General features: G+C 37.6%; 89 protein-coding genes (2 of these 89 cut by a window edge). 58 read left to right on the top strand and 31 right to left on the bottom strand.

The window, feature by feature from the left end; translation table 11 throughout:
• Both WC623_RS02880 and WC623_RS02875 read left to right on the top strand, forming a co-directional pair.
• On the top strand, positions 1–70 hold the 3' end of the coding sequence (locus WC623_RS02880) for a TonB-dependent receptor (protein WP_372848005.1). 3,404 nt of this gene lie to the left of the window's left edge; only the last 70 of its 3,474 coding nucleotides appear in the window; its start codon lies off the left edge, out of view; it ends in the stop codon at positions 68–70.
• A 9-nt stretch (positions 71–79) separates the two neighbouring features.
• On the top strand, positions 80–1,807 hold the full coding sequence (locus tag WC623_RS02875) for a RagB/SusD family nutrient uptake outer membrane protein (RefSeq protein WP_372848004.1): 1,728 nt from the start codon (positions 80–82) through the stop codon (positions 1,805–1,807).
• Between the two features lie 52 nt (positions 1,808–1,859).
• Here the strand turns inward: WC623_RS02875 and WC623_RS02870 are convergent, their stop codons facing one another.
• Entirely contained in the window at positions 1,860–3,302 is a 1,443-nt protein-coding gene (locus WC623_RS02870) for an amino acid permease (protein ID WP_372848003.1), read from the bottom strand.
• A 268-nt stretch (positions 3,303–3,570) separates the two neighbouring features.
• Between WC623_RS02870 and WC623_RS02865 the strand changes: the two genes are divergently transcribed.
• From WC623_RS02865 to gldN, 20 genes are all read left to right on the top strand, one after another.
• On the top strand, positions 3,571–4,113 hold the full coding sequence (locus tag WC623_RS02865; RefSeq protein WP_372848002.1) for an RNA polymerase sigma factor: 543 nt from the start codon (positions 3,571–3,573) through the stop codon (positions 4,111–4,113).
• 41 nt (positions 4,114–4,154) lie between these two features.
• Positions 4,155–5,297 carry a FecR family protein gene (locus tag WC623_RS02860; RefSeq protein WP_372848001.1) on the top strand — a complete coding sequence of 381 codons (1,143 nt, stop codon included), beginning with the start codon at positions 4,155–4,157 and terminating at the stop codon, positions 5,295–5,297.
• 73 nt (positions 5,298–5,370) lie between these two features.
• A complete protein-coding gene (locus tag WC623_RS02855) occupies positions 5,371–7,545 on the top strand; it encodes a sialidase family protein (RefSeq protein ID WP_372848000.1) in 2,175 nt (724 codons plus the stop codon).
• A 61-nt stretch (positions 7,546–7,606) separates the two neighbouring features.
• On the top strand, positions 7,607–11,083 hold the full coding sequence (locus WC623_RS02850; protein ID WP_372847999.1) for a TonB-dependent receptor: 3,477 nt from the start codon (positions 7,607–7,609) through the stop codon (positions 11,081–11,083).
• Between the two features lie 11 nt (positions 11,084–11,094).
• On the top strand, positions 11,095–12,669 hold the full coding sequence (locus tag WC623_RS02845; protein ID WP_372847998.1) for a RagB/SusD family nutrient uptake outer membrane protein: 1,575 nt from the start codon (positions 11,095–11,097) through the stop codon (positions 12,667–12,669).
• A gap of 11 nt (positions 12,670–12,680) precedes the next feature.
• A complete protein-coding gene (locus WC623_RS02840; protein ID WP_372847997.1) occupies positions 12,681–13,607 on the top strand; it encodes a DUF5017 domain-containing protein in 927 nt (308 codons plus the stop codon).
• On the top strand, positions 13,597–14,763 hold the full coding sequence (locus WC623_RS02835) for a sialidase family protein (protein ID WP_372847996.1): 1,167 nt from the start codon (positions 13,597–13,599) through the stop codon (positions 14,761–14,763). Before WC623_RS02840 ends, WC623_RS02835 begins: the two co-directional genes overlap by 11 nt.
• A 187-nt stretch (positions 14,764–14,950) precedes the next feature.
• Positions 14,951–16,438, top strand: a complete 1,488-nt coding sequence (locus WC623_RS02830) for a tetratricopeptide repeat protein (RefSeq protein WP_372847995.1) — start codon at positions 14,951–14,953, stop codon at positions 16,436–16,438.
• Between the two features lie 151 nt (positions 16,439–16,589).
• Complete coding sequence (locus WC623_RS02825; protein ID WP_372847994.1) at positions 16,590–19,694, top strand: SusC/RagA family TonB-linked outer membrane protein; 3,105 nt, start codon at positions 16,590–16,592, stop codon at positions 19,692–19,694.
• Positions 19,695–19,712: 18 nt separating this feature from the next.
• Positions 19,713–21,233 (top strand): RagB/SusD family nutrient uptake outer membrane protein, encoded by a 1,521-nt coding sequence (locus tag WC623_RS02820; protein ID WP_372847993.1) that lies wholly within the window; start codon positions 19,713–19,715, stop codon positions 21,231–21,233.
• Positions 21,234–21,311: 78 nt separating this feature from the next.
• On the top strand, positions 21,312–24,416 hold the full coding sequence (locus WC623_RS02815; RefSeq protein ID WP_372847992.1) for a glycoside hydrolase family 2 TIM barrel-domain containing protein: 3,105 nt from the start codon (positions 21,312–21,314) through the stop codon (positions 24,414–24,416).
• 1 nt (position 24,417) lies between these two features.
• On the top strand, positions 24,418–26,373 hold the full coding sequence (locus tag WC623_RS02810; protein ID WP_372847991.1) for a trehalase family glycosidase: 1,956 nt from the start codon (positions 24,418–24,420) through the stop codon (positions 26,371–26,373).
• The gene (locus tag WC623_RS02805) at positions 26,370–28,667 is read left to right on the top strand and encodes an aminotransferase class III-fold pyridoxal phosphate-dependent enzyme (protein ID WP_372847990.1); all 2,298 of its coding nucleotides are present in this window, start codon (positions 26,370–26,372) and stop codon (positions 28,665–28,667) included. Before WC623_RS02810 ends, WC623_RS02805 begins: the two co-directional genes overlap by 4 nt.
• Before the next feature lie 194 nt (positions 28,668–28,861).
• The gene (locus WC623_RS02800; protein ID WP_372847989.1) at positions 28,862–29,692 is read left to right on the top strand and encodes a universal stress protein; all 831 of its coding nucleotides are present in this window, start codon (positions 28,862–28,864) and stop codon (positions 29,690–29,692) included.
• 42 nt (positions 29,693–29,734) lie between these two features.
• A complete protein-coding gene (locus WC623_RS02795) occupies positions 29,735–30,727 on the top strand; it encodes a DUF4271 domain-containing protein (protein WP_372847988.1) in 993 nt (330 codons plus the stop codon).
• A gap of 22 nt (positions 30,728–30,749) precedes the next feature.
• Complete coding sequence (locus WC623_RS02790) at positions 30,750–31,520, top strand: uroporphyrinogen-III synthase (protein WP_372847987.1); 771 nt, start codon at positions 30,750–30,752, stop codon at positions 31,518–31,520.
• 167 nt (positions 31,521–31,687) lie between these two features.
• A complete protein-coding gene (locus tag WC623_RS02785; protein WP_372847986.1) occupies positions 31,688–33,055 on the top strand; it encodes an SUMF1/EgtB/PvdO family nonheme iron enzyme in 1,368 nt (455 codons plus the stop codon).
• 40 nt (positions 33,056–33,095) lie between these two features.
• Positions 33,096–33,905 (top strand): gliding motility protein GldL, encoded by an 810-nt coding sequence (gene gldL, locus WC623_RS02780; RefSeq protein ID WP_372847985.1) that lies wholly within the window; start codon positions 33,096–33,098, stop codon positions 33,903–33,905.
• Between the two features lie 47 nt (positions 33,906–33,952).
• Positions 33,953–35,494, top strand: coding sequence for a gliding motility protein GldM (gene gldM, locus WC623_RS02775; RefSeq protein WP_372847984.1), 1,542 nt, complete (start codon positions 33,953–33,955; stop codon positions 35,492–35,494).
• A 5-nt stretch (positions 35,495–35,499) separates the two neighbouring features.
• Positions 35,500–36,450 carry a gliding motility protein GldN gene (gldN, locus tag WC623_RS02770; protein ID WP_372847983.1) on the top strand — a complete coding sequence of 317 codons (951 nt, stop codon included), beginning with the start codon at positions 35,500–35,502 and terminating at the stop codon, positions 36,448–36,450.
• Positions 36,451–36,585: 135 nt separating this feature from the next.
• On the opposite strand, the gene uvrC is transcribed toward gldN, so the two are convergent.
• The 3 genes from uvrC to WC623_RS02755 are packed head-to-tail and all read right to left on the bottom strand — an operon-like array spanning position 36,586 to position 43,402.
• Entirely contained in the window at positions 36,586–38,388 is a 1,803-nt protein-coding gene (uvrC, locus tag WC623_RS02765; protein WP_372847982.1) for an excinuclease ABC subunit UvrC, read from the bottom strand.
• A gap of 24 nt (positions 38,389–38,412) precedes the next feature.
• The gene (locus tag WC623_RS02760; RefSeq protein ID WP_372847981.1) at positions 38,413–40,632 is read right to left on the bottom strand and encodes a transglycosylase domain-containing protein; all 2,220 of its coding nucleotides are present in this window, start codon (positions 40,630–40,632) and stop codon (positions 38,413–38,415) included.
• Position 40,633: 1 nt separating this feature from the next.
• The gene (locus WC623_RS02755; protein WP_372847980.1) at positions 40,634–43,402 is read right to left on the bottom strand and encodes a tetratricopeptide repeat protein; all 2,769 of its coding nucleotides are present in this window, start codon (positions 43,400–43,402) and stop codon (positions 40,634–40,636) included.
• A 105-nt stretch (positions 43,403–43,507) separates the two neighbouring features.
• Here WC623_RS02755 and WC623_RS02750 point away from each other — a divergent pair, with 105 nt between their 5' ends.
• From WC623_RS02750 to WC623_RS02705, 10 genes are all read left to right on the top strand, one after another.
• The gene (locus WC623_RS02750; RefSeq protein WP_372847979.1) at positions 43,508–43,729 is read left to right on the top strand and encodes an AtpZ/AtpI family protein; all 222 of its coding nucleotides are present in this window, start codon (positions 43,508–43,510) and stop codon (positions 43,727–43,729) included.
• A 47-nt stretch (positions 43,730–43,776) separates the two neighbouring features.
• Positions 43,777–44,163: a hypothetical protein gene (locus tag WC623_RS02745; protein WP_372847978.1), complete on the top strand. Its 387-nt coding sequence runs from the start codon at positions 43,777–43,779 to the stop codon at positions 44,161–44,163.
• A gap of 17 nt (positions 44,164–44,180) precedes the next feature.
• Positions 44,181–45,311, top strand: a complete 1,131-nt coding sequence (gene atpB, locus WC623_RS02740) for a F0F1 ATP synthase subunit A (RefSeq protein ID WP_372847977.1) — start codon at positions 44,181–44,183, stop codon at positions 45,309–45,311.
• Between the two features lie 41 nt (positions 45,312–45,352).
• A complete protein-coding gene (gene atpE / locus WC623_RS02735) occupies positions 45,353–45,562 on the top strand; it encodes an ATP synthase F0 subunit C (protein ID WP_062551197.1) in 210 nt (69 codons plus the stop codon).
• Positions 45,563–45,636: 74 nt separating this feature from the next.
• A complete protein-coding gene (locus WC623_RS02730) occupies positions 45,637–46,131 on the top strand; it encodes a F0F1 ATP synthase subunit B (RefSeq protein ID WP_372847976.1) in 495 nt (164 codons plus the stop codon).
• 34 nt (positions 46,132–46,165) lie between these two features.
• Positions 46,166–46,714, top strand: coding sequence for an ATP synthase F1 subunit delta (gene atpH, locus WC623_RS02725; protein ID WP_372847975.1), 549 nt, complete (start codon positions 46,166–46,168; stop codon positions 46,712–46,714).
• A gap of 75 nt (positions 46,715–46,789) precedes the next feature.
• On the top strand, positions 46,790–48,364 hold the full coding sequence (gene atpA / locus WC623_RS02720; RefSeq protein WP_372847974.1) for a F0F1 ATP synthase subunit alpha: 1,575 nt from the start codon (positions 46,790–46,792) through the stop codon (positions 48,362–48,364).
• Between the two features lie 27 nt (positions 48,365–48,391).
• The gene (gene atpG, locus WC623_RS02715) at positions 48,392–49,276 is read left to right on the top strand and encodes an ATP synthase F1 subunit gamma (RefSeq protein ID WP_372847973.1); all 885 of its coding nucleotides are present in this window, start codon (positions 48,392–48,394) and stop codon (positions 49,274–49,276) included.
• A 146-nt stretch (positions 49,277–49,422) separates the two neighbouring features.
• Positions 49,423–49,638, top strand: coding sequence for a hypothetical protein (locus WC623_RS02710; RefSeq protein ID WP_372847972.1), 216 nt, complete (start codon positions 49,423–49,425; stop codon positions 49,636–49,638).
• A 245-nt stretch (positions 49,639–49,883) separates the two neighbouring features.
• Positions 49,884–50,738, top strand: coding sequence for a DUF4349 domain-containing protein (locus WC623_RS02705; RefSeq protein WP_372847971.1), 855 nt, complete (start codon positions 49,884–49,886; stop codon positions 50,736–50,738).
• A gap of 22 nt (positions 50,739–50,760) precedes the next feature.
• Here the strand turns inward: WC623_RS02705 and ruvC are convergent, their stop codons facing one another.
• Positions 50,761–51,324, bottom strand: coding sequence for a crossover junction endodeoxyribonuclease RuvC (gene ruvC / locus WC623_RS02700; RefSeq protein ID WP_372847970.1), 564 nt, complete (start codon positions 51,322–51,324; stop codon positions 50,761–50,763).
• Positions 51,325–51,343: 19 nt separating this feature from the next.
• Here ruvC and WC623_RS02695 point away from each other — a divergent pair, with 19 nt between their 5' ends.
• From WC623_RS02695 to WC623_RS02665, 7 genes are read left to right on the top strand one after another with little or no spacing between them, the layout of a single operon-like run.
• Positions 51,344–52,345 carry a hypothetical protein gene (locus WC623_RS02695; protein WP_372847969.1) on the top strand — a complete coding sequence of 334 codons (1,002 nt, stop codon included), beginning with the start codon at positions 51,344–51,346 and terminating at the stop codon, positions 52,343–52,345.
• Complete coding sequence (locus WC623_RS02690) at positions 52,323–53,459, top strand: glycosyltransferase (RefSeq protein ID WP_372847968.1); 1,137 nt, start codon at positions 52,323–52,325, stop codon at positions 53,457–53,459. The genes WC623_RS02695 and WC623_RS02690 overlap by 23 nt, the downstream gene beginning before the upstream one ends.
• On the top strand, positions 53,459–54,544 hold the full coding sequence (locus WC623_RS02685) for an ABC transporter permease (RefSeq protein ID WP_372847967.1): 1,086 nt from the start codon (positions 53,459–53,461) through the stop codon (positions 54,542–54,544). The genes WC623_RS02690 and WC623_RS02685 overlap by 1 nt, the downstream gene beginning before the upstream one ends.
• Before the next feature lie 27 nt (positions 54,545–54,571).
• Positions 54,572–55,183: a ribonuclease HII gene (locus tag WC623_RS02680; protein ID WP_372847966.1), complete on the top strand. Its 612-nt coding sequence runs from the start codon at positions 54,572–54,574 to the stop codon at positions 55,181–55,183.
• Between the two features lie 17 nt (positions 55,184–55,200).
• Positions 55,201–56,403 carry a glycosyltransferase family 4 protein gene (locus WC623_RS02675; protein ID WP_372847965.1) on the top strand — a complete coding sequence of 401 codons (1,203 nt, stop codon included), beginning with the start codon at positions 55,201–55,203 and terminating at the stop codon, positions 56,401–56,403.
• A 41-nt stretch (positions 56,404–56,444) separates the two neighbouring features.
• Positions 56,445–57,524, top strand: coding sequence for a glycine cleavage system aminomethyltransferase GcvT (gene gcvT, locus WC623_RS02670; protein ID WP_372847964.1), 1,080 nt, complete (start codon positions 56,445–56,447; stop codon positions 57,522–57,524).
• A 41-nt stretch (positions 57,525–57,565) separates the two neighbouring features.
• Positions 57,566–58,288: a 2-phosphosulfolactate phosphatase gene (locus WC623_RS02665; RefSeq protein ID WP_372847963.1), complete on the top strand. Its 723-nt coding sequence runs from the start codon at positions 57,566–57,568 to the stop codon at positions 58,286–58,288.
• On the opposite strand, the gene WC623_RS02660 is transcribed toward WC623_RS02665, so the two are convergent.
• Both WC623_RS02660 and gldB read right to left on the bottom strand, forming a co-directional pair.
• The gene (locus tag WC623_RS02660) at positions 58,277–59,041 is read right to left on the bottom strand and encodes a patatin-like phospholipase family protein (RefSeq protein ID WP_372847962.1); all 765 of its coding nucleotides are present in this window, start codon (positions 59,039–59,041) and stop codon (positions 58,277–58,279) included. The genes WC623_RS02665 and WC623_RS02660 overlap by 12 nt on opposite strands.
• A 17-nt stretch (positions 59,042–59,058) precedes the next feature.
• A complete protein-coding gene (gene gldB, locus WC623_RS02655; protein WP_372847961.1) occupies positions 59,059–60,090 on the bottom strand; it encodes a gliding motility lipoprotein GldB in 1,032 nt (343 codons plus the stop codon).
• A gap of 59 nt (positions 60,091–60,149) precedes the next feature.
• Here gldB and WC623_RS02650 point away from each other — a divergent pair, with 59 nt between their 5' ends.
• Positions 60,150–60,824, top strand: a complete 675-nt coding sequence (locus WC623_RS02650; protein WP_372847960.1) for a porin family protein — start codon at positions 60,150–60,152, stop codon at positions 60,822–60,824.
• A gap of 33 nt (positions 60,825–60,857) precedes the next feature.
• Positions 60,858–62,498 (top strand): NAD+ synthase, encoded by a 1,641-nt coding sequence (locus WC623_RS02645; protein ID WP_372847959.1) that lies wholly within the window; start codon positions 60,858–60,860, stop codon positions 62,496–62,498.
• Between the two features lie 31 nt (positions 62,499–62,529).
• On the opposite strand, the gene lnt is transcribed toward WC623_RS02645, so the two are convergent.
• From lnt to rsmI, 3 genes are read right to left on the bottom strand one after another with little or no spacing between them, the layout of a single operon-like run.
• The gene (lnt, locus tag WC623_RS02640; RefSeq protein WP_372847958.1) at positions 62,530–64,152 is read right to left on the bottom strand and encodes an apolipoprotein N-acyltransferase; all 1,623 of its coding nucleotides are present in this window, start codon (positions 64,150–64,152) and stop codon (positions 62,530–62,532) included.
• 9 nt (positions 64,153–64,161) lie between these two features.
• A complete protein-coding gene (locus WC623_RS02635) occupies positions 64,162–64,806 on the bottom strand; it encodes a PH domain-containing protein (protein ID WP_372847957.1) in 645 nt (214 codons plus the stop codon).
• 33 nt (positions 64,807–64,839) lie between these two features.
• Positions 64,840–65,553, bottom strand: coding sequence for a 16S rRNA (cytidine(1402)-2'-O)-methyltransferase (gene rsmI / locus WC623_RS02630; protein WP_372847956.1), 714 nt, complete (start codon positions 65,551–65,553; stop codon positions 64,840–64,842).
• Positions 65,554–65,778: 225 nt separating this feature from the next.
• On the opposite strand from rsmI, the gene serS reads away from it, so the two are divergent.
• On the top strand, positions 65,779–67,050 hold the full coding sequence (gene serS / locus WC623_RS02625; protein WP_372847955.1) for a serine--tRNA ligase: 1,272 nt from the start codon (positions 65,779–65,781) through the stop codon (positions 67,048–67,050).
• Between the two features lie 109 nt (positions 67,051–67,159).
• Here the strand turns inward: serS and WC623_RS02620 are convergent, their stop codons facing one another.
• The 6 genes from WC623_RS02620 to WC623_RS02595 all read right to left on the bottom strand — a co-directional run bounded on the left by WC623_RS02620 (position 67,160) and on the right by WC623_RS02595 (position 73,222).
• Positions 67,160–67,471, bottom strand: a complete 312-nt coding sequence (locus WC623_RS02620) for a hypothetical protein (RefSeq protein WP_372847954.1) — start codon at positions 67,469–67,471, stop codon at positions 67,160–67,162.
• Positions 67,472–67,611: 140 nt separating this feature from the next.
• Positions 67,612–68,328, bottom strand: coding sequence for an SIMPL domain-containing protein (locus WC623_RS02615; RefSeq protein ID WP_372847953.1), 717 nt, complete (start codon positions 68,326–68,328; stop codon positions 67,612–67,614).
• A gap of 82 nt (positions 68,329–68,410) precedes the next feature.
• The gene (locus WC623_RS02610) at positions 68,411–69,013 is read right to left on the bottom strand and encodes a lipoprotein signal peptidase (protein ID WP_372847952.1); all 603 of its coding nucleotides are present in this window, start codon (positions 69,011–69,013) and stop codon (positions 68,411–68,413) included.
• Positions 69,013–69,393 carry a TraR/DksA family transcriptional regulator gene (locus WC623_RS02605; RefSeq protein WP_372847951.1) on the bottom strand — a complete coding sequence of 127 codons (381 nt, stop codon included), beginning with the start codon at positions 69,391–69,393 and terminating at the stop codon, positions 69,013–69,015. The genes WC623_RS02610 and WC623_RS02605 overlap by 1 nt, the downstream gene beginning before the upstream one ends.
• 7 nt (positions 69,394–69,400) lie before the next feature.
• Entirely contained in the window at positions 69,401–72,796 is a 3,396-nt protein-coding gene (ileS, locus tag WC623_RS02600) for an isoleucine--tRNA ligase (RefSeq protein WP_372847950.1), read from the bottom strand.
• Positions 72,797–72,838: 42 nt separating this feature from the next.
• On the bottom strand, positions 72,839–73,222 hold the full coding sequence (locus tag WC623_RS02595; protein ID WP_372847949.1) for a winged helix-turn-helix transcriptional regulator: 384 nt from the start codon (positions 73,220–73,222) through the stop codon (positions 72,839–72,841).
• Between the two features lie 96 nt (positions 73,223–73,318).
• Here WC623_RS02595 and WC623_RS02590 point away from each other — a divergent pair, with 96 nt between their 5' ends.
• The 6 genes from WC623_RS02590 (at position 73,319) to WC623_RS02565 (ending at position 78,027) form a co-directional block, all read left to right on the top strand.
• Positions 73,319–74,059, top strand: a complete 741-nt coding sequence (locus tag WC623_RS02590; RefSeq protein WP_372847948.1) for an SDR family NAD(P)-dependent oxidoreductase — start codon at positions 73,319–73,321, stop codon at positions 74,057–74,059.
• 61 nt (positions 74,060–74,120) lie between these two features.
• A complete protein-coding gene (locus WC623_RS02585; RefSeq protein WP_372847947.1) occupies positions 74,121–75,164 on the top strand; it encodes an NAD(P)-dependent alcohol dehydrogenase in 1,044 nt (347 codons plus the stop codon).
• 140 nt (positions 75,165–75,304) lie between these two features.
• The gene (gene pxpB / locus WC623_RS02580) at positions 75,305–76,012 is read left to right on the top strand and encodes a 5-oxoprolinase subunit PxpB (RefSeq protein WP_372847946.1); all 708 of its coding nucleotides are present in this window, start codon (positions 75,305–75,307) and stop codon (positions 76,010–76,012) included.
• Positions 75,999–76,967, top strand: coding sequence for a biotin-dependent carboxyltransferase family protein (locus WC623_RS02575; RefSeq protein ID WP_372847945.1), 969 nt, complete (start codon positions 75,999–76,001; stop codon positions 76,965–76,967). Before pxpB ends, WC623_RS02575 begins: the two co-directional genes overlap by 14 nt.
• Positions 76,960–77,727, top strand: a complete 768-nt coding sequence (locus WC623_RS02570; protein ID WP_372847944.1) for a LamB/YcsF family protein — start codon at positions 76,960–76,962, stop codon at positions 77,725–77,727. The genes WC623_RS02575 and WC623_RS02570 overlap by 8 nt, the downstream gene beginning before the upstream one ends.
• Before the next feature lie 63 nt (positions 77,728–77,790).
• Positions 77,791–78,027 (top strand): isoleucyl-tRNA synthetase, encoded by a 237-nt coding sequence (locus WC623_RS02565; RefSeq protein WP_372847943.1) that lies wholly within the window; start codon positions 77,791–77,793, stop codon positions 78,025–78,027.
• Between the two features lie 8 nt (positions 78,028–78,035).
• Here the strand turns inward: WC623_RS02565 and WC623_RS02560 are convergent, their stop codons facing one another.
• Genes WC623_RS02560 through WC623_RS02525 form a run of 8 tightly spaced genes read right to left on the bottom strand, consistent with a single transcriptional unit; the run spans position 78,036 to position 87,234 of the window.
• The gene (locus WC623_RS02560) at positions 78,036–80,420 is read right to left on the bottom strand and encodes a phosphocholine-specific phospholipase C (protein WP_372847942.1); all 2,385 of its coding nucleotides are present in this window, start codon (positions 80,418–80,420) and stop codon (positions 78,036–78,038) included.
• A 44-nt stretch (positions 80,421–80,464) separates the two neighbouring features.
• Positions 80,465–81,817: an alkaline phosphatase family protein gene (locus tag WC623_RS02555; protein ID WP_372847941.1), complete on the bottom strand. Its 1,353-nt coding sequence runs from the start codon at positions 81,815–81,817 to the stop codon at positions 80,465–80,467.
• Positions 81,818–81,833: 16 nt separating this feature from the next.
• Positions 81,834–83,042 carry a metabolite traffic protein EboE gene (gene eboE, locus WC623_RS02550; RefSeq protein ID WP_372847940.1) on the bottom strand — a complete coding sequence of 403 codons (1,209 nt, stop codon included), beginning with the start codon at positions 83,040–83,042 and terminating at the stop codon, positions 81,834–81,836.
• A gap of 1 nt (position 83,043) precedes the next feature.
• Entirely contained in the window at positions 83,044–84,222 is a 1,179-nt protein-coding gene (locus WC623_RS02545) for a 3-dehydroquinate synthase (protein WP_372847939.1), read from the bottom strand.
• A 12-nt stretch (positions 84,223–84,234) separates the two neighbouring features.
• Positions 84,235–85,143, bottom strand: a complete 909-nt coding sequence (gene eboC / locus WC623_RS02540) for a UbiA-like protein EboC (protein ID WP_372847938.1) — start codon at positions 85,141–85,143, stop codon at positions 84,235–84,237.
• A gap of 7 nt (positions 85,144–85,150) precedes the next feature.
• The gene (locus tag WC623_RS02535) at positions 85,151–86,137 is read right to left on the bottom strand and encodes a TatD family hydrolase (protein WP_372847937.1); all 987 of its coding nucleotides are present in this window, start codon (positions 86,135–86,137) and stop codon (positions 85,151–85,153) included.
• A 14-nt stretch (positions 86,138–86,151) separates the two neighbouring features.
• Positions 86,152–86,856: an EboA domain-containing protein gene (locus tag WC623_RS02530; RefSeq protein WP_372847936.1), complete on the bottom strand. Its 705-nt coding sequence runs from the start codon at positions 86,854–86,856 to the stop codon at positions 86,152–86,154.
• A gap of 6 nt (positions 86,857–86,862) precedes the next feature.
• Positions 86,863–87,234, bottom strand: coding sequence for a transmembrane 220 family protein (locus WC623_RS02525; protein ID WP_372847935.1), 372 nt, complete (start codon positions 87,232–87,234; stop codon positions 86,863–86,865).
• Between the two features lie 118 nt (positions 87,235–87,352).
• Between WC623_RS02525 and WC623_RS02520 the strand changes: the two genes are divergently transcribed.
• The 6 genes from WC623_RS02520 to WC623_RS02495 all read left to right on the top strand — a co-directional run bounded on the left by WC623_RS02520 (position 87,353) and on the right by WC623_RS02495 (position 99,802).
• Positions 87,353–90,736, top strand: a complete 3,384-nt coding sequence (locus WC623_RS02520) for an SNF2-related protein (protein ID WP_372847934.1) — start codon at positions 87,353–87,355, stop codon at positions 90,734–90,736.
• Between the two features lie 255 nt (positions 90,737–90,991).
• Complete coding sequence (locus WC623_RS02515) at positions 90,992–92,494, top strand: polysaccharide lyase 6 family protein (protein WP_372847933.1); 1,503 nt, start codon at positions 90,992–90,994, stop codon at positions 92,492–92,494.
• Positions 92,495–92,617: 123 nt separating this feature from the next.
• Entirely contained in the window at positions 92,618–95,755 is a 3,138-nt protein-coding gene (locus WC623_RS02510; protein ID WP_372847932.1) for a SusC/RagA family TonB-linked outer membrane protein, read from the top strand.
• A 5-nt stretch (positions 95,756–95,760) separates the two neighbouring features.
• Positions 95,761–97,299, top strand: coding sequence for a RagB/SusD family nutrient uptake outer membrane protein (locus WC623_RS02505; RefSeq protein WP_372847931.1), 1,539 nt, complete (start codon positions 95,761–95,763; stop codon positions 97,297–97,299).
• 12 nt (positions 97,300–97,311) lie between these two features.
• Entirely contained in the window at positions 97,312–98,061 is a 750-nt protein-coding gene (locus WC623_RS02500) for a hypothetical protein (protein ID WP_372847930.1), read from the top strand.
• Between the two features lie 85 nt (positions 98,062–98,146).
• The gene (locus WC623_RS02495; RefSeq protein ID WP_372847929.1) at positions 98,147–99,802 is read left to right on the top strand and encodes a hypothetical protein; all 1,656 of its coding nucleotides are present in this window, start codon (positions 98,147–98,149) and stop codon (positions 99,800–99,802) included.
• A gap of 32 nt (positions 99,803–99,834) precedes the next feature.
• Here the strand turns inward: WC623_RS02495 and WC623_RS02490 are convergent, their stop codons facing one another.
• Positions 99,835–100,980 carry a glycoside hydrolase family 105 protein gene (locus WC623_RS02490; RefSeq protein WP_372847928.1) on the bottom strand — a complete coding sequence of 382 codons (1,146 nt, stop codon included), beginning with the start codon at positions 100,978–100,980 and terminating at the stop codon, positions 99,835–99,837.
• 278 nt (positions 100,981–101,258) lie between these two features.
• On the opposite strand from WC623_RS02490, the gene WC623_RS02485 reads away from it, so the two are divergent.
• The 4 genes from WC623_RS02485 to WC623_RS02470 all read left to right on the top strand — a co-directional run bounded on the left by WC623_RS02485 (position 101,259) and on the right by WC623_RS02470 (position 106,749).
• The gene (locus tag WC623_RS02485) at positions 101,259–102,080 is read left to right on the top strand and encodes an ATP-binding protein (protein WP_372847927.1); all 822 of its coding nucleotides are present in this window, start codon (positions 101,259–101,261) and stop codon (positions 102,078–102,080) included.
• Between the two features lie 146 nt (positions 102,081–102,226).
• Positions 102,227–104,755, top strand: coding sequence for a phosphocholine-specific phospholipase C (locus tag WC623_RS02480; RefSeq protein WP_372847926.1), 2,529 nt, complete (start codon positions 102,227–102,229; stop codon positions 104,753–104,755).
• A 61-nt stretch (positions 104,756–104,816) separates the two neighbouring features.
• The gene (locus WC623_RS02475) at positions 104,817–105,293 is read left to right on the top strand and encodes an OsmC family protein (protein ID WP_372847925.1); all 477 of its coding nucleotides are present in this window, start codon (positions 104,817–104,819) and stop codon (positions 105,291–105,293) included.
• Positions 105,286–106,749: a PQQ-dependent sugar dehydrogenase gene (locus WC623_RS02470; protein WP_372847924.1), complete on the top strand. Its 1,464-nt coding sequence runs from the start codon at positions 105,286–105,288 to the stop codon at positions 106,747–106,749. Before WC623_RS02475 ends, WC623_RS02470 begins: the two co-directional genes overlap by 8 nt.
• Before the next feature lie 66 nt (positions 106,750–106,815).
• Here the strand turns inward: WC623_RS02470 and WC623_RS02465 are convergent, their stop codons facing one another.
• From WC623_RS02465 to WC623_RS02440, 6 genes are all read right to left on the bottom strand, one after another.
• Positions 106,816–107,700, bottom strand: a complete 885-nt coding sequence (locus WC623_RS02465) for an endonuclease/exonuclease/phosphatase family protein (RefSeq protein ID WP_372847923.1) — start codon at positions 107,698–107,700, stop codon at positions 106,816–106,818.
• 13 nt (positions 107,701–107,713) lie between these two features.
• Positions 107,714–108,283, bottom strand: a complete 570-nt coding sequence (locus WC623_RS02460) for a hypothetical protein (RefSeq protein WP_372847922.1) — start codon at positions 108,281–108,283, stop codon at positions 107,714–107,716.
• A gap of 82 nt (positions 108,284–108,365) precedes the next feature.
• Positions 108,366–110,108 carry a phospholipase D-like domain-containing protein gene (locus WC623_RS02455; RefSeq protein ID WP_372847921.1) on the bottom strand — a complete coding sequence of 581 codons (1,743 nt, stop codon included), beginning with the start codon at positions 110,106–110,108 and terminating at the stop codon, positions 108,366–108,368.
• A 7-nt stretch (positions 110,109–110,115) separates the two neighbouring features.
• Positions 110,116–111,294, bottom strand: a complete 1,179-nt coding sequence (locus tag WC623_RS02450; protein ID WP_372847920.1) for a DUF5689 domain-containing protein — start codon at positions 111,292–111,294, stop codon at positions 110,116–110,118.
• 36 nt (positions 111,295–111,330) lie between these two features.
• The gene (locus WC623_RS02445; protein ID WP_372847919.1) at positions 111,331–112,764 is read right to left on the bottom strand and encodes a SusD/RagB family nutrient-binding outer membrane lipoprotein; all 1,434 of its coding nucleotides are present in this window, start codon (positions 112,762–112,764) and stop codon (positions 111,331–111,333) included.
• A gap of 12 nt (positions 112,765–112,776) precedes the next feature.
• Positions 112,777–115,343: the 3' portion of a SusC/RagA family TonB-linked outer membrane protein gene (locus WC623_RS02440; protein WP_372847918.1), read on the bottom strand. 886 nt of this gene lie beyond the right edge of the window; only the last 2,567 of its 3,453 coding nucleotides appear in the window; its start codon lies off the right edge, out of view; the stop codon is at positions 112,777–112,779.

Genomic DNA, 115,343 nt, shown 5'->3' with positions numbered 1-115,343 from the left:
GGGTAATTCTGTACAGGCAACCTATCCGATTTCTAAATTCCTGACCCTTGGTTTTAACTTAACCTTTTAACTAACTATTATGAAATCTTTAAAAATAATTATCAGTTTCATGGCATTGGGTATAACCCTAGCCGGATGCAAAAAGGATTTTTTAAATTTAAAGCCTTTAGACCAAGTACTCGCCAAGGATTATTTTAAGACTCCTGACGAGCTTAAGACTTATCTCAATCAATTCTACACGAATACCACGTTCCCAATATATGGTAATTATGGAAGTGATTTCGGTACCGATAATGAAATCAGGTTAAGTATTGACCAGCGGTTAGAGGGGTCAAGGTTATTGACCACCACTGGAACTATAAATTTTAGCAGTGTAAGAAATGTAAATTACTTTTTTGACAACTATAAAAGAGTTGAAAAAGGTTACACTTTAGATCAGTACAAACAGTATCTGGGAGAAGCTTACTTCTTTAGAGCAGTGAACTATTTTATTCTTATGCAAAGCTACGGAGATATGCAATGGATTACAACTGAACTCTTTACCGATTCTCCTGAGCTTTACAAAGCAAGAGATCCCCGTAACATTGTTGCAGATAATATTATATCATCATTGGATTCTGCTGCGAAGTATCTCACTGCAGATAAAACTACAGGTGCTGCAAGGGTAAATAAATGGATGGCTTTACTGATGCAGAGTAGGGTTGCATTATATGAGGGGTCATGGGAAAAGTATCATAATGGAGGTCCTTTTGCCGTAGCTAATTCTAATCCTAATAAATACTTTAATAAGGCTGTGGAAGCTGCGGGGAAAATTATGGATTCCAAAATATATGATGTTTATACAACTGGTAAGCCAGCTACAGATTATAAAGATCTGTTCTCTCTGCGAGACTACGCTTCCAATAGGGAAGTCATGTTTTGGAAGAAGTACGATAACGGGTTAACGAGGGGGGATGCGGCATTCGTAAATGATAGAAATTTCAGAATGGAATTGCCTACAGGAAATACCATTACCAAACAACTCGCCGATTCTTATTTGTGTACTGATGGGAAACCAATAACAGTAAGCCCACTTTTTAATGGTTACTCTACCATAAAAATTGAAGGACAGAACCGTGACCCGCGCTTTTTTCAAACCATTGCTTCGCCAGATGAGGTTTGGAAGATTACAGAGGGAGCAGCGAATAAATACTACAAAGAAGTTTATGACAAGCTCAATTCAGGAGGGGATTATAATGCACCTACCGGATATATTGTATTGAAAGGATACAATCCAAACATGATTTTTCATCTTCAGCAGTATGAAGAAACTCCTTCGATTGTTTACAGGTATGCAGAAGTATTACTGAATTATGCAGAGGCGAAAGCAGAATTAGGTACAATTACTCAAGATGACATCAACAATACGATTAAAAAGCTTAGAGACCGAGTGGGTATGCCAAATTTAGACATTGCCAGTATCACCGCTGACCCAGCATGGGATTTTCCAACGCTTTCACCCCTGATCAATGAAATCAGACGGGAACGTAGGGTTGAGCTTTCATTGGAAGGGTTCAGGTTTTTTGACATCCAGCGCTGGGCTGCTGCTGACGAGCTGATTTATGGTAAAAGACCCAAAGGACTTTTTGCTGCTCAATTTACCAGCAATACCTTCCCAGTTGATAATAATGGCTTTCTTGACCCATACAAAAATATCGCTCCTACTGGTTATGGATTTGTGCTAGGACGCGATTACTTAAATTCAATTCCTCAAAGTGAAATTGTATTAAACCCTACAGTTTTGAAACAGAACCCGGGCTGGCAATAAGCAGGAACGGATTGCAAATAAATCTTTAAAGCGATTAAGTAAAGCACTTGTTTTACTTAATCGCTTTATTGTTTTTGCTTCGGTTAACCAGCACATAGCAGATGTACAATAATAAAATCCATCCAGGAATCAGTTCAACTGATATTTTCAAGCCTGTTATCCACATAATTACTAAAATGCCTATTAAAAATACAAGGCATATATAATTCGATAATGGATAGATAAAAGAAGGGAATTTGGTTTTTATCTGATCTGCATCTTTACTTCTTCTAAATTTTAAATGGGTAATACTGATCATTAACCAATTAATAATCAGTGATGATACCACTAATGACATCAAAATCTCCAATGCCTTTTCTGGCATAATTTTGTTAATGATAATACATATTGCAGCAAACAAACTTGATATTAGAATTGCATTTATAGGTGCCGAGTTTTTATTCAGCTTCGATAAAAAAGATGGCGCATTCCCTTGTTCTGCCAATCCGTATAACATCCTGCTGTTACTGTAAACACAGCTGTTGTAAACAGACAACGCTGCCGTTAGTACTATAAGATTAAGGGCGTTAGCAATCACACTTGTAAAGTAAATGGTTTTGCCTAAAAAGCTAAATTGAAAACCCTTTAAACTCTCAAAAACCATTACAAAAGGACTACTATCGGTAGTAATGTTTTTCCAGGGAGATAAAGAAAACAGGATGACAAGCGCACCTACATAAAAAATCAAAATCCTGTAAATCACCTGATTAGTGGCCTTCGGTATTGTTTTCTCTGGCTGATCTGCCTCTGCTGCAGTTATCCCAATTAATTCTAGTCCGCCAAATGAAAACATGATGAGTGCAATTGCGGCAAACAATCCTTGAAAACCTCCTTTTCCATCGGCGCTAAACCATCCTTTAGCAAAAAAACCTCCATCATTCCATAGATTTTGAATCGTCGCTTGCTCTCCTCCGTGACCGCTAAAAAGCAAATAGATACCAAAAATGATCATAGCAATAATAGCGATAACCTTTATAATTGAAAACCAGAACTCTACCTCGCCGTATACTTTTACGGAAGTGAGGTTTAAGGCATTTATGACTATAAAGAAGAAAAGGCTTGATGACCATAGTGGAATTTCAGGCCACCAAAAATGCACATAAATGCCGATTGCAGTCAACTCCGACATACTTACCAGGATGTATAATACCCAATAATTCCAGCCTGAAGCAAACCCGGCAAAATGCCCCCAGTATTTATTAGCAAAATGGCTGAAACTACCCGAAACCGGTTCTTCGACTACCATCTCACCTAACTGACGCATGATAAAAAAGGCAATAATACCGGCAAGTGTGTAACCCAGAATTACAGAAGGACCTGCCAATACTGCTGCGGGACCAATACCTAGAAATAGCCCGGTTCCTATGGCGCCACCAAGGGCAATCAATTGAATATGTCTGTTCTGTAAACCTCTTTTGAGTTTCTGCTCTTCAGGTTTTTCGGGAGTTGATTTCAATATTTTTGGTATTTGTTAAACGGTAACTCGAAATTTCCCCAAAAATGGGAACTTATATTGATTATTTTACTTTTTCCGCAACCTAAACTATTTAAATTTCAATTGATGTACTGAAAGTTCTATTATTTTGGTAATATTAAATCATGATAATATATTATATAAAAAGGACAAAAAAAGTAAGAGAACAGTCCTGTTTGCATTATATATTTGATATCGCTTGAAGTAAAAACAACCAAATTTGCCTTGAATACCTATTACCCATAGTGATATGAACATTCAGTCTGACCAGCAATTGTTACAACAATTAAAGACGGGTGACACAAAAGCTTATGATGCTATTTTTTTAAAATACTATAAGCTACTTTGTGTTAACGCCTATTTCTATTTGCGCGACGAGCAAGAAGCCAAAGACCTTGTGCAAGCTTTTTTTCTAGAAATGTGGGAGAAGAATATATACATGCGCTTAAATGGCGACATTAAAGGTTATCTATTTCGCTCAGTGCAAAATAAGTGTTTAAACTATATACGACAGCAAGAAACCCAATCGAAAAGACAAGAGAAGTTGACCGATTTCCTATTTAATAATAATGATGAACAACAGGAGAATAACCATACTGATAGAATATACACTAAATTAGACGGGGCACTTAATGATTTATCTAAACAGAGGAAAGAAGCTTTAAAACTGGTTTACCTTCAGGATAAGAAATATAAGGAGGCCGCGGATATAATGGGGATTAGTATCAATTCTCTGAAAACACATTTGAAGACCGGACTCAAAAGTTTACGGGAAACATTAAATTTATTTTAAAAAAACTAACCTAAAATAGCCCTTTTGGTGTATTAATATTAATGATAACTGATCAAGACTATATTCGTCAATTATATATGGAGAAACTGACTGGCACATTAAGTCCGGCAGACGAGATCCATTTGCAAAAAATATTAAAGGCTGATATAACTAATCAAACCTTTTGGGATGAGTTGGAAGAGCAAAGTGCATTTTTAGGTGCAGAGAAGTTCATGACAGCCATTGATCCGGAGTCAGATTTAGAAGCTTTAAAAAATCGGGTACAACAAGCACAAAAAAAGAAAAACAGCTTCAGAATATATGCCGCTGCAGCCAGTATATTAATTATCGCTGGTTTATTTCTTTGGTTTGGGTTAGAAAATTATAGCAACAAAATAGAACCGTTGGCTCAAAACAAGACAACCGCTGATGCTAATCAAATACAACTCCAATTAGAAAACGGAGAGGTAATCACGCTAAATAAAGAAGAAAAAAATCAACAACTTAATTATGGAGGGATCAAGCTTCGCACCTCTAACAAAGGCTTAGAGGGTATAGAAGGAGCTCAAAATGATCTGTTTACTACACTCTCCGTTCCTGCCAAACAAGATTATCAGGTTACTTTATCTGATGGCACAAAAGTCAGACTAAACTCTGTTTCAAAGCTCCGGTTCCCAATTCGTTTTAATGGAAAGACCCGTGAAGTTTATTTAGAAGGGGAGGCCTTTCTGGAAGTAGCAAAAGATAGTTCTAGACCATTTATTGTACATACTAAACAATCTGATATCAGGGTGTTGGGGACTAAGTTTAATGTGAATACTTATGATGGTGTTAAAACTAAAACTTCGTTGGTAGAAGGAGCTGTAATGCTTAGTGCAGGCCGTCATACTTCTATGAAATTAATGCCGGGAGAACAAGGGGTCTATGATTCTTCTTCAGGGTTTTCTAAAAATGATTTTGATAAAGAGTTCGTGCTTAGCTGGATAAATGGAACGTATTATTTTCAAAATGCAAGAATAGAAGAACTTTCCGAGGTGATTAATCGCTGGTTTGGTCTTAACGTAATTGTTGAAAGTCCTAAATTGGAGGAACTCCGTTTATCAGGGATGTTGGAAAAGGATCAGCTTACTGGATTTTTAAAAGATCTGGAAACTTCAAGTAATATTCAATATCAGTTAATAGGTAATAAACTTATTCTAAAATAATTTTTTTTATTTCTCTGTCACCCGATTTCAACCCGCTTGTGTAGTTGTAGTAATAACCAAATCTAAACAAGCAATGAGAAAAATTTTACTAGCTTTTCTTGCCCTGTATACTAGCTATGCGGAAGGGCAGATTTTCAAACAAGACTTTAATTCTTCTACTAATAGAACAGCATATATAGGTTCTTCAGCTAACTTATTAGATGGTATCAGTAATTTCGGCAATGCTCCATCAACCATCACAAACAATGCCTTAAGGTTTTCTAAAAATGGAGCTTCTTCGGCTTTTTTTGTTCGAAGTACCATTTTAGCGGGTAGCGCTCCCAACTTTGTGAAAATGCAGTTTAAACTTAATGTTTCTGTCCCAGCCACAGTGAATGATAATCAAAATTATGATGCTACATTTTATCTGGGTGATGGAACAGATGTTGGCTTTTCAAATCCTAGTCAGGTCACAGCACCTGTAACTGCCAGTATTCACACAAAGTTTAACATTAAACTTTTAGTTTCATCGTCGCAAGCCAAGTTCTCTATCAATAGCAAAGAATATACAGGTGAGCAGATTGTTACTCTTTATATCAATAATACCGGTGATACTATTCCCAAAATATATACAACACCAAATGGCAAAAAGGCAATGGTAGCCGATGATAAGTTTGATCTTTGGGTAGGAAATGAGCAGGTAATTAATGAAGGTGCTGCGACTACTGCCGGAACAAGCATTAATAAATTTAAGTTTGTTTATCCTTCTGGTGCTCCTAATGCTATTATAGATTTTGATGATATAGAGCTTACTGGTAATGCTGCGGAAGCACCATCTCAATGGCTGAGTGTTGTCAAATACCAGCCACCTGCAAGCAATATTTATGTAGGTAGTCCGACTATTCTAAAACTGGCAAATGGAACTCTTTTGGTTGCGCATGATTATTTTGGCCCAAACCGGCCTCGTGATGCGCAAGGAAGATCAAATTATACGAGCATCTATAAATCAACTGACAATGGATTAACTTGGTCGCTTGTTTCTAATATTTCCGGGATGTATTGGGCAAATCTTTTTGAACATAAGGGGGCGGTTTACTTAATTGGAACCAGTGCTGCAATGGCTAGTATAGCTATTCGCAAAACTACAGATGGCGGACTTACCTGGACACAGCCAGTTTCTTCATCCACAGGTTTATTGTTTAATGAAGGTGCTTCAGGTGCAGCGCCTAGATATCATGGAGCACCTACGCCAGTACTAAAATCTGGAGGCAGACTTTATCGTGCTTTCGAGAATTTAGAGGACAATACTTTAGTAGGATACAGAGGATATAAAGCATTTACCATATCTATTGATGAAAATGACGATCTGCTAGATGCTACAAAGTGGACAAAAAGTAATGAAATAGCCTTTAACAGTGCCTGGGATCCTGCGGGTTCTGCTAGTACAACTGGATGGGTGGAAGGTAATATGGTAGAAGGACCAGATGGGAAAATATGGGATATACTAAGGGTAAACTCCACACCTTTTTTCGATAGGTCAGGCAAAATAGAAATCACTAATAGCGGACAGATAGCAACCTTCTCTCCCAGTAATTTCTTTACTTTTCCTGGTGGTTCCTGCAAATTCGTAATCAGAAAAGATACATCAACGAATATCTATTGGGCAATGCTTAATGACAATACCAACGGAGTGGAATCCAATCAACGTAACGTAATGGCATTATATGCTTCTACTGATCTTAATAACTGGCATCTGGCTAAAACCTTGATGGAGGATGATCAAAATCTTAGTGCTACAAAATCAATTGAACTGACAGGCTTTCAATATCCTGACTGGCAATTCGACGGTAACACTATCATCTATCTTTCCAGAACAGCTTATGGCGATGGCGTACCAAGAAGCCATGATTCAAACTTCATTACTTTTGGTCGGCTTGAGAATTATGCAGATTATACACCCGCAACTTTGTTGTCAGCTATTAAGGCAAATGAAAGCCCTTCAATAGGTAACAAAACTTTAAACAAGAAAAAGCTAACGGCTTACCGAAATGCAGAGAATGGTAATGCAGAAGTGGTCTTCTTTTGGGATCAGTCTAATGTTCCGGAAGGAGAACTTATAATTCGTGATATTTACGGAAAAATCATTAGCAAGCAAAAAGTTCTACTTAATAAAGGATACAATAGATACTCCATACCGCTGCAAAATAAAACCAGTCTACATATCAGTTATCTCAGGATTGGTAAAGAACAATTCACTTTTAAATTTTAAAATACTCACTCTAATTGACCCTCAATAGGTATTTATATTAAATCAAATAATCCAGTTTCCGATGGGAAAAATGAAACTTATTAGCACGAGCCCAATGGGCCACTTCTTCAAATTTGCTCTTGTTTACTCTTATTTAGCATGCTTTATTAATGCAGGAGCTTTTGGGCAAGATAAAGGAGAGGATGTAAAATTAAACGTAAAGGGGACAAACATTACCTTAGCCCAGGCCTTTCTACAAATTAAAAAACAAACAGGTCTTACTGTGTTTTACAACAATCAACTTTTAAACGATAAAGAAAAAGTAAGCATTGATTTGAAAAATACCAGTTTGGGTACTGTTTTAAATACCTTATTGAAAGGTAAAAATATCGGGTATGAGATACGCAGAGATAAAGTAATCGTACTCAATAATAAACCCACTCCAGCTATTCCAGCAAATAAACAAGAAAGCACTTACCTGCTTAAAGGGAAAGTGGCTGACTCAGAGACAAATGAAACTCTTATCGGGGTTTCAATAGTCGTTAAAAGTGAAAAGAATCGAATGTCGGTAACTGATAGAAATGGTAATTTTTCTATACGCGTGTCAAAATCTGATGTTTTAACTTTTATGTATGTCGGCTATAGTCCCATCGATGTACCTGTGGCAAATGTTAATAATGATCCGATTAGGCTTAAACCGAGCACAAGTGCCTTAGATGAAGTGGTGATCATTGGATATGGAGAGGTTAAAAGAAGTGATTTAACGGGGTCTGTTGCAGAGGTGAAAGTAAAGGATATACAAAAGGCACCTGTTGCTACTTTTGATCAGGCTCTTGCAGGTCGTGTCGCTGGTGTACAGGTAACCAGTAACGAAGGTCAGCCAGGTAGCCCCTCAAACATTGTAATCAGAGGAGGGAATTCTCTTACGCAGAGTAACTCACCGCTGTATGTAATTGATGGCTTCCCGATGGAAGATCCTAGTCTGGCATCCATAAATGCTCAGGATATTAAATCTATCAATATCTTAAAAGATGCTTCGGCAACGGCAATTTATGGCTCACGCGGAGCCAATGGAGTCGTAGTTATTGAAACAAAGGATGGTAAAGTTGGTAAGACTACCTTTTCCTATGATGCGAATTTTGGAATACAAAAGGTAACGGAAAAGATGGATCTGATGAGCCCTTATGAGTTTGTAAAATATCAGGCAGAGTTTGATCCGGTTTATGCAGAAAAGGCTTTTTTAAAGGATGGTATAACTTCTGAATATTATAAAGATGTTAAGGGCATAGATTGGCAGGATAAATTATTCAGGGATGGATTAGTACAAAACCATAGTCTGGCCATAAATGGTGGTAATACTTCAACTAAATTTTCTATTTCCGGTAATATTACTGATCATCAAGGTGCAATTATTAATTCTGGATTTAATCGTTATCAAGGCAGGGCTTATTTCAATCATAATGCAAATAAAAAGCTAAGTTTTAACCTTCAGATTAATTATGCCAAGGATAAAAGCTATGGTGATTTAGCTTCTACTAATACTTCAGGAACTCAACCTTATGCCAGCTTTTTACTTTACAGGGTTTGGGGATATCGCCCGTTGAACGCTTACGGAAGTACTATGGACCTCGAAAATGAGTTTATTGACAGTGATGGAAATGACGCCCGTTTCAATCCCATTATCGATTACAGCAATTCTGTAAATGATAGAAGTAACGAGAATTTTAATTTTAATGGCAACGCTTGGTATAAAATTTTACCTAATCTTACCCTCAAAGTTAAGGGGGGACTCAATTCCAGAACCTTAGAAGAAAGTAGCTTTTACAATGCTTTAACCTCAAGGGGTAGCTCGCTATCTACAGCAAATACCAAAGGAGTTAATGGCGGTATTAGGTTTACAAATTATAAAACCTGGGTTAATGAAAATACACTTACCTATAGACCTAAACTAAAAAAGGGTCAGTCTTTAACAGGTTTAATTGGCTGGACTATACAAGGTGATATCTTTAAAAGATTTGGATTGTCTGGAGAGTATGTTCCAAATGAACTGCTCGGTCTTTATGGTATTGATGAGGGAACGCCCGGAGCCAATACAGCTACGATCTCAGAAAATTACTTAATGTCTTACCTGGGACGTGTAGATTATTCATTAAATGATAAATACTTGCTTACTGCATCACTTAGGTCCGATGGATCGAGCAAGTTTGCTAAGGAAAACCGATGGAGCTATTTTCCTTCTGCTGCATTTGCATGGAAATTGAAAAATGAGAAATTTATGAATAGCTTAAGTTTTATTAGCGATGCTAAATTAAGAACCAGCTATGGTCTTACCGGTAATAATAGAATCGGTAATTATGCGATTTTCTCAGAAATGGGTTTACCGTATACCGCCTATTATTCTTTTGGAAATTCAGTTAGTCAAGGTATACAACTAAATACTTTTGGTAATAAGAATCTAAAATGGGAAACCACAGAACAAGTTGATTTAGGTATAGATTTATCATTATTTAAAAATAGAGTTAACCTTACTGTTGATTGGTATAAAAAAACCACCAGAGACTTATTGCTTAAAGCTAATGTTCCCTATAGCAGTGGATATTCTAATATTTTCAAAAATATAGGAAAAGTGAGCAATCAAGGCTTCGAATTTAGCCTTTCCACTATAAATATAGATGGTAAATCTTTTAGATGGGAATCTGATTTCAACATCAGCTTCAATAGAAATAAGATCCTTGCATTAGCAGAAGATGAGACAAGGTTATTGAATACAGTAAGTTGGGGCAACCATGGTCAAACCAATCTTTTTATTGCCCAGTTGGGCGGGCCTATTGCACAATTCTATGGATTAATGTTTGATGGCTTGTATCAGATTGATGATTTTACATGGCAAAATAATAGTGATCCTTCTATACAACACAATGCCAGATCGTATACCTTAAAAAAGGGAATTCCTACTAATGGGAGTTCAGTTATCAACCCCGGAGACATTAAATATGTTGATGTTAATGGTGATGGTATTGTAAACCTACAGGATAATGTAATTATTGGCCGGGGTTTACCCATTCATACCGGAGGCTTTAATAATAATTTTTCTTACAAATCATTTAGTCTGAATGTTTTCTTCCAATGGTCTTACGGTAATGATGTGATGAATGCAAACCGCATTTATCTCGAAGGAAATGATGCCAGTAGGTCTGCTCTAAACCAATTTGCAACTTATGCAAACCGTTGGACTTTCGAGAATCAGAATAGTAATATTCCGAGGGCAAAAGGACAAGGACCAAGTGGTTATTATAGCTCCAGAACACTTGAAGATGGTTCTTACTTACGTCTTAAAACAGTAGCATTATCTTATTCGCTCCCATCTGTGCTTACTAAAAAACTTAAAGTAGAAGATATAAGTATATATGCCTCTGCTCAAAATCTATTTACCTGGACGAATTACTCAGGAATGGATCCGGAGGTTTCTACACGTAATAGTGCATTAACTCCGGGATTGGATTACTCATCCTATCCACGTATGAAAATATTCACATTAGGGTTTAAAACATCTTTTTAATTTGAAAAGCAATGAAATACATTAAGATCTTAACAGCAATAATTACGATAAGCTTAAGCTCATGCAGTGGCTTTTTAGATGTAGAACCTAAAGACTCACTAGCCCCGGAGCAATATTATAATACAGAAGCTGAGTTACAAACGGCTTTAACAGGAGTGTATTCTACCTTTATTAAAGGAGGAACATTCTTGAATAATTTGGGACGCATGGGGCTAGACGCAGATGAGGTCTATAATTACAGGGACCAAAATGATGTAGCCGACTATGCGACCTCTCCAAACGACACTAAAATTTTAAATTTTTGGAGAGACTATTATGCGGGAATAGAAAGGGCAAATAAACTGCTCGCTAATATAGATAAAGCGACAAGTGTACCCCAGAACAAGAGAGATATTATTAAAGGTGAAACCCTATTTCTCAGAGCTTATTTTTATTTTCAACTAGTATCAAATTTTGGAGGAGTCCCATTAATACTAAAGTCTATAGAAAATTCTGATATCGAAGGTTTACAAGTTCCTAGAACTGATGCGAAAATTGTATATCAACAGATTGTAACAGATATGACTACCTCCTCGGAACTGGTACAGGATATTACTGCTATAGGCAATGGAGGTAGAGTAAGCAAATCGGCAGTTTATGGCATGTTGGCCAGGGTATGTTTGTATATGGCCGGTAATCCTTTAAATGATAAAACGCAATATCAGGAAGCCAGAAAATGGGCAAAGAAAGTAATGAGAGTTTCAGTTCATACACTTAATCCTAGTTATCAGCAAGTATTTGTAAATTATGCTACAGATAAATATGACATAGGAGAAAGTATTTTCGAATTGGAGTTTTTTGGTAATGGAATAGGTATTTATGCTAATTTGGGTGGTTTTGTTGGATCTGTAAATGGTATCCAGAATGGCGATGATACTGATAAAGGACAAGCTTTTGCTTATTTGCAGACTACTGCATATGTCAATAAAGCTTTCGAAACAGGGGATTTAAGAAGAGATTGGGCTATATCACCATTTACTTATAGTTCTGGGAATCCTGCTACGCCGACTAATGTTGCAGCGGGATATCATTTTAATAAATTTATTGGAAAGTTTCGGAGGGAGTCTGAAATTCTTAAACCAAAACATGCCAGTCGTACTCCGCAAAATTATCCAATAATTCGCTTTTCGGATGTATTGCTGATGTTTGCTGAAGCCGAGAATGAAATTAATGATGGACCAACTCAGGATGCTTATGATGCAATAAATAGGGTGAGAAGAAGAGGATACGGGGGCAATCAATTTACACCAAATACTATATGTGATTTAACCGGACTTGATCATGGAACCTTTTTAGGGCAGATTCAATTAGAAAGAACCCGGGAATTAGCTTTTGAGAACATGAGAAAAGCCGATTTGGTAAGATGGGGAATACTCACAAAAAAAATGAAAGAGAGTCTGGCAGATTCAAAGGTAACACCGGCATATTCCAGCATTGTAAGGGCTCAGGCTTATTTTACTAATGCATCAGACAGAGATATACTTTGGCCAATTCCGAGTTATGAAATTGGCGTTAATCCAAAATTAATCCAGAACCCAGGATATTAAAAGCAATCGAAATGAAGAAAGCAATATTATGTACTATGTTGATTGTATCGGCATTTGCATGTAAGAAATTGGATGACGTGAAGTCGCCTGAATTTAATGTAACAACAGAGAAAACAACCTATAAAGTAAATGAACAGGTAGATTTTAACTTTACGGGAGATGTAGACATCATCTCGATATTTAGCGGAACCATAGGTAATGATTATGATCACACCGATGGGAGAATCATGACTTCAAAATTTTTGATCAACTTTGAGACACATACGCTGGATGGCACACAAACTAATCAAATTGCGATTCTAATGTCTAAGGATTTCAATAAAGATTATTCGATAAATGGTGTTAACCAGGCTAACTGGATTGATGTTTCCAGTAAGTTCAGGTTGGCAACCCCTGCCGATAATAGAGCCTGGGTGAATAGTGGTTTTGGTGATATATCTGAATACCTGGATCTTCAAAATCCGGAAACCATTTATCTTGCTGTTAAACATACCGTAAGAAATCAGAATCTGTATGGTACAGGTAATTTAAATAGAGTACGCAACTTTAAACTATTGGCTTCAAATGATCTTGGTGAAACATCTGTTTTTACACATACTATTGCTAATTGGAATTTATTTTCAACGCCTAATAAAATGCCGAATAGAGCTTCATTAGAAGCAAGTCAGATGACGCTTAGACAGAGTGCCGGAACAGCTTACGCGGCAGAAAATACAGAGGATTGGGTAGTAAGTGTACCAATTAACATTACCCCAAGTATTGATATGGGGCCAGACCTGGCGATTGGGGTTAAAAACCTTGCGGAAAAGATGCCGAAATCTTATGCTAAAACTTTTACTAAAGCAGGGACTTATAATGTGGTTTTTAAGGCAATCAATCAAAATATAGAAGGTAGAAAAGAAATCATTAAACAAATAAAGATAATCATTGAAGACTAATCAAATAAAACCATTCATAGCTCTGTTAATCTGCCTTCTTTGCGGGGGGATAACAGTAGCACAAAATAAGGTTCCGGGAACAATTGTGGCGTATAAGAATGCTGCAGGCAAATCATATATAGGCTCTCCTGGTCTATGTATATTGTCTAATGGCAGTTACCTGGCAAGTCATGATTTTTTTGGAAAGCAAACCGGAGAAAATCAATCTGTCATTTATCGTTCTGATGATAAAGGAAAGACCTGGAAAGATATAGCACATTTAGATCAGTTTTGGTCAGAGCTTTTTGTACATCAGGGAGCCGTCTATTTTATTGGCCCCATAAAAGCTAATGGGAATTTTGTGATCAGGAAATCAACTGATGGAGGTTATACATGGACCAGCCCAACAGATGAGAATAACGGCCTAATTTTAAAGGGTAAATATCATGCCGCACCAACTCCAATTGCTGACCATAATGGCCGTTTATGGAGGTCACTAGAAGATTCGAGTTCTCCAAAAAAATGGCCCGGTACTTATAAAGCATTGACAATCTCTATAGAAAAAGTTAAAGACTTGTTACAGGCTAAGAACTGGACAAAAACTAACTTGCTAGAGCCAGACAGTGCTTATCTGGATCGTCAGTTTATGGGCTGGTTGGAGGGTAATAGTGTTGTCGGACCTAAGGGAGAACTCTTGAATATATTAAGGGTCCATACCCTGGATCAACATAAAGAATATGCGGCGGTTACTCAAGTTAGTGCTGATGGTAAAGTAGCTTCTTTTGATCCGATCAATGGGTTTATAGAATTTCCAGGAGGCAGTAAAAAGTTTAGTATCCGGTATGATAAGAAGTCAAAAAAATATTGGACACTAGCTAACTATGTTCCTGAAAAATATAGAGGGATTAAGCAACTGGATAGAATTCGTAATACCTTAGCATTATGCTCTTCTGCTGACCTTAAAAATTGGGCTGTAAACAGCTTCATCATTCAAAATGAAGATTATGATCACCATGGCTTTCAATATGCAAATTGGTTAATAGATGGTAATGATATTATTGCCTTGTCCAGAACTGCTTTTGATGATGGTGCCGGTGGTGCTAATGATTACCATAATAGCAATTATTTAACTTTTCATCGTATTAAAAATTTTAGAAATCTAAAGAAAGAAAAATAGAAATATGGCTAAATAACTATATTTAGTTTATTTACCTTGCATTTCAACGCAAGAAAATTAACCGTAAATGCTAAAAATAAGTTGTTTCCTCTCCGCTTTCTTTTTTTATACAATTTGTTTTGGATCCTCAACTTCGTCCTCTGATCCCGGGATCAAGCAAGATTCTATAATTGAAAAGATAGTTTCTTTGAATAAAACAGCGAAGAGACTAAATAGAGATGCTACAAATCAGGCCATTGCATATGCTTATAAAGCATATTTGATGGCCTTTGAAAATAAACTAAAAATACAACAAGCAGAAGCTTTGGTTATTCTGGCAGAAGGGTATTTATATAATGATATTTATGAGCTTGCTCTTGAATATGGTTTCAATGCACTGGAAATTTATAAAGGAAAGGGTACTGTAGAACAAATTGGATCAACTTATACCGTTTTAGGTTGGACCTATTATGATGTAGGAAATGCAGAGCTTTCCTTAAAGTATCATACTATGGCTTATAATCTATATAAAAAAGCCGGGTATGAAGAGAAAGCGTCAGTTTCCTTAAATGGAATCGGTTTAACCTATCAGCTGATGAATGAATTCAAAAAAGCAGCTGAATATTTTAATCAGGTTTTGGTTCTTGCAAAAAAGTTTAATAAAGAGCAGTTAATTAGTGCTGCTTATAACAATCTTGGAATAAGCAGTAATAATGCCAGTGATTATAAGCAGGCTATCCGATATTTTCAATTAGCGTTGAAGCATTCAACAAGAGAGTTACTTTCTCTTGCAGAAATACAAAATCAGATGTCCTATTCTTTTGTAAGGCTTGGTCGTTATCAGGAAGCGGAAGTTTCTCTTAATAAAGCATTTGGATATATCGAAAAGTCAACTTCCAATTCTAAAAAAGAGAATCTGTTGGATTATTATAAAATTTTCTCCCAATTGTATCAGGTTCGGGGTGATTATAAACATGCTTATGAATACATCCAGAAATACAATAGTGTAAAGGAGGATCTTTTATCTCAGAACAAGATTAATGCCTTGCTTACACTTACAATGAAACGTGAAACGCAAGAAAAGGAACAGCAAATAAAAGAGCTGAACCTCGAAAAGAGTTTGAAGTCTTATCAACGTAATACCTTAGCCATCATTGTCGTATTGTTAATTATCATAGGCTTTCTTCTATTCAATAAATTACGGAGCAGACAAAAGAAAAATGCAGAATTATCAGAAATGAAACAGCAGTTGCTAAGTAATAAGCTTGAATTTAACCATAGTGAACTAAAAAATTACTCTATGTACATGACTCATAAGAACGAGGTCATCAGTAATTTTATAGAAGAGCTGATCGTGCTTGAAAAAGGTGGTGGCCTGGATCTTATTCCACGACTGCATAAATTGATCAATAAATTCCGGTATGATATGAATAGCGAGAAATATATTGAAGATTTCAATTTACAAATTGAAACTAAATACCAGGATTTCTTTTACAATCTTCAACAAAAGTTCCCAAAGCTTACTCAAAATGAGAGAAGACTATGCGCCCAAATCAGACTAAATCTCTCTATAAAGGAAATCGCGTCATTAAATAACATTTCAGACAAGTCTGTAGAGATGGCCCGGTATCGATTACGAAAACATTTTGGATTGTCGACCAACGATAGCCTTAATGATTTTTTAAAGGCCTTTTAAGTAATGTTAAAACCATTTGTAGAGGTGGTGTAGGGGTAAATTACATATGATGTAGGGGTGTGAAAGATCGTTTCTTTCGTAGGTTAATATTAGGTTTGAGTAACCAACCAGATCGCCAGGTCTGAAATTAATCAACTTTAAACCAAATATTATGATTAAAAATTTACGATGGCCAGTTCACTTTCTTTTTGGGCTGCTCTTATTGTTTAATGCAAGCGAAAGCTTTGCTCAGGGTAATCAGGTCAAAGGACAAGTGGTAAATGAAATAGATCAGCCTATTCCCGGTATCAATATTAAAATAAAAGGAAGCACGACATCAACAGTATCTGATGTTGCAGGAAATTTTGTAATCAAAGCCTCAGCAAATGACATACTTGTCTTTTCTGCTATAGGCTTTAAAAGCCAGGAAATCCCCGCTAATCAAAGTAACATAAGAGTTAAATTGTTAATGGATATGCAGGGGCTTGAAGAAGTGGTAGTTATTGGTTATGGAACTCAAAAGAGGAGTAATTTAACCAGTGCAGTCACTTCTGTAAGTGGAGAGAAGCTGAACGAAGTCGCTTCCAGTAATCCGGTCAATGCTTTACAGGGAAGGGTAGCAGGACTATCAGTAAGCAGTCCGGGGGGAAATCCGGGACAGTCCTCTGATGTACGTCTTCGAGGTATCGGAACATTCGGTTCTCATCAACCTTTGTATATTATTGATGGTGTTCCCGGTGATCCATATTACTTGAACAGTAATGATGTAGCCTCTGTAGAAGTTCTGAAAGACGGCGCTGCTGCTTCTATTTATGGATCTAATAGTGCTAATGGAGTAATCTTGATTACGACTAAAAGAGGGAAAAAAGGAGCCCCATTAATAGATTTTTCAGCTGCTTATAGTTCAGTTAATCCAACTGGAAAATATGATTTTTTAGACGCGGATGGTTATAAAAAGCTGCATAACATGATGTATACAAATGCAGAAATAGATCCAGCAGATTTTCCAGCGTACATTGCAAAAAACAGTAGCGTTAATACAAATTGGCAGGATCTGATCAACAGATCAGGCGTATCACAAAATTATAATATAGGATTAAGTGGTGGTGGGGATTATCTGACCTATGCACTTACTGGTGACCTTACTGATGATAAAGGAACTTTCATCGGTTCTAATTTCAATAAGAAATCAATTAAGTCAAGAAACGATTTCACTAAAGGTATTCTGAACGTGAGCAGTAATATCGTATATACGGAAACAATTACTGAAGGTGCGAAGTTTAATCTAAAAGACAGTTACTTTCAATCCCCATTATTACCTGTTTTCGATACCAATGAAAAGTATGGATATGCGCTCACTATTGATGGTTTGCCTAAATTTCAGAATCCTATTGGAACAGACCACTTCATGGATGCAAATGCAAAAACAAGGTATCTGTCCGGAAACATTAAACTTAACCTGAAACTCTATAAAGGATTAAGCTTTACCAGTAATTTAAGCTATATCAATGCACAGACAGATGATTATGAGCATAAACCTCCGTTCAGATCTAATGCAAATGATCCATTGGTAGCCTATCCATACGTATATAACCGCAGTTCCAATTACAAAGAACGTTTGATGGAGCATTTGTTAAATTATGATCTGAATATTGATAAACATAGCTTTAAGCTACTTGCCGGCTATACTGCACAGGAGAAAACCAATCGGTTTTTAAGTGCATCAGTAGATGGAAAAACTGTTATCAGGACTGTTGTAAACGGTAAAATCGTAGAAACAGAAGTGCCTGGAGGATTTGCGAATCCGGATTTCAATACCATAAGAGCAGGGTTGGGTGGAACGTTTAATGCAGATGGTTCAAATAATAAGTATGTACGTCTGTCTACATTGGCCAGATTGAACTATGCCTATGATGACAAATATCTATTACAGGTATCCGTTCGTCGCGACGGTTCTTCTGTATTTGGTGAAGATAGAAGATATGGCGTGTTCCCTTCTGTCTCTGTCGGCTGGAATATGCATAAAGAAAGCTTTTTAAAAGAGGTAGATTGGTTGAATAGTCTGAAACTTAGAGCAAGTTATGGAGAGTTGGGTAATGAAGGTGCTTTAGGTTATTATGACCATCAGGCATTAATTACAACCGTTAACAATTGGAGTGGAGGATATGTACAAGGTACCGGAGCAACGCCATGGCCGGGCTCAGCTAGTTATACCTTATTAAACAGAGACCTGAAATGGGAAACTATTAAGTCTAAAAACCTGGGTCTTGATTTTGGTTTGTTCGGAGGTTCTGTATCAGGCGCATTAAATTATTATGAAAATATCACTGATGGTCTTTTAATTACTAAGGAAGTTCCGCCATCATCAGGTTTGGAGGATCCTATTTTAAATGTTGGAAAAATCTCAAATAAAGGTCTGGAACTAGAAGCAAATTATAAATTCGACAAGAATGACTGGCGCTTCGATTTGGGGGGCGCTTTTAGTTTGTTGAAAAATAGGGTGCTAAGTCTGGCGAATGCAGATCAGGTATTATATGGAACAGGTTTAAGGTTTGGAACTGATCATATTCCTACTCAAACGATTGTTGGGAAGGAGATCGGTGCATTTTATTTATATGAAGCAGATGGGTTGTTTCAGACTGATGCCGAAGCTGCTAACTATAAAAACGCTTCGGGAGATGCATTGCAACCGGATGCCCGTGCTGGTGATATACGTTTCAGAGATGCAAATGGCGACGGTGTTATTGATGAGGACGATAAAACATACCAGGGATCTGGTTTTGCAAAGTATGAGTACAGCTTAAATATGGGTGTTTCTTTTAAGAATTTCGACTTATCACTTTTCTGGCAAGGTGTAGGTGGAAATAAACTTTATAATGGAAACCGTTTTGAGCTGGAAGGAATGGATGCTGGAAGAAACTTCTTAAACAGTACATTGTCGGCCTGGACCCCGCAAAATACTAACACTAGTATGCCGCGTGCAGTATTGGGAGACCCCAACAGAAATGTACGTGAATCAACTAGATTTCTTGAAAACGGATCTTATTTAAGGTTGAAACTTGTCCAACTAGGCTACTCTATCCCTCAAGATTTGTTAAAGAAAATAAAAGTATCAAAACTTAGAGTTTATTTGAGCGGACAAAACTTGTTTACTATAACAAAGTACTCCGGACTAGATCCTGAAGTTGGAACTTTTAGTGCTCTGGATACAGGTGTAGACAGAATGTTGTATCCGCAAAATAAGCGTGTACTGGCAGGAGTTCAATTGACATTTTAATCCACTAAACTTTCTAAGATGAAATCTAATAAACTATATATAGGAATATGCATCATATTGTTTGCAATAACAGGATGCAAAAAAAGTGAGCTGGACCAGCAGGTTCCGGATCAGTTAACTGTTGATAATTTTTGGACCAATAAAGATCGTGCTCTTTCAGGACTAGCCGCAGCTTATTCGCAGCTCGAGGGCTTTGTTGGCTGGGATAATTATGTTGAAGCACGTTCAGTACGTGAATTTTATAGGGAAGATTATATTGTTCCCGGAGCAGATGCATTTAATTATCCATGGTGGACAGAGCATTATAATTTCAGTTTTACATCAGGGAATTATGCAATTGATTTACTTTGGAGAGAGAATTATAAAGGCATTAATTTCTCGAATCAAGTAATTGAGAATGTCGGCAAAATGAGTAATTCAGCAATAGATGATATGAGCAAAAAGCAAATCATTGCTGAAGCTAAATTCTTAAGGGCTTATTATCATTTTAAATTGCTGAACAACTTTAATAATGTCATTATCAGGGATAAGGTTCCTACCTCAGATGCAGATCTTGCTAAGCCATTTTCTTCACGTGCTGATGTATATGAATTTATATTAAAAGACTTGAAAGAGGCTGAACCTGATCTTTCTTTAAGGTCTGAACGCGCATCATCTGAGCTTGGTCGCGTAACCAAAGGTGCAGTTCAGGGTTATTTAGGAAAGGTATATCTGTATCGTGCTGGTGAGGATAAAACGGGAGCGGTTAGCTATTATACTGAAGCGAAGAACTGGTTAAATAAGGTCATCATTTCAAAAGAATACAAGTTGGACCCTGATTTTGGAAATATGTTTAACGGGGTTACAAAAAATAGCATCGAGTCTGTTTTTGAACTGCAGCAAACAGCTGATGCAACCAGTGGCGCAGTTTACCGTTCCTATCTAAGTGATTGGGTTGCTGCATCTGAGCTGGGTGGATATGGAGAAATCTATGGAACGTCGCGTTTGCTTACAGAATTGCTAAAAGAAGGTAAAATTGCTAATGGTACTTATGATAAACGGGTTTATCAAAGCATTTACTTCAATGATCCTTATTTTAACAACCCGGCAAGTCCACAAGTTTATGGAAGTACTTATAATGAAGTTTTCGGTGTAGGTTCTCAAACAATTGCATTTAGAAAATGGATTCCGGCCACGCCTGACCGTATAGGTATGTCTAATGCGATAAACTTCCCTCTAATGCGATATGCAGATGTGCTATTAATGTATGCCGAAGTATTGAACGAGCAGGGAAGCGCTGATGCAATGATCTATGTTAACGAAGTGCGTAACAGAGCAGGACTACCAGATGGAGCAGGTGGAAATAAACAAGCTGTATTTGATCAGATTGTCCATGAAAGAATAATGGAGTTTACACTTGAAGGAAGCCGCTTTTACGATATAAGACGTTGGGGAATATTAGGGCAGGCAATGCAGGCTGCCGGGCGTAAGTTTACAGCCGATAAAGCTTTTTATCCAACTCCGCTTAAGGAAGTTAGTAACAACCCACAAGCAAATTAATTATTCTCGTACCCAGGTTGTGTCATTAATTCGGTTTGCATACTGAATTTTTGATACAGCCTCTATTATCATTTGCTGATGAATTTTTATAGAAATTTCCGAACGCTGATCTGTTTTTTTTTATTTGCTCCTCAGGTTTTAACTGCACAGCAAAATGATTGGGAAAATCCTGAAAAGCCCTCGTTCAATACTGCTCCGGCACATGCTTATTTTATTCCCCAGGAGGCGGCTAAGATGTCTCTGGATGGAACTTGGCGTTTCAAAATTGTACAGAACCCCTCGTTGAGGTCGTTAGATTTTTTTAAAAATACTGCACAAACAAAAGATTGGGCACAAATAAAAGTGCCGGCAAATTGGCAAACAGAAGGGTTTGATAAATATATTTTTACGGATGTAGAATATCCGATTCCTGTCAACCCGCCCTTCGTCCCTCAGGATTATAATCCGGTTGGCTCATATCAACGGGATTTTGTAATCGACCGATCTTGGATGGGGAAACAGATATTTTTGCACCTTGGTGCTGTTAATTCTTTTTTTTATCTATGGATTAACGGACAATATATAGGTTTTAGTAAAGACAGTAAAACCCCTTCTGAATTCGATATTACAAAAGCATTAAAAGTTGGCCACAATACCGTGTCTGTTCAGGTGTTTCGTTTTAGTGATGCAACTTATCTGGAGGGGCAGGATATGTGGAAGTTGAGCGGTATTGAGCGTAGCGTATACCTGATTGCCAGGCCGGATTTTCATCTGGCGGATTTTAAAGTGCAAGGTAACCTGGATGGAACTTATAAAAATGGATTGTTTGAATTGCAAGCAGTGTTCAATAGAATTCCAAAATATAAAGCGGATCGGGGATCGATAAAAGTGCAGCTTAGCGATAATTCAGGAAAGGTGGTTTATCAATCCAGTAGGCAGGTAAAAAATGATCAAAGACTTTATTTTAAGACAGAAATTCCGGATGTTAAAGCATGGAATGCTGAACATCCCAATCTGTATCAACTCAGCATCACACATCTGGATCAGAAAAATAATATCATCGAAACGATCATCCACCCAATGGGCTTTAGGACTATAGAAGTTAAAGGCGGACTGTTTCTTGTAAACGGTGTGGCGATTAAAATAAAAGGAGTAAACAGGCATGAACATAACATGATAACAGGAAAAGTGATCACTGAAGCTGATATGTTACAAGATATTCGTTTGATGAAAGAGTTGAATATAAATGCAGTACGCACGAGCCATTATCCCAACTCAGAACGTTGGTATTCTTTATGTGATCAATACGGTCTTTATGTAGTAGATGAAGCAAATATTGAATGTGATGGGATGAGTTTTACACCACAAGCAACTTTGTCGGATAAGCCGGAATGGAAAAATGCTTATCTGGACCGAGTGCAGCGGATGTATGAACGGGATAAAAACTTCACAAGTATTATCACCTGGTCTACTGGTAATGAAAGTGGTTTCGGTGATAATCTGAAAGCATGTTATACCTGGTTAAAAGCTAGAGATAAGAGTAGGCCAGTGCAGTATGAGGCAGCTAAGGAGGAGCAATATTCTGATATCTATTGCCCTATGTATAAATCAATCACTGTTATGGGAAATTATGTGAAAGTATGGCGCAATCGACCACTTATTCAATGCGAATATGCACACATGATGGGTAATAGCGGAGGTAATCTGAAAGACGACTGGGATCTGATTTATAAGTACCCACAGCTGCAAGGTGGTTTCATCTGGGATTTTTCTGACCAGACTTTTGCGATCAAAGATAAAAAGGGAAATGAAATCTGGGGTTTTGGCAGAGACATGGGAATCGTAGGCCTGACTAGCGATACCAGCTTCTGCGCTGATGGATTGCTAGCCGCTGATCGTAGTTTTCACCCTCAGGCATATGAATTACAAAAAGTTTATCAGAATGTAGCTTTTGAAGTTATTGATTTAAAGAAGTATCTTTTTAAACTGAAAAATAGATTTGATTTTACAGATCTTTCGGAGTACAAATTGTATTGGACCATAAAAGGAAATGCTGAAATTGTGGCAAAAGGGGAGCTGAATGAACTTTCGCTATTACCTGGAAAAGAAATGGATATTAGTTTAGACGTGTCTTCTTTTAGTCCCCGGCCCGGAATTGAATATTTTATGAGCCTGGAGTTTCAAACTAAAAAAGAAACAGCATTGCTGGCCCAGTGTTTTGTGATTGCTAAGGAACAATTCGAACTTCCACACCTTACCGTAAATGAAGCAATAAAAGGTGCAAAATCGCCATACGCAAAGTTAGAACTAAGAAAAATTGCCAACCAGGTTCAGTTTAAAAGTAAAGACTTTGCTGTTGGGTTTAATCCGCACACTGGATTGATGGATAGCTACCAGATTGAGGGTAAGGAGCTTGTTCAAAAGGCACTGGTACCTCATTTCTGGCGTGCGGCTACAGACAATGATATTGGTAACAGCTTGCAAATCAGAAGTGCTGTATGGCAACATGCTTTCGAGAAATCTACGTTGAAGTCATTTAAATATAACAATACCGCTGCTGGTTATCTTGTCGAAGCCTCGTATATCCTCCCAACAGTTGATGCAATATGTAACATGAGTTACCTTGTTAAAGAAAGTGGAGATGTAGAGATCAGTTACCGATTAAAAACAGGAAAGGAGAAGCATCCTGAACCACAAAGAATTGGAATGAGAATTGTCCTTAATGCTGAATATGACGAAGCGGCATGGCTGGGGCGTGGTCCTTTTGATAATTACAATGACCGTAATTATGCAGCAGATGTAGACCTATATCAAATGAAGGCCGCCAAATTGTTTTACCCTTATCCCCGGGCTCAAGAAAGTGGTTATCGTACTGATGTTCGCTGGGTCGCATTGAGAAATAAACAGGGCTCTGGTCTAATTGCTATTGCGCAGTCAAAACTAAGCACAGGTATACTGCACTTTGATATGAAAAACCTTGACTTTGATAGGCATGCAAAGGAAAATATTCATGGGGGATCGATGGTCAACGAGGATATGATATGGTGGAACATAGACTTGCAGCAAATGGGAGTTGGTGGCGATAACAGTTGGGGTGCGCAGACACATCCGCAATATCGCCTTCCATATCAGGATTATCAATATTCTTTTATTCTGCGTCCCATATTTAAACAGGAAGTAATAACCAAGAAGATAATAAAATAGCATGAAGTATGGTATCCTATGCTTATTTAGCTTAACACTGACTAGTGTTTTTGGACAAATTTCGAGAAGGGAATTTCCAGATATTTTAAAACTGGCATATCAGGTAAAACATCCATCTGCCATTGAAACAAATGTGTTTTCTGATCTTGGAGCCTGGCACGCTTATACCTTGCCCTCAGATCATTTAGATTATGGTGCCTTCATAGGCCCAATGGTGATGGACTTAAGTGGACAGTGGCTTGCAAATGCTACTGCAAAGCTTTCTGTTTATGAGTCAGGCAAAATGGTCGACCTTAGTAAGGCGAGTGCCTCTATTCATTATTACCCTGGCTTATTGGAACAGCAGCTAAAAATTGATGATATAAACATCAGGTTGCAGTTGATCTTTATATCAAACCGTGAAGCAATGGTTAATACGACAATTACAAACCTTTCAAATCAGACAAAGCAATTGCAATTGGTTTGGACAGGGGGTATATTGTTAAAAAATGCGAAACTGAAGCAGGAAAATAACTGTCTGAATATAGATTTTAATCAACATTGTTTTCAGATTCTTTTTCAGAGTAATGAGCAGCTCAATTTTGAATTGAATAAGGACAGTTATCTGATCAAAAAACCTGTATTTAGTTTAAAAGCAGGAAAAAGCTATTCTATTAACAGGAAAGAACGTTACGATTTAGAGGGAAAGACAATGATAAAAGCAGAGTCAATTGATTTTGAGTCATTACTTCATGCTAATGAAAAGCGATGGGATGGTTATTTAAATAGCTATTTTAATAAAACAGATGGTTTGTTGAAAGACGCTGTGCAAAGGAAAATTGCAGTGAAATCTATCATTACACTAATCAGCAATTGGAGAAGTAAGGCAAAAGATCTATTACATGATGGAGTATTTCCATCACTCAATTATCAAGGTTTTTATGGATTCTGGAGTTGGGACAGCTGGAAACAGGCTGTAGGAATCAGTTATTTTAATCCTGAGCTGGCAAAGAGTAATATTCTTTCTATGTTCGATTACCAGGATGAACATGGAATGGTTGCCGACTGCATTTATACTGATAAAAAGGAAAATAACTGGCGTGATACCAAACCTCCTCTTGCTGCATGGGGTGTTTGGAAAGTTTATGAGCAGTCTCATGATCTAAATTTTCTAAAAAGCATTTACCCTAAGCTGGTGATCTACCATAACTGGTGGTATAAAAACCGGGACCATGATAAAAATGGTTTATGTGAATACGGCGCAACTGATGGAACCAGAATTGCAGCAGCATGGGAAAGTGGAATGGATAACGCAGTCCGTTTTGATCAAGCCAAACTTTTTAAGAACAACGATTACGCATGGTCCTTGGATCAGGAATCTATAGATCTGAATGCCTATTTGTATGCCGAAAAGGAATATCTGGCTAAGATTGCAGAGGTGTTAGGATTACATCTGGAGTCAAAACAGTGGCTCGGCCAACGAAAGCACCTCTCAAAGCAGATTAATGCGCGGTTTTACCACATAGAAAAAGGGTATTATTACGATAGATTAATTAGTGGAGAGTGGATTACAGCAGAGGGGCCTGAGGGTTGGGTACCGCTTTGGGCTGGCTTATCTAGTCCTAAACAGGCTAAATCAATTTTGCTCATTATGCAAAATAAGAGTAAGTTTAATACCAAAGTGCCGCTGCCTACGTTAACTGCAGACCATATAAAGTTTGACCCGACTAAAGGTTATTGGAGAGGGCCAGTTTGGTTGGATCAGGTATATTTTGGTATAAATGGTCTGCATAAATATGGCTATCATAAAGAAGCTGATGATTTTTTAAACAAGCTGTTACAAAATGCAGAAGGTTTATCCGGACAGTCTCCCATCCGTGAAAACTATCACCCGGTTAGCGGAAAAGGGTTAAATGCCAGGAACTTCAGCTGGTCGGCCGCACACTTATTAATGCTGATAAAAGAGAATGATTTATGATAATTTCCGAAGAATATACACAAGAACTACTCCATAAATACTATGCAATAGCGGTGTCGTCTATTGAAAAAATACAAGGCTATGAAGACCAGAACTTTCTTTTTAAGGATAGCTCAGGCCGAAAGTTTATTGCCAAAGTAACTGCAGATGCTACTGACCCTTCCTTTATAGATGCACAGCTCAGGGCGATGGAGCATTTATTCCGTAAAGACGAAAAAATCACTATCCCAGAGGTTATCTTTAATGTGGCAGGAAATAGCCTTACCCTTATCTATTCAGAAGATACAACTGTATGTCTCCGGGTACTGTCTTTTCTTGAAGGGACTTTTATGGGCGACTTAGCTCATACTCCTGTATCTGTTTTTGAAAGCCTCGGAACTTTACTGGCTACAATGGATGCGCATCTTAAAGACTTTTCTCATCCTGCAGCTTATCGCTTTAACGAATGGGATTTGGCTCAGGTATTAAATTGCAAAACGGATCTGCACCATATTATCGACCATGAAAAAAGAACCATAGCCGATTATTTTCTATTGCAATATGAGATGGAAGTATTGCCTTTGCGTCATTTGTTAAGAAAGGCGGTCATCCATAACGATGCCAACGACTACAATGTACTGGTAAAGGATGGTAAGGTATGTGGTATCATCGATTTTGGTGATATGGTGGAATCTGAACTCATCAATAACGTGGCAATAGCTTGTACTTATGCAATGTTTAAAAGTGAGACACCACTGGGAAATGCTGTGGCCTTATTAAAAAGCTATCACAGGGTATATCCCATAACGGAAACTGAACTTTCTGTTTTGTATTATCTGATTGCTGCACGTCTTTGTAAAAGTGTGGTCACCTCTGCTAAACAGAGGACTGAAAGTAATAATACCCATCATTTCGTATCTGAGCATGATGCCTGGGTACTTTTATATCAATGGATCAAGATCAGCCCATTAAAGGCTAATGAAGCATTTAATCAGTCTTGTGGTTATGCTTCAATATTGGGAAGTGAAGCTGATGATCTTGCATTAATCAAAGATAGAAAAGAACTGGTCGGTGCAAACCTGAGCATCAGTTATCAAAAGAAATTAAAAATTGTTAAAGGTGCTTTGCAGTATTTGTACGATGATAAAGGAGATACCTATATCGATTGTGTCAACAATGTAAGTCATGTAGGCCATTGTCACCCGGTAGTAGTTAGGGCTATGCAAAAGCAAATCGCAAAACTGAATACCAATACCAGATATTTACACGATAGCCTAGTCAATTATGCCAGAATGATTACTGCTAGCTTACCCCCTAAATTAAAGGTTTGTTATTTCTGTAATTCAGGAAGTGAGGCGAATGATCTGGCGATTCGGATCAGCAGACATTTTACTAAACAAAAAGATATTATTGTTTTGGATCACGCCTATCATGGGACTTCTACAGTTGCTATAGAGATGAGTCCATATAAGTTTGATGGTCCAGGTGGTGCAGGGCAGCAGTCCTATATTCATAAGGGGATGAACCCAGATCTATACCGTGGAAATTACCGTTATGGAGATGAGCAGGCTGGAGAAAAATATGCAGCAGATATTGCGGAAACCATTAAAACACTTGCAGATAAAGGAACCGGTATTGCTGCTTTTATTTGTGAGACATTGCTAGGGGTTGGCGGACAGATTCCTTTGCCAGATGGTTACCTTAAAGCGGTGTACCAACATGTGCGGGAAGCTGGTGGCTTGTGTATTGCCGACGAGGTACAGGTGGGTTTTGGAAGAGTAGGAGAGCAGTTCTGGGGGTTTGAACTTCAAGATGTTGAACCGGATATTGTCGTGCTTGGAAAGCCAATTGGTAATGGCCATCCGCTCGCTGCGGTGGTGCTGACAGAAGAAGTGGCTGCGGCATTTAATAACGGTATGGAGTATTTTAATACCTATGGTGGTAATCCAGTGTCTATGGAAACTGGAATAGCTGTGATGGAGGTAATTGAGCAGGAAAACTTGCAGGAACGTGCATCGGTAACGGGTAATTACCTTATTGGAGGGCTTAAAAAACTGATGGAAAAGCATGAAATCATTGGCGATGTAAGGGGCAAAGGTTTATTTGTGGGAGCCGAATTGGTTCTTGATAGACAAACGCTGGAACCGGCAGTTCCTGAAATTGATCAGATTGTAGAGCAAATGAGGAACCGTGGCTTCCTCATCAGTACAGATGGGCCATTACACAATGTTTTAAAGATTAAACCCCCTATGTTATTCAATATTGAGAATGCGGTGTCTTTTTTGAAAAATCTGGACGAAGTGTTGGCTAATTAGATTTAAATGCAAGCCAACTCTCCAACATAAATGCTGTTGCCTCGTAGCTTCCCATCTTTTTTGGAAAATTCATATTCCTAATTTATTCTTTTATCTGATATCAATCAGGCTATAGTATGATTGATATCATAATTTGGCCTGTTTAAATGGGTACCTTTGTGTAAGTTATTTGTCTGAATATTAAATGATAAACTATGAGTCCGTTATTGTTATTGACTGATTTTTCTGAAACTGGTAACCATGCAGTTGAATATGGTTATCATCTGGCAAAGCATTTAAAAACTAATGTATTATTATGTAATGCTGTTAACTTAACAGATAAAGCAAATGTTTTATGGCCATTAGAAGCTAACAGTTCACTTGTTTCTGATAGTCTTAAAGAGCTGAAAAAGTTAAAAATCTGCTTGGAGGATTCGGATCATCATACAGGGTTTTATCCACAAATTGATTGTTTAGCAACACTAGGAGGGCTTTTGGAAGTAGTTTCTGATTTGCGACAGCAGCAAACATTCTCTATGGTAGTTATTGGAGCACATAGGACAGGTTTTGGTCGTTTTTTAGTAGAGAACCATTGTAAAAGTATGATTGAGATCCTAAACTCTCCATTGATAATTGTTCCAAAAGATGCCCCTTTATCTGAGGTGAAGAAAATAGCTTTTGCTACAGATTACAAAGATCATAAGAGAGATTTGGATAGTGTTTATAGTTTGATTCCTATAGCAGAAAGAATGGAGGCTGTTATTATGGTTGTGCATATACACAAAGGAGAGATTAAGAATAAAAAATCGATAGAGAAGGCATTTTTGACAGAACTTTCCAATGGGGCCAATCATCCTATTTTTTATACTTCCATGGAACATGATCAGGCGGATGATGGCTTATGCGAGATGTGTAGTCATCAGCAGGTTGATATGTTGGTGATGTTACATCGTTCCCGTAATTTTATTGAAATGATCTTTAATGGCAGTCATACCCATAAGGTGGCCGCAAAAGTTACTGTTCCATTAATGGTGATTTCTGAATAGGTTAACTTCAAGTATTGCCGATTTTTATCTAAGTTTGTAGCAATGATTTTAAAGCCGGCCTTTTTTGTCTATTGCTTATTTTTTGTGTTGAGTTTTAACTGTGTAAAAGCTCAGAATGTAAATCCTCTGCCTGTAATAGACAGTGCCGCATTGGCAAAAAGAAGTTATTATCAAAGAGTAGCACGTGACGCTGCTTTTTTAGCCAGACAGAAGTTCGTAACGGATTCCATCATTTCGCATACATGGATTCTCCCTGATTCTTTAGTAGATAAAAACATCATTATTGATAGTATTTTAAAGGCAAAGGTATATGGTCGTTCTGACCTATTTAATCGCTATAAAGACTATAAAACTTCAGAGAAATTTAGTCAATACCGAACGGGGATGCCCGTGCCAAAGGGGAACCTTTGGGTTTTGGGGATAATTGTATTTCTATTGGTATTGTTTGCTTCATTAAAAGTTTCTTTTTCTAAACAATTACAAACCATTGTGCAATCTTTTTTTAGTAACAGGATATTAAATAACCTGAATAAAGAAGATAACCTTTTTACATCATGGCCATTTTTAATGCTGTTTGTACAGTTTGGTTTCACTATAGGAATGTTCTTTTATCTGGTGACACAATATTATCACATGTCATTTTCTGACAGTGGTTTTCGTTTTTACTTAAGTATTTCTGTACTTATTATCGTCCTTTATGTGCTTAAAATAGTTTTTTTACGAATGCTAGGTTACCTTTTTAACATTCAAAAGCCCATAAACGAGTATGTTTCCATATTATATTTAAGTTATTTTAATATTGCGCTCATGTTTATTCCTTTAGTGATCGCTTTTGCCTTATCTCCTTTAAAGTATGGACCTTACTACATTGCTATTTCCTTTATTTTATTAATAATTGTGTTTGTTTTTCAATTTATAAGAGCCGGAGTTAACATTTTATCTCATTACAGGTTTTCAAAAGTCTATTTGTTTTTGTACTTTTGTGCCCTCGAAATCTGCCCTATATTAATATTAATCAAGGCAATAGGACTATAACGCTGTAATTAGGTAAATAAAAATGCAAGAAAAGACAGAAGATAGGTTACGTAAGGTTAAAAGTATATTGGTGACCTTGCCAAAGCCGGAAACTGAAAAGTCTCCATATTTTGATTTGGCAAAAAAATATAACCTTAAAATTGATTTTAGATCGTTTATCCACGTCGAAGGCGTTCCCGCCAGAGATTTTAGAAAGGATAAAATTGCTTTAGGTGATTTTACAGCAGTAGTTTTTACAAGTAGAAATGCAGCGGATCACTTTTTTAGAATCTGTGAAGAAATGAGATATGAGGTGCCTGCAGATTTAAAATATTTCTGTATTTCTGAGTCTACAGCATTATACCTGCAAAAATACATTCAATATAGAAAGAGAAAAATTTTCTTCGGTAAACAAACTGCAGCAGATTTAGCAGAAGTGTTAAAGAAACATGCTGATGAAAAGTTCCTTTACCCATGTTCAGATGTAGCAACTGAAGCTACGATGAATTTCCTGCAAAAGAGTGGATATGATTTAACTCCAGCAGTATTATTTAGAACTGTGGTATCTGATTTATCTGACCTTGCAGAGGTGTTTTATGATATTATCGCCTTCTTCAGTCCATCAAGTATACAGTCCTTGTATACAAACTTTCCTGACTTTAAACAAAACAACACACGTATTGCTGCATTTGGTGTAAGTACGCATAAAGCTGTTACTGATGCCGGTCTTATTGTTGATATTGCAGCTCCTTCACCAGAGGCGCCTTCAATGATAATGGCAATTGAGAATTATATAAAGAAATCTAACAAATAATTTTTTTCTTTTTATTATAGTTTAATAAGTTTCGAATGCGTTATATTTGCGTGTTTAAAATTGGCTATGTGCTTGTTTTTCTAACATTAGGTCATATTTTTATCATTTAATAATTGTTTATATCAATCATTATTGATAAAATTGTTATAAAATTGCTTAACGCTAATATGAGAAATTTATACTTCGGTGCGTTTATTATTGTTGCTGCATTATTTTCTAGTTGTGGAAAAGGGGGACAGGGTGAACTGGTAGGTGTTTATAATAAGAAATTCAGGAATAATAAGATTCCTTTGGGTATGGTATATATCCCACCTGGCAGGACATTAATTGGAATGTCTGATGAGGATATTAACAATACACAGAATTCTCCAAGCAGGATGACATCATTCAGTGCTTTTTTCATGGACCAGACCGAGATTTCAAATGCCGAATACAGACAGTTTGTAAACTGGGTTAGAGATTCTGTCGCCGTTACTACATTAGGCCCAACAACTGCACCAGGTTTCTTTATACAAGCTCCAAAAGGTGCTGATGGTGCGGATGCTTTAGGCGCAAACAGAAATATTGACTGGAAAAAGGTTGGGAATGGCTCTTTACTTTGGAGTAAAAAGAAAGGTGGTATGGGTGACAAACTTGGGGATATGTATTATTCCGGAGCCGATGCTTTACCAGGTAGAAATGAAATTGACATCAGGAAACTTAAATATGCTTATAGTTATGTAAGTACTGATCTTGCTTTGGAGGGTAGAAAAGACCCGTCAAAAAAGAGACAGGATTTTATCATCACTTATACAGATAATCCAGACCCATCAAATCCAAATCACCATCCTTCAGTAGCAGTATATCCGGATACATTGGTATGGAAAGTAGATTATTCATATTCTCAGAATGATCCGATGGTGAAAACTTATTTTAATCACCCTTCATATGATGATTATCCTGTTGTTGGGGTTACATGGGAACAGGCAAGTGCTTTTTGCGTTTGGCGTACACGTTTCTATGAATCAGTAGCGCAATCAAGAAAATTGCCAGCAAATTCAAGACCTGAGTATCAATTGCCAAGTGATGCACAGTTCGAATATGCAGCGAGAGGTGGTAACGTAAAAACAAAGTATCCGTGGGGTGGTCCGTATGTACGTAATACAAAAGGTTGTATGCAGGCGAACTTTAAGGTTGGTCGCGGAAATTACTCTGATGATGGTGGTTTGTATACGGTTAATGTAAGATCTTATTTTCCTAATGATTATGGATTGTATAATATGGCTGGAAACGTTGCGGAATGGACAATAACAGCTTACAATCAATCGGCAGCTCCTATGTTGCTAGACTTTAACCCTAACTTTACTTATGTGGCTAAAGCTGGCGATAGTAAATACATGAAACGTAAAGTAGTGAGAGGTGGTTCGTGGAAAGACATTGGCTTTTTCCTTCAAAACTCTGTTGGTACTTACGAATATCAGGATCAGGCGAGATCATATATTGGTTTCAGATGTGTTAGCTCATATCCTGGTACTGATATCAACTATAGAAACTAAAAACTAAAAAAATATAATCTAATCCTTATTAACGAAGAAAATGGCTGCAAACAAAAAATTTGATAAGATGCACCTGGCAATATCGCTTGGTGCCAGTGTAGTAATACTTGGTGCACTTTTCAAGATCCTTCACCTTGGTGGTGTTTGGGGTAACTATATGATTGGTATCGGGCTGGGAGTAGAAGCTGTTCTCTTTGCGCTTACTGGGTTTATTCAACCTGAACCAGAGCCAGCATGGGAAAGAGTTTATCCTGAATTAAGGGATGATTTTGATGGCGAACTGCCTAAGGCTTCAGCAAGACCAGTTGCTGCTGCAACAGGTTTTTCTTCGACTGCTGCTTTGGATAAAATGTTAACAGATGCTAAGATCGGTCCTGAATTGATCGAAAGCCTGGGTAATGGTTTGCGTACTTTTGGTGATAAAGTAGCTACAATATCTAATGTTGCTGATGCTTCGACTGCTACAAACGAATTTACTGATAAAGTAAAAACAGCTTCTTCGAAATTTGATGCTTTAAGTGGTGCTTTTGAAAAGGCAACTTCTCAATTAGCAGAAATGGGCGAAAGCAATGTTGGTGCAACGGCATATCATGATCAGGTAAATGCATTAGCTAAAAATCTTTCGGCGTTAAATGCGGTATATGAGTTGGAATTACAGGATTCAAGTGCTCACTTGAAATCAATGAATAAGTTCTATCAGAACTTGTCATTAACGATGAACAACTTCAGCGAGTCTATGGAAGATTCGAAACAATTTAAAGACGAAGTTGGTAAACTGGCTAAAAACTTATCTTCACTAAACGCGATTTATGGCAATATGCTGTCTGCTATGAATCAGCCACGTGTATAATTAGTAATCAATTAGTTATTATTTAACCAAACAGACCTAATTATAAAATGGCCGGAGGAAAACAATCAACTAGGCAGAAGATGATCAATATCATGTATTTGGTATTGTTAGCTATGCTTGCCTTAAACGTTTCAGATACTATATTAAATGCTTTTAAGAATTTTAACGATAGTTTAGTTAGTTCTAAAACTAACGTTAGTACAAGCATTGATCAGTTGTTCGCATCGTTTCAGAATACAAAATTAAAAGATGAACCGGCAAGGGCGCAACCTATCTGGGAAAAAGCACAGAAAGCAAAAGCTTATGCTGATGAACTGAATAATTATGTTGAAAAACTTAAGGAAAAATTCAAAGAAGCAGGTGGTGGTATTGATGAGGAAACTGGCGATCTTGTAGAAAGATCGAACCTTGACATCGCTCAGGGTATCATGATCAATGATAAAGAAGGTGCTAAACTTAAAGCTAAGATCAATGAAACCAGACAAAATCTTATCAATTTGCTGGATAAAGAGGATCGTGAACATATTACATTTACATTGGAAGCATTAGATGCTAAAAAGAGTATAAATGGGAATAAAAAATGGGAAGATATTAATTTCGGTGAGGGCATGCCGCTTACAGCTGCTAATACAACCTTAACGAAGATCCAATCAGATGTTAAAAATGCAGAAGCAGAAGTAGTTAAAAAACTATTTGGTAACATGGATAAAGCATTGGTTAATCTAGATCAGTTTGAAGCAGTTGCTGTAGCACCTAGTTCATACGTGATACAGGGACAACCCTATACAGCTCAGGTATTTTTAACAGCTAGTGATAGCCGCTCTACTCCTGAAATCTTTGTAGGTGGAAATGGCCTTGCTGTTAAAGATGGCAAAGGAACTTATACTGGTAGTACTTCAGGTGTTGGAGTTTTTAAATGGAAAGGTGTAATCCGGGTTAAACAAACTGATGGCACTGTAAAAGAGTATCCTACGGCAGAACAAAGTTACCAGGTAGCAAAACCATCGGCAACGGTGTCTTCAGATAAAATGAACGTAATTTATGCAGGTATTCCAAATCCATTCTCTGTTTCGGCAGCAGGATTTCCATTGGAAAGTGTAAATGCAAGCATCTCTGGAGGCTCTATGTCGAAAGTTGGTAGCGGGCACTATTCTGTAAACGTGGGTGGTGACCAGATTGGAAAAACTTTGAGTATTAATGTCTCTGCGAGTAATGGCGGAAAATCCCTAAACTTAGGTACACAGCAGTTTAGAGTTAAAGCATTGCCTATACCAAGAGCAAATGTTAAAGGTAAATCTGGTGGTAATGTTCCTTTAGAATGGATTGAAGGTGCAGGTTCTATAGATACTCAACTGGAAGATTTTGTTTTTGATGTTAAGTTTAAAGTGATCAGATTTTCAGCTACATTTATCAATCCGCGTTCTGATGCAGTTACTATTTTAAACAGTGGTGGCGGTTTCGGTGGACAAGTTAAAGGTGCGCTAAACTCTCTTAAGCCAGGGGCTACGATCATCTTTAAGGATATAGTTTGTGAAGGGCCTGATGGTAGACAAAAGGTTTTAGATGGAATAACATTTATTGCTAAATAGAAGAGATGATGAAAAAGGTTTTATATACAGTTTTATTCCTGTTTTTGTGCTCAGTTTCAGTTTCTTTTGCGCAACGCAGAAACCAGGCGGCTAAGCCTGCAGTAAAAACTGCTGTAGAGACTGCTCCTAAAGAAGCAACGCCTGTTCCTGTTGATACAGTTAAAAAAGCCAAGGTGAAGATAAAAACTCCACCAAAAGATGGGTTTTCTGTGAGAATGGATATAGACAGCAATGTGATGGTGCCTTTTGCAGATGTACGTGAAGAGGATGTTTATTATTCGAAAAGGGTTTGGCGTGAGCTTGATTTAAGGGACACTATTAATTCTGTCCTGAAGGCCGAAAATGCCAAATTGATAGATGTCTTGTTGGAAGCTATTTCTAATGAAGAGCTTACAGCTTACTCTCCGAAGGATACTACAGCAGGTAAAATTCTGGAAGATAATGATTCGTTTAAAATAGCCCTGACTGCTAATCAGGCATTACAAAGTGCAAGAGGAGTAGTGGAAGGTGAGGCTGATGCTGTAACAGGTAAAGTTGCCGCTCCAACATTGAGAAGATTGCGCTCTGACGAGTTTTTGAAATATCGCATTAAAGAGGATTGGATCCTTGATGTTAAGCGATCTATATTCGAGCCAAGGATTGTTGGTATTGCTCCAATGAAAATGGTAGAAGGTAACTGGCAACCCGTATTCTGGATTTATTTTGATGATGCTAGAGAACTGTTAAGCAAACAAAGATTAACAAACCCTCTTAATGATGCTTCACAACTTACTTTTGATGACTTCTTTGTAAGACGTTTGTTCTCTAGTTATATTGTTAAGGAAACAAATCCGGCGAATAAAAATATAGTTGATATTTTAGGTCAAACTGATCCTAAAGACACTAGAAAATTATACGAATCGGAAAGGATTAAGAAATCTATTTCTGACTACGAACAGAGTTTGTGGGAGTATTAGTTCTGAACAAGGAGTAAAAGCTGCTCATATAAAATAAGAAAGCCGGAATACAGTTTGACAATTGTATTCCGGCTTTTTGCTTTTGCAACAATTTTTTAGTTCCAGGCCCATCTGTTGTCCAGTCCTGTTTTCCTTTTACCCATGCTCTAGAAAATAATCTTGTAATGCTTTTAGTTGTGCTTTATTCAATACTTTCTGCAATTCAGCTTCTGTTGCTTCTTTAATCTTTTTTACAGATTTGAAATGCTGTAATAACTTATCTGCAGTGGTTTTTCCTATTCCTGGTATCTGTTCAAGTTCTGTTTTGAGTGTTCCTTTATCTCTTTTTTTACGGTGAGCGGTAATTCCAAAACGATGTGCTTCATCACGTAGTTGCTGAATGACTTTTAAGGTTTCAGACTTCTTATCCAGGTAAAGTGGATAAGGATCACCAGGGAAGAAGAGTTCTTCCAGTCTTTTCGCTATACCGATGACCGTTACACGTTTCTCTATGCCTAGTTTCTTTAAGCTGTTCATAGCAGAGGATAACTGGCCCTTGCCGCCATCAATAATGATCAGTTGAGGCAAAGCCTCCTCTTCTTCTAGCATGCGCTTATATCGCCTGTATACAGCTTCTTCCATCGTCGCGAAATCATTCGGGCCCTCAACAGTCTTTACATTGAAAAACCTGTAGTCTTTTTTAGAAGGTTTTGCATCTCTAAATACAACGATAGCTGATACTGGATAAGCTCCCTGGAAGTTAGAGTTGTCAAAACACTCAATGTGTTTTGGTAATTTCGTTAAACTAAGATCTTTCTGCATTTGTGTCAGAATCCGGTCTGTACGCAAATCAGGATTTAACTTTTCATATTGATTGAGCTTCTCCTTTTTAAAGAACAAAACGTTTTTCTGTGAAAGCTCCAGTAATTTCTTCTTTTCACCGAGTTTTGGAACTGTAAATTTTAGATTTTCATCTTCAAGTACAATGTCAAAAGGTACGATGACTTCTTTTGAGGTACTGTTAAATCTGGTGCGGAATTCGGCCATAGCAATAGTTAACAGCTCTTCATCAGTTTCATCCAATCGCTTTTTAATCTCGATAGTCTGTGTTTGAATGATACTGCCATTCATTACTTTCAGGTAATTTACGAAAGCATATCGTTCATCAGAGGCAATGCTTACTACATCAATATTGGTAATGGCACTATTTACGACAGTCGATTTACTTTGGTACTTCTCAAGTACCTGCAATTTGCGCTGATATTGGTGCGCAAGTTCAAAGTTCAGATCTGTTGCAGCAGTTTTAATAACCTGCTTCACATCTCTGATTACATTGCCAATTTTACCGTTCAGGATATCTTTAATCTCTTCGATGTTCGAATCGTAATCCGGAGCCGATTGGTAAGCCTGACAAGGTCCTTTACAATTACCGATCTGATATTCCAGACAGACCTTGAATTTGCCATCATCTATATTTTTAGGTGTAAGTGGCAGGTTACAGGTCCGCAGGGGATAGGTTTCCTTGATCAGGTCGAGAATAGTATGCATCATACCTACCGAAGCGTAAGGGCCAAAATAGGTTGAGCCATCTTTGATCATTTTTCTTGTCCAGTACAACCTTGGGAAAGGCTCTTTTTTGATGATAATCCATGGATAGGTCTTGTCATCTTTGAGCATAATATTATACCGGGGCTGATGTTTCTTGATCAGGCTGTTTTCCAATAGCCAGGCATCAATTTCCGTATCAACAATGGTAAAGGTGATTTTACGGATTTTTGAAACCAGCACCCTGGTTTTACCGTTCATCTGGTTATCCTTATTGAAATAGGAGCCAACTCTGTTCCTTAAATCCTTGGCTTTACCAATATAAATAAGTGAATCTTCCAGATCCCAGTACTGGTAAACACCCGGTTTATGGGGAATATCTGTCAAGGCCTTTTTATAATCGAAAGCACTCATGGTTTTGGAAATAAGTTGGGGTTATTAAAAACCTAGTTTTTCATCAAGCTCGGTCTGCTGTTCCTGTTGCTGATATTGGTTGCAATCGTAGGTAATTGAAACACCATTTTTAGGTGGTTCAAAGTCTTTTTGCGTAATTTTTAGTTTAGGATTTGCGTAAACACGTTTCATAAAACCAGCAAAGATTGGTAATGCTGTTGTAGCACCATCACCACCAGCAGTACTGGTGAAGTGGAATGCGCGGTCTTCGCAGCCTGTCCATACACCGGCTACTATTTGCGGACTTATCGCCATAAACCAACCGTCAGAGTTGTTTTGTGTAGTTCCTGTTTTACCGCCTATTGCAGCTTTAACACCATATCTCCCAGCTAAACGCCATCCTGTACCATTGGTAACTACACCTCTTAGCATACGGGTCATTACATAAGCAACTTCTTCGTTCATTGCTGGTCTTGGAATAGGTTTTTCACTGTATAGAACAACGCCGTTTTTATCTTCTACTCTGACAATATAAGTAGGCTTGGTCCACACACCTTTATTGGCAAAAACACTATAAGCACCAACCATATCATATACTGAAGCGTCGAATGAGCCTAAGGCTATAGATGGGAATGCAGGAACATCAGAGGTAATACCCATTTTCTTTGCCAATGTAGCTACAGCGGTTGGACCAACTTGTTTCATTAAGTAGGCGGCTATATAGTTCTGTGATAATGCTAATGCTTTTTGCAGTGTCAGATAACCAGGAACTGTACCGGAAGACCTTGGTGTCCATGGTTGACTACCAGGAGTTTCTATGGTTACCGGCTCGTTTAATACACTGAAACAAGGAGAATATCCATTTTCAATCGCTACGGCATAGGTGAAAGGTTTGGCTGTTGAACCTACTTGTCTGGTCCCCATTTTTACCTGATCGTATTTAAAATGCTCGTAATTGATACCACCCACCCAGGCTTTAACAAATCCTGTCTGAGGGTCCATTGCCATCATCGCATTACGAAGCAACATTTTATAGTATTTTACTGAGTCTATAGGCTTCATTAAAGTGTCAATGTTGCCCCTCCAGGTAAAGATACTTAGTTTTGTAGGTGTATTAAAATCTTGCTTAATCTCAGCTTCAGATTTACCTTCCATTTGAAGTGCTTTATAACGATCTGATCTTTTTATACCCTGCTCAATTTGCATCTCCTTGCCTTTAAAAGCATTTCTGCCTTTCCAGCTTTTCTCGAATGTGGCCTGCAAAGTTTTCATGTATTCTTTCTGAGCTTCTTCAGCATAAACCTGCATGTCGTAATTTATGGTCGTATAGATTTTTAAACCATCTCGGTCCAGATCATATGGGACACCATTATTCAGGATAGAACGTTCCTGGAAAATCTTTTTGATATCATTTTTTAGGACTGCCCTGAAATACGGTGCAATGCCGTCACTTACTGTAGCTGCATTAAAGCGAAGGCCAAGTGGTTTTTCTTTTTGCTTTTCAAGTTCCTCCGGACTAAGCATATCAGCTTTAGCCATTAGCCCCATGATTGTATTTCTACGTGCTAAAGCACGATCAGGATTACGGGTAGGAGAATATCTGCTGATGCCTTTCAGGATACCAATTAAGGTGGCCGATTGCGAAACCGTCAGTTTATCAGGGGTGGTATTAAAATATACTCTTGCTGCCGATTTAATACCATAAGCCTGGTTACCGAAATCTACAGTGTTCAGGTACATCACTAGAATTTCTTCCTTAGTATAGTTCCGTTCCAGTTTTACGGCAATTACCCACTCCTGAAATTTCTGTAGAATACGTTTTAGGATATTTTTCTGTCTTCCTTCTTCCGAAAAGAGGTTAAGTGCCAATTGCTGTGTGATGGTACTACCCCCTTGTTTTTTTCCTATAATGGCATATAAAAAGATGGTGAAAGTACGTTTAAAGTCGATACCTGAGTGTTCCTTAAAACGAATATCTTCAGTAGCAATCAGTGCATTGATCACATTAGGAGAAATCTCCTGGTAACTAATGTCAGATCTGTTTTGTACAAAATAAGTGCCCAGTACCCTGTTATCCTCACCCAGTACTTCCGATGCCTGATTACTTTTTGGATGTTCTATATCTCTGAAAGAAGGGAGTTCTCCAAATAGACCAAATCCTATGGCTACTATAAACAATGCAAAGAATACAATTCCTGCTGCCAATAATTTCCATATTCTAAAGTTGTACTTTCTGATATCTTCTTTCGAAAGTTGATTCTTCATCTTAATAATTGTTTTTATAGAATTCCAGGTATTTGTTTAACAAATCTTTACTGGTTAATTTATCAAAGTTTTCTTTACTGATGATGAAGCCTTTGTAAATGTTGGCGGGCACTTTCATGATCCTGCCCAACAATGGCGTGATACCTTCAGCATAGGCTTTTGCGTCGTCAAAATTACTAAAGTTCCCTACATATATTAGCTGATCATTGTCAAATTCTTTTAATTGGTGCTTTAAACCGGCTTCAGAATAATTTCCCCTGTTAAATTGACCGATACCAAAGCGGGAAGAACTGAGGGTTAAAGAGGCATCCGCAACATCAATTACATAATAGTAAGTAGTTGAAGCTGTAGTGCTGAAAATACTAGGCTCTTTAACTGGAATAACTGCCTCAGCGGTTTTCTCTACAATTGGTGCTACAGGTACCACAGCTGCAATAACCTCTTCTTTTTTGGCTGGCGGTGTGTTAACTGCTGGTGGCGAAATTTTTACAGGGGCTGTAATAGGTTGTTTTGCCTGAAATAGAGGCTCATTTGGATCAGAACCAGGTAAAGCTATACGGCGACTTTTAAATTCGGCTATGTGTTCATTGATATAAGCAATATGTTCCTTTACCAATGGAGTAATGATTCTATCGTCCTGATAGGACGTTGTAATTCCTTCAAAAGCTGTTAGCAGGGAGTCGACATTGCTGGTGCGGCCAATAGCTATTGCTTTTAAATAGGCAAATTGTGGTGATAAATAATTATTCTTATTTGGTTGCAATACTTCGATAACCTTTTGAATTACAGCGGGGAAATCGCGATTTTGGTAGTGCTCAAAAGTCTCGTTGTATTGTTTATTAACTGCAGTTTCTAGTTCTGTTTGTTTCAGAGAGAACGAAGGGTCTAGAATAGTTTTAGCATATATTGAATTTGGATATTCTTTTAAAACTTTATTCTTGTAGGTATTTGAGCGGGTTACATCTTTATTTTTAGCAATTAGAAAAAGACTGTAATAGCTTGCTGCCAAATGGTTGTTATTAGGAAAACGCTTTAATAAAACCTGATATACTTCTTCGGCTTCCTCAGGATCGTTTAGTTCCTGAAGATAGAAGCTTGCAATATCATAATAGGCATCTATAATTTTTTGATTCGATTTGATAATAAGCTCTGGAGTAGTTGGTACTGCATCTGTATATTCGTTAATCAGCGCTGTTTTATCTGGCCCAGTTTGTGTGGCTTGATTATCCTGAGCTATTGCCCCGTCGTTCATATTCTTGGCGATATCTTGAGAGGTAGCTTGTGCCGATGAACGGATGCTTTGGCGCCAGTTGTCGTCCAGTTTGCGATTACCCCATTTCCTTTTGAAATCGGAATAGCCTGAGCTTACTGCAGCAGAATTACTGAAATAAAAGGTGCTATTGCTTTGAGATTTGTTTCTAATCGCTGTTTCATTGCCAAACGGATTGTTTACAGTATTACTTTGTACGGTAGTAACAGCTGCAACAACAGGATTAAAAATGGCTTCAATTTTAGCCTTACGGTCGCTTTCTGGTAAGCTGGCAATGACTTGTAATGTATCTTCTTTTGAAATGATCTGGTAGCGCTGGGTCAGGTATTCGAGGTTCTGATTCTTTTTAAGAATGATATCGTAACCAGGATAGTTTTTTGGTAATGTATTAACCGCACTATCATAATACAATTTAGCATTTAGGTAGTTATGTATGTGCTTAAAGTTCAAATCAGCCATCTTTAGATAAGACAGGCCTTTCTGGTATTGGTTTTTCTCACTTTTCTGAATAGAGAGATGATAGTATTTCTTTGCCTTTTCGAAATCACCATCAGCCGTCAGGCTTTCGGCAATCTGATAATACACCTGATCGTTATAATCAGTGTTCTTATCATCCTTTAAAAGTCTGAGTAATTCATCTTGTCTGTTTAATCTTTTGCCACCTGATAGTGCATTTATTTTAATGCGGTTTAAGTTGGCATTGAAATACATTTCAAATGGAGCATTGCTTTTCTCTACCTTACGATAATATAATAAAGCATTTTCAAAGTTTTTTTGCTGTTCCGAAAGCTGCGCTAAGATGTATGTCCACCTAATCTTATTCGGATTGTTATTACTTGCTTTTATGGCATCTTTGAGAAAGGAAATCGCTTCAGTATATTTATGTTGATATATAGCCATCTGGGCCAATGTAGCCAATGGTTCGGCAGTATTATTTTTAAGTCCTGCAATGGTATAAGCCAGGGTGTCTAGCAGGGAACCAGCTTCACTTAATCTTCTAACCTGCATCAAACTTCGGGCTTTCCAATTTAAGGCTTCGATATAGCTTTTTGTATTTTGACGGTAGTTTTTAGTGGTGTAACTAAAGTATTCTGCAGCGTTAAAATAATTGCCTTTATAAAATTGCGCTTTGCCTAGTAGGATATAAGCCTCGTCAAGATAATTGCTATAGGCTTTTTCCAGAATGATAACTTTTGCTTTTTTGATTACATCATCAATTCCTTTACCTCCAGCAGCATCTTTAACAATAAAGCTACTATCTATTTCGGGCCCCAGATAAACCGGAAGGATCTGGTCGTAATTCTCCCTGTGGTTTTCTGCAAGTTCCTGCTGATGATTGGTAATGATAACATTAGAATTATAAATGTAGTTATATCGTGCAGTTAAATTCTGAATACTTCTGCTGCTTGCATTGTCTTTTTGGGTGCCACATGAGTAGATGATGCAGGCACTTAAAGTAAATAGTATTACCTTTAAATTGCGGATAGCGTAATTTTTCAATTATAGGGAGATTTAAAGCTTATTAATATTAACATTATATGCAAAAGTATTTTATTCGGCAATAACTTCTTAACAAAACCTGTTTTATTTATAAATAGCGGATTTATGACAGATCTTAAAGAGCCCAAAAAAGGCTTAAATAATTTTGCGAAATACACTTCTATTAGCTTTCAGATGTTGATTACGATTGGACTTTTTGCTTTTGCAGGATATAAAATTGATGCTTATAGAAATAGTAAGACGCCTATTTTTACTGCAATACTAAGCTTGCTGGGGGTGGTTTTATCTTTGTATCAGGTGGTAAGACAACTAAATAAAAATGAATGATTATTTAAACCCACAGTAAATATATACTTTTGTGAAAATTTACTGATTTGAGTTTAGCACGATTTACATTTTCTTATTTGCTGTATACGGCCGTTCTTGGTGGCATAGCTTATATACTAACCATTATTTTTCCTGGTGTTACTATTCTTACCGGCAAGTTCTGGATTGTATTTGGGTTTTTGGCGGGTATTACATTTATTGCTTATGTAGTAGCAGACCTTGGCATAAAAAGGAATCCTGAAGTAGGTATAATGGCTATTATGGGGTCAATTGCATTGAAGATGATTTTCTCTATGGCTTTTGTACTGATTTACAGTCTAAACACTAAAGAAAAGGGTATGGTTTTCGTGCTGAATTTTTTTTCTTTATATTTATTGTTCAGCTTCTTTGAAATATACTCTTTGTTACGTAACTTGCGCCACCAAAATAAATAGTAAAAATCTGCGACTAAATGGATTGTAGCCACGTTTTTGAAGTTAAAGTTAATAGGTTAATTGTTGTTTTTGCGCTTTTTTTAGCGTTTTTTACCGTTCCATCTGCAGCTTTTGCTCAGGTTGATAGTTTACAAACAACAGAAAGTGCTCATGCCGAGACTAAGGCTGAGAAGAAGTTTGATATCGGCAAGTTTGCATTGCACCACATTGCCGATTCTCATAGTTGGCATGTTATAGGTGATGTGTATATCAGTCTTCCTGTAATATTGTACACAAAAGATGGTCTGGTGAACTTTAGTTCAGGAGATTTTAATCACGATGATGAAGCTACAGTCGTAGTGGAGCGTAAAGGACAACGTTTTGTTAAATTGCATGAGAAAATCTATTATGCATCTGATGTTGCGAATGCACATGGACAGTATGTGGATTTAGATGAGAAACATCATGCTTTGAATGCACGTCCTTTGGACTTGTCGATCACAAAGAACGTTTGTACTTTGCTTTTATCGGTTGTTATTTTGTTGGTTGTCTTCTTAAATGTTGCTTCTGGTTACAGAAAACGTAAGGGTAAATCTCCAAAAGGATTACAGTCGTGGTTAGAGCCAGTGATTCTATTTGTTCGTGATGATATCGCTAAACCGAATCTTGGTCATAAATATGAACGTTTCATGCCATATTTGTTAACTGTGTTTTTCTTTATCTGGTTTAACAATATGTTAGGTCTGGTTCCATTTTTACCTGGAGGTGCAAACTTAACTGGTAACATTGCGGTAACTATGATTCTTGCTTTGGCAACATTCCTGATTACTGTATTTAACGGTAATAAGTATTACTGGAAACACATTTTTATGCCAGATGTACCATGGTGGATGTATGTAGTTATGGTTCCGGTTGAATTGTTCGGTATTTTTACCAAGCCTATCGCCCTAATGATTCGTTTGTTTGCTAACATTACCGCAGGACACATTTTGGTGTTATCATTGATCTGCCTTGTGTTTGTATTTAATAGCATATATATTGCTCCTGTTTCTATCGCATTTGCGGTATTCATTGGCGCGATCGAACTACTGGTTGCATTTATCCAGGCGTTTATATTTACAATTTTGTCAGCTCTGTTTATCGGAATGGCAATTGAAGAACACCATTAATAAGAATTATTTTTTAACAACAATTAATATATAAAATCATGATTACAGGAAGTATTGCTGCAATTGGTGCAGGATTAGCTGCGATTGGCGCTGGTCTAGGTATCGGACGCATTGGTGGTTCAGCTATGGACGGGATTGCTCGTCAGCCAGAAGCTGCATCAAAAATCCAAACTGCAATGTTAATCGCTGCTGCCTTCGTTGAGGCTGTTGCGCTTTTCGCAGTGGTAGTTGCCCTAATGGGTAATGGCTAGAATTGAATTTGTATCGGGTTTAATACCCGGTACATTTTTTTGTTAAAAAAGAAAAAAATATAATATATACTTAAATGGACTTATTACTACCTGAATTCGGCTTAGTTATTTATCAATCAATTGCATTCTTATTGCTAATGTTCTTATTGGCGAAATTTGCATGGAAACCTGTATTGGCTTCAATTAAAGAGCGTGAACAGAGCATTGATGAGGCTTTAAACAAAGCTGAATTAGCGAAACAAGAAATGGCTCGTTTAACTGCTCAAAATGAGGAGTTGATGAAAGAAGCACGTGCTGAGCGTGATTTGATTTTGAAAGAAGCAAAGACACTTAAAGATAATATCGTTAATGAAGCTAAAACTCAGGCTCATAATGAAGGTGCTAAGCTGATTGAAAAAGCTAAGATTGAAATCGAAAATCAAAAGAAAGCGGCATTAGCTGAATTGAAAAATCAGGTTTCAACTTTATCTCTTGATATTGCTGAACGTGTATTGCGTAACCAGCTTCAGGATAAAGCTAAACAGGAAGACTTAGTGGCTAACCTTTTAAAAGATGTTGAATTAAACTAATTGATAGTTTATTTAACGAGATATAACGGAAAAAATGTCAGAAAATAAAGCAGCATCGAGATACGCCAAATCACTAATTGATCTTTCAACAGAGCGTAATGCTTTGGAAGAAATTAAAGGTGATATGGTACTTTTAGCGCAGGTGATTGATAAGAATCCTGAACTTGAGGCTATCCTTAAAAACCCCATTGTTCCTCTGAATAAAAAAGCAGGAATACTGGAAAATGTATTTGGACCTAAGGTAAACGAAGTTACCAATGCTTTCTTTAAGCTAATGGTAAACAAAGGCCGCTCTGCAATCCTATTTGATACAGCAAAATCTTTTGTTGCTCAATACAATTCAATTAAAGGTATTGTATTAGCTGAAGTTACTTCGGCTACTGAGCTTACTGCAGAAAATAGAGCTGAGATTGAAGCAATAGTGAAAAGAGAGATTGGAGCTAATCAAGTTGTGATTAAAGAAAAAGTTAGCGACAAATTAATTGGAGGCTTTATACTTAAAGTTGGTGATAAGCAGTTTGATGCAAGTATTGCCAGCGGTTTAAGCAAACTAAAAAAGGAATTTGCTCAAGGTATAGTTTAGGCGAAAGCATAAACAGCTATAAAGCGAAATAACAGATAATAATTACTGAATTTACAAAAGAAATAATATAAAATTATGGTAGAGGTAAGACCAGACGAAGTATCGGCAATTATCAGGCAACAATTGGCGGGCTTCAAATCAGAAGCAGAACTTGAAGAAGTTGGTACCGTATTGCAGGTGGGCGATGGTATTGCCCGTGTTTATGGTTTAACTAAAGTTCAATCAGGAGAGTTAGTTGAATTTGAAACAGGCTTGCAAGGAATTGTTTTAAACCTTGAAGAAGATAATGTTGGTGTGGTATTGTTAGGCCCATCAGACAAAATCAAAGAAGGTGATACGATTAAACGTACTAAGAAAATCGCCTCTATCAAAGTTGGTGAAGGTATGTTAGGCCGTGTTGTAAATACAATGGGTGAGCCAATTGATGGTAAAGGACCAATCATTGGTGAAACTTATGAAATGCCAATTGAGCGTAAAGCTCCTGGTGTTATCTATCGTCAGCCAGTTACTGAGCCATTACAAACGGGTATAAAAGCGATCGATGGAATGATTCCAATCGGCCGTGGTCAGCGTGAGTTGGTTATTGGTGACCGTCAGATTGGTAAAACTGCGGTTTGTATCGATACCATTATCAACCAAAAAGAATTTTATGAAGCAGGTATCCCTGTATTCTGTATATATGTAGCTTGTGGTCAGAAAGCAAGTACAGTAGCTAACATCGTTCGTACTTTAGAGGAAAATGGTGCAATGCCTTATACTGTAGTTGTTGCAGCTTCTGCAGCTGAGCCAGCTCCGCTTCAGTTTTATGCTCCATTCTCTGGTGCTGCTATCGGTGAGTTCTTCCGTGATACTGGAAGACCAGCATTGATCGTTTATGATGATTTATCTAAACAAGCTGTAGCGTACCGTGAGGTTTCTCTGTTACTTCGTCGTCCACCGGGTCGTGAGGCTTATCCGGGTGACGTGTTTTACCTACACAGTCGTTTATTAGAGCGTGCTGCTAAGATCAACTCAAACGATGAGATTGCTCGTGATATGAACGATCTTCCAGAGTCTATTAAAGGTATCGTTAAAGGTGGTGGTTCATTAACTGCTCTTCCAATTATCGAAACTCAGGCTGGTGACGTATCTGCATATATTCCTACTAACGTAATTTCGATTACTGATGGTCAGATCTTCTTAGAGTCGAATTTGTTTAATGCAGGTATCCGTCCGGCTATTAACGTAGGTATTTCGGTATCACGTGTTGGTGGTAATGCACAGATCAAATCAATGAAGAAAGTTGCTGGTACTCTGAAGTTAGATCAGGCTCAATATCGTGAGTTAGAGGCATTCTCTAAATTCGGTTCTGACCTTGACGCAGCTACAAAATCAGTACTAGATAAAGGTGCCCGTAACGTGGAGATCCTTAAACAAGGACAATTCTCTCCAATGACTGTTGAGAAACAGGTTGCGATCATTTATATTGGTACTAAAAACTTAATGCGTTCTGTTCCTGTAGATAAGGTTAGACAGTTCGAAGCAGAATATTTACAACAACTGGAATTACGTCATCCAGAAACTTTAGCAGCATTAAAAGCTGGTAAGTTAGATGATACCATTACAGGTGTATTGGAAACTGTAGCAAAAGAGCTTTCAAGTAAATACTAATTACCCCATACTGAACATTAACAAAGAATGGCTAATTTAAAAGAAGTAAGAATTCGTATAGCATCTGTGCAGTCAACACAGCAGATTACCAAAGCCATGAAAATGGTTTCGGCTGCTAAATTGAAGCGTGCTACAAATGCTATTATACAATTACGTCCCTATGCTACTAAGCTGAAAGAGATCCTGGGAAATCTTTCAGGTAGCTTAGAAGGATCATCCTCACCTTTTATCCAGGAACGTGAACCTAATAAGGTTTTGATTGTAGTAGTTTCTTCTAACCGCGGTTTAGCCGGTGCGTTCAATATGAACGTGATTAAGACTACAAACAATTTAATTGCCGAGAAGTATAGCGAGCAATACAAAAATGGTAATGTAAGCATTGTAGCAATCGGTAAGAAGTCTCAGGATTTTTATGAGAAACGTAATTACAATGTTATTGGTAATAACAACGATGTTTATTCGGCCCTTACTTTTGAAAATGTAACTAAGATTACTGATGCAATTATGGCTGGCTTTGAAAAGGGCGAGTTTGATAAAGTAGAATTGGTTTATAACAGATTTAAGAATGCTGCTGTTCAGATTTTAACTACTGAACAATTGCTACCTCTGCCAAAAGCGGAGCCTGAGGAAGCAGCGGTCAAAGCTTCTAACATCGATTATATCCTTGAGCCTTCTCAAGAAGAGATCGTTGAGCAGTTGATCCCTAAATCGATTAAAATTCAATTGTATAAAGCGGTATTGGATTCTCATGCATCTGAACACGGTGCACGTATGACTTCAATGGATAAAGCAACTGAAAATGCTGGTGATTTATTAAAAGCATTAAAGCTTTCTTACAACCAGGCTCGTCAGGCGGCAATTACCACAGAACTTACAGAGATTGTAAGTGGTGCTGCAGCATTGAACGGCTAATTGGCTTAATAAAGATAATAAGCGAGGGTATTCATAATTATGGGTACCCTCGCTTTATTTTATCTCTGACTGATAATTTAAATAATTGAATGTAATGTTGATTTATAGGTAATTAATCCTATTTTTGTGGCATAAATAGAAATCGTATGGAACAGAACATAAAACACAATACGGAAAGCATGAAAAGAGCTAACGATCCTTCAATTTATAAATTGATGGTCGTAGGAATTCTAATCGGTATTTTAGGCGTTTATTTACGCTTTGCTGCTGATTCAATGACGCTGTCAATTGTATCATGGGTAATTTTATTAATTGGATCTGTAATCGCTTGTAAAGGCGTATTTAAAATATTAGACGCTTAATATCTCGTCTTTCTGAAAAAAAATGTCCCTGTTGGTTTTGTCCAATAGGGATATTTTTTTTTGTAATATTTATGTGATTTCTTTTTCAATAGGTTACTTTTCTTGCGATCTGGTATTAACTGTAAAACGTATAATCTTAAGCGAGAAACCTGATATGACCAAATTAATTATAAAGTACCCGGGGGCAATAATTAGTTCAATCATCAAAGGCTCTAGCTGATCACTTAAAAACAAAACCTAGATAGATGAAAAAATATTTTATTTATTGCGTATTCGCAATAACAGCTTTCGGCTGCAGTAATATGGAGAAGGAGTCTTCAGCTGACGCCATAGAGAAAATTGAAAACGGTGAGGCTGTAATGGAGGCTAAGATCATTAAGACCGCTGACATGAAGTTTAGGGTTAAGGATGTTCAGGATACGAAGGAAAAGCTTTCTGCTGTGTTAAAGGCGGGAGGTGGCACTATAGCCGAAGTGTCTATCAGCAGTACTATACAGAATACAGAAAAGGTGAAATATAAAACAGATTCCTTACTGGAGCTTACAGCTTACCGTACTGAGGGAATGATTCTTGCTAAAGTGCCATCAGAGAAACTGGATGATTTCACCAATAAGGTAGCAAGAATGGCTGTGTTTGTTGACCATCAGTCAATGAAGTTTGATGACCAGAGCTTGGACTACCTGGTCAATGAATTAAAAAGTATTAACAGAGCAGAAGCAACAGCTTCAATGGAAAAAGCAAAAAAGGAACCTGCTACGGTTCAAAAGAATGTGAAACAACAACTTGCTATGAAAGATGAATATGTTGATAAGAAGGTGAGGAATATGTCTATCAATAGCAGAGTTCAATACAGCGATGTTACACTTAGTTTTTATCAGGACCATACAGTGAAACAAATTGTAGTTGGAAATGATAATCTGTCGGACTATCATCCTCCATTCTTTCAACGATTGGTTATTAACCTTCAAAATGGATGGTTCATTTTTAAAGAATTCATTTTAATCTTGTTCAATATGTGGTCTATACTTTTGCTGATTGCAGGAGCATATTTTGGATATCGTTATTATAAAAGACAACAGAAGAAAAAACTGTTGGCATAAATTCAGAATAAAGTAAAACGGATTATCTCAATCTCTTTTTGTTATCGCTCACAAAAGATTCCCAACCGGAGTAAGTTTTTCCTTTACCTCCTGTTGGGATTTTCTGAAAAGAATGACAAACGGCTACTGCAAGTCCATCGGTCGCATCTAAAAACTCAGGAGTTTCCTTGAAATTTAACAGGCGCTGCAACATTGCTGCAACCTGCTCTTTTCCGGCACTACCGTTGCCTGTAATGGATTGCTTGATCTTTCGCGGAGCATATTCATTGACAGGGATATTTCTTGATAAGGCAGCTGCCATTGCAACGCCTTGTGCACGTCCCAATTTTAGCATCACCTGAATGTTCTTCCCATAAAAGGGAGCCTCCAGAGCCATGGTATCTGGCTTATACTCATCAATTAATTTTACCGTCTTTTCGAAGATGCGCTGTAGCTTTAAAAAATGATCGTCCAGATGATCCATTCTTACAATGCCCAGGGTGATCAATTCAATTTTATTCCCTTTCTCCAGTACAATCCCGTAACCCATAATTGAGGTTCCCGGATCTATACCCATGATCACTCTTTCCTTTTTTTCAGCCAACATAAAACAATATTAAGCATATTTGCACAGAGTAAAAGTAAAAAGTTTGACATCCAGGTATAAAAAAATACTATCATACATTCTTAAAGCCACAATTGTAATCTTTGCATTTTGGTTTGTTTATAAGAAGCTATCCTCCAATGAGAATTTAAAGGAATTCCAGAATCTATTGGAGCAAATTCCTAAGCAGGAGATTGTTTTGGTGATGGGGTTGGTTTTTCTGTTGATGCTTTTTAATTGGGGACTTGAAGCTGTAAAGTGGAAAAGACTTATTGCCAGGGTAGAAAGCATTACTTTATGGAGGTCTATAGAGTCTGTTTTTTGTGGATTAACATGGGCAGTATTTACACCTAACCGATTGGGAGAGTATGGTGGCCGTGTGTTTTTTCTATCTCCAAAGCGACGGATTATTGGTGTGGTAGCTATGGCAGTAGGAAATATAGGGCAAATGGTGCTGACGAATGTTTTTGGAGCAATAGCCCTGAGTATATTTATTTACCGTTTTGTTCCTCTTGATTACAGGTTGTATTATGCTCTGCTTGTGTTGTCGGCAATGTTTTGTGTCTTTTTTATTGTGTTTTATTTTAACATTAAATGGTTAAACGGGATTTTATTATCTATACGTTTTACCCGAAAATATAAGAAGTTCTATAGTATTCTTGCTCGGTATAGTAAGCGTGAATTACTTCAAATTCTATTGTTTTGTCTGGCACGGTATATTGTTTTCAGCTCACAGTATTTTATTTTATTCTTTTGGCTGATCCCTGAAATTAATCATCTGGATATTCTAATGATGGTTAGCATCTTGTTTTTTGTGCAGTCGACACTACCCTCTCTTGATCTTTTTGATATAGGTGTGAGGAGCGTAACAGCTGCTTATTTTTTTAGTTTTGTAACCAGTCACGAGGTAGCAGTTATTGCATGTACTGCAAGTATATGGCTCATAAATATTATAATTCCTGCTATATTAGGATCCTACTTTGTGTTTAAACTTAATTTTTTTGGAAGTATTCAGCGTAATTAGTTATATCTCTTTAATCTTAACAGTTTTATACCTGTTTGTTGTGCTTGCTTTTATACGAGGTTGGCATAAACTGGTCTATTATGTGCCTAAAAACAAGGTATTGACGACAAAAGTTTCTGTACTTATTGCAGCGCGTAATGAGGCCGAAAATATTGCTAAGACTATAGAAGATCTGATTGCTCAACGTTATGATAAGGAACTGACAGAGCTTGTTTTTATCGATGATCACTCTACAGATGATACGGCTGAAATTATCCGTTCTTATGCATCTTCTGGTGTAAAACTGATTCAGCTAAATGAAGATCAGCCATTAAATTCGTACAAGAAAAAAGCGATTCAAACCGCCATCGCAGCAGCTTCAGGAACTTTAATTGTAACTACAGATGCTGATTGTCGTATTGGGCCAGAATGGTTAAGTACTATTGTGAGTTTTTATGAGGATCATAATTATAAAATGATTTCATCTCCTGTCACTTATTTTGAGGAAAATAGTTTTTTTGAGCGGGCACAAACATTAGAGTTTTTATACTTAATAGGGTTAGGAGCATCTACAATAGGAAATAAGAAGCCTTCCACCTGTAATGGTGCAAACCTGGCTTATGAGCGGGATGCCTTTTATGAAGTAGGGGGATTTAAAGGTATAGATGACCTGGCTTCGGGTGATGATGAATTGTTATTGCATAAAATGGCCGCTAGATTTGAAAATGGTATCGGCTTTTTGAAGAATGAAGCTGCCGTAGTGTACACACACCCTAAAGCTACGTTAAAAGAATTTATACAGCAACGTAAACGTTGGGCATCAAAAAGTACGAGATATAAAAATAGATCTATTATCGTACTGGGTGTATGTATATGGTTGTTTAACCTCAGTATACTGGTAAATTTGGGCGTGGGTGTATTTAGTGGCTTTTATTTTAAGTTGGCTCTGGTTCAGCTATTAGCTAAAATGTTGGTTGAATTTATTTTTCTGTATGATGTAACTTCATTTGCTAAAAGAAAGAACCTGTTGGTGATGTTGCCTATTTTGAATCTGATGCATATCTTGTATATCGTATACATTGGTATTGCTGGGAATAGTGGGAAGTATAATTGGAAAGATAGAATGGTAAAATAATGGAAGTTAACACCCCTTCGGCAAAAGTATGGAAGCAGTTTAAACGGAACAAAATGGCTTTCGGGGGCTTGTTATTTATTGCATTATTATTCTTTATGGGGATTTTGGGCTACCTGATCATTCCCGATAAAACGCCAATGGCCAATACCATGTATCTGCAATTGAGCAATAAGAAACCAGGCAGGACTTTCAACTTCTTAGTAATCAGTAGAAAAAATATTAAAGAGGTAGGTTTCTTCAAGCGTATGTTGTACGGGCAGGAAGCTAATTTTAAGTGTATTCCCATCACTTCATATCGGATTGCAAATGGTAAAGTTTATGCAAGGGAATACATTGGTGATGATGAGCAGGTGGAAGAATCTGAATTTCCGTTGCTTTCGGGTAAGCAGCAGTATCAGAAAACTTTTTGGCTAGGCACAGATACCTATGGGCGCGATTTGTTAAGTCGCCTGGTATTGGGAATCAGGGTGTCGCTTTCTGTAGGACTTATGGCGGTATTGATTTCTCTTTTTATTGGAGTCAGCCTGGGGGCAATGGCAGGTTATTTTGGAGGAAAAACGGATGGTGCAATCAGCTGGTTTATGAATGTGATCTGGTCTTTGCCCTCTTTATTATTGGTTATTGCCATATCCTTTGCTTTAGGTAAGGGGTTCTGGCAGATTTTTATTGCTGTTGGATTATCTACCTGGGTGGATGTGTCAAGGCTAGTCCGTGGGCAGGTAATGAGCCTTAAAGAGGTAGAATTTGTTGAGGCTGCCAGGGCATTGGGTTTTTCTACCCCAAGAATTATTATCAGACATATTTTACCGAACATGGCAGGACCAATACTTGTAGTTGCTTCAGCGAACTTTGCAGCTGCGATTTTGCTGGAAACGGGGCTTAGTTTCCTTGGTTTTGGGGCACAGCCTCCTATGCCTAGTTGGGGAACAATGATCAAGGAACATTATGCTTATATCATTATGGGGGATGCATATCTGGCGCTATTACCCGGATTAGCTATTATGTTAACTGTGTATGCTTTTAACTTAGTGGCAATTGGTCTGCGAGATGCATTTGATGTGAAGTCTCAGAATATATCGGTTTAGTTTACGAATTTATTAACTTTGGTCACTATGTTATTAAACTGTTATCAGCAAGAATTTATAGAAGCGGGATGTGATGAAGCAGGCAGAGGCTGTTTGGCCGGACCTGTGTTTGCAGCTGCTGTAATTTTACCAGCAGATTTTATTGCCGGGGAGCTGAACGATTCCAAAAAACTTAGTCATAAACAACGTAAGGACCTTAGGTTAATTATAGAAAGAGAAGCAGTTGCATGGGCTGTAGCTGAAGTAGATAACATAGAAATCGACCAGATCAATATTCTTAATGCTTCTTTTTTGGCTATGCACAGAGCTATAGAAAAGCTGAAGGTGCAGCCTCAATATCTTAGTATCGACGGGAACAGGTTTAAGAAATATCCTGATATTCCTCATACTTGCGTAGTTAAAGGGGATGGCAAATATTTAAATATTGCTGCCGCATCTATTCTGGCTAAAACCCATAGGGATGAATTTATGGAACGAATTTCTGATGAATATCCTTATTATCAATGGCATCAGAATAAGGGATACCCCACAACAGTGCACAGAACCGCCGCATTGACACATGGTTTATCGCCATATCATCGTAAAACTTTCACAGTTAGTGCACCTCAACTTGCCTTATTTTCTGAAATAGAAGGATAATTCGTATTTTCACGTTGTTGAAAGCACTTATCCTTACAAATAGAGTTCCTTTCCCACCCAATAGTGGTTATCCCATAGTGGTTTACAATACCATTAAGGGGCTGCTAAAACTTGGAGTAGAAATCACCTTATTTAGTATCAATACCAGTAAACACAGCATTGATGTGGATGATATTTATGATCCTGTTTTTGAGCAGATTGTATTCCATTCTCATAGTATTGATATTGAAGTAAATGTATGGGACGCACTCACCAATATTTTTTCTAATGAATCATATAACGTTTCCAGGTTTTTTAATGAGGATGCTGAGCGTCTTCTGGAAGATATTTTAAAAGAAAATGTATTTGATATTATTCAGTTCGAGGGTTTGTTTGTAGTGCCTTACCTGGATGTTGTAAAAGCAAACAGTCATGCTAAGGTGGTTTATCGTGCCCATAATATCGAATTTGATGTTTGGGAACGTATTGCGATGAGGGAACAGTTTACACCAAGAAGAAAGTATCTCCAATTTCTGGCGCGTCGTTTAAAACATTATGAAACTGAACAGATTAATAGGTTTCATCAGGTTTTTGCCATTAGCGAACGCGATAGGCAACATATTGTGCAATTTGGCTGTCAAGTACCTCTTGATGTTTTTCCGGTGGCCATCGATTTTGACCAATATGTAACGGATCATTCTTCAATAGGATTTCCTACACTATTTCATCTGGGTGCGATGGATTGGCGACCAAATAAAGAAGGGCTTGAATGGTTTCTTGACGAGATCTGGCCAGATATAGAAAAGCTAAACAGTGAGTTAAGATTTTATATTGCCGGTAAGAATATGCCGAGAGAGTTTTACGAATATGAATCAGAAAACCTGGTAGTTGAAGGAGAAATATTTGATGCTGTAGAATTTATCAACTCTAAGTCCATCATGATTGTACCTCTTCTCTCTGCGAGTGGTATGCGTGTTAAAATCATAGAAGGGATGGCTATGCGCAAATGTATTATTGCGACAAGTATGGCGGCAGAGGGGATTAAATACCAACATGGTAAGGATATCCTTATTGCCAATACTGCAGATGAATTTTACAGGTCTATTCTGCAATGCATCACTAACCCTAAAAAGTGGCGTGAGATAGGCGATAATGCCCGTAAAACAGTAGAAAAGGATCACGATGTGAATGTTATTTCGGAAAGGATGTTGAAAGTCTACCAAAAATTAATTAGTGCCTAAATTTATATACCTTTGCGGCGCTTTTATTTATATTAAACTGTATGAAGAATACCCCGTTAACTGAGAAACACATTTCATTGGGTGCCAAAATGGTGCCTTTTGCCGGATACAATATGCCTGTACAATATGAGGGCATAAATGCAGAGCACGCTACAGTAAGAAATGGTGTAGGTGTTTTTGATGTTAGTCACATGGGCGAGTTCATCTTGAAAGGTGAAAATGCATTGGATTTAATTCAACGTGTATGCAGCAATGATGCATCAAAATTATATGATGGCAAGATCCAATATTCTTGTCTGCCAAATGAAAATGGTGGTATTGTTGATGATTTATTGGTTTATCGCATAGACGATTTAACTTATATGTTGGTGGTAAATGCATCTAACATTGAGAAAGATTGGAACTGGATTCAGAAGTTCAATACTAAAGGTGTTGAAATGCACAATATTTCAGATAAGACTTCTTTATTTGCTATTCAGGGACCCAAGGCTGCTGAAGCTTTACAAAGTTTGACCGATGTGGATCTGGCATCGATGGAATATTACAATTTTGTAAAAGCAAAATTTGCAGGTGTTGATAACGTGTTGATTTCTGCGACAGGATATACAGGAGCTGGTGGTTTTGAGGTGTATTTTGAAAACGAACATGCTGAAGAAATTTGGAATGCCATTTTTGAAGCTGGTAAACCATTTAACATTAAACCTATTGGTTTAGGAGCCAGAGATACTTTACGTCTGGAAATGGGCTTCTGTTTATATGGTAATGATATTGACGATACGACTTCACCAATTTCTGCAGGCTTAGGCTGGATTACTAAATTCTCTAAGGTTTTTACCAATTCTGAGGCTTTGCAGGCTGAAAAGGAAGCTGGCGTAGCACGTAAGCTTATCGGTTTTGAAATGGTCGACAGAGGAATTCCTCGTCATGGTTACGAAATTGTAAATGCTGATGGTGAAGTAGTAGGTAATGTTACTTCTGGTACGCAATCGCCATCTCTGCAAAAAGCAATTGGAATGGGCTATATTGATAAAGCATTAGCTAAAGAGGGAACGGAAATTTTCATCAATATCCGCAATAGCCAGATTAAAGCTAAAGTTGTTAAATTCCCTTTTTATAAATAATTCTAAATAACCGTATTTTAAATCTCTGTATTACCCAGCCGATGCCTGATCAAAAAAGCATAGAAGTTTGTTTAACGCCCGCACTACTGAATTTATACGATACTAGTAGTAGTATAGTTGTTGTTATTGATATTTTAAGGGCGACATCGTCCATAGTGTATGGTATTGACAACGGTGCTGAGGCGATTATACCGGTTGCGCATGTAGAAGATTGTTTAAATTATGCAGACAAAGGTTTTTTATTGGCTGCAGAGAGAAATGGAGAAGTTGTTGAAGGCTATGATTTTGGCAATTCTCCATTTTCTTATACTAGTGAAAGGGTTAAAGGTAAGACTATCGTATTGACTACAACTAATGGTACGAAGGCCATGCACATGGCACGCGAAGAGGCTTATCAGGTGGTAGTTGGTTCATTCCTTAATTTGAGTGCATTGTGCAAGTGGCTTAAGGTTCAGGAAAAGAATGTTTTATTACTTTGTGCTGGCTGGAAAGATAAATTTAATCTGGAAGACACCCTTTTTGCGGGTGCGGTAGTAAATGAATTGCGTAAGGACTTTACGCATTTTGACGACTCTTGTGTAGTCGCAGAAGATATTTACCTGTTGGCTAAAGATGATCTTAGAACTTATCTGCATAAATCTTCACACAGTCATCGTCTTGCTCAACTTAATATTGAGGAAGATGTGAAATTCTGTTTACAGCGTAATATTTGCGAAACGATTCCTGTATTGATTGGAGATACACTGATTGCTTTAAAGGCTTAATTCACTAAACCTTTCATTGTTTTTTATTGTTTTAAGGGCCTCTTCGTAAGCTAGCCAATAAATCGTTTCTGCTTTGGCGGTATCAAAAATATTGATGCTACCCATACCTTTTGGTTCTACAAGGATATCGCATAGGCTTGTTTTTTCTTCCATGTCTTTATTGATTGACATTAATGTTGCCCTGGTCAGTAATGCGGTAATATTTGTGATTTTATCAACCGGGTTTAAGTGATTGCAGGATGATCCGATGATGAAGTCGCAATCTTTAAGAAGTGGTTCTATAGGGAAATTATTCAATAAACCGCCATCAACATACATTTTTTCATCTATCATTATAGGTTTAAAGATACCTGGGACACAGCTAGAGGCCTGTACGGCTCTTATGAGTGGCCCCTTATTGAAGTAAACCAGTTTCCCCTCACTAAAATTGGTAGCTGCAATGGTAAGTGGGATTTTTAAATCTTCAAAATTCTGAGGTAAATAGGATTTTAATAATTCTGCTGTATTTTCAAAATTGATCAATCCTAAACCCAAGGTTGGTCTTAAAAAACGTAATAATTTGGTTTTCAAGAAAATATTCAGTGCTTCTTCCGGGTCTAGACCTGCGGCATATAATGCACCTGCAATAGAGCCGGCACTGGTTCCTGTTATATGGCTAAAGGTTATTCCTGCATTAGTAAAGGCTTTTAATACACCTAAATGTGCAATACCTCGGATGCCTCCTCCTGCTAATACGATTCCAACTTTTGCCATATAATTATAACGTTAAATTACTTTGGCTTGTATTTAGATGCCTGTAATATTTTTTGAGGGTCTTTTTCTGCCATCAATTGTTGTAGGGTAACAGATGGGTTTTCTTTCATGTATTTTCTAACAATTTGCCAGCCAGTCCATATCCCAAGCTTTGGGGCAGATTCATTTTTCTGACCTAAACCCGGAGTAAAGGGACCCTCACTTATTAAGACCTGTATTTTTTGATAATCTGTTTGGAACAGTAAATCATTTTCCAGATAATAGCCCCAGATATTGGCTTCATAGGTCTGACACCATTTTAGCTGCTTTTCGGTATAACCGATCTTAACAGAGTCTGGTACCTCATCTGCGAGAACCTGATCCATGAAATACAGAATTTTACCATTATGAATCATTTTAGCAAGTAAAGTACGGTCTTCATCACGCTCCGTAAAAAGCTCTTCCCTGGCATACGTTTCTGTTACTCTTGGAACGATGTATTGCGGTGCAAAGCGTTTGGAAAGATATTGTGGTACACTTTCAACAATTGCGGGGTAAAACTTACTGTCTTTCCCTAAAAACATATCGAGACCTATCCCCATGTAATCGTTGCCGATTGGTGTTTGTACCGCAAAGCCTGAAATAAAAGAAATGAAGCGTGGAATTTGTGCTTTTGGATAATAGTATTTGATGTATTTAAAAGCTTGTGTTAATTCTTTTTCTATGGGGGCAAGATTGCTGAAAACGCTGTCTTTTTCATGATTTAAATCTTCATATGCCTGATCGTTGTATAGGGTCGATAGTATTTGCGTATCACTATAATCATAATTACCTACCATTTTATGCATGTAATCTTCATAAAAAACTCCATATTTTTTATGAAGTTGTGTGCTGATTTGCTCAAGGTCTTTAGACTTGCCTTGATACAGGTTCTGATCGAAACGTTCAATTTTTAAATCTAGTTTTATTGTGCTTACATCAGGTTTAGTACCCTGTTTACAGGAAAGAAAAGTTAATATAAACAGAAAAAATAGATAGCTTTGGCTGAATTTAACGTTATAGTAGTTCATGATGAACAAATATAAACGAAGTTTATTCATGCTATAGCACCTTAATATAAAAACAAGTAATGAAAAGAACATTTATAGGTTTATGCTGTCTATTTTTCACAAGTCAGCTTTTTGCTCAGCGGTCACTTCCAGAATATGATTTCAGATTAGGTTTAACAGCACATCCTACATTAGGTTGGATTAAACCAGAAACAGGTAAAACGAATAGTGTGGCATTAGGTTTTTCTTATGGCTTACTTGCGGATTTCAATTTTGCGGAGAACTATGCTTTTGCGACTGGATTAACCATTACAACAATCAATGGCAAGAGTACTGAAGTAAATGTAAAACCTTATTATGATGGTTCAGGTTCACAGGTGGCTTATGATCTGAAGTATAAGCTTCAGTATATCGAAATCCCCCTTACTTTGAAATTGAAAACTGATAAAATTGGGGAGATTAAATGGTACGGGCAGTTTGGCTTATCTAACGGATTTAATATTGGTGCCAAACAGAATGCATCTGAATCAGGAAGCGGTAGTAAAGTCATTATAGAAAATAAAGGGATTTCTAAACAGACTAATTTTTACAGAGCCGGATTGATTTTAGGTGTAGGAGGTGAATTTGATGTTTCAGGGAATACAAGTATAACAACAGGTTTGACCTTAAATAATGGCTTTACTGATATTGCAAGTGATAGCGATCGAAAAGTAAGGAATCATTATATTGGTCTTAACTTTGGCGTTTTCTTTTAAGAACAAAACCTGGATAATCTTAGCGCATAAAAAATGAAAATAGCATTAGCACAACTCAATTATCACATAGGTAATTTCGAATATAACACCAATAAAATCATTGAAAGCATTGAACAGGCAAAGGTTAAAGGGGTAGACCTGATCGTATTTGCAGAGCTTGCTATATGTGGTTATCCGCCGAGAGATTTCCTTGAGTTTGATGAGTTTATTGACTTGAGTGAGAAGGCTGCTTATCAAATAGCTTCACATTGTAAAGGAATTGCCTGCATTGTTGGCTTACCCGTTAAAAACGAAGCTCTGGCTGGTAAGGATTTGTATAATGCGGCTTATTTTATTGAAGATGGACAAGTAAAAAGGATCGTAAAAAAGGCTTTGCTACCCAATTATGATGTGTTTGATGAATACCGTTATTTTGAGCCTGGAAAAAACTTTGAATGTGTAGATTTTAAAGGGGTTAAAATAGCTGTTACCATTTGCGAAGATCTATGGAATATCAATAATAATCCGCTTTATGTTTCTTGTCCGATGGATGAATTGGCCAGACAGAAACCAAAGCTGATGATTAATATTGCTGCATCTCCATTTTCTTATATTCATGATGAAGCACGTGCTGCTGTTCTTTCTGCAAATGCTAAACAATACAATTTACCCTTATTGTATGTAAATCAGATAGGGGCACAAACGGAAATCATATTCGACGGAGGCTCGATGGCTTTTGATGCCAAAGGAAACATGATCGATGAAATGCCTTATTTTATCGAAGACATGCGTATTTATGATTTTGAGGATAATAAAATTCAAGGACTAGAACCTATACAGCAACAGACGGTACCAGATATTGAGCAGATCTATGAGGCATTAGTATTGGGTATCAAAGACTATTTTGTGAAATCTGGTTTTACAAAGGCAGTTTTAGGTTTGTCTGGTGGTATTGATTCTGCAATAGTTTGTGCTTTAGCTTGTCGTGCTTTAGGGTCAGAGAATGTAATGGGAGTATTGATGCCTTCTAAATATTCTTCGGATCATTCTGTTCAGGATGCTTTGGAACTGGCAAAGAACCTTGGGTGTAAGCATGAGATTATTCCTATAAAGGATGTTGCTGATGTCTTTGATAAAGTGATGGCTCCTGTTTTTACAGGCCTGCCTTTCAACCTTACTGAAGAAAATATTCAGGCAAGATGTCGTGGGGTAATTGTGATGGCCATGTCTAACAAGTTCGGGTATATCTTATTGAATACTTCGAATAAAAGTGAATGTGCAGTAGGTTATGGTACTTTATATGGAGATATGTGCGGTGCGATTGGTGTACTTGGTGATGTATATAAAACTCAGGTATATGAACTTGCACAGTTTATCAATAAAGATGGTGTCGTAATCCCTGTAAACACAATTGTAAAACCGCCATCGGCAGAGCTTAGGCCGGACCAGAAAGATTCTGATTCTTTGCCTGATTATGATACGCTTGATAAAATACTCTTCCAATATATCGAATTGAAGAAAAGTTCATCTGCGATCATTGCCCAGGGGTATGATGAGGCTTTAGTCAGACGGATCATTAAAATGGTAAATACAGCGGAGTTTAAACGTTATCAAACCCCGCCAATCTTGCGAGTATCACCCAAAGCATTTGGCATGGGGCGCAGAATGCCTATTGTAGGGAAATATTTGTCGTAGGTTAGTATGAGTTTTTAACTCATACTATGTCTTAAGCAGTTTTTTTAACCAATTTTCTAAATGGAATGATCGCAGCCAATATTAGTGCTATAACACATAACAGTTTAGCAATAATGTCACCGGTTTTTACGTAAACTGTCAGCTCATCATTCAGATTGATGTCTGCTTTTAAAGCAGTTCGTGTCCACCAGCCTGCTTGTTTAATTACATCACCTTTTTGATTGATGAAACAAGAGATTCCTGTGTTTGCAGAACGGACTACATAACGGCGACTTTCAATAGCGCGTAATTTGGCGTATAAGAGGTGTTGGTCTTTTCCTGAGGTGTTGCCCCACCAACCGTCATTAGTAATGATTGCGATGAACTGAGCGCCATTTTTAACTGCATTTCCAATCCATTCCCCCCATAAAGATTCGTAGCAAATTACAGGCGCTACTCCAATACCACTATAGGCGAAAAATACGCCTGATTCTTTTTGCCATCCATATCCGCCTACTGTACCTCCAAAGCCCTCAAATAAAGGGTTCAATATCGATAATACGGTTGGGAATGGCATTTTTTCTACACCAGGGACTAGTTTCGATTTATGGTAAAACTGAACGTTAGCTGAGTTTTCTATTTGCACAGCAGCATTAAAGGCATCAACATAAGTACCGTTGTCGTATTTCTGGGCCGATAAAGTTTGTTGATCCGTATAAAACTTATAGCTCTCTATACCAGTTATCAAAGTGCCATTTTTATACTTTTCTAAAAAGTTTTGGGCAATCTTAAAATCAGAATTACTTCTGATCTGATCCTCATTTACTCTTTCAGGAATAGCAGTTTCCGGCCATATAAAATACTCCGTATTTGGCTGTGCTACAGAATCGGAAAGATGTGTTAGTATGTTTAATTGCTCGGCAGCAGAAAGGCTTCCGAATTTTTGATAAGGATCAATATTTGGCTGTACTGTAACCACATTTACAGGGACAGACTTTTCCTGATACTGGTAATATTTAGTTAATGACAAGGCGATAGGCAGGATGATAAAAATTGCCCATATTAAAGCAGGTCTGAATTTTAAATACCCATTGGCACCAGATCTGAATTGTTTATAGGCTTCAAAAGCAAGGATGTTACTTAGTAATATCCATACTGAACCGCCGTATATACCAGTGTACTCATACCATTGTGCCAATTGGTGCATGCCCGATAGCCCATTTCCTAAGGTCATCCAAGGAAATGCGAGATCCCAGCTTTGATGTAGATATTCCATCGCCACATAAAAGGCGATTAGTCCGGCATATGCAACTTTCTTACTGCTTACCTTCTGTAGCCGGTAATACATCCAGAAAGCAAATGTCATGAGCAATGCGCCAAGGCCAAAAGGAATAAGTGATACAAATGCAGATACTATAGGATTGTTTACTGCACTGATCGCATTATATACCCAATAAATAGAAGCCGTATTCCATAGTAAAAAGGTAAGTCCGGCAGTAAGGAAAACCTGCTTACCTGTTTTACCCTCATTTTTAAGGATAATCCTATCAATTGCAATAAGTAAAGGTACTAGTCCAATTAATAATAATGGAGTGGTATAGGGAATTGGTGGCCAGGCCAGCCACATTATAAATGCGCTTAGCAGGGCCAGTGGGGCAGTACTTTTAAAGTTCATTTTTGCTGCTTATAAGCTGTCTAAAATGTCTGCTTTTTTCGCTTCATATTCCTCCTGTGTAATGAGGTGTTTGTCGTACAGACTTTTTAATTTCCTCAGCTTCAATGTCGTTTCATCTTCAGGTTCTTCAACATGAATAGGTTCAGCAGGAGGAGCTGAAAACAAAGCCACTGGTTCTTCAGCAGGCTCTGTTGCAACTGTATTTACAGTAACTGGAGAAGTTGCTGAACGTCTTTCTTCCAGTTCAGCTTGCCTTTGTTGTTCTTTATAATCTTCCAATTGTTCGTATGCTGCCTGGTACAACTTGCGGGCTTGTACTTTCGGAATATACTCAGTGATGATATTTTCACCATGTAAAGGAACGCAGATAAATTTAGAACCAAAGATTTCCTCTTTAAAAGAAACTTCTTTAACACTTTTCCATGAAATATCCTTAAAGTTCATAGTGATGCCAAAGTTGCCTGGCTCACAATAAAAAATACGTTTGTTACTTACAGCAATGCAATCGGGAAGCAAGTTTACAGCAGGTTTTTTTTGTACCGCCATATAAATGAGTTCCTCGTTGGCAGTGAGCATATCATTTAGTTTCCCTAATACCTTTTCAACGGCTTTAGGATCTTGTTCGTCACTTAAAAATCTATCTATTAAATTCATGATGTTTCTTATGGTAATGTATGTCTTTAGAGGTTACTCCTCTTCGTTTTTATATTTGTTTTTTTTCTTTACTTCTTCTTCTGCTCCGGCAACACAAATTACAAATTCTCCCTTTAATATATTGTTTTCAAAATGTGATTTAATTTCTGTTAAAGTGCCTCTCACAGTCTCTTCGTAAAGTTTGGTTAATTCTCTGCTGACAGAGGCTTGTCTATCTGCCCCCATATATTGTGCAAATTCCTCCAATGTTTTAAGCAAGCGATGTGGACTTTCATAAAAGATCATTGTCCTTTCTTCAGTTGTCAGCTTTTTTAAACGGGTTTGTCGTCCTTTTTTTACTGGCAAAAATCCTTCAAATACAAAAGCATCACAAGGTAGACCAGAGTTTACTAATGCAGGTACAAATGCAGTTGCGCCCGGTAAGCACTCTACTTCAAGATCGTGCTTTAAGGTTTCCCTTACAAGGAAAAAGCCAGGGTCTGATATTGCAGGGGTTCCGGCATCTGAAATTAAAGCAACGTTTTTACCCTCTTTTAAAAAACGGATAATTTCTGTTGTCGCCTGGTGCTCATTGTGCTGATGATGTGAATAAGCTTTTTTATCTATTCCAAAATGTTTTAATAAAGGAGCACTGGTTCGTGTATCTTCAGCAAGAATCACATCCGCTTCTTTTAAAATCCTTATGGCCCTGAAAGTCATGTCTTCCAGATTGCCAATTGGTGTAGGGACAAGAAAAAGTTTACCCATTTGTATTTATTTTACAATTTATGAAGCTGGATTGCTCATTCAATGCCCCCAAATTTACTAATTAATGCAGAAACCACAACTGGATAAGGCTTTCGCTGTAGTTCATCAAATAAATTATCAACATATATGGAACTAAATATACTTGTGTTAATCTCCTTATAAAAAACGCTGCTCTTGAGCCTGAAAATTGTAAATCAATCTTATCTTTGTTCAAAAATATATATAATGCTGCAAGTTAACTATATCCGCGAAAACAGAGATAAAGTTTTAGCAGGCTTAAACCTGAGAAACTTTAAACAACCAGAGCTGGTTGATGAAATTATTAAAACTGATGAAGAAAGAAGACAATCTCAAACTTCGTTAGACAATCTCTCTGCTATTGCAAACTCGAGCGCAAAACAGATTGGTGAATTGATGCGTAACGGTAAAAAGGATGAGGCGGAAGCATTGAAAGCAGAGACTACGGCTAATAAAGAAAAGATTAAAAATCTTTCTGATGAACTGGCTGTTGCTGAAGAGAAGTTACACAACCTGATTGTCCAACTGCCTAATTTACCGTACCATTTGGTTCCGGCAGGGAGCACAGCTGAAGAAAACGAAATTGTTTATACACATGGTACTGCGGCAGAAATATCTGCAAATGCTTTACCACATTGGGAGCTGACTTCCAAATACGATATTATTGATTTCGAATTGGGAACAAAGATTGCCGGAGCTGGTTTTCCAGTTTATAAAGGTAAAGGTGCACGTTTACAACGTGCGTTAATCAATTTCTTTTTAGATCAGTCGACCGCTGCGGGGTATCGCGAAATGCAGGTGCCGCACCTTGTTAACGAAGCTTCAGGCTTTGGAACAGGACAATTGCCAGATAAAGAAGGACAAATGTATCATGTTGGAGTTGATAATCTTTATCTTATTCCCACTGCAGAAGTTCCGGTAACAAATCTGTACAGGGATGTTATTTTAAAAGAAGAAGAACTACCTGTAAAGAACACAGGCTATACACCATGCTTTCGTCGTGAGGCAGGTTCTTATGGTGCGCATGTGCGTGGTTTAAACAGACTTCATCAATTTGATAAGGTAGAGATTGTACAGATTGTTCATCCAGATCAGTCTTACGAAATACTTGAACAAATGAGTGCATATGTGCAGTCGTTGTTACAGAAGCTTGGTTTACATTATCGTGTGTTGAGATTATGTGCAGGAGATATGGGCTTTACAGCTGCTATGACTTACGATATGGAGGTCTGGAGTGCTGCCCAACAACGCTGGCTGGAAGTGTCTTCAGTGTCGAACTTCGAAACTTATCAGAGCAACAGGCTTAAATTGAGGTTTAAAGGAACTACGGGAAAGACACAATTAGCACATACATTAAATGGAAGTGCATTGGCTTTGCCTCGTATTGTTGCTGCTATTTTAGAGAATAACCAGACAGATAAAGGGATTAAAATTCCTGAAGTACTTGTCCCTTATACGGGATTCGAGTATATCGACTAGTATCTAAATAACCTTATACATAAAAAAAGCTTCCCCTAAAGGAAGCTTTTTGTTTCTAACAGGTAGATGTTAATTGGTAATAAAAGTATTATAGGTTAGTTAATAAATACTATAAAATAAGGATCAGTAATAAGATAATAATGATAATTGCACCTACAGAAAGGTATACTCCACCACCCATTGCACGTGCCTGAGATTTTAATTCTCTAAGCTCTTTACGTAGTTCTTTTTTCTCCGCTCTGGATAGATCTGATTTATCCATGTTTCTAATTTCTTCTACACGACTAGTAATCCTCTCAAGTTGAACTTTTTGTTCTGCAGTCATTTCAGTTTTCGCCCTGTTGTTGCTTGCCGCACTTACAGTATTTGCGCTTAGTCCCAGTGTAAAGATTAAGATTAATGAGTAGATTAACTTTTTCATAATTCTAGTTTTTTAATTGTATGCTATTTTTAAGCGCTTAATAAAGATGATATGCTCATAATAACAAAAAACCTACCAAATCTAATTGGTAGGTTTTTTTTATGTTTTTTGAATTAAACTGTATACTCTACAGGTCAGATTTATAATCCTTTGATTTGAAATACTACATTCATGGTGTAGCTTAACTTTATCTTTTTAAAATCAATTTCAGCTGCCGGAGCTCCAGCCATGTCTGCACTTTCAGCTTTCATCATCATTACATTTGCACGATACATAGGCTGAGGAAATACGTCGTTATTGATTTCCTGAATATCGATTGCACTACCCAGTTTATCACCAAGTGCCTCAACCAAATAAGTGGCTTTGTCTTTAGCGGCTAAGATGGCTTTAATTTTAAGCTCTTTTCTTAAGCTTTCAATTTTAGAATAATCATAGCTGTCAATATTGGTACTTAGTATTCCTTTAGGGTCTATGCTGCCAATGATATTATTCCATTTATTCAGATCTGTTACTTTTAAGCGATACTGTTTGCTAGCCAGATATTCAGGGTCTTTTTTCTTAGAAATAACAGTTGAATAACTTGATAAATTGTTAATGGTTAAGTTTTCTTTACTGATACCAGCTTTTTGTACAGCATCAAACAAGTCATTTTCAAGATCAGTAATGTTTACTTTTTTCTTACTGTTTCCATCTTTTAGGTATTCCTTTAAAGAGATGTTGATGTATAAAATATCAGGAGTGATTTCTGTTTCAGCGGTTCCGCTTACATTGATTTTTTTACGTAAATCTGCTGTTTGTTGAGCCACAGCACTTAAACTAAATAAGGCAACGATGGCAAGGCTTAATAATTTTTTCATAATAGTATATTTCATTTGTGTATTTGAAGTATAGATGAAAGAATCATGCCGATTCCATATCTATACTTCAAAAAAATATCAATTATTCTTCAACCATCTCATTATTAGGGCCTATTTCTTCTATGACCTCTTCTTTAAAATAAGATTTTTGGAAGATAAGAATAAGGACTACACCCACAGAAATTGCTGCATCAGCTATATTAAATACAGGTCTGAAAAAGATGAAGTCTTCACCGCCCCATATTGGAAGCCAGTCAGGAAAATGTCCTTGTAATATAGGGAAGTAGAACATATCTACTACACGGCCATGAAATAAAGTCGCGTAACCATATATCTTACCATAAAATACAGAGTCAATGATATTACCTAAAGCACCAGCAAAGATCAGTGCTACGTTTAGAATCAAGCCTCTGTGGTATTTTCTTTGGATAAGATAATGCAATCCATAGGCAATTCCAGCAACAGCAATTATTCTGAATAAGGATAAAGCAAGCTTACCAAATTCACCGCCAAACTCTAAGCCAAAGGCCATGCCGTTATTCTCCGTAAAGTGGATAATAAACCAGTTGCCAATGATTTTGAATTCCTGGCCCAAGTACATATTGGTTTTAATCCAGGTTTTTAACAGTTGGTCTGCCAGTAAAACAAAGAAAATAATTAATAAAGGTTTAATATAGCCTTTCATTATGACTGCTTCAGTTTAGCTTCCATACTTAAAGTTGCATGCGGAACTGCACGTAAACGTTCTTTCTGGATTAATTTTCCAGTTTCGCGACATATACCGTAAGTTTTATTTTCAATACGTACCAAAGCAGCTTCTAAATTTTCGATAAATTTCTTCTGGCGTGCAGCAAGTTGATTCAATTGCTCCTTTTCCAATGTTGCTGAACCGTCTTCTAATGTTTTATAAGTTCCTGAAGTATCTTCAGTACCGTTAGAGTTAGGACTACTTAACGAATTGGTAAGGTCAAGAAATTCTTCTCTTGCCATTCTCAATTTCTCCTGGATTAGTTCTTTAAATTCTTGTAATTCAACGTCAGAATACCTTGTTTTCTCTTTTTCCATAATAAAATTATTGTTGTGCAATCAGAATTTGTAGTTCAACATCATCGATTACAATCGTGTTTGCGTTATTTAATGTTTCGGTTAAGTTAATGTTATCTGCTAGAATTTCCGAGCAAATGTATGTTTTATTTTGTGCTACCGCTTCTGTAATCAGGTTATGATTTTGTAAACTGACCGTTATCCTGTCTGTTACTTCATAATTCAACTCTTTTCTTAAATTTTGAATTCTGTTGATCAATTCACGTGATAAACCTTCTTGTTTAAGCGCTTCCGTAATCGATACATCAAGTGCTACAGTTAAGCTTCCCATATTGGTAACCTGCCATCCCGGAATATCTTCTGCAATGATTTCCACATCGTTCAGCTCAATCACATAATCCGTGCCGCTAACAACAAATTTTCCAGTACTTTCGAAATTTGTAAGCTCTTCCTGCGTCATATTGTTTACAGATTCGGCTACAAGTTTCATGTCTTTACCCACTTTAGGGCCTAAAGTTTTGAAATTTGGCTTAATCTTTTTCTTTATAAAGCCCGCAGTATCAGTAATGTACTCTATTGCTTTGACATTGGTTTCTGAAAGGATTAGCTCCTTAACCAGTTCTACTCTCTCTGCAAATTTATTATCTAATACAGGGATTAATATTTTGGCTAAAGGCTGACGAACGTTAATACCTGTCTTCTTACGTAGGGACAATACCATTGATGAAATGTCCTGTGCAAGGTGCATTCTCTCATTCAGTTCAGTATCAATCAGGCTGCTGTCAATTGCCTCATCCCAAAGGCTAAGGTGAATCGATTCGAAATGGTTCGACTCATCCATTTCCGTTAAGTTCTTAAACAACCAATCAGAGAAGAATGGTGCTACAGGCGACATGATCTGAGCAACACTTGTTAAACAGGTATACAGTGTCTCATAAGCTGCTTTCTTATCTTTAGTCATTTCCCCTTTCCAGAATCGGCGGCGAGATAAACGAATGTACCAGTTACTCAGGTGCTCATCAACAAAGGTTTGAATTGCTCTGGTTGCTTTAGTAGGTTCGTAAGCGTTATAACTTTCGTCTACTTCAGCGATCAAGGTTTGAAGTAAAGAAAGAATCCAGCGATCCAGTTCACTACGATCCTCAATCGGAGTCATGTTAGACTTGTCAATTTTGAACTTATCTATATTTGCATAAAGTGCAAAGAAAGCATAAGTATTGTACAGTGTTCCGAAGAACTTTCTGCGGATTTCGGCAATTCCTTCACTGTCAAACTTCAGGTTATCCCATGGGTTTGCATTCGAAATCATGTACCAACGTGTGGCATCAGGTCCAAATTCATTAATCGTGATGAAAGGATCAACAGCATTACCCAAACGTTTAGACATCTTTTGCCCATTTTTATCTAATACTAGGCCGTTAGAAACTACGTTTTTGTAAGCTACCTTATCAAAAACCAAAGTGCCAATTGCATGTAAAGTATAGAACCATCCACGAGTCTGGTCTACACCTTCAGCAATAAAATCAGCTGGAAAATCACTACCACCATCAATCTTATCCTTGTTTTCAAAAGGATAATGCCATTGTGCATAAGGCATCGCACCAGAATCAAACCATACGTCGATCAGATCACTTTCACGTTTCATCGGTTTTCCAGAAGGGGAAACTAAAATGATATCGTCAACCACGTTTTTATGCAGGTCTACCAAGTCGTAATTCTCTTCCGACATGTTTCCTATTTCAAAACCTTTAAAAGGATTTTCTTTCTGGAAACCTGCTGCAATTGACTGTTCAATTGCGTTATATAGTTCTTCAACAGAACCGATTAGGATTTCTTCTTTTTTATCTTCCGTTCTCCAGATAGGCAATGGTATACCCCAATATCTTGAACGTGATAAATTCCAGTCGTTGGCGTTTTTAAGCCAGTTTCCGAAACGACCTTCACCTGTAGATTTTGGTTTCCAATTGATGGTCTCGTTCAGGTCGAACATTCTGTCTTTTACATCAGTAACTTTAATGAACCAGGAGTCTAAAGGATAATATAAAAGCGGCTCATCAGTCCTCCAGCTATGTGGGTAACTGTGAACATATTTTTCTACTTTAAAGGCTTTGTTCTCTTCTTTTAAACGAATCGCAATTTCAACATCTACAGATTTCTCCGGAGCTTCACCTTCGTCGTAGTATTCGTTTTTAACGTATTTACCAGCCAGATCGCCCACATGAGCAGTAAACCTGCCTTGTAGATCAACCAAAGGCACAAGGATACCATTCTCGTCAAGTACCAGCATTGGTGGTACTTCAGGAACAGCTTCTTTAGCTACCTTAGCATCATCAGCTCCAAAAGTAGGAGCAGTGTGTACAATACCGGTACCATCTTCAGTGGTAACAAAGTCGCCAGAAATTACTCTGAAAGCATTCTCCGGGTTTTGGTAGGGCAGAACATAAGGCAATAATTGTTCGTATTTAATACCAACCAAATCATTTCCTTTGCATGCTGTAAAAATCTGATAAGGAATCTTTTTGTCACCAGCTTGGAAATTCTTGAAATCTTCTTCTGAATTACTTTCGAAATAGGTTTTATTGAATTGCTTTCCAACCAGGTTTTTAGCAAGAATTACATTAATTGGAAGGAAAGTATATTGGTTAAAAGTCTTTACTAAAACGTAGTCTATTTTAGGGCCAACCGTTAATGCCGTGTTAGATGGTAAGGTCCATGGAGTAGTTGTCCATGCCATCAGGTGGATATCCCCAAAGTCCTGTAAAAATGCAGGTAATGTTTCTGTAATCGCTTTAAACTGGGCAACTATTGTAGTGTCAGTAACATCACGGTAGGCTCCTGGTTGATTTACCTCATGCGAGCTTAGTCCAGTTCCTGCTTTAGGAGAGTAAGGCTGAATCGTATAACCTTTGTAAATAAGGCCTTTATCATAAATCTGTTTCAACAGCCACCATACCGATTCCATGTATTTGGATTTGTAGGTCACATATGGATCATCCATATCCACCCAATAACCCATTTTCTCGGTTAGATCGTTCCACACATCTGTGTAGCGCATTACTGTTTTTTTACAAGCTTCATTATATGCTACAATAGAAATGGTTTTACCAATGTCTTCTTTGGTAATTCCCAATTCCTTTTCAGTTCCAAGTTCTACTGGTAAACCATGTGTATCCCAGCCTGCTTTACGCTTAACCTGGTAACCTTTAAGGGTTTTGTATCTGCAAAAAATATCTTTAATAGCCCTTGCCATTACGTGGTGAATACCAGGCATTCCATTTGCCGAGGGCGGTCCTTCATAGAAGGTAAAAGGGTTTGATTTAGGGCGGCTTGAAATGCTTTTTTCAAAGATGTTTTCCGCTTTCCAAAAATCAAGTATCTCTTTACCTATTTTAGCTAGTTCTAGTTGTTTAAATTCCCTATACATCAATCAAGTATCTCCAAAAATTAAGGTTGCAAAGTTAAGGTTTTAGAATGAAACTTCTAAGAGTTCTTTATCATCATTTGAAATGTCCCTATGGAGGTTTCCCCAGTCCGACATTGCCTGAAGCATGGGCCTCATCGTTTGGCCAAGTTCGGTCAGCTCATATTCTACTCTTGGAGGTACTACCGGATAAATGGTGCGTTTTACAATTCCATCAGCTTCGAGTTCGCGTAATTGTGCAATGAGCATTCTTTCTGAAATGTTTGCAATCGAATTTTTAAGGTCGCTATAACGCATTGTTTGAACAGATAGCCTCCATAATATAGCTGGTTTCCATCTTCCTCCTAAGATCGATAATGAATAGGCCATACCACAGATGTCATTGATCTGTTTTTCATTAAAAGCATTCGTAGATGTTTCTTTTCTCATTTCTTACTTATTTGTTAGTACCTAACAATTTAATGTATACTAGCAAATATAGTTGTTGAAATTTACTTTTGATGATCATTTATTAAAAAGTTGAAGATGAAACGATTTGAAAACAAAGTAGCCCTAATAACGGGAGGTAGCAGAGGCATAGGAGCCGCAATTACAAAAAGATTAGCAGCCGAAGGCGCCAATGTAGCATTTACCTATTCAAAATCCAGAGAAAAAGCAGAAGCAATAGTGGCAGAAATCAAAGCTTCTGGTGGTTGGGCATTAGCTATTGAAGCAGATAGTGCAGATCCACAAGCTGTAGAAAATGCAGTTCATAAAGTTGTAAATGAATTCGGAAGAATAGATGTTTTGGTAAACAACGCTGGTATGTATATTGGTAAAGCTTTTGAGGACCATACACTGGAAGATTATGATCAAATTATGGGAATTAATGTAAAGGCAGTTTATGCGGCCTCGCTAGCAGCAGCGAATCATTTTTCTGCAGGTGGGCGTATCATTACAATTGGGAGTAATATGGCCGACAATGCAGCAAACCCGGAGACTACACTTTATACGATGAGTAAATCTGCACTCACTGGATTTACAAAGGGGCTTGCCAGAGATTTGGGTAAAAAAGGAATTACTGTGAATTTAGTTCAGCCGGGACCGATCAATACTGATATGAATCCTTCGGATACTGACCTTGCAGATTTTTTAAGGAGTAGAATGGCCTTGTCTGAATATGGTACAGTAGAGGATGTTGCTGGTCTGGTGGCTTTCCTGGCAAGTGAAGAAGGGAAATTCATCACAGGAACTGCTCTTACTATAGACGGTGGATTTAATGCATAATTTCTCTCGTTTAACTTTTATATTTGTGTAAGTATGAGTTATACTTTTAAAACTTATTAAGATGATTGAGACTAAAGGATATGCAGCACAGGACGAAAAAACACCATTGGCGCCCTGGACTTTCAACAGGCGTGAGGTAGGGCCACACGATGTGCAATTTGATATATTGTTTTGTGGTGTTTGCCATTCTGATTTGCATCAGATTAAAAACGATTGGTTCCCGGGCATATTCCCGATGGTACCTGGTCATGAGATAGTGGGACGTGTGGTAAAGGTAGGTGATAAGGTAACTAAATTTAAGATTGGTGACCTTGCAGGTACTGGTTGTATGGTTGATTCTTGTCAGGTTTGTGAAAACTGCAAACAAGACCTTGAGCAATATTGTCTAGAGGGAAATACCCAAACTTATAATGGGATGGAACGTGATGGTTCTATGCCAACTTATGGGGGTTACTCTAACACTATTGTAGTTAGAGAAGAATTTGTATTGCATGTTTCAGATAAGCTAAACCTTGCGGCTGTTGCTCCTTTGCTATGTGCAGGTATTACTACTTATTCTCCATTAAGACATTGGAAAGTTGGTAAAGGGCACAAATTAGCGGTCTTAGGCTTAGGTGGACTTGGGCACATGGCGGTTAAATTTGGTGTTGCTTTTGGCGCTGAAGTAACGGTATTGAGTACTTCGCCTAACAAAGAAGCTGATGCTAAGAAACTGGGTGCTCACAATTTTGTGGTTACTACTGATCCTGCGCAGTTGAAAGCTGCGACTGGTTCTTTTGATTTCATTCTTGATACGGTGTCAGCCCCTCACGACTTTAACCTTTACCTTTCTTTATTAAGAACTAATGGTACAATGATTTGTGTAGGTGTTCCACCTGAACCAGCTCAGGTAGCTGCATTTAGCTTACTTGGTGGCCGTAAAAGCTTAGCTGGCTCTGGAATAGGAGGAATTGCCGAAACTCAGGAAATGCTGGATTTCTGTGCGGAGAACAATATTGTATCTGATATTGAAATGATCGATATAAAGGATATCCAAACAGCTTATGACAGGATGGTGAAAGGTGATGTACGTTATCGTTTTGTAATCGATATGGAAACGTTATAATTTGGATCATTTTAAAAAAGAAAAGCCCTTGGACGTAAATTCAAGGGCTTTTTTGGTGATTGTAAAAATTATTTGTTATTTCTCGGAATGATATTTGGTATCTTGATTTTATATATTTACAACTAGCAACATCTTATCTCATGGAAATTGCCGAATCTATTTTGTATTACCCTTTGGGAGACAGCGCAGTTGTCATTGAACTCGGACAAGCGATTTCTGAAAGAATTCATAACCACATTATTGCAATAGGTGATTTTCTGGAAGAATATTCCTTTGATGGTTTTATTGAATACGTACCAGCATTTACTACTGTAACGGTATTTTATGATCCTTTGATTACAGATTATAAAACTGTTGAAATCCATTTAAAGGAAATGCTCGATGAGGTAAGTGAAGAGAAGAATTCTATTCCTGCAATAACTGTTGATATCCCTGTTTTATATGGGGGAGTTCAAGGCCCTGACCTCACTTTTGTAGCAAAAAATGCGGGGATTTCTGAGGCAGAAATTATTGATGTACATACTGAGAAGGAATACCTTGTATATATGATTGGCTTTGCGCCAGGTTTCCCTTATCTGGGAGGGATGAATGAAAAGATCGCTAGTCCGCGTAAAGAAGTCCCTTCGACTAACATTCCGGCAGGTTCTGTTGGAATTGCCGGAATACAGACCGGTATTTATCCTATAGAAACTCCAGGGGGATGGCAGATCATCGGACAAACCCCATTGAAGCTATTTGATGTAAACAGGAACCCTCCAGCATTAATCAAAGCTGGAAATAAACTGCGCTTTGTCGCGATAACTGAGGATGAATTTGATGAAATGAAAGCGGAATATGATGGGGATTAAAGTTTTAAAAGGTGGAATGCTAACTACAATACAAGATCTTGGTAGAACGGGCTATCGTAAGGAAGGTATTATTGTAAGTGGGGCTATGGATAGACTGGCTCTTGAAATAGGAAATTTATTGTTGGGAAATGACATTAGTGAAGCTGGATTAGAATGTACATTACTTGGTCCGAAGTTACTTTTTAAAACTACACAGCTCGTGGCTATAACAGGTGGAGATTTAAATCCGACAGTTAACGGAGAGCCTGTAAATATGTGGCGACCAATCATTATACCCGAAGGTGCAATATTGAGTTTTAGTACTCCTGTAAAAGGTTGTCGTTCATATATAGCCTTTTTTGGTGGTTTAGATTTGCCAAAAGTACTTGACAGTTATGCAACGTATTTAAAAGCGGGGATAGGTGGTTATAAGGGTAGGGCACTTAAAGCTGATGATGAGTTATCCTTTAAAAAATCATATCAACAAACAGGTAATTCTTTTAAATGGGCGGCTGACCTAAGGATGTATCCTGATCTTAATAATCCAGAGATAAGAGTCATGGAAGGGCCGGAGTTTGAGTCTTTTAATAAACAAACTATATCAGATTTATTTAATAAACAATATATGATTAGTAAAGCTGCTGATAGGATGGGCTATCGTCTGGAAGGGCCAGCATTACAATTAAGTCAGCCAAAAGAAATGCTTTCATCAGCTGTGACCTTTGGAACAATACAGGTTATACCCGATGGCGGAATGATCTTGTTAATGGCTGATCATCAGACTACAGGTGGTTATCCACGTATTCTACAAGTTATCACAGCTGATCTGACTAAACTGGCGCAAATGCAAAGTGGACAGCAAATCCGTTTTAAACTGGTTACCCTGGAAGAGGCTCGAACGGCTCTATTGAATAGAGAAAAGCAAATCAAACAATTGAAACAAGCATTAACATTAAAGAGATCAGTTTATGAATAAGGATCAATATAGTGTAGATCTGAATTGCGACATGGGGGAAAGTTTTGGGAATTATCAAATTGGTAATGATGAAGCTATTTTTCCATATATCACTTCTGCTAATATTGCCTGTGGCTTTCATGCGGGGGATGCAGCAGTTATGAAAAAGACTGTAAAACTGGCTTTGAAATATAATGTTGAGATTGGAGCACATCCTGGTTTACCCGATTTGCAAGGATTTGGCCGAAGGGAAATGGCAATTAGTACTGAAGAAGCTTATGATTTGGTTATTTATCAGATAGGGGCATTGATGGGCTTTGTAAAATCAGAAGGAGGAGTCTTACATCATGTTAAACCACATGGAGCACTTTACAATATGGCGGCTGTAAATGCAGGCATTGCTGAAGCAGTTGCAGAAGCAGTGTATAAGATTGATCCAACATTAGTATTATATGGGTTATCAGGGACTGAGTTAATAAAGGCCGGGAGTAAAATTGGATTGAGGGTAGCAAATGAAGTCTTTGCTGATCGGACTTATCAGGATGATGGAAATTTGACTTCCAGGAAATTACATAATGCATTAATTTGTGACGTAGGACAAGCAGTAGCACAGTCTTTACGAATGGTAAGAAAAGGATTGGTGACCAGTGTAAATGGCCTTGATATTGCCATCAAAGCAGATACGATATGTTTACATGGTGATACCGAACATGCAGCGACATTTGCAGCTAAAATTCATACGGCATTTAAAGAGAAGAATATAGGACTGCAAGCACCATAGTAAGGCGAAAAATTGGTTCAATATTTGTTAAATATTGATAATCTAAACTTAATACTGTGCATTATGATAAAGGTATTGAAGCTTCAAAAAGCCGTGTGGCTTATTGTTTTGGGCATTATCGGGCTAGTTGCCTTTAAGATTATGGAGGCAAATAAACTAGAGTCAGCTATTTATGCACTTAGGCTTTCAGGAATTCTATTTTTAGCGGCTGCTATATGGTTCGTTTATCCTATTCTACAAGCGAAAAAAGTAAATGATGAAGAGGTTCAGCTTGATCCTGAGAAACATACGGAAAATTAAAGATCCGATTACAACAGACCAGCCATAAAAGGATCGGTAATCGAATCGTTTTCAGTTTCTACATGCCCTGCGTAATGCCTTAAATACATAGGGTTGTCTTTTATTTTTATACTGAAATCATACCAGCAATTGCTACTTTTTAAATCCAGTATTAATTTTGATTTCTGCTTGGCTCCCAGTATGATCACCTTCTGAGTCATATTTTTATATATATCATCAGTTATTTCAATTTCAATTTTTTGACTACTTAGATTCTCTAAGTATAATTCAATATTTCCTGTTGTCTTTTTTGTTAAACGGCCTGAGCTTTCATAGAGACAGTTAATGTTTAATGAAGGATCGTTTTTACTACCTTTAAAGTTTCTGAAAAATCCATTAGGTGCAGTTACTTTAAGGTCATACTGCTCATTAGCGAAGTGACTCAGCCTGATATGATCACTAATTTCATCCCCATTAATAACGGCATAGTTCCAGGTTTTCCCTGCTTGTCCTTTGTATATATCTGATGTATATAATAAAAATGGGGCACCTACAGGAACAACTTTTTGCCCGAAGTTCCCTTTACCCGATTTCAAGGTCAATGTGATGTTTTCTTTCTTAGCATCTAGTTTACAGTCTGCAAATAGTTGATAAGGAAGCGAACAGGCTGGTTTAGTGCCTTTCTCCTGTTTTGGCATGACAGCAGGAGAGGATGGAGAAAAAGATGGATAGACATTGATGTCTTTTATTTCCTGAAGAGTTAAAGGATTAGGCTTTACCTGGGCGGGTTTATTTTTTGCATTATTAATACTGATAATTACCTCTTCCTTTTTCAATAATGGAGGTACATCAGTCTGAACTCCGATAGCTGGACGGAAAACAGATGTCAGATCACCACATATTGCACGTCTCCAACTACTGATATTATTACTCCTGATGGTTTTTCCTGTCTTTTTGCTTAAAAAATGTTCTAGAAACATCAGACATGAGGTATGGTCAAATACCTGTGAATTTACATAGCCACCTTTGCTCCATGGCGAGGCGATTAGCATAGGGACTCTGTAACCTAATCCAATCGGACTATCTTTTTTAAACTCATAATCTACTGCCACATCAATTTTAGCAGAAACTTTACCTGTGTCTGTTGCATTAGGTTTTGGTACTACATAAGGAGGTATATGGTCAAAGTAGCCATCGTTTTCATCGTAAGTAAGAATGAAAATGGTCTTCTTCCAAACCTCGGGATTTTTAGTAAGGATATCTATAGCTTCAGAAACATACCATGTACCGTATAGAGGTGAACTGGTATGATCAGAGAATTTCTCGGGTGCTACAAGCCAGGAAACTGTAGGTAGTTTGCCATTATCTACGTCTGATCGGAATTGATAAAAGATGTCGTTTTTGGGGATGGCGATGTTTTGTTGCTGCCCCATATCATCCGTAAACGAGAAAGGTTGTAGCGCCAGATAATTATTAGGTGAATTGATATTGGTTGCAAAAGCTTTGTCTATCAGGTTTTTTTCTCTTGTCGACAGCTTATCGTATTTTGCTCTTACTTCTTCGGCAGTTAAAGGTGGTTTAACAGATTGATCACCATTTTTTCTGAAATAAGCGGAAAACTTAACGTTATAGCGTTTCACATATTCAATCGCATTGTCGCCATAATTGCCCAACCAACTGTCAATGCCCTCCCCCTTTAATCTTGAAGTCCATAATTCATTCTGATATATTTTCCAGCTGATGTTATTGTCTTCCAGGATTTCAGGAAAAGTATCCCAGTCTACATAAACATTATCACGGGATTCTGCCTGTGAATTATTTACAGTTGCAACGGACTCTCCATTTTGTTCTGGTCTGATGGTACCTGTCCAGAAAAATAACCTATTGGGTGTAGTACCTGTTAATGAAGAGCAGAAATGGTGATCGCAAATGGTAAATGCATCAGCCATTGCGTAATAAAAGGGGATATCACTGCGATCATAATAACCTAAAGACATGGCACTTTTTACAGGCACCCAGCTATCGTATTTGCCATGGTTACGAGCTGCAAGCTGATCATTCCAGGAATGAGGGAGGCCACCTTGCCAGGTAATCATTGTCTTATTAATGTCGACATGAAATGGAGTATAAGTATTACCTTGTTCATCCTTTTGTAGCCATACTTTATTCTTATCAGCCTGGGCAAAAACTCTGGGATTGTTAAATCCCCGGACCCCTTTAAGCTTTCCGAACATGTGATCAAAAGAACGGTTTTCCTGCATTAAGAATACAATATGCTCAGCATCCATGAAAGTACTTCCGGGGTTGGCACTTATAGCCATTGCCTTCTGTATAGACATTGGCATTACATTGGGCAGTCCGGCTGCTCCTGATAATATTGCGGCTTTTTTTAGGAATTCTCTTCTTGAGCTCATACGGTTTACCTATTCGGGTGTAAACCAAACTTAGATATTTTATTTTATAAGTTCAAGGCCTTCCAGATTACATCATAAACCTGTGTAGCGTTTATATTTTCTTGGTTAATACTGCTGTCGGTAATGAGTACTGGATGGAATTCTACAGGGGTATTTATACTTCCATGTGAGCCTTTTATCAAATTCGCATCTAATGGAATTACATCCATAATATATCTGAAGCCAGCTTTCTTTCTTAATAGTTTATATGCAGCTCTTGGTTTGGACGACATAAACATCTCTACAGGATCATAGCCTGGTTTTTTATGTATATCTACGCATCGTGCATAATCAGGAGCTAAGGCATCATCTAACCAGAAATAATAAGTAAACCAGCTTTGTGATTCGGCCACCAATACAAAATCCCCTGCACGTTCATGATCCAGACCATGAGTCTGTTTGCCCTCCTTGTCTAAAATTAAAGCAATGCCAGGTGTTTCTTCAAGAATACTTTTTACCTTTTCAATAACGGTTGGATCATTGATGTAGACATGCGCAGCTTGATGGTCGGCCACTACAAAGGCCTTTGAAGCCCCCGCGTCTAATAATTCCAAACCTCGCTCAACGCGGATTTGTAAAAGTCCCGCATCTCTAAAAATACGATTCAAATGAATTGGATTTTTTACAGGGATTATGCCATACTCCGAAAGAATTATAACATTCGCGTTTTTACTTTCGTAATAGGTGATTAAGTCTTTTAAAACACTGTCAATTTGGTTTAGCTCCTCACCGATAAGACTAAAATCGTGACCAAATTTTTGCAGACAATAGTCCAGGTGCGGGAGGTATACAAGGGTCAGTGTAGGATCATATTGTGAATCAGTTAATATGGATGCATCGGCAATCCATTTGGATGATTTAATATTGGCTCCAGGGCCCCAGAATTGAAACAAGGGGAACTGACCAAGCTTATCTTGCAATACATCTCTCAACTCTGCCGGTTCAGTATAGCAATCAGGCATTTTTCTGCCATCGGCAAGATAATTTGGTCTTGGGGTTGCTGAATAATCTGCATTGGAATACATATTATACCACCAGAACATATTGGAGCAGGTAAAACCTGGATTTTCTTTTTTTGCACGGTCCCAAATTTTTTCAGCCTGTACCAGCTTGTTCGATTGTTTCCAAAACTTAATTTCCGCATCCGTTTTGTCATACCATCCATTGCCCACAATACCATGGTCACTAGGTAGTTTACCGGTTAAGTATGTAGATTGTACTGCAGTAGTTACAGCAGGTAGCATAGGAGTAATGTTATTCAGCTTTTTGGTCTTAATGTATTGTTCTAAAAATGGAGTATGTTTTCCAATCAGGTTTGAGGATAACCCCACAACATCTATAACTACAGTTTTCTTCATCTTAACGGCTTATGGTCTATGAGAGAGCGTTTATAACCCAATTTAGTTCATTGCTGATAGACTGGGCAATGGGTAATTTTATTTGTTCTGGCAAAACTTCCCAGGTATAGGTTTCTACCTCAAGGTGATTGGTAAAAGGTTTTGCTTTCTGCAATTGGAGTACTTTAACAATGTCTTCCTGTGTAGATTGCAGCAAACCAATTTCCTGAATAGAGATAGGTACATGGAAGTGTGAACGCCATTGCAATACATCATCATCATTCTCTGCCTCAAGTGCAGCTGGAAGATCCGTATAGCGGATTAAGCTCCCATCCTTTTTTAGAGCAACAACCTGATGTAAATATGTGGGTTCGTTGAATGTTGCAAAGTTTGTTTTTATTAAGCCCTTATCTTCAGTCGTTCCCATTAAATTTGCTTTCAGCGCAGCACTGATCTGTATTTTCCCAACTCGGATACCTTTTTGTTCCAGCTCAGTTAATACAACTTCATGACTTTCATAACCAATAGCAAAGTGACAAACATCGTAGCATAAGCATATGTGTTTTTTCAATAGCATTTCAGCATCATGATCTGAACAGCCAAACTGATTAGCAATCAGAGGAATTCCTAAAACGAGCAAATCATTTTCGAACCAATCTATAAACTCTGTTCCTGTTTCCAACATTCCATCAGGTTCTGGTTCAATATCAAGATGTAGGAGCTGGTTATTTTCCTTTGATATTTCTATTAATATTTTGACTACCTCGATAATGTTTAGCGTAGCTGTTTGCTTGGAAGCTTCAAAATCCGAAGAGCTTTTAAACCAGTGTCTGTAGCTTAGTGGGGAGGTAGAGATTCCTCCGTCCATACCTTCAGGTAGTAATGATTTAAGGATGTGAAACAACCTGATGGTATAATCCTTACGCTCTTGCGTAGTCCAGTCTGGGGTATGCACATTTTCTTTAACAATGGCGCGATGAAAATCCCCATAAGGGAAGCCATTCATGGTAAAAACATATGCTTCATTTTGTTGTAGCCACTGCTTTAACTGTAATAGATAATGAGGATTACTTAATTGAATACTAGCTTCATTTGAAAGCCTTAAGCCTAATCCCAAGGGCTGATCCGGAGAAACATTTTGTTTTATAGCAGGGAAATTCTGCTGTAAATTATCAAAATCTTCAGTCCAGTTTTTTCCAGCATGGATGTTTGTACAATAAGTCAGGTGTCCAGTATTTACTTTCATATTAATTGCTGCCAGCGGTTAAGATCATGTGGTTTTTAGCAAAGTCAGCAACATATTTGCTAGCTTTTATTAACAACTGATGATTCATTTCGTGTACTTCTTTTCCAGTTCCGAGAGCAGTTAAAAGTGTGATGGTTAGCTTGCCCCCAAGGTGTTCCTGGAACTCTGCCAAACCTTTTAAAATGGCCGATTGTTCATCCTTAATTTTAATAAAGGCATCGGTTATTTCAAAATCAAGATTTATTAATGTTTTAAGAATTCGCTGCAATTCATTTTCCGGAAGTAAGCCCGTTAAAAAGGAATAGGTGCTATCGAGTGCTATACCCATTGCTACGGCTTCTCCATGTAGAACACTGAAGTTACTCAGCTGTTCTTGTTTATGCGCACTCCAATGGCCAAAGTCGAGCGGCCTGGCAGATCCTGTTTCAAATGGATCATCACTTGCAATATGATCCAAATGGAGCTTTGCACAGTACTTAATCAGGTAATTCATATTTTCCTGATCTCTGTTTTTCAGGGCTTCTGTATTTGCTTCTATCCAGTTAAAAAACTCGACATCTTTAATCAACGCTACCTTTATGGCTTCTGAAATACCAGAACGGTAATCTCTGTTACTCAAAGTTTGTAAAAACTGATCGTCATTAAAAACTGCTGTAGGTGGTGCAAAGGTACCCATGAAGTTTTTTTTGCCTTTGTAATTAATTCCATTTTTAACCCCAATTCCTGAATCATTTTGTGAAAGCACAGTAGTGGGAATACGAATGTGTTTGATACCACGATGTGAAACCGCTGTGGCATAACCTACCAGGTCAAGCACCGCACCACCACCAATGGCAGCAATGTAAGAGTGTCTGTCTATGCCATGATTATCTACCGCCTCTACAATTTTGTCAAATAATGCTGTGTCATTTTTGGAAGCTTCTCCACCTGGAACAATTAGAATATCAGGGATCAGTTTTACTTGCTGTAAGGGCTCAAAATAAGCTTTAATCTCATTGTTAAGATTAGGGTGTGCTAAATACACACCTTGATCTATCACAAAATAGATTTTTTGACCACCTTCCGTTTTTCTTTCCTTAAAGAAATCTGCAAGGGTCGTGTTACTCGAGTTAAATAATGCGCTTGTGAAGTATATTTTATAATCGAATTTTACACTAAATGATTGTTGTAAATAACTCATGGTTGCTGGCGACTAGGTAACGGCAAAAGCTTTGCTTAATAAAATGGATACTGGTAATAAAATAACGATGAATATTGCAATATGGAGCATCCCAAAAGCTGAGGCCCATGCAGCGTTCATCAATATCAATGCAATTACTCCCGATTTTACTGCTTTTCCAATTCTTGGTCCGCTAGGATCTTGCATGGCAATAAAAAGAGGAGTGAAAATCATCAAATTAAATGGAACAATAAATGCCAGAGTAGTAGCTATATTCTTATTGATAGCAGCGAAGTATAGGATACAGGCTGTTACTACAGCATAAAGAATAGCTGCAAAAAAAAGTGTTTTCTTACTCCCACCATGAACTTCTCCTCGACTTATCATTGTTATTGCACCAATATAAATAATGGGAATAATTGCTAGAAACCACCAATTTTGGATCTCGGCAGGAATAATGCTGATCCCCAATAATAAATTAAGTCCTCTGCAAAGTCCCATATTTATTGGCCCAAAGATGGAGCTGTGTTTTAAAAATTTATTGTAAACCAGGCAACAAAACATAATTGCTGCAGCAAGATACTGAGAACTGGGATTATAGAGACCCGCTGAAAAGATACCAATAAAGAAAAATATACCCCCAAAAATGGTAGCTGCTTTTTTGGAAACCAGACCACTTGGAATAGGTCGCTCCGGACGCTCTTTTGCATCTAGTTCTGCATCAAAAACATCATTTAGTATAACGCCACCACTATAAAGACCAATGGTTGAAATACATAAAAGTAGGATTGGAAGTATTTGGGTTTGTTCTCCCCATCCGAAACTTCCGGTAGTTGATGGTATAAAGTAACCTGCTACAGCTATCCCTGCCAACACATCAGCTACTGCTGTAACTACGTTTGCGGGACGCATTAAACGCAGGTATCCTATTAATCTATTCATGTTATAATTAAGAAATAATAATTGAATTTTTGTCTATTCTTGGCTGTTGTCCACCTCGTAATACGGAGTTGCTTGCGAACTTTTGGCTTTGGTCAATGTTCTTAACACTGATAAAATCCTGCTCGTCAATCTGTCCACTTTGGCCAAAAGCTGTAACTGCATTTCGATAGGTAACGAGTTCAATATCTGATAAACTGATGCCCGATCTTTTCATCAAAGCTGCAGTTTTGGGAACAGCCAAAGGGTCGCTGATACCCCAATCTGCTGCAGAATTAATCATAATTCTTTCTGAACCATATTGTTTAACGACTTCAACCATTCTTTCGTTACCCATTTTTGTAAATGGATAGATGGTAAAGGCAGCCCAGAAACCTCTGTCTAGCACTTCTTTTACTGTTTCCTCATTATTATGGTCTACAATAACCATGTGTGGCTCTAAACCTTGCTCTATGGCAATGTCCATACTGCGTTGGGTTCCTTTTTTCTTATCACGATGTGGTGTATGAATCTGAACCGGTAACCCTGCTTCTTTTGCCAGGTCTAGCTGTAGACGGTAGTATTTTTCTTCTAAGGCTGTCTGATCATCAAAACCTATTTCCCCAATGCCAACCACACCTTCTTTAAAAATGAATTGAGGGAGAATTTCCATCACCTGCTCAGCCAGTGCTTCATTATTTGCTTCACGGGAGTTTAATCCAATAGTACAATAATGTTTGATGCCGAATTGTGAAGATCTGAATCTTTCCCAACCTATTAAACTACTGTAATAATCAGTAAAGCTGTGTACACCTGTACGGGGTTGTCCCAGCCAAAAAGCCGGTTCTATCAAGGCTACTATACCTGCATCGGCCATTGCCTGATAATCATCTGTAGTACGGGAAACCATGTGTATATGCGGATCGAAAAACCTCATTCCGCTGATATCGTTCAAATCAAGGGAAGTTGTTACCTTTTCTCCCTTATTCCTTTCTTCAAAATTTTCGTTACAGCACATAATTCATTGTTTATTTATGGGTTCATTTGTTCTGTCAGCTGATAAATCTCGGGTGCGACCGTTCTGCTCGCCGCCAGTCGCTCTTGGATATAGTCTTGTAACGTAGCGGATAATTTTTCATTCATACGCTCCTTCAGACCTACAATCTGGTTTACATTTTTTTCTGTAAAAAAGGCTTTTAAAACCAGTTGGTTCCATGAGGGGTCAGAAAGGAACCGAGCAGGATATGGGTTATGGTACATAATAGCTTCTAATACTGTTCCTATATTACTTCTTATCCCTTCCTCACATCTGTTCAGCCATTCTTCCGGATAACTGTAAAAGGGAAGAGCTGTATAAAGTGCAATTTGCTCATTCATCTCTGCGGTAGCAAACAGACTATTGATTTTTTTTAGATAGGTTTCTTTGTGTGCTGATGGTATTTGCATCAACAACCATACTCTGGCAAATTTATCTAAGGTCCAGTCATAAATTGTAAATCCGGCTAGCTGAGCCTCAATTTGTTTAATTTCCTGATCAAGGACTTCAAATGTTTGCTTGGTAGCAAAACGAGGAAGATGTGCAAAGCATAAGTGTAATTGTATAGATTTCTCTTCCTTTATAATTAAGTCAGTTTTACTCAGTAGCCATTCCAGAACAGCTGGACTTAGGTTTCTTCTCAAGATCAAAAAAAATACATCACTCAGTTTTTTTAAACCGATTGTATCTATTAACAGCATAGTGGATTAATTAATAGCTATAAAATAGTTTATTGCGAGTGCGCCACTGATGATTAACAGACCAAAAAATTCCCTTGTTTTTTCAATATAAGGTTTTGTGGCTTGCATACTTTCTACCAGACTGGGGCTTTTGTATCTGACAATCCAATCGCGTACCCCATCTTTAGCAAAAAATAAATATAAGGCATATATCAGATAAAAAGATATAGCAATAAGGTATATAGCAGGGTAAAAATAATTAAAAACTGCTAATCCGCAGCAAACAGATGCAATCATGTAAATTGGAACCCAAAGCCATGAATCACTGTCATTTAGATTTACATAAGCAAATAAAATAAAGGCAATGCAAAATATGGAGTTTAAAATACTCAGCAGCATAACAATCAAGTTTATATTTGTGTGTTTATTAACTTAATACAAATAAACAGATTATTAAGCCGAATTAGAAAGATCATCGCTTAATTTAGTTTTTTATTATTTACATTATTAATTGCAGGTGGAGAACGAAATCAGTGGTCTAACACATCATTATATTTTAGAAAATTTTAATATTTCCGGATTAACAATTTCCGGCATATTAAAGCATAATAAAGTAAGTATAGATACAGAAGTAAAGGGGTTTTATGAGCTTTCTCCTGCAGAGATAACGGTTAACTCTGCTGTATTTAGGGATCACTCTGATTTGATAAACAATCAGACAATTACTATTGTACAGACAACAGACCGTGTGATGCTTTCTTGTACTTGCATTTCTGTTTTTAATGGTTTATGTGAACACCAGACAAGGGTAATGTATAACATTATGGATCGGGCTTCACTTCGTATATTTTTTGATGAACCCCTTCGATCTATTAAACTAAGGGAGTTTGCTAAGGACTATGGGTTGGAGAATGAAAAAGATCTGGATACGCATTTTCAAATAGAATATGTTAAAGATAGCCTGAGTATCAGCCCTAAAGTAAAAGCGTTATTTCCTGTTAATAAGCAAACAAAAATAGAGCTTAATGAGACTTTGTTAGCTATTAATGAATTGCCAATGGCAATATCTGGCAGAATGACCAAAAGAGATGTAAAGACCATTATAGTTTTTAGTCAGCACCGCTTTTATAGCCATCTGAATGTTTCTTTATTTGAAGGGCTGGAAGGTAAAGATGGGAAGATTAAAAACCCATTGAAACTGATTGATCCTTCGGCGCTGATCTGGACTTCAGAAAGTAGTGACGAGTTGAAATTCCTACACGGTGTATTAAAGTTTCAGAATAATTATAATGATGAAGCCTCGGCTTCGGATCTTGAGGGACTAAAAGCATTGGCTAAAAATCCGCTTGGCCTGAATGTGTATTTGCACGATTCAAAAGTTTCGGCCAATATCTCTGCAAACTCTATTAAATTGGTGGAACTCCGTATTCTGGGGATCGATTTGCTATTGTCGGTAAGTGAGAAAGGAGATTTTTATGAAGTTTCTGGAAAACTGATCCTCGATGGTTTGCCCATCTTTATTGAGGATCTTGTTATTAAACATCATTATTTTATTCAGCTCATTAACAAGCTCTATCTGATTGATAACCCCGACTTCCTTAGGGTAATTGATTTCTTTAAAAAGCATTACGGTAAGATGTTGATTCATAAAACTAAGTTTGATGATTTTTATGAAACTATACTATCCAGATTGGAGGAAAAGGTAAAAATCAATTACGCTTATTTAAAACCTGCTACAAAGACACAGATTGAAGAAAAGGGATTTGATCTGGAAAATGAGCAGATTATATATCTATCGGAATCAGAAGATTTCGTGTTGATCACTCCTGTAATACGTTATAGCAATACAGAAATTCCTATCCTCTCAAAAAAGCAGATTATTGCAAAGGATAAGTATGGAAATTCCTTTACATTAAGACGTGATCAGGAAGAAGAGCTTCAGTTTATAACAAACATTGCAAAGCAACATCCTTTTTTTGCAGAACAGATAAAAGATGGATTGGCTGCTGATTGTTTTTATATGCACCGTAAACATTTTTTGGATATCGAATGGTTTTTGGATGCTTTTGAGGCATGGCGAAGTAAAGGGATCACCATTATGGGATTTAATAAGCTCAACAACAATAACCTGAGCCAATATAGAGTTGAGATTTCTATTAAGGTAATCAGTGGGATTGACTGGTTTGAAACGGTGCCTAAAGTGGAATCTAATGGTGAGGCCATTTCTTTAAAACACCTGCATAAATCTATCCGTAACAAGAGTAAGTTTATTAAGCTGGACGATGGTACTATGGGTATTTTACCTGATGAATGGGTAGAGAAGTTTACCAGTTATTTTAATGCTGGTGAGGTGGTGGACGAAAGTATTCATACCCATAAGATCAATTATAATATGATTGCTGAGCTTTATGATGAACAGCTTTTTGATGAGTCTGTAAAAGATCAGCTGGCGATGTATCGGAAGAAACTTTCGGGGCCAGATCAGATTACTTCTGTAAAAATATCTGAATCTTTAAACGCAGAATTACGTCCTTACCAGCAAGATGGTCTGAACTGGCTTAATTTTCTGGACGATTTTAATTTTGGTGCTTGTCTTGCTGATGATATGGGCCTGGGTAAAACTATACAGATTATTGCTTTTATACTCAGTCAACGTGAAAAGTCAGCCCACAATACAAATCTGGTAGTTGTTCCTGCTTCTTTAATTTTTAACTGGCAAGCTGAGGTTGCTAAGTTTGCGCCATCTATTAAAATCCGTACCGTTTATGGGGCAGACAGATTAAAGGACATACATGAATTTGATGATTATGAAATTGTACTCACCTCGTACGGCACTTTACTCGCTGATATTCGCTTTCTAAAAGCATATCGATTCAATTATATTTTTCTGGATGAATCGCAGAATATTAAAAACCCCGATTCACAACGCTATAAAGCCGTAAGGCTCTTGCAATCGCGAAATAAGGTTGTTTTAACAGGTACACCTATTGAGAACAATACATTTGATTTGTATGGACAGCTTTCATTTGCTTGTCCTGGATTGTTGGGGACCAAGCAGCAGTTCAAGGAATTGTATTCTGTGCCTATTGACCAGTTCAAAGATAGTAAGCGGGCTAAGGAGTTACAGCAAAGAATTAGCCCTTTTATTCTGAGGAGAACAAAAGAACAGGTAGCGAAGGAATTGCCTGATAAGACAGAAATGGTCATTTATTGTGAAATGGGAAAGGAGCAGCGGGAAGTTTACGAAGCTGCGGTACAGGATGTAAAGGATTATATTGAGGGAGTTTCTGAGGATGATTTAAAGAAGAGTAGTATGCATATTTTGCAAGGAATTACGAGGTTGCGACAAATCTGTAATTCTGCTGAACTATTGAAGGATGATAAGTTTTATGGTAATGCATCTTCAAAAATGGAGACTTTGTTGGAACAGATTGAGAATAAGGCATCACATCATAAGATCCTGGTTTTCTCTCAGTTTGTGGGAATGTTGGATCTGATTAAAAAGGAATTACATGAAAGGGGAATTGCGCATGAATACCTGACTGGGCAGACCAGGAACAGGGAGGCTGTAGTTAACTCTTTTCAGGATAACCCTGAAGTACGTGTATTTTTAATTAGTTTGAAAGCTGGTGGGGTAGGACTAAATTTAACCCGTGCAGATTATGTTTATATCGTTGACCCATGGTGGAACCCAGCAGTAGAAAATCAGGCGATTGACCGTACCTATCGTATTGGGCAGGAGAAAAATGTTGTAGCAGTTAGGTTAATTTGCCCGGATACGATTGAAGAGAAGATCATGAAATTACAAGATACTAAAAAAGATCTTGTAGGTGAGCTGATTAAAACAGAGACCTCAATTTATAAGTCGCTTTCCAAAAAAGACTTGCTGGGGCTTTTTTAATGTGAAAAGTTACCATTCTCTTCATCACGGGAACCTTTTGCCCGCTTCGCTAAAAGGGCAAAATTTTCCTATGCGCTTCAGAGAAGGTAACTTTTCAATAGCAGGACGCATAAGCAGGATGGCTTAATTTTCAATTATAGAACTGCTGGAATAGTTGAGTACTTCGTTAATATGTTGGATTAAAAATCAAAAAATGTTGATCAGTTTAGTGTTGATGATTTAATCATTTTTTATTACCAATATAAACAGGTATTTATGAAATTAAAATGTAACTGGTTTTTTCCATTAATTGCAATACCAATATTTATGATAGCGGCCTGTAAAAAAAGTGAAAAGCCTCCAGCAGTAGAACCTCCTCGTACTGAAATTCCGGGCAAGGAAAATCAAGATTGTATTTCATGTAAAAAGGTGAAAACAGCAGCAGATATTGCTGCATTGAGTCTTAAACCCGGAGATACGGTTATGATGGAATCGGGCGACTGGATAAATCAGAAAATAGTTTTTAAGGGAACTGGCACTGCTGAGAAACCAATTGTACTGATTGCAGAAAAGGAAGGCTTGGTGATTTTAAAAGGAACTTCATCACTGGTAATTGATGGAAGCTGGTTAGTGGTTAATGGATTGAATTTTAAGAATGGAGATCTTAGCGCCTCTAAATTAAATGTAGTTGATTTTACTTCTGCATCCAGGCATTGTAGATTAACAAACACTTCAATAGTAGATTATAATCCTGCTGATCAGTCAATAGATTACAGGTGGGTTTCCCTGAATGGTAAAAACCATCGTCTTGATCATTGCTACATTAAAGGTAAAGCACATCTGGGGCCTACCGTAGTCATATGGGGTGCAAATGATGCTTTAAATCATAGGATTGATCATAATTATTTTGGCTCCAGGCCAGAACTTGGTTCTAATGGAGGTGAGACAATCAGGGTAGGAACTAGTGCTTATTATTTAAGTGAAAGCTTAAATGTAATAGAAGAGAATATTTTTGACAAGTGTAATGGAGAAACTGAGATTATTTCTAATAAGATGAGCCGAAATACCATTCGAAATAATTTCTTTTTTGAAAGTAGGGGAACTTTGTGTCTCAGACACGGTAATAATTCTGAAGTGTATGGGAACTACTTGATTGGGAATGATGTTAGCAGCGCGGGAGGAATAAGGATTATTGGAGAAAGCCACCTGGTATATAATAATTACTTACAAGGCATTGCAACTACTGGACAAACGTGTGCGATTTCTATATTGGATGGAGTTCCTAACTCAGAACCAAGTGGATATTTTCAGGTCAAAAATGTAAAGATTATTGGCAATACCATTGTTAATTGTGCACAAGGTTTTGATATTGGTGCTGGAAAAGGAGGGAATAATAGAACAGTTCCTCCAGCAAATTGCACAATCGCAAATAATGTGATGCAGTTGAAAATCGGTTCATCTTTAATAAGGTTTACTGATGTTCCAGAGAACTTTACTTATGCTGGAAACATTGCATTTGGCATGGGCTCTGTTACTGGTCTGCCAACAGGGTTTTTAATTGCTGATACCAAACTGTCTATAAATGAATATGGTACTTATACTGCTGATCCAGCTAGTCCTGCTAATGGGGCTTTTGTAGGTACATATCCATTTTATTCTTCGCCAGATGCAGGTGCAAATAAGCTGGATAATCTCCACAAAAATTTACTTAAGGCGACTGGAATTGGTCCTTTATGGATAAGCGGTTTGGGGGATCAACTACTGATAAAAAGTAATTGATTTTGCACGCCAATATAATTGACAGCTTGGCCAATCTAAGCAATTAAAAATTGGAAACTTATTAGTCAATTGCATATAACGAATATATCCAAATAGATATTGAATTTAACCAAATATAACGATATGAATAAAAATTCTACTAGAGCAATCTCCTGTAATACGAAAGTGTATAGGTTAAAATGGGGTCGGCTAATGCTGATAATGCTTTTCGCAACCCTCCTGCAACTGGTTGCTGCAGAGTCCTACGCTCAGACCATTAAAATATCAGGAGTAGTGACTGATAATAAAGGAGAAACATTGCCGGGTGTAACGGTTAAAGTAAAGGGAACGGCTATGGGTGCAACAACAGGTAATAGTGGTAAATACAGTCTCACTGTTCCTGGTTCATCATCAGTTCTGGTTTTCTCTTACATCGGGTTTTTACCACAGGAAGTAACGGTCGGAACTAAAACAAGTATTAATATAAGCTTGAAAGAAGATTTAAGCAATCTTGAAGAGTTAGTAGTAACTGGTTATGGTGGAGTATCTAAAAAGAAAGATTTAACAGGTGCAAGTTCATCAGTTACTTCAAAAGATATTGAAGAACGTCAACCAATAAATCTTTTCGACGCCTTACAGGGGAAAGCCGCTGGGGTATTGATTGTAAATGATGGTGGTGGAGCTCCTGGCGCTAATGGCTCAATTCAGATTAGGGGTACATCAACTTTAAATGGTGGTAATGGCCCGTTGTATATTGTGGATGGTGTAATCGATGAAAATGGTGCAAACATAAATCCATCTGATATTGCTAATGTGGAGGTATTAAAAGATGCTGCTTCTGCTTCAATTTATGGTTCACGTGCTGCAAATGGGGTAATTTTAATTACCACAAAAAAAGGTATTGAGGGTAAACCAAGGATCGACCTAACCTATAATCATGTATTCGGCCGGTTGTCAAATAGTATTCCTGTAAGTAATTCAGCAGAGGTGAGAGCGTTTAGAGCAATACAAGGAAGAACAAATGCAACGGACTCTATTAACCCAAGTTTTAATGCTGATAATGATCTTCAGGATTTACTGTTGGGTAATTTGGCTCAGAAGAAAGAGATTAAAATGGGTGTTAGCGGTGGTCAAAAAGGATTGAGTTATTATACAAGTTTAAATTATTTAGACGATAAGTCGATTATTCTGAATAGTTGGGTGAAAAGAATACAATCACGGGTTAACGTGATTTATCAACTGTCTCCAAAATTAAAGTATTCAAATAACATGTCTTTCTCCTGGCAAAAAGGAAATCAAACTCCCATTGGTAATACTGTAAAGGTGGTAATCGATAGGCCTGCTTATTCTTTAATTTATTATCCGGATGGTAGTTTAACAAGTTATATTGCTTCCAAAAGAAATCCTATTGCCAACGCATTGTTTGAAAGGGATGAGGATGAAACATATTCAGCACAGCTTAACAATCAGTTAGATTATCAGATTATTAACGATTTGAAATTTACAACCCTATTTAATGCTAAACTAGATAATCTTCAGAATATGTATTTCTCACCAAGAATTCTTTCTGCAAACAAGGATAAGAATGCGGGAAGAAATGAAATGACAAAAACATTTTTCTGGGAATATCAGGCGTTTTTGAATTATAATAAAACAGTTAAAACAGATCATAATTTTACTGCATTATTAGGTTTTAGTGCTGATAGAAGGAAGTTTGACCGTATTCATACAGAGTATTTAAATAGTGTAAGTGAATCGCTTTTAGTAACAATCCCAGATTACCTCACTTCGTCTAAAAGTTATTCAAGTGCCACTGCAAATACAACTGCATCTATTTTTAGTCGATTAGGGTATAATTATAAAGGACGTTATATTTTACAAGGAACGTATCGGAGAGACGGATCATCGAGGTTTGGTCCTGATAATCTTTGGGGTAGTTTCTTTTCTGGATCAGCAGCATGGCGTTTTTCGGACGAGAAGTTTATGAGTTGGAGTAAATCTTTCCTGGATGATGCTAAAGTTAGGTACAGTTTTGGTCAACTTGGGAATGATCGCATTGGAGACTATGAGTCTTATCTTAAGGTCGACTTTTTCGGGAATTATGCAGGTGTTGGCGGTGCAGGATTGTCTAGTATATTAGGCAATGAATCTATCAAATGGGAGACTACTACTCAGAATAATGTTGGTTTGGATCTGACTTTTTTCAAAGGCAGATTAGGATTAACTGCGGATTATTATGTAAAACGTACTGAAGACCTTCTTTATCCGAGAGAACTGGCCAAAGAAACAGGTTTCAGCAAAGTTCAGGTGAATTTAGGAACCATACAAACTAAAGGCCTTGAGTTCGTATTGAGTGGAACCCCTATTACAAATAAGAATTTTGATTGGAATGTAACAGGTAACATATCTTTTGAAAGGGGAAAGATTGTAAAGCTAGCTGATGGTATTCCCTTTTTCCCAGGTAATAAATGGTACGCTGAAGATGGTGGTCGGATCGGTAATTTTTATGGTTGGAAGAATCTTGGGGTATATCAATGGGATGAGTCAAACGCTTATGATGATAACTGGAATAAGTTAACAGTTGTTTTAGAGAATGGTAAACCAAAATATCTCAATGGAAATCCTGTTTATACACTGGATGGGAAAGAATATGTTGGTAATATTAGAAGTAAATACGCACCTGATGGTAAACTAAAAGGTGGAGATGCCGAATGGGAAGACTTGAAGGAAGATGGAGTTATTGATGATGCTGATCGCCAGATCTTGGGAAATGCAACTCCTGATTATTACATGGGGATTATGAACAACTTCCGCTATAAAAACTTCTCACTATCATTCTTGTTTAACGGATCTTTTGGAGGAAAAATCTACAATTCACTATTGCAAACCCAAAACAAACCTTCTAATACAGGGGCAGGCTCTCCGGATATGGTTTATAATTCCTGGAGGAAACCAGGGGATATCGCGAAGTATCCATATTATATTGAAAAGGATAATAGAGGAAATCTTAAAACTGATCAAAATAGTATATATATAGAGGATGGCTCTTTTATTAGGTTATCTAGTGCAAGATTATCATACCGCCTAGATCCAGAATGGACAAAAAGGATATATTTAAAAGGAGTAACTGCATATGTTTATGGTATGAATCTATTAACATGGACAAATTATACAGGATATGATCCTGAATTTAGTACCAATAACCCTTTAACACCTGGTGATGATACAGGGAAATATCCGAAGAGAAGAGAATTTGGTTTTGGTGTAAATGTTAATTTCTAATAGAGATGAAAAAAATAATAGCAATAACAGCTTTAGGGGCCATAATGTTGTTTGGTGCCTGTAAGAAATTTTTAACTGAAGCTCCATTAACGCAGGTGACTTTAGGAGAGTTTTATAAAAGTCAATTTGATGTTGATGCCGCTATAGCAGGGATGTATTCTGCATTTCAGTTACAAATGGTAGGTGATAAACAATACACGGAAAAGTATTTGTATTGGGGGGAGTACCGTGCAGATAACTTTGACAGATTTGTTATCTATACGAAGGATTATGTAGATGAGATTGTTTTAAATAGCATAACTCCAACCAACCAGTTTTCTGACTGGACAGGTCTTTACGCAGTAATTGGCAGAGCAAATAATAACATCAAATATATCCCACAAGCTGCAGCACTAGATCCGAAAATTACAACTAAATTTTTTGATGGCTATATGGCAGAGTCATATGCCATGCGTGCCATGAGTTATTTTTATATTGTTCGTGTTTGGGGTGATGCGGTAGTGAGATTGGAACCTTATGAGGATATTAAAGCACCTTCAGAAGGAGAAAGGGTTTCAAAAGATAAGGTGATCGATGAAGTAATTATTCCGGATTTAAAGAAAGCTTATGATCTATTTGCAACAGGTAATGCACCATCATCTGGTATTTATGGAATAAGCCGCGCTGCGGTTTGTGCTACTCTGGCAGATGTTTATATGTGGAAAAAGGATTATGTTAATGCCATTATATGGATTAAAAACTTATTTCTTGCTAAAAATATTGCTGACCCAACCATTGCAAATCTTGAAGCTACAGCAACCTGGAAGAATGTTTTTACCAATCCGGCAAACAGTAAAGAAGCAATCTGGAGTATACATTGGGATTATCAAAAGAATGGATGTGCATGCATGCAAACATCATGGACTTCTAATAATAAGCAAATCGTAATCGATGAGGATATCTGGGAGAAGTGGTATCAGCCGCAGTATCAAGTTACAACTCGTACTACAGATATTCGTCCTCAACAAACTGCTGATGTGTTTCTTGCCCAAACTAAACCCAACAGAGATCGTTTTATAAAATGGTATAATACTGCCGCAAATCCTACGGCGGCTGATAAATGGCCTGCCTCAAGAGAGCTTGAGCCCGTTTACCTGGTGATGTACAGATTGGCTGATATTTACCTTCTTTATGCAGAAGCTCTGAATGGAAATAACCAATTGAGCGATGCATTGAAGTTTTTGAATATTGTTCGTAAAAGAGCTGGGGTAGCTGAATATTTAGGTACTGATCCTTTGGTTGCTAATAAAGAGGCAATGGAAGATGCTATTTTAAATGAAAGACAATTAGAATTGTTCGGTGAAGGGAAAAGATGGTTTGACCTCGTTCGTACCGATCATGTGAAAGAAGTAATGGACCCTATTCTTAAAAGGAGGCAATTGGATGGCGGAAATATAAATGCTCCGGGATTTATTGATCCAGATAAAAGGGTTTATTGGCCAATTAATAGAAATGTCCTGAACTCAAATAGCAAATTGAAACAGAATCCAGGTTACACAGATTAAAAATTAGAGGTTATGAATAAGATAATTTTATTAGCGAGAATGTTTGCATTCTTATCAATCATACTATTGTCAGGATGTACATTGTTTGATATGGACCTGCAAAAGAAGTATGATTATAAACATGAAACTCTGGATCCACATATTGGTATTTCAGCGAGGCAGTTTCTCGAAAATCGGGGTTCTTATGATCCTGCAGCAAAAGACACTGTTTTCAAGTGGATGAGAAAAGGGCTTGATTATGCCGAAATCGATTATGCAGAATTTGAAAAGTCAGGCAGGACTTTTATTTTCTTACATAACGAAGCAATTATGGTCTGGGATTCTAAAACCAAAAAAGTGACAAAAGGTTTATGGTTTGATTTTCCTATTGTGACGAGTGTTAATCCCACAACTGGAGTACCGGTGACGAGACCCGCCACAGATTGGAAAGATTATCCAAAAGAAGATGTAAGAAACTACTTCCTTTACTTAATGCTGCAGGGTGATTATAATTTTGATAAACTTACAATTACCAATTCTACTGCCCAAACTTTATTGCCTCCTGGAAAAGTGGCGTCCAAGATATCTATGCTTGGTTATTTAAATGGAGGACTTGGCTTTGACCAGGAAGGGAAGATGGATCTGCAATTGGTTAATAATGATGATTTAGCGCCGATATTAATTAATGGTGTGACCAAAAACAGGTCCGGTGGTTATATCACAACGAATGGTGTGGTACATGTTTATGGTGCTACGGTATACCCATTCAGAAAGCCAATTTAATAAGGTTTGATTTTTTAAACAGCCTCTGTGTATTTTATTTTAAAATTCCAGAGGCTATTTTTTTGTTCATTTTATGCTCTGAATTATGAATCGAATGTTCACATGTTGCCTATTAGGCTTAGTATTTTTTAATGCTTCTTCTTGTAAGAAAAAAACGGTTCCAGTAGATGAAACGCAACCGCCTGTAGTAACTCCGCCAGTGGTTGAACCACCGGAAAATGCAACCGCTCTGCTCTACCTCAATTCCGCAAATAAACTGGCCTATAATAAGTTCGCAAATGAAGGGGAAACGAATAAGGATAATGTTATCCCTGATTTTTCTAATGCTGGTTATAAAGGGGCTGGAGTAGCTTTACCTGATGTCCCTGTTAAGAAAACCATTACTCCGGTTGCTGGTGATAATAGACTTCATATTCAAAATGCAATTGATGAAGTTAAAAATCTTCCTCAGGATGGTAATGGATATAGAGGGACTGTATTGCTGGAGGCAGGTACTTATGAGGTAAATGGAACATTGGTTATTGATAAAAGTGGCGTGGTGTTAAGGGGAGTGGGACAAGGTTTATCGGGAACGGTTATTAAGGCGACTAAAACAGCTGAACATAATCTTATTGAGATAAACGGTTCAGGTTCCGGGATGCCCGAAATTAGTGGTACAAGGAAGAAAATCACTACTGAGTATGTGCCTACAGGGGCAATGAGCTTTGCTGTTGAATCCGTTGCAGGATATACTATTGGTGATCAGATTGCTGTTTATCGTACACCAAATCAATTATGGATCGATGATCTGGCTATGGCACAGTATGGCTGGACTTTTAGTAATTATGCCATTCGGTTTGAACGTAGAATAAAAGAGATTAACGGTAATGTGGTTACCTTAAATGCTCCTGTTGTTGATCCCATGCAGAGCAAATATGGAGGTGGGTATATATTTAAAACGAATATAACTGGTCGAATCAGCAATTGTGGGGTAGAGAATCTCAGATTAGTGTCTGTTTATGCAAACGACAATGATGAGTTACATGGTTGGAATGGAATTGAGCTGAATAGGGCAGAAGACTGCTGGGTAAAACAAGTTACTGCACAGTATTTTGGTTATGCTTGTGTATCGCTTACAGGTATGTCTGTAAACAATACTATTGAAGAATGTGCAATGGTCGACCCCAAATCGCAAACTACAGGAGGTAGGAAGTATTCCTTTAACCTTGAGGGGGGGGCGTCTTTCAATCTTTTTCAGCGTTGTTATACCAGCGGGGGACGGCATGATTATGTAACCGGTTCAACAGTTCCAGGACCAAATGTTTTTTTGGATAGTTATTCTATAAATACAAAGGCAGATATTGGCCCACATCATCGCTGGGCTACAGGAGTTTTGTTTGATAATATTTATGGTGGTCAAATCATCGTTCAAAACCGAAAAGCTATGGGCACAGGTCATGGATGGGCAGGTGCACAAACCATGTTCTGGAATTGTAAATCTCCTAATTATGAGATCAAGGTAGAGAGTCCTAAAGGTGCAATGAACTGGGGAATAGGTTGTGTGGCTGTGAAGAAGAATGGTGCAGGTTATTGGGAGAGTTGGGGAATACCTGTATTACCTAGAAGTTTATATATAGCCCAATTAAATGATCGTCTGGGAAGTGCTGCTGTTAATCAGGTCACTACAGCAGCTCAAAGAAATGGAACAATTTACGAATTGTTGAAAAATTGGGCTGGTGAAGGTAAACTCCCAGCCCAATAAGGTCAGATGCACATGAATAGCCATCTTTAAGATTATCTTAACAGTGCAGAGGCACACCAAAGTAAAGGGGCTTGCCCATGTAAGTCCCCTACATTTCTTTTACGGTCTAAATAGTATTGGTAATCATTCTTCTTGTTGGTACCTTCACACACATCAGTGATGTCATCATTCTCATTAATATAAGTAATCAGCTTAAGCCAGGCCTTACGCGCAGCTTTTCCATATAACTCCTTATCCAACCAACCATTTTTTACACCTGTAATAAATGCAAAAGTAAACATTCCAGTTCCTGAGGTTTCGACCCAGGATTCTGGTTTATCAACCAATTGTCGCCACATTCCATCTTCAGTCTGATATTTCAACAAAGAGCTCATCATTTCTTTATAGCCTTTCATAATTCTATCGTAATTAGGGTTGTTCTTTGGAAGTGACCTTAATAATTCGGCCATACCCACTGCCATCCAGCCATTTCCCCTTCCCCAGTAAAATGGAACATCAGGAGCATGATAAAAAAGACCATTTGGTCTTTGCAACTGATCAAGATAAAATACCATTTCTTTAGCTGCGCGGTCTATATATTTCTGATCGGCCGTAGACCTGAAAGCCTGAGCCTGTATAGCAGTGATCATAAACATATCGTCTATCCATAACCGGGTTTGCCAGGTATAGCCTTGATCATAGTATCCTTGTGATTCTTTGACTACTCTTGGTCCTTCGGGTGGGCCCCATTGTTTGTCGGCAATGGCTAGACCCATATCCAGATATCGTTTTTCTTTGGTTTGTATATAGAGTTCTAATGGAACAGCACCAAATACACAGTAATCTACATGGTCAGGTATTGGAATCATTTTAGCTTCTTCATTAAATAATGGTTCAAAGCGCTTTTGTAACTTCTTAATAAGTTGTTTATTCTTACTTTCTCCCGCAAAAGTGAGGGCGCCATACCAGGTGCAGCTTTCAGGGTAGGTAATCACCCGGGGAGGGGTAGTTCTGTTGAAATTGGTGTGTGGAGTAACATTAAAATGTTCTGCAATCCTATTACCGATTTCCTTGGGTGAAGTCCCTTTTGGCCAGTTTTTTAAATCGGCCATTTTAGATTGAGCATAAATTCCTTCAATATTGCTAAAAGTTAGGGTAGCTGTAATACAGAATATACTTAGAATGTGTTTTTTGTACATAATTACGTGTTGCTTTCTTATGTTTTGATTGGCTGTTTGTTAATTATCCAATTAAAGTTAAGGTTTATAGAAAGCTTTAAAAATCGTGTCATGACAGTTGGAACTGTTATAGCCGCATTTTGAAGGGAAATTGGAATTTATGGGTAAGATCGCTGATAACAAGGCTAATATGGAACAGTAATTTTTTATGAAATCAGTATGCTATTGTGATGTAAATCGAGAAATTGAATTAATTATGTAAATTAAAACCGTAATTGCTCATTTTAATGTTAAAGTATATGAAGAAGTATTTTGGTCTGGCCTTTATTATGGCTGCATCGGTAAGCGCTCAAGCTCAACATCGTATTGAAAAGATCTGGGAAACGGATAGTGTAATTAATATGCCAGAATCGGTATTGCCGGACATAAAAAATAAAGTGCTTTATACCTCTGTTATGGGAAACAGTCCGACTGATAAGGACGGCATTGGTGGGGTGGCTAAAATTGGGTTAGACGGTAAAGTTATTGATCTTGATTGGATTACAGGGTTGAATGCGCCAAAGGGACTGGCAAGATTAGGTAATACAATGTATGCCGCAGATTTAACAGAAGTGGTAATTATTGATATTGCTAAGGCGAAGGTGATCAAGAAGATTCCTATTGAAGGTGCCGTGTTTTTAAATGACATCACGGTGAGTGACAAGGGAATAGTATATGTTTCTGATACAAGGAAAAAGCTTATTCATAAAATTGAAAAGAATATCCCTTCTGTATATATGGAAAATATAAGCGGAGTAAATGGCCTAAAAGCCATAGGTAATGATCTTTTTATTGCTGGAGGAAAAACGGTTATGAAAGCAGATTCCAAAAAGAACGTGACCAATATTGCCGAACTCCCTCATGGCGGCGATGGTTTGGAACCCGTGGGTAATGGAGACTTTCTGCTAACAAGCTGGAGCGGTTATGTATATTATGTATATGCAAATGGTAAATATGATCTGTTGTTGGATACCACTAAAGAAAAGATAAATACAGCTGATCTGGGATATGACCCCGTGAAGAAGATTTTATACATTCCTACCTTCTTTAAAAAATCGATAATGGCTTATCAATTGAAATGAAATGAAAGTGTTGATTAATCAAATGAAAGCGATTTAATCTTTTTTTAACAGAAATTTTATATTAAACGATCGGATTCGTAACTTGAAAACCTGAAATTAGAAACTTAATAAAACATTAAGTAATAAACACACACAAGTTATTAATTATGGAATCCAGAAGAGAATTTATTAGGAAATCTTTGTTGCTATCAGGGGCAGCAGGGTTATCTACTATGTTGCCTGCATCTATACAACGTGCTTTGGCAATTGATCCGAAATTAGGCAGTACCTTTCTAGATGCCGAGCATATTGTTATTCTTATGCAGGAAAACAGGTCATTTGATCATTGCTTTGGTACTTTACAAGGTGTAAGAGGATTTAATGATCCACGTGCTATATCCTTGCCCGATCAGAAACCTGTATGGATGCAAACAGATGCACTTGGAGATACTTATGCTCCATTCCGGTTAAATATAAAAGATTCTAAAGTAACCTGGATTGGCTCTTTGCCTCATTCAAGGGCTAGTCAGGTTGATGCCAACAATAATGGGAAGTACGACCAATGGCTGAACACTAAAAAGTCTGGTAATAAAAAATATAATGGTATGCCTCTTACTTTAGGGCATTACAATCGTGAAGATCTGCCATTTAATTATGCTATGGCAGATGCTTTTACTGTATGTGATCAGAACTTTTGTTCGGGTATGACCAGTACGACACCCAACCGTTCTTTCTTCTGGACAGGTAAGGTTAGCTATGACCTCGACGGCTTACAGAAGGTGAATATTAGAAATGATGATTTTAGTTATGGTAAGTTGCCATGGAAGACTTTTCCTGAACTATTACAGGAAAATAAAGTAGCCTGGAGATTCTATCAGAATGACTTGAGCTGCGGTGGCGGATATAAAGGAGAAGAACGCGCCTGGTTGGGGAATTTTGGGTGCAATCTGCTCGAGTTTTTTGCAGCCTATAATGTTAAGTTCTCTAAACGTAATGTAGAAAATCTCCAAAAACTTGTTGACACACTTCCTGATGAAATCAATAAGTTACAAGAGGCAAGTCCTTCTTCTGAGGCTGCGGCAAAGAAAATACAGGCAGACCTGAGCCATAAAATGAAAGCATTGGATAATGCAACTGAAGAGTTAAAAAAATGGAGTAAGGATGCGTATAATAAACTCACAGATCAACAAAAGGAATTGTTTAAAAATGCTTTTGTCATTAATTCTGGTGATCCAGGTTATAGAGAGATAACAACATTGACTTATAATGATGGGCAAACCAAAAGAGAGGTTACTGTTCCTAAAGGTGATGTTTTACATCAGTTCCGTACTGATGTAAATACCGGTAAATTACCTGCGGTGTCCTGGTTGGCAGGTCCCCAGAATTTCTCTGATCATCCTAGTGCTCCATGGTATGGTGCCTGGTATGTTTCCGAAGTGCTTGATATTTTGACTAAAGATCCTGAGATATGGAAAAAAACCATCTTCATAACTACTTATGATGAGAATGATGGTTATTTTGATCATGTACCTCCATTCTCAATTCCTGATGAAAATAAGCCTGAAACGGGCTTGGTCTCTAAGGGCATTGACACTGAAATAGAACATGTAAGATTAGCTAATGAACTGAAGCAAGGTGTTCCGGAAAAGGCAGCACGGGAAGCACCCATTGGTTTAGGATTTAGAGTTCCGATGTTAATTGCCTCGCCCTGGAGCAGGGGAGGAAGGGTATGTTCTGAAGTGTTTGACCATACTTCTACCTTGCAATTTTTGGAGGTGTTTTTTAGTAATAAGCTGAAAAAGGAAATTCACCTGAATAATATTAGCAAATGGCGTAGAACTATTTGTGGTGATCTGACTTCAGTATTTAACCCTTTTAATGGAGAGAAACCAAGTAAAATAAACTTCCTGGACCGTAATAATATGGTTGAAACGATATATAATGCAAAGTTTAAAGCTGAGCCATCTGGATTTAAGAAATTGTCGGCAGCTGATATCACTACTTTTAAAGCTAACCCACGTGGAAGTGATGTGATGTCTGTTCAGGAAAAGGGTATCAGACCTTCTTGTGCACTCCCTTATGAAATTTACTCGGATGGGAAATTGACTTCAGATAAAAATGCTTTTGAGATCAAATTCAAAGCTGGAAATGTTGTATTTGGCAAAAAAGCTGCAGGTGTACCATTTACGGTTTATGCACCTGTGAAATTTAAAGATAATAAAACCAGCGAAATTTGTAGAAACTGGTCATTTGCAGCAATTGCAGGAGATACCTTAACGTATAGCTGGCCGGTAGAGTACTTTGAAGGTGGAAATTATCACTTGAGGGTAAATGGTCCAAATGGATATTTCAGAGAATTTAAAGGAAATGCTCAGCTCAGTGGACTAACAGTACTTTGTACTTATCACCAGGTTAATGGGAAGTTGACAGGAGGTATACTGTTAAAGCTAATAAATAAGCAGACTAAGCCATTGAGTATTACAATTAAAGATCAGGGTTATGGAAAAGCGGCAATTAGGAAGAAAATTGCAGCTTCTGGTACTGCAGAGCTTGTTCTTGATCTTAAAAAAAGCCATGGCTGGTACGACTTTAGTGTGTTAGCTGATGGCCTTGATGCTTTTGAAGAGCGCTATGCTGGAAGGGTAGAAACTGGTGTGGAAAGTTTTAGTGATCCGGTTATGGGAGGAATTCTTTAGAATATTTACCAATGATAAATAAGAATGTTTAAATTGGTAAATATTCTAAAAGAGATCAGTTATGGCTAAAGAACATCAATATCAAGCGACACTTACATGGGCAGGCAACAAAGGCTCGGGAACAATGGATTACAGGTCATACGACAGAAGCTATATTATTTCAATTGATAATAAGGCTGATATACTCGGGTCGTCTGACTCAGCATTTCTTGGTGATAAAACCAAACATAATCCTGAAGACTTGTTGTTGACTTCCATTTCATCATGCCACATGTTGTGGTATCTGCACCTTTGTTCTCAAAATGAGATCATTGTGATGGACTATAAGGACACTCCTGTTGGCAAAATGACAGAAAATGCTGATGGAAGCGGGCATTTTACAGAGGTAGTACTCTATCCGGTTGTGGTTATTACTGATGAATCACAAATTGAAAAGGCTAATGCTTTGCATGATGAAGCACATAAAATGTGCTTTATTGCTAATTCCTGTAATTTCCCAATCACTCATCAACCAAAATGTATAGTTGAGCATGGTTAATATAAAGCGTATTGGTGTATTCGCACTTACTGGTGCAGGGCTAATGATAGGTTTTGGATTCGGAAATGGAACTAATGATGTAGCAAATAGGAGTCCTCAGGTTACTATAGCTCATCAAGAGACAGTTTTACTTGCGGATCCGGCAACAAATTATAAGAATCTTTGTGCCGGTTGCCATGGCGAGAAAATAGACATGTTTGTCGACCGTAAATGGAAATTTGGCAATAAAAAAGAAGATCTGGTTAAATCGGTTACATTCGGTCATGCCAATGAAGGGATGCCTGCTTTCGGTGAAAGCTTAACAGATAAGGAAATCAGTGGCCTTGCCGACTATATCCTGAATGGGATTAAGAATGTAGATAAGTATACGAAGACTGCTACTGAACCCATCTCTGATGTGTTTAAAACAGAGGAAATGACCATAAAGCTGGAGACTGTTGCAGAGGGATTGGATATTCCCTGGGGAATGGCGTTTTTACCTGCAGGTGAAATGCTTGTAACTGACAGAAATGGGAAGTTTTACAAGGTGAAAGCAGATAAATCTTTACAACTTATAAATGGTACACCACAAGTACTTGCTAAAGGACAAGGAGGATTGTTGGACGTTGCTTTAGATCCAAAATTTGCTTCAAACAAACTGATATACCTTTCTTATTCTAAATCAAAGAATGTGGATGGTGCTGTTTTGGCTACAACGGCCATTATGCGCGCAAAACTGGATGGAAATACATTATCGGAGCAAAAAGATATTTTCGTTGCAGAACCATATTCTAAAACCCAACATCATTATGGCTCAAGAATGCAATTCGGTAAAGATGGATATTTGTATTTCTCAGTTGGTGACCGTGGAAATGAACAAGGAAATCCACAGGAGATAAAAGGAAATAGTCTGGGTAAAGTACACCGGATTAAAAGCGATGGTAGTATTCCGGCTGATAATCCTTTTGTAAAAACTCCGGGTGTTAGCCCTTCAATCTATGCGTATGGCCATAGAAACCCGCAAGGCATGACCATTCATCCGGTAACGGGTAAAATATGGACTAATGAACACGGACCGCGTGGTGGGGATGAAGTTAATATTGAGGAGCCGGGTAAAAACTATGGTTGGCCTGTTATTACTTATGGTATCAATTATAATGGAAAGCCTATCAGCAACCTTACTGCAAAAGAAGGGATGGTACAACCTATTCATTATTGGATACCTTCAATAGGACCTAGTGGATTAGCAATTGTAACAGGCGATAAGTATAAAAACTGGAAAGGTAATTTGCTTTCAGGTTCCTTAAGGTTTAAATTCCTTCAGCGTTCTGTGCTTAAAGATAACAAGGTTGTGAAAGAAGAAATCCTATTTAAGAATATTGGAAGGGTAAGAGATGTTAGAATGGCTCCTGATGGCTTTATTTATATTGCTGTTGAGTCGCCGGGTAAAATTTATAAATTGGTGCCTCAGTTATAAGAGATACCCAAAAACAAAACTGGTTATATGATTTCATACAGCCAGTTTTGTTTGAATATATAAAATTTATTTCTTTAAAAGCAGTTCAATCATTACAGGGAAATGATCTGATGGATATTTTCCGTCAAAATTATCTGTAATAATATTATGGCTTTTTACAGTATATCCATTCCCGGTTGATAGGAAAATATGATCTATTCTTGTTGTCGTATTGCTGTTTAAATCGTAATTATTATGTGTTCCCCTGTCTTTATTGGCATGGCTTTGTGCAAGATTATAACTATCTTTTAGTAAGCCTGAGTTCATTATTCTGGAATAATTTACACTGGTTTGGTTAAAGTTGAAGTCACCAGTAAGAATAACCGGATATTTAGCAGAAACAGCAGGAATTAACGATAACAGCATCTGAACACTTAGATCTCTTGCTGTAGTTCCAATATGATCAAGATGAGAGTTTAGAACTGTGAATATTTTACCAGTTGTTTTATCTTTCATTAAAGCACGGGTACATATCCTGGGTGAATAGGCATCCCAGCCAATACTACCTGGCGTAGCACTATTGGGAGAGTACCAGAATGTGCCCCAGTCCAGGATTTCAAACTTATCTTTTTTATAGATGATAGGTGTGTAATGCTGTCTCAAGTTACTGGTTTCGCCAGTAATGCTTACACCTACATAGGCATACTGAGGTAATAATATTTTCAGATCATTTAGCTGTACCAGGTAAGGTTCTTGTGCACCAATGATATCAAAATCATGTTGCTCTACCAATTTTTTAAATATGTCTTTCCGGTTATTCCATACACTTGCAGGTGCCTGAACTGTATTGTCATATTGAATATTGTAGCTGGCTATTCGGAGTGGAGCCAACCATTGATCATTAGGATCACTTTCTTTTTTACCACAAGCGTATAAGCAGCAAATGATTAATGCAAATAAGTATTTTTTCATGTTCTTTATATGGCTATTTGTAGTAAACTGCGAAATCGTCTATATTCAAGCGACCATTAGAAATATCAGGGTTCTTAGAGCCATCTCCTAAACCTATTTTGTTAATCCTGAAACGAACACGCCCTTCAATTTCAAGGTCAAATACAGCTTCTGTATATTTGTTTTTATTAGTCGCAACAATCAAGTCGCCTACAGCATGCCAGTTTTTACCTTTGTCTGTTGAATATTCCAGCTGGCACATACTTGGTTTGTCTAATGCGAAACATTTGTACCAGAATGAAACTTTTGAAGCTCCTTTTGGAAGGTCAAACATCATTTGCGCATAGGCTGATGTTGTATGATTCATCGCCATACGGAGTGCATGAGTCCCTGTGGTTGGGTTTTCATATTTCTGACTTTGAATAACAGCATTATCCAGTCTCCATGTGCCACTAGGTAAGTGTACATCATCAATCTGGTAGTTTAGTTTATTGTCTGATTCAAAACTTTCCGGGAATTTAGCATAGAGTTTATTTTCTTGTGAAAAACTGGAAAATGGTAAAATAAAAAGTAAAATTACCACTGAAATCGTTATTCTTTTCATAATTGTTTATTGTGATTTAACAATGTTTGTCTGGTATAATGCGGGAGTATTGAATGCAGTTTTCCAATACTCCCTGCATTATTTAGTTCGTTGGTTGTTTATATACCGAGAAGTCATCAATGTTTAAACGACCATTTCCTGCACCTGTTGCTACTTGTCCCTTTCTGTGAATTCTGAACCTTACTGGAACATTGAAATCTACAGGGAATGTAGCCAGTGTTGGAGTGTAGACCGCCTGAGTGATTGGGTTTCCTGTTTGTGTCCAGGTTGTACCTTGATCTGTTGAATATTCCAATACAAAAGTACAGGCAGCACCAGTAGCGGCAGTACCCCATGCACCATAGTAGAAACTTACTTTGGAAGCATTTGGAACATCAAACTCCATACCCAGGTAAATTGAGTAGTTAATATTAAAATTACTTCTCCAGGCATATCGGCCACTCACAATTTTGTCAACTGCATCCCCTCTGAATCCACTATCATTAAATTTCCATTGACCGGTTGATAAATTGATCACATTGGTTCCTGCTTTATAAACATTGGCAAAATTGGGATCTGTAGTTTCAAAGGTTTCAGGAAAACCTTGATAGATTATTCCACCTGTACGGTACTCTGGAAGTGACTTTAACTCACCAAAGAATTCTTCATACTGATCATATATCTCATCATTTTTTAATAATAAAACCGTTTCATTATTGTTATTTAAGGAGTTTCCGGTGAATGATAAAGTTCCTGTGATCACAACTTTAGAAACTGAGCCATCGAAGGTGCCCTTTATAAGTGTAAAACGATTATCCATATTGGTTAATGGCCTGTTGTTATCATTCACATTTAACATACGAATAAAACCACCATTAGATTCCAATGCTTCAAAACTGGATTGTGTAGCTGAGATATTACTTTTTATCACCAGTTCTACTTTTGCACCGGCCTGTTGTAACTGAACCAGTTTGGTAAGAATAGCGATGCGGGTATTGTCCCAAAATGACATGGCTACTTTTATTTCTGCAGTTGCAGGGTTACTGATCTTGTTAAGCAGATCAAGACTTAAATCTCCACTTATTGCAGCCCCATCATTTCTTTGTGGTAAGAAATAAGCTTCTATGCCATCTGGCACTGATTTGTAAGTTGCGAAATTATAGTCTTTCATTCCAGATATGGCCCTGTTTTTTAGCTCATTCCAATAAACAAGATAAGCATCATATAGCCCTTCATGAGAAAGCGTAAGTGCATCATGGCCCATATGTGAATCTGTTTCCGTAAAATTATGAGAGGTCTGAAATACAATATGCTGCTTAATTCCTGAGGTGGTTTCAATTTCACTGAACAAAGCAAACTTGTTTTCATTTAGGGCAGCATCAGCAATGTCATTATTAGTGTCCCAAACCTGAGTATTACTTAAAGCTGGATTTCTTAAAAAGTTCAGTGCTTTAGGATTGATACGTTGACTTTCCAACCTGCTCATATCAACCAGAATACGTAATTGCACCCCTCTATTGTCTGCTCTTTTAAGAGCGTCAAGCACATCATCATGGTTAATCTGATAAACAGAAATGTAAACAAATGTACCTTCATTACTTGCGTCTAGTAGTGAAATCAATCTACTTAAAATTCTATTTGAGGCCTGATTTGTACTGAAACTCTCTTTTTCTGTAAAACGAGCTTCTGGGAATGTCATATCTACAGGCATAAAAGTGGTATCAGCTACTTTGGTAGGGGTATCATCAGATGTCGTTTCCTCTATACGATGGTCTATTTTTTTGCAAGATATGGTGGCCAAACTTATTAACGATAGTAATAAGGACCAGAAAAATACTTTTTTCATTATCATATTATCTATAAGGTTGATAAACAGCAAAGTCATCAACGTTTAACCTTCCGTTACTTATGGTAGAAGTGCTTGTTCCTAAGCCTAGTTTATTGATACGGAACCTTACGGGTACATTTATATCCAGCATAAATGTTTTAAGCTTAGGTACAGCAGTGGCATCCGTAATATGCTCCCCGGTTTGTTTCCAGGTGGTACCCTGGTCTGTGGAGTACTCCAATCTCCAGGTAGAACCCGGATCTCCACCCCATATTGCATAGTACAAAGTAACTTTGGAGGCTCCGTTAGGAACGTCAAACTGCATCTGACCATAACATGAAGTCGTGTTGTTCAGGTTAAACCTGATGGCATTTTTACCGGTAACAATCCTATCTGTGGTTTCATTTCTAAGTCCCGCATTGTTAAATTTCCAAAGACCGGAAGGGAGAGGTACAGTGAATTCACCTGCGTTGTATCCAACTGTTGTTTCAAAGCTTTCCGGGAATCCAGGATACACTCTTCCACTTGGGTTTTCTACATCGGCAATATTTCTTATTCGTATTTCGACCCCGTTCGGTTTGCCTAAAGCAATACCTGTAAATGAAGCGTTATTGGGGAGTAACTGATGAGCAAATGAAGCATTGGCTGAGGTATTAAGCGTAACATCAAAGCTAAGTTCTTGCATTGTTTTTTCGCCACTAAATGTTTCACCTGGGCCTGGTTGTGGAGTAATGTCACCTAATACCTGGACTAAAGTATTCTCGTACCTGCTTAGGTTATTATATAAATTGGTAATGCTTACCGGTTGCGGTTTTACTTTTTTGTTACTGCTGATTTTGATTATTTTATCCGCATCAACATTTCTAATTTGTAATAAACCCTGGAAGCGAGTAAGTAGTTTGTTACTTACATTAATCACTACTGAATCACCTAACTTATATTTATCAGCGTCACTTACTTCAATTGCTATACCATCTAACTGATTTTGTATAATGATATATCCAGGCAGGTGATTTTTGTTGTCTATATCAGAAATAACCACCCCGCTTATCCTACTTTCGGATAGGGTGATATCTATATCATGATACAGCAGTTTTATGTTCTTTAAAGAGAGCGGATCTGCGTGATACACATCTTTTTCGCAGCTGGAAAATAAGGCTATTCCTGCGAGCAGTGTATACAGATATTTTTTAATCATCTTCATACTATGTTCTTTTATTGATTAGAGAATAGTTGTGAACTATTGCATCCACCATACTTTTACATTTAGGTTATCTCCGCCAATTCGGGCTGCTACTTCGTCATAATTTGCTTTGTTGTAAAGCGCTGCGCTAAGCGGGTATTGTAAACGGGCTGGTGGGCGACCATCATTTTGCATATCAGGACCTGTAACCAGTGTAGGGAAACCAGTTCTTCTGACATCATGCCATTGTTGAAATCCATTTTCGAACAAGGCCACATATTTTTGTCCTATGATGCGTTCTAATGTACCATCGTATTTTACATCATTATGGTTTAAAAATGTAGTAGCGTCTGTAATGCCCCAATAATTAAGTGAGGCAGTGATACCATTTTCATAGTTTGTTTTAGCATTGCCTGCCACATAACCTTTTAATATAGCTTCTGCCATCAGAAATTCCTGTTCAGAATACTGCATAATGTCGCCGAAATATTTAGAGCGTTTTAAGGCTAAAATAAAAGTAGAATAACTTCCTGTGCGATAGGATGGATCTGATGCAGGGTATCCTACAGGCAGCCCTACATAGCCATTGCCTACCGTTGTAGCCCATAAAGGGAGCCTGGGGTCATTTGTTGAGGCCAGTTTTCCTATAAAGGAATGAGAATACATGATCTGTCCATTGAAGGATAAATCCCGGACATCATAAAAGGCGTTGACAAATGGAGTGATGTTAGTATAAACCAATGTAGCTCCATCTTCATTGTTCCTCATTAATGGATATTTCACAGGATTGGCCAGTAGGGCTCTTAGTTTATCCTGATAAACCGGACCTTTTTTCTCTACCCGCATCAATAAACGTAATGAAAGTGCATTGGTAAAGCGTTTCCATTTGGTTACGTTGGCTGTTACATTTGCATTGTATAGGATGTCGTCGCCTGTTAAGGGTTTACTAAGATCATATAAATCATTAGCACGTTCTAGGAACACAAATATGGAATCGTAGATTTGTTTTTGTGTATCAAACTTTGGGGTCGAGTTTCCTTCGGCGCCTTTTAGTGCGTCAGAGAATGGTACATCACCATAAATATCCGTGATCTCGGAAATGAGCCATGCTTCCAAAGTATAGGCAATGGCCGTGTAATTACGATCTCCTTGTTGTGTCCCTAGTCGACGCATCTCTCTAAAGTTTAACAACTGTCTGTATGGTGTAGCCCACATGCTGTTAAATGTTGATGAGTTGATTTGGTAACGGTGTATCTGATTGTTGCCTGTAAGCTCACGTAAAACTGCAACCTGGGCAAGTTGTTGATTGATGGTATGTGCCTGTCTGCTGATATGTGTTACTGTCTGATATAGGGAGTTGTTCAGAAACGATGATGCACCAGGATTTGTAATTCCCTCTGGATTAACCCGCAGTTCATCTAAGCCAGTTGTACAGCTATATAAGGAGGTGATTGCAGCTAGCAGGCAGATGATAATTCTATTCTTTTTCATAATCGTCTGAAATTAAAACTCGATATTTAAACTAAGACCAAAGGATCTTGTTGATGGGAATTGTCCAATCTCTATACCTGGTAATACCTGCGCACTGTTCAGTGTAGCAGTTTCTGGATCAAAGAGTGGGAACTTTGAAAAAATCAACAGATCGCGACCGGTAAGTGCTACGCTTGCACTTTTAATAGCATGCCATTTTATGTATTTTTTTGGCACTTTATAGCTTACACTAACTTCTCTTAGTTTTAAAAATGAAGAAGAGAATAAATTGGATTCCATTACGGTGTAATTATAATATTGGGCATAATATAAAGCTGCAGGAACTCTGGTTGTATTTGTAGAGAAGCTGCCGTCAGTATTTTCTACTACACCTTTTCCAACAATACCATTTTCTCGACCAGGAAGAGAATTGGTCAGCTTGCCACCAAGAGAAAGGGTAGCATGAGAATAAGACATCATTTTTCCACCTACACGTGCGTCAAGCATAACTGATGCTGTAATACCTCTCCAGCTTAAACTGTTTTTTAAACTAGCTGTAAAATCAGGATTGGTATTGCCCCAGTTTTGAATCTCATCTGTATATACTGGTAAACCGTTCTTGAAAATCATTTGTCCATCAGGAGAACGTTTAAATCCAAGTCCGTACAATTGTCCTAATGCCTTGCCTTCTTCTGCAACTAAGTAAAGATTTGCCCATGAAATCTGATATAGGTTTAATTTACTCTCAGCACCTAAAGCAGATGCTACATCAACCACTTTATTACGGTTGGCTGCAAAGTTCACATTCACATCCCATTTTAAGCCACTGTTGCTTTGAACAGGTGTTCCTTTTAACTGAATTTCAATCCCTTTGTTTTGTACTTTACCCACATTTGTCATTGCTGAGGTATAGCCGCTTGATGGTTCAACTGGTAAATTGATAATCTGATTGCGTGTACTTCCTTTATAAATGGCAACATCTAAACTCAACCTGTTTTTAAATAACCTTAAATCAAAACCAGTTTCATAAGCATCGGTAAACTGAGGTTTTAAGTTTGAGTTTGGCATAGTTCCGGGAGTGGTTAAAGATCCCGGGAAATCTGTTTGTCCATAGTTATTTAAGAATGCATAAGGACTTTTAGAATCGACACCAGTAGAAGCAAAGGAGCCTCGTACTTTAGCAAAAGAAATCCATTTTGGAAGCGTTAGTATTTCTGTTAGCAATAAGCTGGTATTTACACTTGGGTAAAAGAATGAAGAATTGTGAATGGGTAAGGTAGATGACCAGTCATTACGTCCGGTTAACTCCAAAAATACCTTACCTCTATAATCAAAATTAGCAAAACCATATAAACTGTTCACCATAAATTTCTGTCTGTCACTTCTTGGTACAACAGGGTCACGGCTATTGGCAATATTGTAAACGCCAGGCAATGTTAACCTGTCGGCCATCATATTGTCATACTTATAGTCGTTGTAACGCTGGTTTCCTCCAACACTAACTGTATATTTGATTCTGCCAGGCAAGGTGTTTTTATATTTCAGTAAGAAATCTGTATTAGATTCAATACGGAATACATTCTGTTGCCTGTACATGCCTTCTTTCCAGCGGTAAGTGCTTTGTGGACGCTGTTGAGAACGGAATTCGTAGCTCATATCGGCACCTGAGCGTAAACTGAAATCCAGATTATTGTTTATTTGCATACTTGCCTGTAAACTACCTATCATATTATGGCGGTCACTGGCATTTGTCATTTCATAGGCAACAACATAAGGGTTGTCTAAGCCACTCCAGAATGGAGAGAACTCTTGAATGTTTTCCAGTCCTGGCATCCATCTCTGTTTATACCAATCTATATTTACATTGGGAACCTGCTGAATCATGAAGTACATAACTGTTTGGTTATTATATCCCTGACTTGGAAGGTTATCTGTGAATTTACGGGTGTAATTTGCTTTTCCGTTTAATGTGATACGGGAAGAGATTTTACGGTTACCGGAAAGTGAGAGTAACATTCTTTCAAAACCAGTATTTGGAATAATCCATTCGTTTTTATGATATGCTGCAGACGCTCTGAATCCTTCTCCTGCAATAGCAACGGAGTTATATTGTGTAATCGCAGGTTTAAAGAATCCTGAATAGGCTTCTTTATTCGCTACCCATGGTACTCGCTCTGTTCTTGGTGCTGTAATAGGATTAGAATATGTATCTGTATCATAAGGAGAGTGAAATTGGAAATAAGGTTGTCCTAAGAACCTGGGGCCCCATGCCCCCGTTGTTCCTCTGGTACTATTTCCGTCAACACTATTTAAATATGAATACCAGTTTTGTCCAACTGTACCTTGTCCATATTCGAATTGATAATCTGGATAATTGTTGACTTCATAATAAGTGAAATGGCTGCTTACATAGATACCTAGTCCTGGTGTTTTTTTGCCAGACTTTGTCGTAATAATAATTGCACCATTTGAAGCTCTTGAACCATAAAGAGCAGCAGCACCCGGGCCTTTTAAAACTGAAATGTTTTCAATGTCTTCTGGATTAAGATCGGTTAGTGAGCTGCCAAAATCAACTGGACTATCAGAGCCAATAATTGGCC

Source organism: Pedobacter sp. (genome assembly GCF_041645105.1).
Taxonomy (GTDB): domain Bacteria; phylum Bacteroidota; class Bacteroidia; order Sphingobacteriales; family Sphingobacteriaceae; genus Pedobacter.
This window is presented reverse-complemented; position numbering and strand designations above follow the sequence as displayed.

What these genes read in the sequence shown, in the direction of transcription:
- WC623_RS02875 (WP_372848004.1), top strand. Translation starts at nt 80, where the DNA reads ATGAAATCTTTAAAAATAATTATCAGTTTCATGGCATTGGGTATAACC.
- uvrC (WP_372847982.1), bottom strand. Translation starts at nt 38,388, where the DNA reads ATGAGTGCTTTCGATTATAAAAAGGCCTTGACAGATATTCCCCATAAA.
- WC623_RS02865 (WP_372848002.1), top strand. Translation starts at nt 3,571, where the DNA reads ATGAACATTCAGTCTGACCAGCAATTGTTACAACAATTAAAGACGGGT.
- atpG (WP_372847973.1), top strand. Translation starts at nt 48,392, where the DNA reads ATGGCTAATTTAAAAGAAGTAAGAATTCGTATAGCATCTGTGCAGTCA.
- WC623_RS02555 (WP_372847941.1), bottom strand. Translation starts at nt 81,817, where the DNA reads ATGAAGAAAACTGTAGTTATAGATGTTGTGGGGTTATCCTCAAACCTG.
- WC623_RS02515 (WP_372847933.1), top strand. Translation starts at nt 90,992, where the DNA reads ATGAAATTAAAATGTAACTGGTTTTTTCCATTAATTGCAATACCAATA.
- WC623_RS02525 (WP_372847935.1), bottom strand. Translation starts at nt 87,234, where the DNA reads ATGCTGCTGAGTATTTTAAACTCCATATTTTGCATTGCCTTTATTTTA.
- atpB (WP_372847977.1), top strand. Translation starts at nt 44,181, where the DNA reads ATGGATTGTAGCCACGTTTTTGAAGTTAAAGTTAATAGGTTAATTGTT.
- WC623_RS02840 (WP_372847997.1), top strand. Translation starts at nt 12,681, where the DNA reads ATGAAGAAAGCAATATTATGTACTATGTTGATTGTATCGGCATTTGCA.
- WC623_RS02535 (WP_372847937.1), bottom strand. Translation starts at nt 86,137, where the DNA reads ATGTGCTGTAACGAAAATTTTGAAGAAAGGAATAAGGGAGAAAAGGTA.
- WC623_RS02650 (WP_372847960.1), top strand. Translation starts at nt 60,150, where the DNA reads ATGAAAAGAACATTTATAGGTTTATGCTGTCTATTTTTCACAAGTCAG.
- WC623_RS02845 (WP_372847998.1), top strand. Translation starts at nt 11,095, where the DNA reads ATGAAATACATTAAGATCTTAACAGCAATAATTACGATAAGCTTAAGC.
- gcvT (WP_372847964.1), top strand. Translation starts at nt 56,445, where the DNA reads ATGAAGAATACCCCGTTAACTGAGAAACACATTTCATTGGGTGCCAAA.
- atpA (WP_372847974.1), top strand. Translation starts at nt 46,790, where the DNA reads ATGGTAGAGGTAAGACCAGACGAAGTATCGGCAATTATCAGGCAACAA.
- WC623_RS02570 (WP_372847944.1), top strand. Translation starts at nt 76,960, where the DNA reads ATGAATAAGGATCAATATAGTGTAGATCTGAATTGCGACATGGGGGAA.
- WC623_RS02805 (WP_372847990.1), top strand. Translation starts at nt 26,370, where the DNA reads ATGATAATTTCCGAAGAATATACACAAGAACTACTCCATAAATACTAT.
- WC623_RS02485 (WP_372847927.1), top strand. Translation starts at nt 101,259, where the DNA reads ATGAAGAAGTATTTTGGTCTGGCCTTTATTATGGCTGCATCGGTAAGC.
- gldM (WP_372847984.1), top strand. Translation starts at nt 33,953, where the DNA reads ATGGCCGGAGGAAAACAATCAACTAGGCAGAAGATGATCAATATCATG.
- WC623_RS02610 (WP_372847952.1), bottom strand. Translation starts at nt 69,013, where the DNA reads ATGAAAGGCTATATTAAACCTTTATTAATTATTTTCTTTGTTTTACTG.
- gldL (WP_372847985.1), top strand. Translation starts at nt 33,096, where the DNA reads ATGGCTGCAAACAAAAAATTTGATAAGATGCACCTGGCAATATCGCTT.
- WC623_RS02455 (WP_372847921.1), bottom strand. Translation starts at nt 110,108, where the DNA reads ATGAAAAAAGTATTTTTCTGGTCCTTATTACTATCGTTAATAAGTTTG.
- WC623_RS02475 (WP_372847925.1), top strand. Translation starts at nt 104,817, where the DNA reads ATGGCTAAAGAACATCAATATCAAGCGACACTTACATGGGCAGGCAAC.
- WC623_RS02460 (WP_372847922.1), bottom strand. Translation starts at nt 108,283, where the DNA reads ATGAAAAGAATAACGATTTCAGTGGTAATTTTACTTTTTATTTTACCA.
- WC623_RS02605 (WP_372847951.1), bottom strand. Translation starts at nt 69,393, where the DNA reads ATGGAAAAAGAGAAAACAAGGTATTCTGACGTTGAATTACAAGAATTT.
- WC623_RS02465 (WP_372847923.1), bottom strand. Translation starts at nt 107,700, where the DNA reads ATGAAAAAATACTTATTTGCATTAATCATTTGCTGCTTATACGCTTGT.
- WC623_RS02645 (WP_372847959.1), top strand. Translation starts at nt 60,858, where the DNA reads ATGAAAATAGCATTAGCACAACTCAATTATCACATAGGTAATTTCGAA.
- WC623_RS02575 (WP_372847945.1), top strand. Translation starts at nt 75,999, where the DNA reads ATGATGGGGATTAAAGTTTTAAAAGGTGGAATGCTAACTACAATACAA.
- WC623_RS02490 (WP_372847928.1), bottom strand. Translation starts at nt 100,980, where the DNA reads ATGTACAAAAAACACATTCTAAGTATATTCTGTATTACAGCTACCCTA.
- WC623_RS02815 (WP_372847992.1), top strand. Translation starts at nt 21,312, where the DNA reads ATGAATTTTTATAGAAATTTCCGAACGCTGATCTGTTTTTTTTTATTT.
- WC623_RS02595 (WP_372847949.1), bottom strand. Translation starts at nt 73,222, where the DNA reads ATGAGAAAAGAAACATCTACGAATGCTTTTAATGAAAAACAGATCAAT.
- WC623_RS02590 (WP_372847948.1), top strand. Translation starts at nt 73,319, where the DNA reads ATGAAACGATTTGAAAACAAAGTAGCCCTAATAACGGGAGGTAGCAGA.
- WC623_RS02680 (WP_372847966.1), top strand. Translation starts at nt 54,572, where the DNA reads ATGTTATTAAACTGTTATCAGCAAGAATTTATAGAAGCGGGATGTGAT.
- WC623_RS02685 (WP_372847967.1), top strand. Translation starts at nt 53,459, where the DNA reads ATGGAAGTTAACACCCCTTCGGCAAAAGTATGGAAGCAGTTTAAACGG.
- ruvC (WP_372847970.1), bottom strand. Translation starts at nt 51,324, where the DNA reads ATGTTGGCTGAAAAAAAGGAAAGAGTGATCATGGGTATAGATCCGGGA.
- gldN (WP_372847983.1), top strand. Translation starts at nt 35,500, where the DNA reads ATGATGAAAAAGGTTTTATATACAGTTTTATTCCTGTTTTTGTGCTCA.
- WC623_RS02615 (WP_372847953.1), bottom strand. Translation starts at nt 68,328, where the DNA reads ATGAAAAAATTATTAAGCCTTGCCATCGTTGCCTTATTTAGTTTAAGT.
- WC623_RS02710 (WP_372847972.1), top strand. Translation starts at nt 49,423, where the DNA reads ATGGAACAGAACATAAAACACAATACGGAAAGCATGAAAAGAGCTAAC.
- WC623_RS02560 (WP_372847942.1), bottom strand. Translation starts at nt 80,420, where the DNA reads ATGAGCTCAAGAAGAGAATTCCTAAAAAAAGCCGCAATATTATCAGGA.
- pxpB (WP_372847946.1), top strand. Translation starts at nt 75,305, where the DNA reads ATGGAAATTGCCGAATCTATTTTGTATTACCCTTTGGGAGACAGCGCA.
- WC623_RS02565 (WP_372847943.1), top strand. Translation starts at nt 77,791, where the DNA reads ATGATAAAGGTATTGAAGCTTCAAAAAGCCGTGTGGCTTATTGTTTTG.
- WC623_RS02795 (WP_372847988.1), top strand. Translation starts at nt 29,735, where the DNA reads ATGATTTTAAAGCCGGCCTTTTTTGTCTATTGCTTATTTTTTGTGTTG.
- WC623_RS02585 (WP_372847947.1), top strand. Translation starts at nt 74,121, where the DNA reads ATGATTGAGACTAAAGGATATGCAGCACAGGACGAAAAAACACCATTG.
- WC623_RS02450 (WP_372847920.1), bottom strand. Translation starts at nt 111,294, where the DNA reads ATGAAGATGATTAAAAAATATCTGTATACACTGCTCGCAGGAATAGCC.
- WC623_RS02545 (WP_372847939.1), bottom strand. Translation starts at nt 84,222, where the DNA reads ATGAGTTATTTACAACAATCATTTAGTGTAAAATTCGATTATAAAATA.
- eboE (WP_372847940.1), bottom strand. Translation starts at nt 83,042, where the DNA reads ATGAAAGTAAATACTGGACACCTGACTTATTGTACAAACATCCATGCT.
- WC623_RS02635 (WP_372847957.1), bottom strand. Translation starts at nt 64,806, where the DNA reads ATGAATTTAATAGATAGATTTTTAAGTGACGAACAAGATCCTAAAGCC.
- WC623_RS02810 (WP_372847991.1), top strand. Translation starts at nt 24,418, where the DNA reads ATGAAGTATGGTATCCTATGCTTATTTAGCTTAACACTGACTAGTGTT.
- WC623_RS02855 (WP_372848000.1), top strand. Translation starts at nt 5,371, where the DNA reads ATGAGAAAAATTTTACTAGCTTTTCTTGCCCTGTATACTAGCTATGCG.
- WC623_RS02820 (WP_372847993.1), top strand. Translation starts at nt 19,713, where the DNA reads ATGAAATCTAATAAACTATATATAGGAATATGCATCATATTGTTTGCA.
- WC623_RS02800 (WP_372847989.1), top strand. Translation starts at nt 28,862, where the DNA reads ATGAGTCCGTTATTGTTATTGACTGATTTTTCTGAAACTGGTAACCAT.
- WC623_RS02825 (WP_372847994.1), top strand. Translation starts at nt 16,590, where the DNA reads ATGATTAAAAATTTACGATGGCCAGTTCACTTTCTTTTTGGGCTGCTC.
- rsmI (WP_372847956.1), bottom strand. Translation starts at nt 65,553, where the DNA reads ATGGGTAAACTTTTTCTTGTCCCTACACCAATTGGCAATCTGGAAGAC.
- lnt (WP_372847958.1), bottom strand. Translation starts at nt 64,152, where the DNA reads ATGAACTTTAAAAGTACTGCCCCACTGGCCCTGCTAAGCGCATTTATA.
- WC623_RS02530 (WP_372847936.1), bottom strand. Translation starts at nt 86,856, where the DNA reads ATGCTGTTAATAGATACAATCGGTTTAAAAAAACTGAGTGATGTATTT.
- gldB (WP_372847961.1), bottom strand. Translation starts at nt 60,090, where the DNA reads ATGAACTACTATAACGTTAAATTCAGCCAAAGCTATCTATTTTTTCTG.
- WC623_RS02500 (WP_372847930.1), top strand. Translation starts at nt 97,312, where the DNA reads ATGAATAAGATAATTTTATTAGCGAGAATGTTTGCATTCTTATCAATC.
- WC623_RS02445 (WP_372847919.1), bottom strand. Translation starts at nt 112,764, where the DNA reads ATGAAAAAGAATAGAATTATCATCTGCCTGCTAGCTGCAATCACCTCC.
- WC623_RS02750 (WP_372847979.1), top strand. Translation starts at nt 43,508, where the DNA reads ATGACAGATCTTAAAGAGCCCAAAAAAGGCTTAAATAATTTTGCGAAA.
- WC623_RS02665 (WP_372847963.1), top strand. Translation starts at nt 57,566, where the DNA reads ATGCCTGATCAAAAAAGCATAGAAGTTTGTTTAACGCCCGCACTACTG.
- WC623_RS02470 (WP_372847924.1), top strand. Translation starts at nt 105,286, where the DNA reads ATGGTTAATATAAAGCGTATTGGTGTATTCGCACTTACTGGTGCAGGG.
- atpH (WP_372847975.1), top strand. Translation starts at nt 46,166, where the DNA reads ATGTCAGAAAATAAAGCAGCATCGAGATACGCCAAATCACTAATTGAT.
- WC623_RS02760 (WP_372847981.1), bottom strand. Translation starts at nt 40,632, where the DNA reads ATGAAGAATCAACTTTCGAAAGAAGATATCAGAAAGTACAACTTTAGA.
- WC623_RS02860 (WP_372848001.1), top strand. Translation starts at nt 4,155, where the DNA reads ATGATAACTGATCAAGACTATATTCGTCAATTATATATGGAGAAACTG.
- WC623_RS02730 (WP_372847976.1), top strand. Translation starts at nt 45,637, where the DNA reads ATGGACTTATTACTACCTGAATTCGGCTTAGTTATTTATCAATCAATT.
- WC623_RS02705 (WP_372847971.1), top strand. Translation starts at nt 49,884, where the DNA reads ATGAAAAAATATTTTATTTATTGCGTATTCGCAATAACAGCTTTCGGC.
- ileS (WP_372847950.1), bottom strand. Translation starts at nt 72,796, where the DNA reads ATGTATAGGGAATTTAAACAACTAGAACTAGCTAAAATAGGTAAAGAG.
- WC623_RS02785 (WP_372847986.1), top strand. Translation starts at nt 31,688, where the DNA reads ATGAGAAATTTATACTTCGGTGCGTTTATTATTGTTGCTGCATTATTT.
- WC623_RS02850 (WP_372847999.1), top strand. Translation starts at nt 7,607, where the DNA reads ATGGGAAAAATGAAACTTATTAGCACGAGCCCAATGGGCCACTTCTTC.
- WC623_RS02480 (WP_372847926.1), top strand. Translation starts at nt 102,227, where the DNA reads ATGGAATCCAGAAGAGAATTTATTAGGAAATCTTTGTTGCTATCAGGG.
- WC623_RS02495 (WP_372847929.1), top strand. Translation starts at nt 98,147, where the DNA reads ATGAATCGAATGTTCACATGTTGCCTATTAGGCTTAGTATTTTTTAAT.
- eboC (WP_372847938.1), bottom strand. Translation starts at nt 85,143, where the DNA reads ATGAATAGATTAATAGGATACCTGCGTTTAATGCGTCCCGCAAACGTA.
- WC623_RS02505 (WP_372847931.1), top strand. Translation starts at nt 95,761, where the DNA reads ATGAAAAAAATAATAGCAATAACAGCTTTAGGGGCCATAATGTTGTTT.
- serS (WP_372847955.1), top strand. Translation starts at nt 65,779, where the DNA reads ATGCTGCAAGTTAACTATATCCGCGAAAACAGAGATAAAGTTTTAGCA.
- WC623_RS02620 (WP_372847954.1), bottom strand. Translation starts at nt 67,471, where the DNA reads ATGAAAAAGTTAATCTACTCATTAATCTTAATCTTTACACTGGGACTA.
- WC623_RS02660 (WP_372847962.1), bottom strand. Translation starts at nt 59,041, where the DNA reads ATGGCAAAAGTTGGAATCGTATTAGCAGGAGGAGGCATCCGAGGTATT.
- WC623_RS02790 (WP_372847987.1), top strand. Translation starts at nt 30,750, where the DNA reads ATGCAAGAAAAGACAGAAGATAGGTTACGTAAGGTTAAAAGTATATTG.
- WC623_RS02510 (WP_372847932.1), top strand. Translation starts at nt 92,618, where the DNA reads ATGAATAAAAATTCTACTAGAGCAATCTCCTGTAATACGAAAGTGTAT.